Raw genomic sequence first — 110,473 nt, forward strand, 5'->3', positions numbered from 1 at the left:
CCCGTGGTCAACCGGCACACCGACAAGCCCGCCGCACCTTCAACCGGACCTGACCAACCTCATCTCAAACACGCACTCAGGCATCACAGAGAATCTCTCTGATTAGATGGGCCACGTACAAGAGCGCCACCTCGTCCTCCGTGGCATCCCGTCTGCCGCCGACCCACACACCGTGGAGCGGGCCAGGGCCAGGGTGCCAAGGTCGTTCGTCCGGTAGGGCGCTCCACCTTGTCACCCTGGCCCTGGTCTGCTCGGCTTGCCTGGGTCGGCGGTGGACGGGATGGCATCCCCCAACCACTACCACCCACGACCGGAACCGTTCGGCAACTCCATCCTGGAGTCGTCTGGCCCCCGCCGGAGGCACAATCTCTGACCCCAACCCCGCCCCACCCTCCGCTCCCTCCCCCACCTTCACCTCTTCCCCACCTCGGACCCGTGAGCGGTCGGCGTGATTCCGTTCGGCAACTCGCCCGGCCCGGCTGTCGACCGGTCCGCGGTTCTCGTCGTGAGGCTGAATGCGTGACGTGAGGTAGGACGTTGTCGTCCTGGTCCCGGTCGACCTCCGGGACTCGTCACCGGTTCCCTTCACGGAACCAGTGGGTGACGCGCGGGGCGGGCGTGGGTTTCGGGCCGGCTGACTTACCGCCCCGCCGCCGAAGGCGGGCGGGGCGGCGGCTCCGTCAGGAGCCGGTTACCGCGCCCGGCCCGCGCCGCGCGGAGCGCGCTGGAAACCCGCAAGCGGGTCGAGTCGAACCTCCGGTGTCACCTCTACCCGGCATTCGGTGACCGTCCGCTGCGGGCAATCAACCTGACCTCGGTCTTGGAGTGGTTGACTCGCCGTTTGGCCGAAGGTACGCCGTCCACATCGCTCAAGCTCTACTTCGAGCTGCTCGACACGGTGCTCAACGCCGCCGTCACCGACAAAATCATCCCGGACAACCCCTGTGATGGCGTCAAGCTCTCCCAGGTGCTTCGGGGCTACTCTCGGGCACCGAAGTGGGTTCCCACCGAGCGTGAAGTTCTGGCGCTGCTCGACGTGGTACCGGCCCGCTACCGGGCGGCAATCTGGCTCGGCGCTGGCCAGGGCTACCGCCTCGGTGAAGCGCTCGGTGTGGAAGACGGTCCGCGCTGCATCGACCAGGAGCGCAGCGAGCTGCACGTCGCGCAGCAACTCCGGTACGCGCCTCGCCAGCATGACGGGTTCTATCTCAGCGAGCCCAAAGCTGGCTCCTCCGGCACCCTCGACCTGGATCCCGTCGTCGGCCAGGTCCTCGCCGAGCACGTCCGGGAGTTCCCGCCCGTCCCGGTCGAGCTGGTCGACCTCACCGCGGGCAGTCCAGTGCGTCGGTCGGTGCCGCTGCTGTTCACCACCACGCGCGGGAACCCGTTCACCGATCGGACCTGGTCGCGGGAGTGGGCCGACTGGCGTGCGGCTGCTGGCTGGCCGAAGGAGCACGGCACCTTCCACGCTCTGCGGCACTTCTTCGCCACGACGCTGATCACCAACCACGCCGAACCGCAGGAGGTACAGCGGATGCTGCGACACAAGACCCTGCGGATCACGCTGGAAACGTACGTCCATTGGTGGCCGAAGCGAGACCGGTCGCGCGGCATCGTCGGGAGCGTCCTGCGGTCGGCCCTCGCCAATCAAGATCACAACTGATCTGTACTGACGTTGTACTAGTCGATCAACTCAAGAGAGAAACCGCAGGTAGCGGGTGGTATTGGTGGAGCCCAGGGGACTCGAACCCCTAACCCCTGCCTTGCAAAGGCAGTGCTCTGCCAGTTGAGCTAGGGCCCCGTACCGGACGTTTCCGCCCTCAGGTCAGAAGGAAGCCGTCAGCGCAGGTCCGGCGAGGTGGTGGCCTCGTGCCAGAGGGCACGCTCGTCGTTGGCTTCCTTGACCTTCTTGGCCACCAATGCAGCCACTCCGACGACGCCGACCAGGATCAACAGCTTCTTGACCATCGGGGCTGCCCCTCACGCTCGACGTGCCGTCGGACCATGTGCGGTGGGGCTAGCTGGAATCGAACCAGCGACCTCAGAGTTATCAGCTCTGCGCTCTAACCGACTGAGCTATAGCCCCGCGTAGCGACGAGCAAGGTTAACCCATCCGCCCAGCGGCCCCCAAATCGGGGCCGGGCGCACCGGCCCTCGCGTCGCCCCTGAACCTACCCGAGTACCCGGTTCCGGTACATCGGGTTACGTCGGCCCGGCCGTCACCTACCGAAGGCCCGGCGGCATCCGGGCTGGCCGGAGCACCGAAAGACGCCGGCCACACCACCGGGTCGAGGTGGTGTGGCCGGCGTCTGAGATCAGGTCAGTCGCGCTCGGCGAGGGTCAGTTCGATGCCGCCCACCAGGTCCGCGCAGACGTTGTAGACGAACGCCCCGAGGGTGGCCAGCGCGGTGAACAGCACCACGTTGACCAGACCGATCAACGCCGAACTGAAGATCACACCACGTGCCGTGATCTGGAAGCCTTCGGTGCTCTGGCCGCCACCGGCGTTCACCAGGTCACCGAGGCTGTCGTTCACGCTGGTGAACACGCCCATCGCGTCCAGCGCCAGGTACAGCACCGAGGTCGCCACGACGATGACGATGAACAACACCACCGACACCGCGAAGGCGAACTTCATCACCGACCACGGGTCGATCCGCTTGAGGTTCAGCCGGGCCCGGCGCGGTCCGCGCGAGGCCGCAGAGCTGACCGAGGTACGCGCGGCGCGTACCGCCTCGCCGACCCGCGCGGCGCCCACCGCCGGGCTGACCCCCGGGGGCAGCCCACCGCCGTTGGCCGGGCGGCCGAGCCCGAACGGCCGGGTCGCGTCCGGCTTCGGACCGACCCCGGTGACCCTGGGCTGGGTGCCGGTCGTGCCGGTGCTGGCCGGAGGCAGGACGCCGGTGGTACCCACGGAGGGCTTGCCCGCCGGAGTCGCCGCCGGCTGAGCAGGAGACGGCTTGCCGACGGAGGCCGTGGTGACGTCCGGGGCGCTGCCACCCTCGGTCGCCTTCTCCTCGGCGGCGTCGCCCTCCGAGGCGTCTGTCGGCTTGTCGGGTGGCGGGGCCATACCGGGAGCCCGGGTGAACTTCGGGGCAGGCGCGTCGGCGGGGACTGTGGCCCGGCCTACGGCCGCGCGGCCGGTCGTTGGCGTGCCGTTCTGCGCGGCCTCCTCGTCGACCGGGTTGGCCGAGGTCCCCGTGTTCCCCGACTTCGCCTGTGTCTCCGTCATTCAACTAGTCCTGTTCGTCAGGCTCGTCGGCATTGCGAGCAATCGCCACGATAGTCACGCCATCCGGAAGGTCCATCAGCTTGACCCCCATTGTGTTCCGGTCACGCGTACGGCGTACAGGCTTCACCGGAGTCCGGATGACGCCACCGTTGCTGGTGATGGCGAACAGTTCGTCGTCCGGGTCGATCACGACAGCACCGACCAGACCACCGCGCCGCTCGGTGATCTTCGCAGTCAGCACACCCTTACCTCCCCGACCCTGCACCGGGTATTCCTCGATCGGAGTACGTTTCGCGTATCCACCGTTCGTGGCCACCAGAACGTCCAAACCCTCCCGGACGACCTCCATGGCCAACAGCTCGTCTTCCTCGCTGAAGCGCATCCCGATCACACCGGAGGTGGCCCGGCCCATCGGACGCAGGGCCTCGTCCGTGGCGTTGAACCGGATCGCCTGGGCGTTCTTGGAGACCAGCAGCAGGTCGTCGGTGGGGCCCGCGAGCGCAGCACCGACCAGCTCGTCCTCATCGCGCAGGTTGATCGCGATGATGCCGCCGGATCGGTTGGAGTCGAACTCCTCAAGCCGCGTCTTCTTCACCAGGCCGTTCTTCGTCGCCAGAACCAGGTAGGGCGCCACCTGGTAGTTCGGAATCTCGATGATCTGTGCGATCTGCTCGTCCGGTTGGAAGGCGAGCAGGTTGGCCACGTGCTGGCCCTTGGCCACCCTACTGGCCTCCGGAAGCTCGTACGCCTTGGCCCGGTACACCCGCCCCTTGTTCGTGAAGAACAGCATCCAGTCGTGCGTCGAGCAGACGAAGAAGTGGCTGACGATGTCGTCCTGACGCAGCGTGGCGCCGCTGACTCCCTTACCGCCCCGCCGCTGCGAACGGTAGAGATCGACCTTGGTCCGCTTGGCGTACCCGGTCCGGGTGATCGTGACGACCACGTCCTCGCGGGCGATGAGGTCCTCCATCGAGACCTCGCCGTCGAACGGGACGATCTTGGTGCGTCGCTCGTCGCCCCACTTGGCGACGATCTCGCCCAGCTCCTCCGAGACGATCCGACGCTGCCGCTCCGGCTTGGCCAGGATGTCCTTGAGGTCGGCGATCTCCAGCTCCAGCTTCGCCAGGTCGTCGAGGATCCGCTGCCGCTCCAACGCGGCGAGCCGACGCAGCTGCATGTCCAAGATCGCGGTGGCCTGGATCTCGTCGATCTCCAGCAGCCGGATCAGGCCCTGGCGGGCATCCTCCACCGTGGGTGAACGCCGGATCAGGGCGATCACCTCGTCGAGCGCGTCCAACGCCTTGGCCAGACCACGCAGGATGTGCGCCCGCTCCTCGGCCTTACGCAGCCGGAACGCCGTCCTCCGCCGGATCACCTCGATCTGGTGCTCGACGTAGTAGCGGATGAACTGCGCCAGGTTCAGCGTGCGCGGCACCCCGTCGACCAGCGCCAGCATGTTCGCACCGAAGGTCTCCTGGAGCTGCGTGTGCTTGTAGAGGTTGTTCAGCACCACCTTCGCGACCGCGTCGCGCTTGAGCACCAGCACGATCCGCATGCCGGTACGCCCGGAGGACTCGTCGCGGATGTCGGCGATGCCGCCGAGCTTGCCCTCCTTGATCAGCTCAGCGATCCGCTCGGCGAGGTTGTCCGGGTTGACCTGGTACGGCAGCTCGCTGACCACCAGCGCCGGCCGCCCGCGCTTGTCCTCCTCGACCTCGACCACGGCCCGCATCCGGATCGAGCCACGACCCGTGCGGTACGCGTCCTGGATGCCGGCCTGGCCGACGATCAGACCGTGGGTGGGGAAGTCCGGGCCCTTGACGATCTCCAGCAACGCTTCGAGGGTGCTGGCCTCGTCGGCCTCCGGGTTCTCCAGGCACCACTGCACCGCCGCGCCGATCTCCCGCAGGTTGTGCGGCGGGATCTTGGTGGCCATGCCGACCGCGATGCCCTCGGAGCCGTTGATCAGCAGGTTCGGGATCCGCGACGGCAGGATGGTGGGCTCCTTGGCCCGACCGTCGTAGTTGTCCTGCAGGTCGACGGTGTCCTCGTCGATGTCCCGCAGCATCTCCATGGCAAGCGGGTCGAGCTTGCACTCGGTGTTGTGGCTGACGAACCCGTCGGAGACGAACGAGTGGTCGTCCGTGTCGACCCGGATGCTGTAGACCGGCTGCACACCGGCGTCCGCGATCTCGGCCACCTCGGCGTAGTAGAAGCGCCCGTCGACGAGCGGCTCGACCACCTCGAGCACTTCGGTGTTGGTGATCCGCGCGGCGATCTCGTCGCGGTCCCGCTCCCACCGCTCGATCCGGTCCACGTTGTGCCGGCGCAACCAGTCCCGCTCGGTCCATCGGCTGGCGCCGTGTGCCCGGATGAAATCGCCGACCAGCGGCACGTGGTCGCTGGAGAGCGCGGTGCTGCTCGTCGGCACCGACTCCAGTTCCGACTCCAGCTTGGCCTGCTTGCGGCCGAGGAAGCCGACCTGGGCGGCAAAGATCCGCGCGTCGCGGCGGTTGGTGATGACGACCTTGATCTCACCGTTGTCGTACCGGCACTGCTTGCTGATCACGCCGAACTCCAGCAGCAACTGCTGGACCTCGCGGGCCAGCCGCTCGCTGCGGGTGGAGTAGCTGATCTGGATGGTGTTACGCGGCAGCAGCGAGGAGGAGCCGTCGCCCTCGAAAAGGGCCTGAAGGAAGGCCCGCTTGATCGCGGCCGGCCCCTGCCAGACGAACTCCGGCACGAACTTGCCGGCGCTCCGCGCCCCGACCAGCTCGCCGAGAGCCGTAGTCGCGAACTGCTGGATACTGGCGCGCACACGGTTCAGAGTCTTGCCCGACGGCATGACCTCCTCGCCGAACCAGCGCTTGCCCCCAACGGCCAGGTCGAAGGCAGCCACGACGCGGGTGAAGAACTGCCGGTCGGTGTTGGCGAACTCGACCCACTCATCCGAGATCCAGCCCTCGCTCACCAGGGCACCCGCGAGGACGGCGGCCTCGACGTGCTCCAGCATCGGGTAGCCGATCTCGTCCGGCACGCTGCGCTGAAGGACCACCCGGTCGCCGGGGGAGATCTCGGCGAGCAGCTTCCAGAGCAGGGTCGGCACGCCGGCCACGTCCACCAGGCAGAGCACCGGGTGGTTGTGGGTACCGGTCAGCTCGTACCCCTCGCGGGTGCGCAGCCGAAGCGTCGGGTGCTCGCCGGAGTGGAAGAACTTCGACGCCCGGACCAGGTCGCCGTTGCGGTCGCGGACCTTGAGGTCGATGTCGGTCTCACTGCTCGCCGCCGCGCCGGGCACCACCTGGTCGATCCGGACGCTACCAAGAGCAGTGCCAATCCGGACATTACCTGCCAGACAGTAACGCATCGCCGCAGCCGGATCATTTCCGGGCGAACCGAAGTTGCCGTTGCCGTCGACCAAGGGGTAGCGCAGCGACCAGGGCTGGGCCATCCGGACCAGGGCGTCGTAGATGGCCGAGTCGCCGTGCGGGTGGAACTGGCCCATCACGTCGCCGACGACCCGGGAGCACTTCACGTAGCCACGGTCGGGCCGGTAGCCCGAGTCGAACATGGCGTACAGGATCTTGCGGTGGACCGGCTTGAGCCCGTCCCGGACGTCCGGCAGCGCCCGCCCGACGATGACGCTCATCGCGTAGTCGAGGTAGGAGCGCTGCATCTCCACCTCGAGCCCGACGGGCTCGATCCGGTCGTGTGAGACGACGGCGGCCGGCGTCTCGGGGACCTCGGGCTCGTTGGGTGTGGACTCGGGGGAATCGGTCACTGTTAACCCTTATCAGACTGAGTGTCGCTTTTGCGCTGTGGATAACCGCTGTGGATACCGACCAAGCTGTGGATAACTCTGTGGACCGGGCAGCCGGGCCGGTGGTGGAGATCCGGTCCGGCCGCCCGGTCCGTCAGATGTCCAGGAACCTGACGTCCTTGGCGTTGCGCTGGATGAACGAGCGGCGCGCCTCGACGTCCTCGCCCATCAGCACGCTGAACAGCTCGTCGGCGGTGGCCGCGTCGTCCAGGGTGACCTGGCGCAGCGTACGGGTGGCCGGGTTCATCGTGGTCTCCCACAACTCCGGGTAGTTCATCTCGCCGAGACCCTTGAACCGCTGGATGTCGTCGGGCTTCGCGTTCGGCTTCTTCTGCTGACGCAGGGCGATCAGGCCGTCGCGCTCCCGGTCGGAGTACGCGTACTGCGCGTCATCGCCCTTCTTGTTCCACTTGATCTTGTAGAGCGGAGGGGCCGCGAGGTAGACGTGGCCCAGCTCGACCAACGGGCGCATGAAGCGGAACAGCAGGGTGAGCAGCAGGGTCTGGATGTGCTGACCGTCGACGTCGGCGTCGGCCATCAGCACGATCTTGTGGTACCGCAGCTTCTCGATGTCGAAGTCGTCGTGGATGCCGGTGCCCAGCGCGGTGATCAGCGCCTGGACCTCGTTGTTCTTCAGGACCCGGTCGATCCTGGCCTTCTCCACGTTGAGGATCTTGCCGCGGATCGGCAGGATCGCCTGGGTACGCGGATCCCGCCCCTGCTTGGCCGAACCACCTGCCGAGTCGCCCTCGACGATGAACACCTCGGACTCGCGCGGGTCGGTGGACTGGCAGTCGGCCAGCTTGCCCGGCATCGAGCCGGACTCCAGCAGCGACTTGCGCCGAGCCAGCTTGCGCGCCTGCTGGGCGGCGATCCGGGCGCGGGCCGCCTGGGAGGCCTTGGTGATGATGATCTTCGCCTCGGCCGGGTTGCGGTCCAGCCAGTCGACCAGCCACTCGTTGCAGACCCGCTGGACGAAGCTCTTCACCGGCGTGTTGCCCAGCTTGGTCTTGGTCTGACCCTCGAACTGCGGGTTGGTCAGCTTGACCGAGATGATCGAGGCCAGGCCCTCCCGGATGTCCTCGCCGGAGAGCTTCTCGTCTCCCTTGAGCAGCTTCTTCTCCGCGCCGTACCGGTTGACGACCGAGGTCAACGCGGCCCGGAAGCCCTCCTCGTGGGTGCCGCCCTCGTGCGTGTTGATGTTGTTGGCGAAGGTGTAGACCGACTCGCCGTAGGACTCGTTCCACTGCATGGCGATCTCGACCGCCATGCCCTCCTCCTCGGCACCGAACTCGATCACGGTCTTGTGGATCGGCGTCTTCGAGGCGTTGAGGTGACGGACGAAGTCGGCGATCCCACCGTCGTACTTGAAGGTGACCTCGCGAAGCTTGCCCTCCTCGCCCTCGGCGACCCGCTCGTCGAGCAGGTGGATGGTGAGGCCACGGGTGAGGAAGGCCATCTCCTGGAGCCGGCGGTAGATCGTCTGCAGGTCGAAGTCGACCGTCTCGAAGACGTCCGGGTCCGGCCAGAAGGAGACCGCCGAGCCGGTACGGTCCGTCGGCTCGCCCTTCTCCAGGGCGGTCGGCTTGGAGTGGTGGTACTGCTGTCGCCAGACGAAGCCGTCCTTGTGGATCTCCACCGCCATTTTCGTGGAGAGGGCGTTGACCACGCTGACGCCGACGCCGTGCAGGCCGCCGGAGACGGCGTACGCCTTGCCGTCGAACTTGCCGCCCGCGTGCAGGACGGTCAGCGCCACCTCGACGCCCGGCTTCTTGAGCTTGGGATGCAGGTCGACCGGGAAGCCCCGGCCGTTGTCGGTGACCCGGACGCCGCCGTCGGCGAGCAGCACCACGTCGATGGTGTCGCAGTGGCCGGCCAGCGCCTCGTCCACCGCGTTGTCGACGACCTCCCACACGAGGTGGTGCAGACCGCGTTCGCCGGTCGAACCGATGTACATGCCGGGCCGCTTGCGGACCGCCTCCAGACCTTCGAGGACGGTGATCGACTCGGCGCCGTACTGCTGATTGTCCTGCGCTGCCACCCTCGGCCACTTTCTCGCGACCGGCGCGCCCTCAGGGCACGTCGGTCGCGGGTTCGGCGGACAGACGCGACGTCGGCACGCGGACCGGCACCGGGGACAATTCCGGGGTACGGGTCGAACGCGCCGGTCGCCGCGGTTGCCCGCGGATCGCGATCGGCTCGACCCGAGTCGGACGGATGATCGTGAGCCCGCACCGGACCCGCGACCCGTCACTCCGCACCGGGTCTTCGTCTCACGCCAATCTTACTGTGCGCGGGCGATAGAACCACCACTCGGCACCCCATCGCAGCGGCTCAGATCTCCGTAGCGGCCCGAATCGCGCTGTCCGCGACTCCCCCTACACGCCAGGGCATGCGCAACGGATCTGTCGCGCGACGGCGCTGCCGGGACTCGCCGGGAGAGGTGGGCGGTACCGGTGGGTACGACCCGGGACGGGCGATCCGTGACCCTCCGGTTGCCGCAGCGGCCTTGATCTTTCAACGTTGGAACCGGACGATCGACCCGATCCACTCGCCCGTGCCTTGAGAGGTGACACCAGATGGGGCTGGACAACGTCGCGGTTCAGTGGCCGCGGACCGGCCGCTTCTACGACCCGGTCGCACCGGCCGAGTTCGTCGATTTCGGCGACATCGTCGAGGTCAAGGGGATCTCGGCGCCGACCGCCGCGCTCGCTGAGCTGATCGCGAAGACAGGCACGGTCCGAGCCACCGCGTACACAGAGGTGGTGGATCTGATCCTCGGACTCGACGGTGTGCTCTACGCCACAGACGCCGCGGCCGAGGACGAGGATCCGGTGATCGATCCGGACGGCTGCGGCTGGATCGCCGGCGGCATCGAACGCTTCGTCGCCGCACACCGGCCGCACGGTGAGGCGGTCACCTTCGAGTCGGTGGGTACCGTGCTGCGTTCGCTGCTGGCTGACGGACGCCTGGCCGAGCAGCAGCTCCGGTGGCTGGACAGCCGGCTGGACGCGCTGCGCGACGACAGCGGCGCCGCCCCGCAGTGGACCTTCACCTGCGCGGAGCTGAGCGTGCTGGCCGCCTTCTACCGGCGGTGCGCCGACAACGGGTTCGCCGTCTACGCGGAGTCGGCGGCACCCCGCCGCGCGGCCCAGACCTAGCCCGCCACGGCGACGGACGTCGCGGCCCGGCCAGCGGGCCGCGACCGGTCAGCCGTAGGTGTCGCGCGGGCCCCGGCCGCGTACCCGGCGTGGACCACGTGACCAGGACGGGGCAGCCGGGCCGTGGATGTGCAGTTTGCGGACCACGTTGTGGCCCACCTCGCGGGCGATCTGCTGCAACAGCGAACCGGCGAGCAGGCGTAGCTGGGTCGCCCAGGCGGTGGACCGCGCCTCGACGGTCAGTTCGCCGTTTTCCAGCTTGACCGGTCGGCTGTGCTGGGCGACCTCCGAGCCGACCACCCGTTCCCAGGCGCCGAACACGGTGGCCTCGGCGGCTGGCTGCTGCCAACCACGGGCCTTCACCAGCCGGTTGAGCACCGCGCCGAGGGGTTGCGGGTCGCGGGGGTCCGGCCCGGGGCCGGAGTAGCCGCGCAACCGGCGCTCGCCGTCGCCTCCGCCGGTCGCGGTGCGGCGGCGGGGACGACCGGCGGCTTCCCGCCGCGCCTTCGCCGCGTCCAGCACCGCGCGTGCCAGCTGCGGGCCGGAGACGTCGTCCGGAACGCTGTCGCCGGACACCGCCGGCACCGCTGCGGCGGCCGACTCCGCCGGGTGTCCGGTGGACCGGTCGGCTCGGCCGCCGTCGCCGGTGCCGCTCCCGGCGGCGGTACGCACACCGCGCCCCCGGGGAAGGTCACGCGACTGGCCCGGGGGCGTGCTGTCCGGGTTCGGCTGTGGTGGCTCAGTCGACACGACGCACCGTCCCCTCCGTCACCTCGTACCGGGTGCCACGCAGGGTGACCGGCACGTCGTCGGCGACCGCACAGGTCACCAGGAGTTGACTGGCCCCGCCCACCAGCTCGGCGAGCCGGTCCCGGCGGCCGGCGTCCAGTTCGGCGAAGACGTCGTCGAGCACCAGGACCGGTTCGATGCCGTCGTTGCGCAGCAGGTCGTAGCCGGCCAGCCGGAGCGCGAGTGCGTACGACCACGATTCGCCGTGGCTGGCGTAGCCCTTGGCGGGCAGTGGGCCGAGGGTGAGGGTCAACTCGTCGCGGTGCGGGCCGACCAGGGTGGTGCCGCGTTCGATCTCGGCGGAGCGGGACTCCGCCAGTGCGGTGGTGAGCGCTGCGGCGAGGGCTTCGCGGTCGGTGGTGGGCTCGGGCAGGTCCACCGACGGCCGGTAGGCGATCCCTGCCGCGCCACGGCCCGCTGCCACCGCGTCGTACGCCTTGGTCACGTGCGGCGCCAGGGCGGCGACGAGTTCCAGCCGCCCGGCGAGCAGTTCGGCACCGTGCTGGGCCAGGTGGGTGTCCCAGACGGCGAGGGTGGACAGGTCCCCGCCCCGGGATCCGCCGGTCTTGCGGGCCAGGTAGGCGGTGCGGAGCAGGGCGTTGCGTTGCTTGACCACCCGCTCGTAGTCGGCGCGTACCCCGGCGTAGCGGGGTTGCCGCAGCACCAACAGGTCGTCGAGATAGCGGCGGCGTTCGGCGGGGTCGCCCCGGACCAGTTCGAGGTCCTCCGGGGCGAATAGCACCAACCGCAGCGCGCCCAGCACGTCCCGCGCCCGGCGGGCCGGGGACCGGCCGAGGCGCGCCCGGTTGGCCTTGCCGGGGACGATCTCCAGCTCGACCAGAAGTTCCCGGCCGTCGTGCACCATCGCGCAGCGGATCACTGCGGCGGTGGCCCCCATCCGCACCAGTGGGGCGTCGGTGGCGGCCCGGTGGGAGTCGAGGGTCGCGACGTAGCCGAGCGCTTCGACCAGGTTGGTCTTGCCGACGCCGTTGGCACCGATCAGGACGTTCGGACCCGGTTCGAGGTCGATGCCGATCCGCTCGTAGGAGCGGAAGTCGACCAGTTCGAGCCGGCGTACGTACACGGGGTCGCGGTGCCGCTCAGGGCTTGCGTACGGCGTGTCCGCCGAACTGCTGTCGGAGTGCGGAGACGGCCTTGAGCGCCGGGGAGTCGTCCTGCCGGGAGGAGAACCGGGCGAACAGCGCGGCGGTGATGACGTTGAGCGGCACGGCGAGACGGACCGCTTCGTCCACCGTCCAGCGCCCCTCACCGGTGTCCTCGGTGTAGTCGCTGAGCTGGGTCAGCTCGGGGTCTTCGTCGAGCGCCCGGTCGAGCAGGTCCAGCAGCCAGGAGCGGACCACGGTGCCCTCCCGCCAGGACTTGATCACGCCCGGCACGTTGGTCACCAGTTCGGAGGCGGCCATCAGCTCGTAGCCCTCGGCGTAGGCGTGCATCAGGCCGTACTCGATGCCGTTGTGCACCATCTTGGCGTAGTGACCGGCACCGACGGGGCCGGCGTGCACGAAGCCGTAATCGCCCTCGGGCTTGAGCGCGTCGAAGATCGGCATGAGCCGGTCGACGTGTTCCTGCGCGCCGCCGACCATCAGGCCGTAGCCGTTCTGTCGGCCCCACACCCCGCCGGAGACACCCACGTCGACGTAGCCGATGCCGCGTTCGTGCAGCCGCTCCGCCCGTGGGGCGTCCTCGCTGAACCGCGAGTTGCCGCCGTCGATGATGAGGTCGCCCGCGGAGAGCACGGCGGCCAACTCGTCGATGGTGGCGTCGGTGACGGTGGCGGGCACCATCACCCACACCGCCCGGGGTGCGTCCAGCTTCTCGGCCAGCTCAGCCATGCTGGCGACGTCGCTGCGCTCCAGGTTGTGGTCCAGACCGACCACCTCGTGACCGGCGGCGCGCAACCGTTCGCGCATGTTGCCGCCCATCCGGCCGAGTCCTACCAGGCCGAGCTGCATCTCTGGTGACCTTTCGTGGGTACGGCTGTGCTCTGCCGACTCAGCGGGACACGCGGATCGGCATGATGAGGTACCGGTACCCACCAATGAGCTCGCCATCCTCGCCGGCGGGGGAAATAACCGCCGGTTTGAAGGCGTCGACGAAGTGCAGGACGGCGAACTGGGTGCCGAGGTTGGCCAGCCCGTCGATGAGGTACTGCGGGTTGAACCCGATGGTCAGCGGCTCGCCGGTGAAGGTGGCCTCCATGGCCTCGCTGGCCCGGGCCTCCTCGGTCCCGCCGGCCTCCACCACCAACCCGTCGGCGCTGAAGCTCAGCAGCACGGGCGTGGCGCGCTCGGCGACCAGGGCGACCCGCTTGACCACCTCGATGAGGGTGCTGACCGGCACCTGCGCCTCGGCGTTGTGGCTGGCCGGGAAGAGCGAACGGACCGGCGGGTAGTTGGCGCCGTCGAGCAGGCGGCTGGTGGTGCGTCGGGTGCCACCGGAGAAGCCGATCATGCCCTCGCCGGCGGCGCCCTGGGACAGCGCCAGCACGACCTGGCCGCCGAGCGGGCCCAGGGTCTTGGCGGTGTCGTTGAGCGTCCGGGCGGGGACCAGCGCGTTCAGGCTGATCTCCGGGTCGTCGGGGTTCCACTCCATCTCGCGCAGGGCCAACCGGTACCGGTCGGTGGCGAGCATGGCCAGGTTGCCGCCGGAGAGTTCGATGCGTACCCCGGTCATCATCGGCAGCGTCTCGTCGCGGCTGGCCGCGACCGCCACCTGTGCCACCGCTGCGGCGAACGCAGCCGCGTCGACCGTGCCGGCGCTGGCCGGCATCTCGGGCAGGGTGGGGTAGTCCTCCACCGGCATGGTGGGCAGGGTGAACCGGGCGCTGCCGCAGACCAGTTCGAGATGCGCCCCCACTGCGGCGATGTCGACGGGCTTGGCGGGCAACGCCTTGGTGATCTCGGCGAGCAGCCGCCCGGAGACCAGCGCGGCGCCGTCGGCGTCGCCCTGCACCTCCACGGTGACCTGGCTGCTGACCTCGTAGTCGAAGCCGGACACCTGCAGGCTGCCGTCGGTGACGCGCAACAGCACCCCGGCCAACACCGGTACGGACGGCCGGTTGGGCAGGCTCTTCGCGGTCCAGGCCACGGCCTCGGCGAGCGCGTCGCGCTCCACTCGGAACTTCATCAATGCCTCCGCGTCGACGTCGACGTCGTCAACTCTCTCATGCCGGACGCTGCCCACCGACCCGCCTGGCGTGGGGGTACCCATCGCACCTTAGGGCGCGAGCGTATCGGCTGTGTGCCCGACCCCGTGGATCGCGTCGCTGCTGACGGGTCTGTCCCGGCAGCTGTCGACCAATCCACAGGAAGTCCAACGGTGATGATTGGTTTTTGTTCTTTCAGAAGAGATAACTCATCGTCTTCATCGCACCTGTGCAAACTGTGGAGAACCAGAGTATGGGCAGGTCAGACCGGTTATCCACCGGTGGGTTCGCTGTGGATGAGCTGGGGTAAAACCCCGTCGCCGATCCACAGGCGGTTCTCGTGCACACGGTTGTCCACCGTCGTCCACCGGTTGTCCACCGGTTATCCACCGACTTTCTCCCCAGACCTGTGGATTACCGAGGGCCGTTCGTCCGCCGTCATCCCCAGAACCTTCAACAGCTTTCCCACAGGCCACCTCCGATCGGTGGACAACGTCGATGGTTGTCCCCAGGCGTCCACAGCGGTCCACAGCGTTGTCCCCAGGGTTTCTCCACAGCCTGTGGGTAACCGGGTGTTGACGCAAGGTGTTCATCCACCGTCGGTGGACAAGGAGCTGTGGACAACGAGTGGAGGGCGTTGTGGACACGCCTTCGATGGTGTGGCCTAAACCTCGTTGAGAGTCAACCAACGGGTACGCGAAAAGGGCCCCACCGTGACCGGTCGGACCCTCGTCGTGATCGTGCGTCAGGTGTTCTGCTTGATCCGGTTGGTCAGCTCGGCGATCTGGTTGTAGAGGGAGCGCCGTTCGGCCATCTGTTGGCGGATCTTGCGGTCGGCGTGCATCACGGTGGTGTGGTCCCGCCCACCGAAGGCCTGGCCGATCCGGGGCAGCGACAGGTCGGTCAGCTCACGACACAGGTACATGGCGACCTGGCGGGCGTTCACGAGCACCCGGGAGCGGGAGTGCCCCCGCAGGTCCTCCAGACTCACCCCGAAGTAGTCGGCGGTGGAGACCATGATTTGGTCTGCGGTGATCTCCGGGCCGGCGCCGTCGGGGATGAAGTCCCGCAGCACCTCCTCGGCCAGCGACAGCTCCACGTTCGAGCGGGTCAGGCTGGCGAACGCGGTGACCCGGATCAGCGCCCCCTCCAGCTCCCGGATCGAGTTCGACACCCGGGAGGCGATGAACTCCAGCACGTCCGGCGGCGCGAAGAGCCGTTCCTGCGCCGCCTTCTTCTGCAGGATGGCGATCCGCGTCTCCAGGTCCGGTGGCTGGATGTCGGCGAGCAGGCCCCACTCGAACCGAGTTCGCAGCCGGTCCTCCAGGGTGGCCAGCTGCTTCGGCGAGCGGTCGGAGGTGATCACGATCTGCTTGTTGGCGTTGTGCAGCGTGTTGAAGGTGTGGAAGAACTCCTCCTGGGTCCGCTCGCGGTTCTCCAGGAACTGGATGTCGTCGATCAGCAGGATGTCGACGTCGCGGTAGCGGCGCTGGAAGGCACTGGTCTTGTCGTCCCGCAGCGAGTTGATGAAGTCGTTGGTGAACTCCTCGGTCGAGACGTACCGGACCGAGCGGGCGTTGCCCAACGTGGTGGCGTAGTGGCCGATGGCGTGCAGCAGATGGGTCTTGCCCAGTCCGGAGCTGCCGTAGATGAACAGCGGGTTGTACGCCTTAGCCGGAGACTCGGCCACCGCCACCGACGCGGCGTGCGCGAACCGGTTGGACGAGCCGATGACGAACGTCTCGAACATGTACTTCGGGTTGAGCCGGTTGCCGCCGCTGTCCGCGCCGGTCGGTAGCCGCCGGTCGTCCCGACCGACCGGCCGCTGATCCGGGCCGCTGCGACCGGGTCCACTGTCGGTGACCCCGTCGGTCGGCATCGCGCGGATCACATGCTGGTCGCGGGGGGAGATGCCCGGATCGTCGCCGTAGCGGGACGCGAAGCCGCGTGGGCCGGTCGGCGGAGGGGGCAGGTGGCCGGTCTGATCGGTGAAGTCGGACCGCTCCTGTGGTCGTCGTCCCGGGTTCTCCGTCGGCCGGACGGGCTCGCCGAATCCGGCGCCGAAGAGAGTGTCCTGGCCGTCGGGGGCAGCGGGGCCGGTACGCGGGCCGTTCTCGCCGGACGGCTCGTCCGGCGGCGATCGGTCGAAACGTCCCGGATGCGGCTGCTCGGGGATCAGTGGGAGCTGCCGTCCACCCTCGGGTCCGGAACCGCCGCCGTCGACCTCGCCGGATCCATGGTCCACCGAGTCCGACTCCGGGGTGCTGCGGTAGACGGTGCCGGTGCTCCGCCCGTCCTCGGGAACCCGGACGGTGACGGCGACCTGGATCGGCCGGCCGAGTCGGCGGGTGAGCGCCTCGGTTATGGCCGGGCGTAGCCGGGACTCGATCACGTCCCGGGTGAAGGCGTCCGGCACGGAGAGCAGGACGGTATCCTCGACGATCGCCCGGAGCCGGGTCAGCCGCAGGTACGCCCGCTGCTGCGCGGAAATGATCTCGTCGGCGAGTTCGTCGGTCGTCGCCGTCCACACCGCGGCAAGGTCGGTCGTACCGGCCACCGTCGTGCCACCCCCTCGCCTCTGCTCCCGGACGCCGCCGTCTCCCGGTGGCCCGTACCGGCGGGCGAGATGACGCCACCCACCCGCCGCCGCACCGGTCGTTCTCCACAAGTTATCCACAGCCTGTGTACCGACCGATTGTGGCCGCCCGCCGGGCGCGGGTCGGACCTGCCCCCTGCCGTGGCCGGGCACTGGAGCGGGGTTCACCGTGCCGAACGATTCACTACCGTGTCCGGTCTTGCCTGCCGGCGACATCGGCGCAACTCCGACGCTGACCGCAATCGGGCACGGTAACAGCGTTGTCGTCGCGTCTTCAACCGCCGACGCACCTCGCTCCTGTCGGCATCCGTGAAAAGCACCGCATCGGTCGCCCTCCGCCGCAGCTCACCACCGTAGGCGGTCGGTTTGACGGTGATTGCCCCCCGACTTAGGCTGGAGCGGCTGCTCTCACGCCCTCTGCTAGGGTGATGGGTGCTCGCTGCCTGCGGTCGCTCAGCGCGGAACTGAGGTAACGCACCGTCGGGCAGCACCGATCAGGGCCACCGCCACGGCGGCCCGGACCACCACGACCCGGCGATCCACTCGGCCGGGCGTTCGACAACGGAGAGCCTGACGTGAGCAAGCGCACCTACCAGCCGAACAACCGCCGGCGCGCGAAGACCCACGGCTTCCGGCTGCGCATGCGCACCCGGGCCGGCCGCGCCATCATCTCGACCCGTCGCGCCAAGGGCCGCGCCCGCCTGTCGGCCTGAGGCCGAGCAGGTCCGCTCCGGAGGACGTGGCTCGTGCTCGCGGCCGCTCACCGACTGCGGCGCAGCAGCGACTTCGCCGCAGCGGTTCGTGGTGGCCGTCGAGCCGGACGTGGCGCACTGGTCGTCCATCTGACCGTGCCGGCCACAGCCGGATCCGACAACGCAGCGCCGAAACCGGCGCGGGACGGTGTGGAGACAGAATCCCCGCCGGTTTCCCGCGCCGGTTTCGTGGTTTCCAAGGCGGTCGGGCCAGCGGTGGTGCGAAACCGGGTCCGCCGTCGGCTTCGGCATCTGACCCGGGAACGCCTCGCCGACCTGCCGGCTGGCAGCACCCTCGTCGTACGCGCCCTGCCGGCTGCGGCCGAGGCCACGTACCAACGGCTCGGCGCCGACCTGGATGCGGCGCTCGCCGCCGCCCGGTCCGGCCGAGGAGGGCGGCGGTCCCGATGAGCACAGAGCAGAGGGCGCCGCGCCCGGCTACCTCGGGTGCCCGGGTGCTGACCCTCCCCATCATCGCGTACCGTCGGTGGATAAGTCCGGCGTTGCCGGCCCGCTGTCGGTTCTACCCGTCGTGCAGCGCCTACGCCCTGGAGGCGGTGTCCCGCCATGGCGCGCTCCGGGGAGCCGGTCTGACGGTCCGGCGACTGTCGCGCTGCCACCCATTCCATCCTGGTGGATACGACCCGGTCCCGGAGCCGGGCGGCCGCCGACCTGCCGACGTGACTGGAGCCTGAGAATTGAGTCTCGACTGGATCTACTACGCGATCTCGTGGATCCTGCTGGCCTGGCATTCGGCCTGGGACGCCATCGGCATTCCGGACACGGCGGTCCTCGGCACCAACTGGGCCTGGATCCTGGCCATCGTCTTCCTGGTGGTCACGGTCCGGGTCATCCTGTTCCCGGTCTTCGTCAAGCAGATCAAGTCGCAGCGGGCGATGCAGGCGCTCCAGCCGCAGGTGAAAGCCCTTCAGGAGAAGCACAAGGGTGACCGGGAGACGCTCCAGAAGGAGATGATGGAGCTCTATCGGAAGGAAAAGGCCAACCCGCTCATGGGCTGCCTTCCGATGTTCCTCCAGATCCCGGTCTTCCTCGGCCTCTTCCACGTCCTGCGTCGCCTGAACCCGGACCCGACGAAGACCAACAAGGACATCTACGGCTGGACCGTCGAGCAGTTCAACAGCGCCTCTGACGCGACGTTGTTCACCGCCCCGATCGCCAGCAAGTTCGGCTCGACCGCGGAGGAACTGGCGCAGCTCGGCGCCAACGGCACCGTCGTGAAGATCATGGCCGGTGTCCTGGTGCTGGTGATGATGGGTACCACCTACCTCACCAGCCGCCAGATGATCCTCAAGACCGGTTGGTCGGAGGACCCGCAGCAGCGCATGATCCAGCGGCTGATGCTCTACGGCATCCCGCTGTCCCTGCTGATCTCCGGTGCCATCTTCCCGATCGGTGTGATCATCTACTGGGTCACCAACAACCTGTTCACCCTCGGGCAGCAGCAGTGGGTGCTGCGCAAGTTCCCGCCGCCGGTGACCGCGACCAGTGGAAAGTCGGGCACCTCCGCGCGTAACGGGGCGCAGCCGAAGACCGGTGGGCTCTTCGGTCGGGGCAAGCCCGCTGCCGCGCCGCCGCCTGCGGCCGCGCCGAAGGTCGCCGGCCCGAAGCCGGGTGCCAAGCCGGTCAACCCGAAGAAGGGCCGCCCCGCCAAGCGGCAGGGCTGAATCGTCCGGGCCGCCGCCGGTTTCCCGGCGGCGGCCCGTTGCGCGCCGTGCCGCCGCCGAGAGGCAGGCGCCGGAGCGGGAAGCGCCACGCGTGCGGTGGCGGACGGGCGAGACTGCCCTACAGACGTGCCCGTGGGCACCGGCTACGTCCGGCCGGCCGCGGGAAACCAGCGGACCCGAGGTCCAGCCGAGCGAGTACGGAGATGACACCGTGACCGACACCAGCATCCCCCGCGCCGAACAGCCGTTGGACGACGAGGAGCCGACCGCGGCGGCTCCGGCCGTGGACGAGCCGGAGGAGTCCGAGGCCGAGGCGGCGCCGAGCAAGGTTGCCGGCGAGAACGACCTGTTCCGGCAGAGCGAGATCGCGGCCGACTACGTGGAAGGGCTGCTCGACATCCTCGACTACGACGGCGACATCGACGAACTGGTGTCGGGTGGCCGGCCGGTGGTCGAGGTCGTCGGCGGGCGTCTCCAGAACCTCGTCGGCCAGCGTGGTGCCACCCTCGAAGCACTTCAGGAACTCGCCCGGCTGGCGGTGTTCCGGCAGACCGGTTCGCCGAGCCGTCTCCTGCTCGACGTGGGGGGATACCGGGCCAACCGGCGCAAGGAACTGGCGGCGGTGGCCCGCAACGCCGTGGAGAAGGTCAAGGAGCACGGCGAGCCGGTGCGGCTGGAGCCGATGTCCGCCTTCGAGCGTAAGTGCGTCCACGACGTCGTCAACGCGATCGACGGAGTGGAGAGCGAGTCCGAGGGCGTCGAGCCCAACCGCCGTATCGTCGTCCGTCCCGTGGACTGACGGGTGACTCCAGACGACGCCAGCGGCGTGGCCGCGTCCGGCCCGGGTGGTACGCCACCCGGGCCGCCGGCTGTTCCGCCTCAGCCCGGCGTGGCGGTGCTGCCGCCCACCCTGGCCGAGGCAGCTCGTCGCCTCTTCGGTGAGCGCCTCGACCTCGCGGCCGCCTACGCCGAACTACTCGCCACCGACGGGGTGGTACGCGGGCTGATCGGCCCCCGCGAGGCACCCCGGATCTGGGACCGCCACCTGTTGAACTGCGCGGCGGTGGCCGAACTGATCCCGCCGGGCGCTTCCGTGCTGGATGTGGGATCAGGTGCCGGGCTTCCCGGTCTGGTACTGGCCATCGCCCGGCCCGATCTGTCGGTGACGCTCATCGAGCCGTTGGCCCGCCGGACCCTCTTCCTTGAGGAGACGGTGGAGGCGCTCGGGCTGACCTACTCCGTACGCGTGTTGCGCGGCAGAGCCGAAGAGGTGGCGGCGGGGCCGGATGCCGTGGCCGGTGACGTGGTCACCGCCCGGGCGGTGGCACCGCTGGACCGACTCTCCGGCTGGTGTCTGCCCCTGGCCGTGCCCGGCGGTCGACTGCTCGCCCTGAAGGGTGCGTCGGCGGCGGACGAGATCACCGAGCACGCCGAGGCGGTGCGTCGTCTCGGCGGCGGCACCCCGGTGCTGCACCGGTGTGGTGAAGGGATCGTGGAGCCGGCGACCATCGTGGTCGAGATCGTCCGGGAGCGGGTCGTCGGCCCGAGATCCGGTACGCCGTCGAAGAAGTCACGGTCGCGGCGGCGGTGAGTCGGGGCGTACGCCCGGGGGTGTGAAAGCCGGTCGGCCCGACCTGGCTACCTGGGCTTCCCGGGAGTACCGGAAGGCCCCGCGCGCGAGTTCGGGGTGATGGTCCACGCGTGATGCGGTCGGCAGGTTACGAACCCGACATGGACCGGCCGCGCCCATCCGCCGTAGGCTGACCGCGCGTCGATAGTGTGGAGCGGGCGGCGATGGATATCCCTCCGGGGCCCGGCCGCTCCCGCCGGGCGGTACCTCTGCGAAGCACGCGAGTGGCCCGGTTGACGGGTGCGGACCGACCATCCGAAGTGGGCAGGGATGACAGGTGCATGACGACGGCAGGTACGACGATCCGCGCGTGACCGGGTCTGCTGGTGACCCTGTTTCACGTGAAACCGAATATCCGAACTGGCGGCCCTCCGAGGTGTCGCAGAGCCCACCGGAACCCGGTCGGAACGCGCCGACGTCGGGTGTCCCGTGGCCGGCGACCGGGGAGGGGCGGGATGGCGCGGACGCGAGCGGCCGTCCGGCCAACGTGTCCCCGGACGCGCGGGTGATTCCTCTCCGCCGGAACCCGTCGGCCTCCGCTCGGTTCGAAGTGGCGGCGACACACCCACCGACCGTCGAGGTGGTGCCGGATCCTCGGCCGGCTCCCGACCCGCCCGTAACTGCGGCCGTGTCCCACGCGCAAGCAGCACCCGAGGCCGCGTACGTTTCACGTGAAACCCCGACGCGCGAAGAGGATGACCCACCGTTGGCTATGGAGGCGATGCGCGCCGTGCAGATCCTGAACCCCAGTGGCGAGGTGACCATGCCTCGGCCCGACCGGACCCGGGTCATGTGCGTCGCGAACCAGAAGGGCGGCGTGGGCAAGACCACGACCACGGTCAACCTCGCGGTGGCGTTGGCCCTGCACGGCAACCGGGTACTGGTGGTCGACCTCGACCCGCAGGGCAACGCCTCGACCGGGCTGAACGTGCCCCACCACACCGGCGTACCGGACGTCTACGACTGCCTGATCAACAGCGTGCCGCTGGAGGACGTGACCCAGGCGGTCGAGGGCATCCCGAACCTCTGGTGTGTGCCCGCCACCATCGACCTCGCCGGTGCCGAGATCGAGTTGGTCTCCGTGGTGGCCCGCGAGTCCCGTCTGGACCGGGCTATCAACGCCTACCCTGGGCACTTCGACTACGTCTTCATCGACTGCCCGCCCTCGCTCGGTCTGTTGACCGTCAACGCGCTGGTGGCCGCGCAGGAGGTGCTCATTCCCATCCAGTGCGAGTACTACGCGCTGGAAGGGCTGAACCAGCTCATCAACAACATCAACCTGGTCCGTCAGCACCTCAACCCGCAGCTTGAGGTCTCCACGATCCTGCTCACCATGTACGACCGTCGTACCCGCCTCGCGGACGCGGTCGAGCAGGACGTCCGGAACCACTTCGGGGACAAGGTGCTCCAGGCGGTGATCCCGCGTAACGTGCGGGTCTCCGAGGCGCCCAGCTATGGCCAGTCGGTGATGACCTACGATCCCGGTTCACGGGGGGCGACGAGCTACTTCGAGGCCGCGCAGGAGATCGCCGAGCGGGGCATCAAGGAGCCGGTGAGTCGGCATGCGTAGTGCGGACGAGGCGCTGGGAGGCGTGGCATGAAGAACCGTCCACGGGGTGGTCTGGGACGGGGCCTGGGGGCGCTTATCCCGACCGGGCCGGCACCGGGCACTGCCGCTGGTGTCGACACGCCCACCCCAGGAGCGCCGACTGTCGCGGCACCCGCTGCGGCACCGGCTCCGGCGCTGACGATCGAGCCCGAGTCGACGCTCAGCCCGGTGCCGGGCGCGCGCTTCGCGGAGATCCCCGTCGACTCGATCGTGCCCAACCCGAAGCAGCCGCGTCAGGTCTTCGACGAGGAGGCACTGGAGGAGCTGAAGACCTCCATCCAGGAGGTCGGCTTCCTCCAGCCGATCGTGGTCCGGCAACTCGACGGCGAGAAGTTCGAACTCGTCATGGGCGAGCGGCGGTGGCGAGCCGCCCAGGCGGTCGGGCGGGAGACCATCCCGGCGATCGTGCGGGACACCCGCGACGACGCCATGCTGCGGGACGCGCTGCTGGAGAACATCCACCGGGCGAACCTCAACCCGTTGGAAGAGGCGGCTGCCTACCAGCAACTGCTGGAGGAGTTCGGGGCCACCCACGAGGAACTCGCCCGGCGCATCGGTCGCAGCCGCCCACAGATCTCGAACACCATCCGACTGATGAATCTGCCGGCACCGGTACAGCGACGCGTCGCTGCCGGGGTGCTCTCCGCCGGACATGCCCGAGCACTGCTGAGCCTGGAGGATCCTGAGACCCAGGAGCAGTTGGCGTTGCGGATCGTCGCCGAAGGTCTGTCGGTCCGGGCGACCGAGGAGATCGTGGCGCTGGCCCTCAGCGACGGCCCGGGCAAGAAGGAGACGGCGAAGCGCCGACCCAAGCCGCATGCCCCGGCGTTGAACGATCTGGCCGACCGTCTCTCCGACCGGTTCGACACTCGCGTGAAGGTCGACATCGGGCGGAGCAAGGGAAAGATCACGATCGAGTTCGCGACCGTCGACGACCTGGAGCGGATCGTCGGCATCATCGGAGTGGAACGCGAAGAACCGACAGACTGAACCGCGCACGACAGGGCCGCCTCGCCGACTGCGACGAGGCGGCCCTGTCGTTTGTGTGGGCCGGCCCGCGCCGCCAGTTCCGTGGTCGGATCACGGGTGGGTGTTTCACGTGAAACGACGGGGGTGGGCGAGGCTGCGTTATCCACACCGGTTGTCCACAGGGTCGCGGTGTTTCACGTGAAACGTTGGCCGAAACCCCTTGTCGAGCCGGGATCAGAGCGCGAAACAACCAACTCGCGAGCCTGTGGATAACTCTGGGGAGAACGCCTTCGTCGCTCCCTGGCTCGGCATCCGAGCCCTCCGGAGAGCCGAAGCCGTTTCGGGTAGGGACAGTGGTCCCGGACTCGGTTAGGGTCAGCGTCGTGCAAGACACCCCTCCCTCGATTCCGGACTTCACCCAGTGGCCGTCCTTCCCCTTCGAAGGCGACCTCCGGGTCAAGCAACTCGACGACCCGGTTCCTGTCGAGCCGCCCCGCAAGGGCGAGGCTCACCGAGAGTGCACCGCCTGCCTGGCCCCCGACGAGGCGTATATCTGGGTCGGGGAACGCTGGCGGGTTCGGGCGATGGACCGGCCGACCGGACTGCCCATGGTGCTGATCCTGGAGTCACGGTCACACCTCGACCTCGGGGACCTGCCAAACCTGCTCGCGGCCGAGTTGGGCGTGATGACGGTACGCCTTGAGCGAGCCATCCGTTCGCTGGACGGGGTGGCCCGGGTGCACGTCAACCGCTGGGGCGACGGCTCCGCTCATCTCCACATGTGGTTCCTTGCCCGGCCGTACGGTCGGCTCCAGCTCCGTGGGACCTTCCTGTCGCTCTGGGACTCGATCCTGCCGCCGATCTCGGAGGACAAGTGGCGGGAGAACCTGGCTCTGGTCGCGGCCTGGCTGGCCGAGTTCGGCGGGCGGCCGCTCGCCGAACCACCTCGCATCCAGTGGCAGGCGCCGTCCAGCTTGGCCGCGCAAGCGGCCGCGCCGACCGACGAGACGTCGAGCGAGAGCGGCTCGCTCCTGGACGCCATCGGCGAGACGGCCGCGCCGCCGGACGCGCCCGGAGCCACGGTCGGTGCGGAGCGGTCAGCCGATCCGGTCGCCGATGCGGCAGCGGAGCAAGGTGACGCAGCGCCGCAAGGCGGAACGGAGGCTGACCCGGACGGAGCTCGCCAGGAGCAGACCGAGCAGTCGGCTCCCAACACGACCGGCCCGCTGGCTGAGATCGGCGGCGGCGCTCAGGCTGAAATCGCGAGCCCGGCCACCGCCGCCACCGGAACGGCTGAAATCACCGAGCCGACCGAAAGCACCGGAGTTGCCGACCCTGCCGAGGCGGCTGAACCCACCGACGGCGCAGAGTCCACCGACGCCGCCGAAACCAGTGGAGCCGCTGGACGCGCCGACGCCGAAACCAACGGCCCGAAGGCCGACATGGTGGAGGCGCAGCAGCCAGCCCCGGATGCGGACGGACCGCGCCCGACTAACTGAGCGATCCAGGCGGGCGGTGCGCGGGGATCAGCGCGCCGCGGCGCGGGCGACCAGGTTGCCGATCACGCGGCCGAAGTCGAGACCGGCCGCCTGGACCGCGAGCGGCAACAGCGACGTCTCGGTCATGCCCGGCGAGACGTTGACCTCAAGGACGTGTGGCTGCCCGGCCGAGTCGACGATCAGGTCGACTCGGCTGAGGTCACGCAGGCCGAGAGCGGTATGGGCGGACAGGGCGACCTGGGCCACCGATTCGGCGACCGACGGCTCCAGACGGGCCGGGGTGTGCCAGGTGGTCCGGCCGGCGGTGTAGCGGGCCGCGTAGTCGTACACCCCGTTGCGGGGCACGATCTCCACGGCCGGGAGTGCCTGCGGGCCGTCGCCGAGGTCGACGACGGATACCGCCACGTCCATGCCGGAGACGTACCGTTCGACGAGCGCCGTCGAGTCGTACGCGAAACAACCCACCATGGCGGCCGGCAGCGATGCCGCGTCCCGGACCACGGCGGCGCCCAGGCCGGAACCGCCCTGGGCGGGCTTCACCATGAGCGGCAGCCCCAACCGGTCGACGATGCGGTCCAGCACGGCCACCGCGCCGAGTTCGCTGAACCGGTCGTGGGGGAGAGCCACCCAGTCCGGAGTGGCGATGCCGGCCTCCCGCAGTACGGCCTTCGCCGACGGCTTGTCCCAGGCGAGGCGGGACGCGCGAGCATCGCATCCGACGTACGGGACGCCGCAGAGGTCCAGGACGCCACGCAGGGACCCGTCCTCGCCGGTGGCACCGTGCAGGGCGATCACCACGGCGTCGGGTGGGTCCGCGCTCAGGGCCGGCAGCAGGGCGACATCGGCGTCGCGCAGCTCGGCCTGCATTCCGACGGCGCGCAGCGCGTCGAGTACCCGGCGCCCCGAGCGCAGCGACACGTCACGCTCGTACGACAGGCCACCGGCGAGCACGAGCACATGGAGATCGGTGGTCTCGGGGCCCGACACGGCGGGTTCTTCGGCAGCGGTGACACCCATGCCGGGCATCATGCCAAGTCGGGTCCGGGCGCGTCCCAACCGGCCCGGCCCCGCCGGGTGCTCGAATCGCTGACCGCGCCGAACACCCGGCGCATGGCGATGTCCTGCTCCATCACGCTGGCCAACCGGCGGACGCCCTCACGGATGCGCTCCGGCGACGGGAAGGAGAAGTTGAGCCGGATGTGGCCGTTGCCGCTGCCGTCGGCGTAGAAGCCGGTTCCGGGCACGTACGCGACCCGCGCGGCGATGGCCCGAGGCATCATCGCCTTCGAGTCCAACCCCTCCGGCAGCGTGGCCCAGACGAACAGCCCGCCTCCCGGCTCGGTCCACCGGGTGCCGACGGGCATCAGGTCCTCCAGCGCGGTGAGCATCGCGTCGCGCCGCTCCCGGTAGACCTCCCGGTAGACCTTCAGCTGCTCACGCCAGGGCATGGTGCCGAGGTAGGTGCTGACCGCGGCCTGCGCGTACGCGCTGGGACAGAGGATCTGCGCCTCGCTGGCGATCACCAGCTTGTCGCGTACCGCGTGCGGCGCGAGGATCCACCCGACCCGCAGCCCGGGAGCGAACGTCTTGGAGAACGTGCTGAGGTAGAAGACGCCGTCCCGGCGTCGCGCGCGCAACGGCGCGGGCGCCTCACCCTCGAAGCTCAACTGGCCGTACGGGTCGTCCTCGACCACCAGCAGCCCGGCGCGCTCGCAGATGTCGAGAACCTGCTCACGTCGTTGCTCGGTCAGCGTCACGCCGGTCGGGTTCTGGAAGGTGGGGATGGTGTAGAGGAACTTGACCCGGCGGCCCGCCCGGGCCTGCTCCGTGATGGCGAGTTCCAGCGCCTCCGGGATCAGCCCCTCGTCGTCCATCGCCACGTGTACCACCTGCGCCTGGGCGGCCTGGAACACTCCGAGTGCGCCGACGTAGGTCGGCCCCTCGGCGAGCACCACGTCGCCCGGGTCCAGGAAGAGCCGGGCGACCAGGTCGAGCGCCTGCTGCCCGCCCACGGTCACCACCACGTCCTCCGGCGAGGCACCGCAGGCGGCGTCGATGCCGGAGAGGGCCATCACCTCGCAGATCCGCTCCCGCAGCTCCAGGGTGCCCTGGCCGATGCCGTACTGAAGGGTGGTGCTGCCGTGCTCGGCACCGAGCCGGCCGAGCATCTCGCCGACGGCGTCCAGTGGCAGCGCGGCGATGTAGGGCGCCCCACCGGCGAGCGAGACGACCTCCGGTCGGCTGGCCACCGCGAACAGGGCCCTGATCTCGGACGCGGTCATTCCCCGCACCCGGCGGGCATACCGGTCGGTGTAGTCGTCGAGTGTCGTGCCGGTCATCACATCACCCCGATGGCTGCTCGGACGGGCTCCGGCCCCGGATACCCGGGACGACGGCGACCATGGCGGCACGGCGCGCCGAGTGTCGATGGTAGCCGCCGTTCACCCTCCGACGCGCTCTCGATTATTCGCGCGTCCACATGCCGGACCCCCAGCTGACGCCTCTGAGGTGCACGTTCGCCCTTACTCCTCCCCTGCCGCCGATCGTCGGCGTACGATCGCTCGTCGGGGGCAGGAACACGGCGGTGCTGTCCGGCCGCTGAAGCGGCAGTGCCGCTTGGGCCGGTCCCACCTCCGAGCCTAGTGTGGGGAACTGCCCATGTCGCGACGTCTGGTGAGTCTGACCCTGGACACCCTGGAGGACCTGCCCCGTCCCTGCCGGCAGTGCGTCTACTGGGAGCTTGACCCGGTCTCCGCCGACCGTGCCTGCGCGGCGGGCGACCCGGGGCTGGAGAAGGAGGCGTGGGTTTCGCAGACCCTGCTCGAATGGGGTTCCTGCGGCAAGTTGATCTACGTCGACGGAATGCCGGCCGGCTTCGTCATGTACGCCCCACCGGCCTACGTGCCGCGTTCCATGGCCTTTCCCACCTCTCCGGTCTCCGCCGACGCGGCGCTGCTGATGACCGCCAACGTGGTGCCCGCGTTCTCCGGCGGCGGCCTCGGCCGAATGTTGGTGCAGGGGGTGGCCCGCGACCTGACCAAGCGCGGGATCAAGGCGATCGAGGCGTTCGGCGACGCCAAGTTCGGTGACGCCGCCGACCCGGGTGGCGTCTGTGTGGCACCCGCTGACTTCTTCCTGTCGGTTGGCTTCAAGACGGTGCGTCCCCATCCACGGTTCCCACGGCTGCGACTGGAGCTGCGGACGGCGTTGAGCTGGAAGTCCGACGTCGAGTACGCGCTGGAGAAGCTGCTCGGCTCGATGAGCCCGGAGTCGCTGCTGCGTCCGGTCCGGCCGACGCCCGCCACCCGTTCCACGGCCGGCTGACCGGGTCGCTCAGTCCACCACGGTGCCGGCGGCGACCGCCGCCCGCAGCTCGCTGACGTCGATCGAGCCGGTCGGCACGTCGCGTTCGATCGGCAGGTACATCCGCTGTACTGCGGCAACCATCGCCTCGACCAGCCTGTCCCGGAACCGGGGGGCGATCAGTCGTTCCCGGTCCGTCGGCGAGGTGAGGTAGCCGACCTCGACGCGTACCGCCGGCATGCGGGTGATCCGGAGCAGGTCCCACGCCTTGGCGTGGGTGCGGCAGTCCCGCAGCCCGGTGCGCGCGACGATCTCCCGCTGGACCAGCCCGGCCAGCCGTTCGCCGGTCGCCGAGGTCACGCCGTTGTCGGTGCCGTAGTGGTAGGTGGCGACTCCCTCGGCCATCGGGTTGGCGTGGCCGTCGGTGTGCAGCGAGATGAACACGTCGGCGCCGAGCGAGTTGGCCAGGTGCGCCCGGTCGATGTCGGGCAGGCAGGTGGCCGGCGACGGTCCCCGAGTGAGCTGCACCCGTACGCCGGAGGCGGCGAGCCGCCCCTCCAACCGGCTGGCCAGATCGTGCATCAGGTCCGCTTCGGTCCAGCGCAGCGGACCGTCCGTCACCACCACGCCCGGGTCGGTACCGCCGTGGCCCGGGTCGATCACCACGGTCCGTCCGACCAGGGTCGGGCCGGACTGCCGGATGGCGTCGGACTCGCGCAACCACTGCGGTCGGCCGCCGACCACCTTCCGGCCCAGCCGGCGCAGGGCGTTCATGGTCTGCGGGCCGCAGGTGCCGTCGGGCACGAGCCCCACCTCACGCTGGAACTGCGCCACCGCCCGGGAGGTGCGGATGCCGTAGATGGCGTCGGCCCGGCCGGTGTCGTATCCCATCTCCAGCAGCCGCTCCTGGAGCGACCGGACATCCTCGCCGGTGAGCGGGACCGGCACCGCGTGGTAGAGGGTGCGGGCACCCAGCCGCCAGCGGGCGGCGTCGAGCGCCCGCCAGGTCTCGGCGCCGACCCGGCCGTCGACGCTGAGGCCCCGCGACTGCTGGAACGCACGGACCGCTCGTTCGGTTGCCGAGTCGAACTCGTCACTGTGCGGGCCGGTCGCCTTGGACAGCAGGTCGAGGCCGGTCAACACCGCCCGGATCTCGGCCACTGCGGGTCCCCGGTCACCGGGACGGATCGGACGCACGCACGACCCCCTCTGCACGGTGGTGGCTGCCGGGCCTGCCGAACGACGAGTGGGCCTCGTCGGCCGGACCAGGTGCTCACCGGCATCCGGCGGCCCCGAGTTCGAGGTTATGCGCTGAAGGATCCGCAGGGGTGCGGGCGGCGAAAAACGCCTCGACCCCGTGCCGGTACTGGGCACGGGGTCGAGGCGAATGTCGTCGTGTTGGGGTCAGAGGGCCGATTCGATCAGCTTGACCAGATCGCCCTTGGGCTTGGCTCCGGCGATCGACTGCACCGGCTCACCGTTCTTGAACACGGTGAGGGTCGGCACCGACATCACCCGGTACGTTCGGGCGGTCTCCGGGTTCTCGTCGATGTTGAGCTTGACGATGCTGACCCGGTCACCCATCTCGCCGGCGATCTCCTCCAGCAGCGGCGACACCTTGCGGCACGGACCGCACCACTCGGCCCAGAAATCGACCAGGACCGGCTTGTCGGACTTCAGTACGTCTGCGGCGAAGCTCGCGTCGGTGACCGACTTGGTTGCTCCCACTTGTGGACCCCTCCTCCTGCTGCGATGTGTCTGGTTCAGCCTCGGCGCGACTGGCAACGGGGCCGGTGGGGCTGCGCCAGGGCCCGCCCCGCCTCCACCGCCCTACTGCCCGTCGCTCTTGGGCAACGTCGCGATGAAACGTTCCGCGTCCAGGGCGGCCGCGCAGCCGGTTCCGGCCGCGGTGATCGCCTGCCGGTACGTGTGGTCGACCAGGTCACCGGCGGCGAAGACACCGGGAATGCTGGTCCGGGTGCTGGGGGCCTGCACCTTCACGTACCCCTCGTCGTCCATCTCCACCTGCCCGCGGAACAGTTCACTGCGCGGGTCGTGACCGATCGCCACGAACACCCCGGTGACGTCGAGCACCTTGGTCTCGCCGGTGTGGACGTTGCGTACCCGTACGCCGGAGACCTTGCCGTCCTCGCCGAGCACCTCCTCCACCACGGTGTTCCACTCGACCTTGATCTTGTCGTTGCTCAGCGCCCGCTCGGCCATGATCTTGCTTGCCCGGAACGAGTCCCGGCGGTGGAGGATCGTCACCGAGTCGGCGAAGCGGGTCAGGAAGCTGGCCTCCTCCATCGCCGAGTCACCACCACCGACCACCACGATGTGCTGGTTGCGGAAGAAGAAACCGTCACAGGTGGCGCAGGAGGAGACGCCGTGCCCGAGGTACTCCTGCTCCCCGGGTACGCCGAGTGGACGCCAGGCGGAGCCCGTGGCGAGGATCACGGCGCGGGCGCGGTACGCGGTCTCGCCGACCCAGATGGTGCTGACCGCGCCGGGGTGACCGGTGTCGGTCAACTCGACCCGGGTGACGTCGTCGGTCAGGAACTCGGCACCGAACCGCTCGGCCTGCTTACGCATGTTGTCCATCAGCTCGGGACCGAGAATGCCGTCCGCGAAGCCGGGGAAGTTCTCCACCTCGGTGGTGGTCATCAGAGCGCCACCGGACTGCACCCCCTCGATCACCAGAGGCTTGAGGTTGGCGCGCGCCGCGTAGACCGCCGCCGTGTAACCGGCTGGCCCGGAGCCGATGATGACCAGGTTGCGGACCTCGTCCACTGCCGTCTCCCAATCGTGTTGACTGTCGTCACCGGCGTACGGGCCGATGACGATCCGAGTGCCGACGCGGCGGCTACTGATGTGCAGAACGTCATCGTACGAAGCGGGGATTCCCGAGCCGGTCACTCGGTGGGTCAGGTCACGTGGACGGTCAAACGTCCGGCGACCGCTGACTCACCCTACCCGCGTACGGTAGCGGGCGTCCGAGCCGGACCCGGGCACACCACACTCCGGGCCACTGGCCCACGCCCAGTTCGTGCCGGAGGCGTCGGTGAACTGGAGGACCAGCGCCGGCAGCCCCTGGAATCGGGCGTAATCGATGACGTCGAAGGTCAGCGGTCCACCGCTGTGCTCCGCGGCGATCTCCGCGAGGCAGGCGCTCAACGCCGTCTGGTCGGTGAGCCGGCTCAGGTCACCCGGTCCGGCCAGGCGCTCCCGGTCGTGCGCGTCGACCCCCGGCTCACCACTGCTGGAGAACGCCCTGATGGTCGGCGTCAGGCGGGCCAGAGCCTTGGGCGTGTAGTCGGTGTCGCTGCGCTGAGGAGCCGCGATGATCCGGTACGGCGCGCCTGCGGCGGCGGAGTCCCGTTCGGGCGCCGCCTTGGTGCCGGCCTCCCCCGGACCGTCCTGCGAGTACACGGAGGGCGGCGCCGGGCTGGCGGCCGGCTCGTTCAGCGCGGTGCCGGCGGTGGTCCCCTCCCCCTGACGGGACTGGACCAGCTGGAGTGCGCCCAACCCGACCACGGCGGCGGTGGCGAGCGCGACCGGCCCGGCCACGCGGGCCCAGCGCCGACGCCGCCGACCGGGCCGCGACGGAGCGCTCCGATCCTGTCCCGGCCGCAGCGGTCCGCCGGGTCGTCGCGGACCACCCAGCGGTTGGGTCGGAATGAGGGCCCCCTGCTCCGGCCCGGCCTCGACGACGTCCGGATCACCGGCGGCCACAGCCGTGATCTCCGGGGCCTCGGACCTGCTCTCGGCGGCGAGGGCGGCGCTGATCCTCGCCCCGATCTCCGGCGGAAGCTCAGGCGTCGAGGCACCCCACCCGGCCAGCTCGACCCGGACGCTGTCCACGGCGGGGGCCAGCAGGGCGTGGGCCTCGGCCCAGGCCGGGTCCTGCGCGACAAGCCGGCTGATCTCAGCGTGCTCGGCGGTGCCGTCCAGCGCGCCGCCGAGGTAGTCGGCGAGCAGGTCGTGGTCGACCCCGCTGAACTCCCCGGTACTCACGCTTCCTCCTGCTGGTTGGCGGCCAGCCGGGACCGCCCCGACCCCGATCGGACGCCCGACGACGCTCTCGGGTTCCCGCCGGTGACCTCCGGCACGTCCGGCCCGGAACCGTCCGACGGCCCGCTGCCGGGCCTGAGATGACCGAGCATGACCGCGAGCCGGGCGCGACCCCGGGCACAGCGACTCTTGATCGTCCCCTCGGCGACGCCGAGGATCCGGGCCACCTCGGCGACCGGGTAGCCCTGGACGTCCACCAGGACGAGTGCGGCCCGCTGCTCCAACGGCAACGCGGCCAGGGCGTCCCGGATGACCATCGCGGTCTCGTGGTCGCGTACCGGTGCGACCGGCTCGACGCCACCGGTGGCGGGACCGTCCTCCGCGCCGTGCAGCCCGTCCGGCAGCGGCACCGTCGGGTGTGCCTGCCGGCGGCGGATCCGGTCGAGGCAGGCGTTGACCACGATGCGGTGCAGCCAGGTGGTGACCGCCGAGTCGCCGCGGAATCGATCGGCCGCGCGATGGGCGGACAGCAGCGCGTCCTGGAGGGCGTCCGCGGCCTCCTCACGGTCGCCGAGCGTACGCAGGGCCACCGCCCAGAGCCGGTCGCGGTGGCGGTGGAACAACTCGCCGAAGGCGTCCCGGTCACCGGCCACATGGGCGCGCAGCAGATCGAGGTCGCTGACCGTGTCGTCCACGGACGCGGCGCTCGTGTGGTTGCGCCCGGTGTCGCGTACTCCCATCACCCGGCCCGGTGGCTGCCGCCGTGCTGGTGTCTCATGACCCCTGGACCGTGATCTCCTGGACACCGACCTTGAAGCCGCTGTCGTTCGGCGGCAGCTCCGTGATCCAGAACAGCAGGTACCGGTACTTCTGGTCGGCGTCGAAGCCGTTGAAGGTCATCGTGGTGCCGTCGTGCGTCTCGAAGGGCTGCCCGATCCGGTTCTTCAGGTACGCGGTGAGGATCTGGTCGTCGCCGGAGCTGGACGACGGGGCGTCGATCGTGCCGGTGAGCAGCTCCGCCGAGGCTCCCCGGTCGGAGAGGTTGACCTGCACCGACTTGACCGTCCGCTCGGCGCCGAGGTCGATCCAGACGCCCATGCCCCGCTTGAGGTTGCCGAAGTTGCCGCTGCCCCGGTAGGTCTGCGTGGACCAGCCGACGTCCTGGTCGCCGTCGAAGACCTTCTCGGCGTCGCGGACCTCGGCCCGGTCCTTGCTGTCCGGGTCGATGATCCGAGCCTGGCTGATCTTGAGATTTCGCACCGGGGGTGTTGCCGGCTCCTCGGTCTCCGGCGCGCTGGAGGTCGGCGCCGCGACCGGACTGGTCTGCGGGTCCTCGTTGTCGTCGCCGAGAGTGCTGATGCCGATGAGCAGCCCGATCAGGGCTACCGCCAGCAGACCGGCGATGCCCAACGCGACCTTGCGCCCACCGGCAGCGGCCAACGGCGACGGCTCCTCACCGGTCTCACCGGCGAACCGTAGCGGGCCACTGTTGTCGAGGAAGTCGTCCTCGGAGACGTCGAGCCGGGCCAGTTCCGCGGTCAGGACGTCCGACGGAGGCGGGGCGATCTCGGCGTCGAGCAGATCCATGGTCAGGTCGTCCAGGTAGGCCGGCACACCGGCGCGTACCTGGCGGGGTGCCGCCACGGCCCCGTTGGCGTCGCGTACCGCGTCCGGGATGGCCGCCCGGCCGTGCCCAGCGGTGGCACCACGCAGCGGTGCCTCGGCGTGCGGCCAGTAGCCGGTCATCGCGTAGTAGAGGATGCCGCCGACCGCCCGGACGTCGCTTTCCTGGCTGTCGTCACCGTCGGTGCGGGCATCCGCGAGCACCACCCGGCCGTCATCACTGATCATCACCGTGCCGGGGTGCACGTTGCCGTGCACCATGCCGGTGGCGTGCACGGCGGCCAGGGCACTGGCGACGGAGTTACCGACGGCGGTCGCCCGGGCGGCGTCCAACGGCCCGTTCGCGACCAGCTCCCGCAGGGACTGACCGTCGACCCACTCGCGCACCACGTAGGCCCGCTCGGCCTCGTCGATGGCGTCGTACACGCCGACCAGGTTGGGGTGGACGACCCGGCTGGCGGCGACCGCCGCCTGAAGCATCTCGGTGGCGGACTCGCCGCCCGGGTAGCGCATGACGACCGCGACGGGCCGGCGCAGGATGACGTCGACCCCGCGCCAGACCAGACGGCCCGCGCTGTCGTTATTGATGTGTTCGACCAGTTCGTAACGTTCGGCGAGGATCTCACCGGCCGTCGGAGCACCGAAGGTCATGACCGGCGGAGTGGTCTCGTCCGCGTCCTGACCCTCGCCGACCTGGGTCACCCGTCCTCCCTCGGTGATCGTGTCGATCGATGGACCCGCGCTGCTGGGCATCTGCTTCCCGCTCCGCCTTCGTCTGGTACCGGCCGGCCGGTCGCAGCACGGTGCCGCGCGCCGGTGTCTGCCGTACCCGTCGAGTGCGACCTTACCCGGGATGACCCGGTCCCCGACATGTCATCTTCCCGCCGTACGGTGACGGTGGCGTAAGCAGTCGGTCGGTCCGTCCCGTTACCGCCGTTGTCGGCCCCGTTGCTGGTACATGTAGCGGTCAATCTAGAGGCTGACCATAACGGGCGCCGGCAGGGGCGGAACCGGTCTCGTCGACGGTTCGGCAGCGGGAGATTCCCCGTCAATCGGCCGGGCATACTCGGCCGTCCGGTTGGTTATCCACAGGGTGATCCGCCAGTTGAGCGGCGGCACGCGGAGTTATCCACAGGTGCATCCCCAGCCTGGTGATCCTCGGTCACTCTGGGTGCGCGGTGGGACGGTCCGGCTCAGCGGCCGAGTCGGCGGCGGACCATCCCGATCACCTCGGTGATCTCGGAGATCCGCAACGCGGTCGCCAGGCCCAGGTAAGTCCCGCCGATCACCGCGCCACCGACCACCAACTGCACCAACGCCTGTGCGCGCGTCGGCGTGTCGTCGCCGGGCAGCAGGGCCACCACCAACAGACCGGCCAGGGCCGCGCCCAGCGCCGCGACGGCGACCCGGCCGAGGGTGCCCAGGATCGCGCCCAACCCGATGCGGCCGACCCGTGGGCGCAGCAGCCAGGCTGAGCCGACCGCCGCGGCCAGGTACGACACGGCGTTGCCGATCATCATTCCCGCGCCGACGAAGCTCGCCGAGAAGAGCGCGAACAGGGCGACCTGCACGCCGATCCGCAGGGCTACCACCGGGATGTTGATCAGTGCCGGGGTCCGGGTATCCGGCAACGCGTAGAAGGCGAAGGTGAACAGCTGGCTGATCGCGAAGGGCACCAGCGCGACTGCGGCGGCCAACAGCACCAGGGAGGTCGCGGTGGCGTTGTCGTCGTTGAACGCGCCCCACCGGAACAGTGTGAACGCGATCGGGGTGGCCAGCACGGCGTAGCAGACCGCGATCGGGGCCAGGACGGCGGAGACGGTCCGGGTGCCCCGGGACAGGTCGGCGGCCAGGTCGGCATACCGGCCGTCGGCGGCGGCGGCGCTCATCCGGGGCATCAGCGCGGTAATGATCGACACCGCGATGATCCCGTGCGCGGTCATCAGCAGCAGGAAGACGTTGTTGTAGATCAGTGGCCCGGCGGCGTTCTCCTTGCCGGCGCGGTTCAACAGGTTGAACAGCACGATGAGGCCGATCTGGCTGACCGCGACGTAGCAGATCATCCAGGCACCGAGCCGCCCCAGCTCGGCCAGACCGAGCTTGCGGAAGTCGAAGCGCAGCTTCCACCGGAACCCGACCTTGCGCAGGGCCGGCATCAGACCGGCCACCTGGACCGCCACACCGACGAGGGTGCCGCCGCCGATGAGTAGGACCCGGCCGGTCGTCATGTCGTCAGGCCCGACGATCTCCGCGCCGAAGACGGCGATGTAGAGACCAGCGGTGCTGATCACGACCAGGTTGTTCAGGATCGGTGCCCACATCGGCGCGGCGAAGTGGCCCCGGGTGTTGAGTACCGCGCTGATCAGCGCGCTCAGGCCGGAGAAGAAGATCATCGGCAGCATGAGCCGGGCCAGGGCGGTGACCAGTCCGGAGTAGCCCTCAGCCGACTCGTCCGCGCCGTACAGCCAGGTCAGCGGCGCGGCCAGAGCGACCGCGAGCACGGCGGCGGCACCCAGCGCAAGCAGCGCCAGGGTCAGCAACCGCTGCGCGTACGCCTGGCCGCCGTCGGCGTCGGCCTTGCGTCGGCGCACCAGCACCGGGATGAGCACGCTGGTGAGGATGCCGCCGAGCAGGAACTCGTAGACCATCCCGGGCAGGATCTGGGCGGTGGTGTAGGCGTCGCCCACCAACGCACCACCGAGGGCGGCACCGATGACCAGATTGCGGAGGAAACCCGTACCCCGGCTGACCAGGCTGCCCAGCGCCATGATCGCGCTGTTGGCGGCGGCGCTACCCTCGGCCACCTGCTCCTGGGGCGGCGCAACCGACTCGGCCGCCGGCTGGTTGAGCGGGTCCGCGGAGATGAACGTGGCCCCGTCGTCCGGCCGACCGCCGGGCGCACCACCCTGCTGGGCGTTCGCGCTGCGGTAGAGCCCGCCGCTCATCTGTGCCTCCAAGGGGGGTCAGCCGGAGCCGGCACCGGCCCACACGCCACAGACCTTAGTCAACCCCCGCCCGTTACCCGCGCCCGGCGGACGAGATGCGGGTCAGGACCGATAGGCTGCGGATCCGATGTCCGAAGCCGCCGCATCCCACGCCACCGACCGCCGCGATCTCACCGCCGCGCAGCGCAACGCCGTCGCCGAACTCCTCCGGGTCTCCCCGGTGGCCGACGAGTTGGGTCGCCGGTTCGCCGCCGCCGGTCACGAACTGCACCTCGTCGGCGGTTCGGTCCGCGACGCCCTGCTCGGCCGGCTCGGTGAGGATCTCGACTTCTGCACCGACGCACATCCTGACCGGACGCTGGACATCGTGCGCGGCTGGGCCGAGGCGATCTGGGAGACCGGCCGCGAGTTCGGCACCATCGGCTGCCAACGGGGCGGTCTGCGACTGGAGATCACCACCTTCCGCGCCGAGTCGTACGACCAGGTGAGTCGCAACCCGGTGGTCGCCTACGGCACCAGCCTCGTCGAGGACCTGCGTCGGCGGGACTTCACCATCAACGCGATGGCGGTGAGCGTTCCCGAGCACCGGTTCACCGACCCGTACGGCGGCCTGGCCGACCTGGCCGCGAAGATCATCCGTACCCCGGGCACACCAGCCGAGTCGTTCGGCGACGACCCCCTGCGGATGCTGCGGGCCGCCCGCTTCGTCGCGCAGCTGCGCTTCACGGTCCACCCGGACGTGCGGGCGGCGATGACCAGGATGGCGCCCGATCTGGACCGGATCACCGCCGAACGGATCCGCGACGAGTTCACCAAGCTGCTCTGCGGCGCGGACCCGATCTCCGGCCTGCGGCTGCTGGTCGACACCGGTCTGGCCGAGCGGTTCCTGCCCGAGCTGACCGGGCTCAAGCTGGAGATCGACGAACACGCCCAGCACAAGGACGTCTACGAGCACACCCTCACGGTGATCCGCAACGCCATCTCGTACGAGGAGGACGGACCGGACTTCGTGCTCCGGATGGCCGCGTTGATGCACGACGTGGGGAAGCCGGCGACGAAGGCGATCGGTCCGGACGGGCGGGTCAGCTTCCACCACCACGAGGTGGTCGGTGCCCGGCTGACCAAGGCGCGGATGAAGGCGCTGCGCTACCCGAAGGACGTCACCGCGAAGGTGACCGCGCTGGTCGCGCTGCACCTGCGCTTCTACGGGTACGGTCGGGGCGAGTGGACCGACTCGGCGGTGCGTCGATACGTCACCGACGCCGGTGACCTGCTGCCCCGGCTGCACAAGCTGACCCGGTCGGACTGCACCACCCGCAACCGGCGGAAGGCGGCGCAGCTCGCGGCGGACTACGACGCGTTGGAGGAGCGGATCGCCCGGCTCGCCGCCGAGGAGGATCTCGCCCGGGTCCGGCCCGACCTCGACGGCAACGCGATCATGGAGCTGCTGGGTGTGCCACCCGGCCCGGTGGTGGGACGAGCCTGGAAGCATCTGAAGGACCTGCGGTTGGAACGTGGCCCGTTGGACCGCGACACCGCCGAGGCGGAGTTGCTGCGCTGGGCCCGCGACGAGGGCATCATCAGCTGACCGCAGCCTGATCTTCAGCCCCCGGTTCCGGATCTGTCAGTCGGTACGACGAGACGCCGACGTTTCGACCGAACGGCTGACGCAGGTGGGTCGGCGTCCATCCATGATGTTGACACGTCCGCCAGCCGCTGATGACAGTCGAAGCCGGACGATCCAATTCTGTCCGACCGTCCAGCTGACACGGTCGACGATCGACGGGGGTAACCCATAGTGAAACGCCGTGGCGTCATGCGCCGCACGGCGGCGGCCGGGCTCGCCCTTGCCACCGCCTCGTCCATCATCGGTGTCGTCTCCGGCGGCACCGCGATGGCAGCCCCGTCCGACCAGCCCCGACCCGAGGTGCTCGGCACCACGGGCGCCGGCGCTGTGCCGGACCGGTACATCGTCGTGCTCAAGGACCGTGGGGCCACCTACAGTTCGGTCCGGGCGACCGCCTCGGCGCTGACCCGCGCCAACGGTGGCACCGTCCGGCTGGTTTTCGGCAAGACCCTCGCCGGCTACTCGGCCACGATGAACAAGCGGCAGGCGGAGAAGCTGGCCGCCAACCCCGCCGTCGCCTACGTCGAGCAGGTCCGGCGCCTGTCGGCCAACGCGACCCAGACCAACCCGCCGTCCTGGGGCCTCGACCGCCTCGACCAGGCGTCGGCGAAGCTGAACAAGACCTACAAGTACCCGAACACCGGTAGCAAGGTCACCGCCTACATCCTGGACACCGGCATCAACGTCAAGCACCAGGACTTCGGTGGCCGGGCCAGCATGGGCTACGACGCCATCGACCCGCCGCCGGTCGAGCCGACGCCGGACCCGACCGAGCCGGGAACCGCCCGGGCACAGGCCAACGGGGACTGCAACGGCCACGGCACGCACGTCGCGGGCACCGTCGGCGGCGCGAAGTACGGCGTGGCCAAGGGCGTCAAGCTGGTCGGCGTACGGGTGCTCGACTGCGACGGTTACGGCACCACCGAGCAGGTGCTCGCGGGCATCAACTGGGTGACCGCGAACGCCAAGAAGCCGGCCGTGGCCAATATGAGTCTCGGCGACGTCACGGCCATCCCGTCGATCGACGAGGCGGTCAAGCGCTCCATCAACTCCGGCATCACGTACGCGATCGCCGCCGGTAACGCGTGGATGGACGCCTGCAAGGCGTCGCCGGCGCGGGTGTCGGACGCGATCACCGTGGGCGCGACCGACCGGGTCGACATGCGGGCCTGGTTCTCGAACTACGGCAAGTGCATCGACGTGTTCGCACCCGGGGTCAGCATCGTGTCGGCCCGCCACGACAACAACACCGGCAGCGTCGGATACAGCGGCACCTCGATGGCGGCTCCGCACGTGGCGGGCGCGGCGGCGCTGCTGTTGCACTCCAACCCCAGCTGGAAGCCGAAGCAGGTCCGCGACCGGATCGTCACCACCGGCATCGCCGGCGTGGTCTACGACACCAAGGGCTCGATGGACCGGCTGCTGACGGTGGGTTCGGTGACCCCGGTCCGCAACGCGTACGGCTTGAAGGCCGTCTCCAACGGCAGGTACGTCACCGCTGCCAGCACCAAGAAGGCTCTGGTCAACAACGGCAAGAGCATGGGTACCGCGCAGCGGTTCGACATCGTCAACGCCGGTGGTGGTCTGGTCGCGCTGCGCTCGAAGAAGACCGGCCGTTACGTGGTGGCCCCGAGCAAGGGCACCAAGCCGCTGATCGCCAGCCACAAGACGATCGTCACCCCGGCCAAGTTCACCATCGTGAACCACGCCGACGGCAAGATCAGCCTCAAGGCCAAGACCAACGGGAAGTACGTGACGGCGTCGAAGAGCACGACCTCGGTGCTCCGGGCGAACCGGACCAGTATCGGCGCCAACGAGAAATTCACCCTTGAGGCACCGGCCCCCGTGATCAGCATCAGGTCCAAGGCCAACAACAAGTACGTGGTGGCGGCCAGCAGCACCAAGCCGCTGGTGGCCAGCAGCAAGTCCGTCACCAAGTCGGCGAAGTTCCAGATCGTCAACCAGGGCAACGGCTTCTTCGCCCTCAAGGCGCTGTCCAACAGCCGGTACGTGACCGCGGCGAGCAAGGGCACCAAGCCGCTGATCGCCAGCAGCAAGACGGCCGGGTTCTGGCAGACCTTCGACTTCGTCGACTACAACGGCGACGGGACGGTCTTCTTCCGGGCCAGCGACGACCAGGCGGTCTCCGCCGGGGCGTCCGGCACCAGCAAGCTCATCTCGAACAAGACGATCAGGTGGACCGCCTTCGAACTGGGCCTGGGCAAGGGCGAGAAGTTCACCGTCTCCGCCGCCTGATCCGTACGCGATCCCTTCCGGCGCCCGCCGGAGCCCCCGACAGCTCGGGACGCTCCGGCGGGCTTCGGCCTTTCCGGGCCACCGCGCTCGTACCCGCTGACCACCTTTCCGCTGCGGGTGGACAATGGCGGGATGCGCTGGACCGTGCTCGACTCGCCGATCGGGGAGTTCTCCGTGGCCACCGACGGCGAGAGCGTCTGCGGGACACGCTTCGGCGCGGTCGGTGACGCCGCCACCGAGCCGCTCGACGAGATCTCCCGGCGGGTGGTGGCGGAGTTGCGGGCGTACTTCGCCGGGGACCTGACCGACTTCGGCGTGCCGCTGAGCGTGCCGCGCGGCTCCGACTTCGAGCGGGCGGTGTGGCGGGAGATGACCCTCATTCCGTACGGCGAGACACTCACCTACGGCGAGGTCGCCCGACGCGTGGGTGAACCCGGAGCCGCCCGAGCTGTCGGAGTGGCGTGCAACCGCAATCCGATTCCGGTGATCGTGCCGTGTCACCGCATCGTCGGAGCGGGAGGAAAGCTGGTCGGCTTCGGTGGTGGCCTGGACCGGAAGGTCGGGCTCCTGGAGTTGGAGGCCCGGGTGGCCCTGCAACGCGCCTGGTCGTGATCAGCCCGGAGCAGGGTGGCGACAGAGCACGAGGGCCGAGCCCTCGCGGACTCGGCCCTCGTGTCGGCAACAGCGTCAGATCGCGCTGGTGCTCAACGCGTCAGCGCTCGACCTCACCGGCGATGAACGCCTCGACGGCGGCGTGCGCGTCGTGGTCGGCGTACTGCACGGGCGGGGACTTCATGAAGTACGACGAGGCCGACAGGATCGGTCCACCGATCTTCCGGTCCAGGGCGATCTTCGCGGCCCGTACGGCGTCGATGATGACACCGGCCGAGTTCGGCGAGTCCCACACCTCGAGCTTCAGCTCGGCGTTGAGCGGCGTGTCACCGAACGAGCGGCCCTCCAGGCGGATGTAGGCCCACTTGCGGTCGTCCAGCCACGGCACGTGGTCGGACGGGCCGATGTGCACGTCGCTCTTGACCATCTCGTGCGGCACCTGGGAGGTCACCGACTGGGTCTTCGAGATCTTCTTCGAGACCAGGCGGTTGCGCTCCAGCATGTTCATGAAGTCCATGTTGCCGCCGAAGTTGAGCTGGTACGTACGCAGCAGCTCGACTCCCCGGTCCTCGAAGAGCTTCGCCAGAGCGCGGTGCACGATGGTGGCACCGACCTGGCTCTTGATGTCGTCGCCGACGATCGGCAGACCCGCATCGGTGAACTTCTGCGCCCACTCGGGGTCGGAGGCGATGAAGACCGGCAGGGCGTTGACGAACGCGCAGCCGGCGTCGATCGCGGCCTGGGCGTAGAACTTGTCGGCCTGCTCCGAGCCCACCGGCAGGTACGAGACGACCACGTCGACCTGCGCGTCGCGCAGCGCCTTGGCCACGTCGACCGGCGCGGCGTCCGACTCCTCGACGATCTCGCGGTAGTACTGGCCCAGACCGTCGAAGGTCGGGCCGCGCTGCACGGTGACGCCGGTCGGCGGCACGTCGCAGAGCTTGATGGTGTTGTTCTCGCTGGCGACGATCGCCTCCGCGAGGTCCATGCCCACCTTCTTGGCGTCGACATCGAACGCCGCGACGAACTGCACGTCAGAGACGTGGTAGTCGCCGAAGGTGACGTGCATGAGACCCGGGACGCGGTCGTTGGGGTCGGCATTCCGGTAGTACTCGACGCCCTGTACCAGGGACGAGGCGCAGTTACCCACACCGACGATGGCGACGCGGACGGAGCCCATCGCGTGTGCCTCCTTCTTCTCTGTCACGGCCGCTCTGTCCTGGTCTCTCCAGGCGGAGGCGGGCTGTTGTCTTCTCGTGGGCCGCCGGCCGTCCCGTCGTTCGGGACCGTCGGGGCACGGCCGGAGCGCTCGTTGGCGATGAGCTCCTCCAGCCAGCGGACCTCACGCTCACAGGCCTCCAGGCCGTGGCGCTGCAGCTCCAGGGTGTACGCGTCGAGGCGCTCGGCCGCCCGGCCCAGCATGTCGCGAAGCCCTTCGCGACGTTCCTCGATCGTGCGGCGGCGACCTTCCAGAATTCGAAGTCGGGTCGCCTGGTCGGTTCGGGAAAAGAACGCGAAGTGCACACCGAAGCCGGTGTCGCCGTATGTCTCCGGCCCGGTCTGCGCAATGAGCTGGGCGAAGCGTTCTTTTCCTTCCGCGGTGATGGTGTAGACCACCCGACCTCGTCGGCTGGTCAGCGCGGGAACCTCCTCGGCGGTGGCAGGTGTCTCGTCGGCCTCGGTGATCCATCCTGCCGCCTGCAGCCGGCGCAGGGTCGGATAGAGCGAGCCGTAACTGATAGCGGCGCGGATCGCGCCGAGCTTGGCGGTGAGCTCCTTGCGGAGCTCGTAGCCGTGCATCGGAGCCTCCTGCAACAGGCCGAGGATGGCGAGTTCGAGCACCGGCCACCCTCCCTTAACCTGTGCGTGGAGCGCTACACGCCACGATGTATCGGACCGATACATCGCACCGTAGCGTCTCGCCTGGGTCTGGGCAAACCCCCACACTGATGTCTTGCGGTCACGGATTGTCACGGTGGTCGCCTCGTCAGAGCAGACCGCGTACCCTTTCCCGCATGCGTACGCAGCGCCAGGTCGTCGACTACTCGCTTCGAAAGCGAGCGGCGCTGCGTGAACTCCTCGCGGGTCGTGTCGGCACCTATGACCTGTGCGACGCGTCGCCCTACCTGAAGAACGCGGCTCGGTTCCATGGCGAGTCCACCGACGAGCGGTGCCCGATCTGCCGCAGCGAGAACCTGACCCTCGTCCACTACATTTATGGCGACGAACTCAAGCAGTCGGCCGGCCAGGCCCGTACTCTGGCTGAGCTGAGTGTGCTGGCGATGACGCTGCGTGAGTTTCAGGTCTTCGTAGTGGAGGTGTGCCTCGGCTGTGACTGGAACCATCTCGTCGAGCAGTACCTGCTCGGGCGGGATGGTCTGACCGGCGTCGCCGACGGCGACCTGGAGCATGGTGAGGCTAGCGGCATGACCGCCGACGGAACGGGTGTCCGGCGAAGGCGAGAGGCGCAACGGTGATTCGAGCTCGATCGGCTGGCCCCGGTCGCGTGCCACGCGGCTGGGGCTACCGACGGCTTGTAAGTCTGAATGGTCCGTTTGATGCGGATCTGGCACCGGCGACCACGGCACCCCCGTGCCGGGTGCACAGGTGTCACAACTCACGGCAAACCGGTGGCGGTGCGAGCGCGCCCCACCGCGACGGCAGGGTGTGAGGAATGAACTCGTACGGCGATCCCAGCTCCTCGCGCGGCCGGGCCCGCATTCCGGGCCAGGACGATCCGAGGCAGGCGGACGACGCGTACCGCCGCTCGGGTGGTGAACCGCGCGGAGTCAACTGGTCGACCGGACCGGAGACATCGGGCCCGTCGGCCCGTGCCTCGGTCGGTGGGCGTGCCTCAGTCGGCGGCTCGGCGAGCGTTCCGCCACGTGGCAGCGCGGCGCCGGTCGGCCGGTCCGGTTCGGGCCGCGCCTCGGTGCCGGTCTCGCCGGCCGGTCCCGGCCGTGCCTCGGTGCCGGTTTCGCCCGCCCCTGGACGGTCCGGTCGGGCTTCGGTGCCGGTTTCGCCCGCCGGTCCCGGCCGCGCCTCGGTAGGCGCGGCATCGGCCGGTCGGGCGAGTGTCGGCTCGGCCTCTGTGTCCGGTGGTCGCGCCGCGGTGGCCCGGGCCAGCGTCGGCGGGCCGGGCGGTCCAGGCGGGCCCGGTGGTCCCGGAGGGCCGGGCGGACCGGCCGGTCCCGGACGCGGTGGCCGTGATCCGGGTGCGGCGGCCCGAGCCCGCAAGCGCAAGCGGATGAACATCCTGATCGCCGGCTTCGCGGTGTTCATCATGTTGGCCGGCATCGGCGTGGTCGGGTTCACCTACTACTCGACCAACGTGGTGCTGCCAAAGGAGATCCCGCTGCCGCTGTCCACCACCGTCTACGCCAAGGACGGCAAGACGCTGGTCGCCAAGCTCGGCAACGAGAACCGCACCTTCGTCACCATCGACAACATTCCCGAGCACGTGCAGAACGCCGTCGCCGCCGCCGAGGACCGCAACTTCTACCGGCACTCGGGCGTCGACTACAAGGGCATCGCCCGGGCCGCCTGGAACAACCTCTCCGGCGGCGACAAGCAGGGCGCCTCGACCATCACCCAGCAGTACGCGCGCAACGCCTACGAGAACCTCCAGGACGACAGCTACGCGCGGAAGGTGAAGGAGGCGATCCTCGCCTCGAAGCTCAACGACAACTTCACCAAGAAGCAGATCATGGAGAACTACCTCAACGTGATCTACTTCGGTCGAGGTGCGTACGGCATCGAGGCGGCGGCCCAGACGTACTTCAACACCAGCGCGAAGAAGCTGAACGCGGCGCAGGGCGCGGTGCTCGCCGCGCTGATCAAGCAGCCGGTGGCCAGCGCCACCCACAAGGGCTACGACCCGGAGGTCAACGAGGAAGAGGCGAAGGCCCGGTGGGAGTACGTCCTCAACGGGATGGTCGAGGAGGGTTGGCTGAACGCCCCGGGCAAGCCGGAGCGGCCGACCGAGTACCCGAAGGTGCAGAAGTCGAAGAAGAACAACGGCTTCGGCGTCGCCACCCCGCGCGGCAACGTGATCAACTACGTCCGCAAGGAGATGGAGGAGTGGGGTCTCTGCTCCGACTCCGGTGCCGAGGGCAAGCCGAGTTGCGTCGACGAGCTGCGTGAGGGCGGCTACCGGATCACCACCACCATCGATCCGAAGATGCAGAAGGCTCTGGAGGAGGCGGCCCAGCCGGACCGGAAGGGGTCGGTGCTCAAGGGGCATCCGAAAAACCTCATGGCGGCGGTGGTCTCCGTCGAGCCGAAGACCGGCCGGGTGCTTGCCTACTACGGCGGTGACAGCGGCGCGGACTTCGACTACGCCGGCTTGAACACCGATCAAAACGGCAACCTCGTTGGTGGTCACCCGCCGGGCTCGTCGTTCAAGGTCTACACCCTGGCTGCGGCGATCGACGCCGAGATATCGGTGAAGTCGCACTGGGACGCCACGCCGTTCACGCCGGAGGGCTACGAGTCGAAGATCGTAAACGCCGGTCGGAACGCCAGCTGCAAGAAGTGGTGCACCCTCCAGGAGTCGACGGTGCAGTCGTACAACGTGCCGTTCTTCCACGTGACGGAGGACATCGGCGCCGACAAGGTGCTCGACATGGCTCGTCGCGCCGGCATCCGCACCATGTGGGACGACAAGCACCAGATACACGACCTGACGAAGAAGAAGCCCGGGGAACTCGCGCCGACGAAGTTCGACCGGGTGATCGGCTTCGGTCAGTACCCGGTCACCGTGCTGGACCACGCCAACGGCCTGGCCACCCTCGCCAACAAGGGCAAGTACAACAAGGCGCACTTCGTCCGTAAGGTGGAGAAGCAGAACAAGGCCACCGGCAAGTGGGACAAGGTGCCCGGCACCGGCGAGAAGCTCAAGCCGCAGCAGGTGATCCGGCCGGAGGTCGCCGACGAGGTGACGGCGGTGCTCAAGGAAATTCCCGGCAGGAGCAACGCGGCGCTGGTCGGCAACCGGCAGGCCGCCGGCAAGACCGGCACCTGGCAGTACGGCAACACCGACAAGAACGCCCACGCCTGGATGGTCGGCTACGACGAGAATGTGGCCACGGCGGTGTGGATCGGCAGCCGCGACCCGAAGAAGCCAGCCATCCTCGATCGCAACGGCTCCAACATCGGTGGTAGCAGCATCCCCGCCGCGCTGTGGAAGCGCTACATGGACGAGGCACTGAAGGGCTCCGACCCGTCCAACCTGCCCAGTGTCACCGGGGTGGGCGACCAGGACGCCGGTAACGGCGAGGAACCGGCGCCGCCACCGCCCCCGCCCGGAGGCGACCGGGATTGCAACCCGATCGACTTCTTCTGCCAGCTCGGCGGTGGAAACAACGGTGGTCCCGGCGGCGGTGGTCCCGGCGGCGGGGACAACGGGGGGAACAATCCGATCACCCCGCCTGGAGATGACCAACGACCAGGCGGTGACGGCGGTGGCGTGCCACCACCGAGGACGACAGAGCGGGATTGATCTCGTGAACGCCGAGGGGCGGTCGGACAGGTGTCCGGCCGCCCCTCGGCTTCCTGACTGTCTCGGATCGGGCCGCTCAGGCGACCGGTCCGGTCAGTACTTGCTCGTCACCCAGGTGGTGGGACCGGCGCTGGCTTCCGCCCGAGCGAGCAGATTGGCGTCGTTCACCATCTGGGTGTAGTAAGCACCGGCGAAGCCGCTGTAGGCGGTACGGACCCGCCCGTCGAGGTAGTAGCTGCGTACCGTCGGGTAGTAGAAGTCGGAACTCACCCGTGCCCATGCCGTCCGGCACCGAGGCTGTAGCGAGGCTCCAGGTTGATCCCGCTGGTGTTCGACGCGACCGTTTCGCGTCGTCCGCGCAGTAGTGGTAACAGGTCGAACATCCACTGTGATAGATCTTGTACGTCGCGGGGTTCTTGCCGTCGCAGACCGAACCGCAGCCGGTGGCCTGTAGCTCGACCTCCGGGATCATCGTGGCCTTCGCCGGGTCAAGATTCTCGGCCTTGACGGTGGTCTCCGCCGCGACAGTGGCCGGCGCGGCGACGGGCGGCCTGCGGGGCGGCCAGACTTGCGGTGAAGCACAGTGCCAGCACTGCGGCCAGCCGGGCGCTCTTTCGTTTGAGCAAGGCGATCCCTCCAACTCAGATCCGATGCCGCGATGATTCCGGTCTGTCTCACTGAGGCATCACCGTCCGATCACCGTCGCCGAAGCAATGCCTGGAGGTGGTCTCTCGGCAGCAGCCGCCCGGTGATGAGCTCAGCCGATCGCGACAGTCACCATCCGGGTTCCGCGCAGCAGGCGGTGGTAGAGATCCTCCACCAGCGGGCTGGTGCTGATCCCCAGCTCGCGGGCCAACCGAGCCCGTAAGCCGCTGAGCACGCCCAACGTCTCCGCCGTGCGGGAGCCCGCGTGCATGGCCTCCGCGAGCCGGCAACGCAGACCTTCGTGTAGGGGTAACTGCCGATCCAACTGTGCAGGTCAGCGGTCAGCGGTCAGCAGTCGATGTCTGTTGAGACTGTACTCAAGATCTATCAACGTCTCGATCGCCTTCAGGTGGAGTTCCTTCCACCGCAGTGCCTCCGTTTGGAGCTTGGCTGACTCGACATCCTCGACTGGGGCTCCGCGCCACAGTTCGAACGCTGATCGTAGGAGGGTGACCGCGTTTTCTGTGTTGCCCGAATTTATTGACGAGGTTGCTTCGGTGCATATTTTGCGGAACTTCAATCCGTCGACCTGATCGTATTTCACGTGCAACGTGCAGTGTTTCCCATTGCGGTTTATGTGAGTTGCCTCGGTGTCAAGTCTGGCTCGTAGGCTGTCCAGTCGGTTCTGCACCTGCTGTCGGGCGGTGGCTGGTGGATCGTCGTCCCACACCACATCGATCAACAGGTCGATATGGACGGGACGGTTGGAGTTGAGAAGCAGAGTCGCCAGAATCTTACGGTCACGAGTTCCCGGAATATCTACTTCCGATGAACCGGATCTCACGGTTGATGGGCCCAAGAAATTGAGTTCCAATGTTGCCCCCGTGGTTCTTTATGCCCGCCTTCGGTGGGCCTTGCTCAGTTATCGATACAGTCACATATGCCAAGACTTGGATGGGCTGGACAACTGCTTTCCTGGGAGGCGGTGATCGAATAGGTAATCGCAGTCGCAAGTTGTGGCTACGAACGCTCACCGCATTCTGGTGCAGCGGTTGGCAGGGGCCGAGACGGTCCGGGTGCCGGTGTGACGGGGGTGTGACCGATGGCCGCCGCAGAACCGGATCCCCAGGGCCCGCTTCGCCAGATTGCCGGCACCGCCGGGTTTCGGCTTCTACCCGGTCAACTGATGCGGCAGGATGCACGGACATGAGTACCCAGTCGACGCCCGGCATCGATGGACCTGATGTTCCCGATCACCCGTCCCGCTCCGACGGCTTCGTCCGGGGACTCTCCGGGCTGATCGGTGGTCCGCTCGGCGACCACGCGGTCGCCCGTGACCGGCCCGTCGGCGCGGAGCGTCGGTTCTGGACGGCGGTGCGGATCGTCCTGGTGCTGACCTGTCTCACGTTGACGCTGCACTGGGTGCAGAAGTCGCCCTGCCAGGACGGGGCGTGGACGGACAACGAGCAGTACACCCGCTTCTGCTACACCGATGTCCTGGCGCTCTACTACGCCGAGCGGCTCCACGAGGGTGCGGTTCCCTACCGGGATCATCCGGTGGAGTACCCGGTGCTGACCGGGTACTTCATGGGGGCGCTCGGGCTGCCGGTCCACTCGGCCGGCGTTGAGAACCCGGACATGAACCAGGGCCAGTGGTTCTACAACCTCAACGCCATCACGCTCGGTGCGCTGGCCGTGGTGACCGTGGCGGTGATCCTGGCGCTGCGCCGTCGACGACCCTGGGACGCCGCACTCTTCGCGCTCGCCCCTGCGCTGCTGCTCACCGCCACCGTCAACTGGGACTTCCTCGCCATCGGGTTGGCCGCGCTCGGCATGCTGGCCTGGGCGCGATCCGGGTCAGGCTCGAAGGGCACGATGCTGGTCGCGCTCTCCGGAGTGCTGTTAGGACTCGGCGGCGCGGCGAAGATGTGGCCGCTGTTCATCCTCGGACCGATTCTGGTGCTCGCGATACGTGCCAACCGCATCCGGGCCGCGCTGCTGTCCATCGCCACAGCGGCGGTGACGGTGGTGCTGGTGAACCTGCCGGTGGCCATCCCGTACCGGGACAACTGGAACCGGTTCTTCGAGCTGAACACCACGCGGCCGATCGACTGGGGCACCTTCTGGTACATCGGTCGCTATCTCGACGGGAAGTTCGGCGACCCCGCCAGCATCGGGCCCTTCCAGTGGCTCGACGGCAACATCCCCACGCTGAACAACCTGTCGTACGCCCTGTTCGGGCTGGCCTGCCTCGGCATCGGCGGGCTGGCACTGCTGGCACCGCGACGGCCCCGGCTGGGCCAGCTCGCCTTCCTGGTCGTCGCCGCCTTCCTGATCTTCAGCAAGGTCTGGTCCCAGCAGTTCGTGCTCTGGTTGCTGCCACTGGTCGTGCTCGCCCGACCCAAGTGGGGAGCGTTCCTGGTCTGGCAGGCCGCCGAGGTCTGCTACTTCATCGCCTTCTACGGTCAGCTGCTCGGTGCCTCCACCGGCACGCCGGTCTTCCCGGAGGGCGTCTTCGTGCTGGCCGCGAGTATGCGTCTGGCCACGGTGGTGGCGCTTGTCGTCCTGGTGGTACGCGAGATCCTGGACCCGGAGCAGGACGCGGTACGCCGCACCTACGCCGACGACCCGGACGGCGGTCTGCTCGACGGCACCCCCGACGCCCCCTGGCTGGACCGATGGCGAACCCGCCGCCAGACCACCGACCCCACCCCCACCCCCGTACCCACCACCACCTGATCGACGCACCGCCGAAGCAGCAGAGCTGCCTAGACCCGCCGCAAGTCCCAGACGAGCCGGATGGCGTCTGGTTTGCGGGGGAGCACACCCGGCGCAGGGATCAAGCCTGACCGCCCGGAGCCGGGTGTGCTCCCCCGCAAACCCCAACCCCAACCCTCAGAGACGAAACACCACGACCGAGTCGATCTCCTCGCGGGTGATGCCCAACCCCTCGACCGGTGCGTCGACGCTGACCTCCCACGGGGTGCCGGCGATCTTGTCGCGGAGCACCAGGACGTTGCGCACGCCGAGGGTGCGCAGGTAGTCGACGCTGGTCTGATCGGGGAAGGTCATGGCGACCCGGCGTACGTCCTTCAGCTGAAGCGGAGTGAAACCGCTGCCACCGTTGACGATGTCCTGGAACCGGGTGGTGGACCAGAGCATCACCGGTTGGTCGTGGTTCTGCCCGCTGGGCAGGACGAGCAGTGGACCGTCGACCGAACGCATCGCCGCCGGCTGCCTCGGCACCACCGGATGCGGTGTGGTGTTGGTGCCTTCGGCGATCACCAGCAGCAGGGGCAACAGCGTCGCCAGGCGCAGCCAGGGGCTCGGCCACGAGGGAATCCGCTCGGCGGAGATGTCCCGCACCCGCTCGGCGAACGCGCTGACCGCCCCCGCCGCGAGCAGCCCGAGCAGCAGCGTGCCCCACAGCATCAACCGGCCCGGCGTCCGGATGCCGTTCCAACCGGGCAGGTGGTCGAAGAGGGGTACGTAGGTGAATTGGCCGTCGAACAACTCGGTGCCCATCGACAGGGCCATCGCGACCAGCACTCCGGCGAGCAGCAGCAGCCGCTGCCGGACCTTCCATACGGAGAAGAACAGCCCGCCGACGGCCAGCGCGTAGAGCACGAAACCGGGTAGCAACGTCATCTCCGGATGCCACGGCAGGAGCGACCGGGCACCTTCGTGCAGTCCGCCCCAGAGACGGGACTCGGCCGGGGCGGTGAGGAAGCCGGTAGCGGGTGGCGAGAAGGCGGCGATGTCGTCGATCGTCCGTTCCGCGTTCGGGTGCAGTTGCGAGACGGTGAAGTACGGGATGGCCATCAGGACGCCCACTCCGGCGAAGATCAGCCCGCCGATCAGGTCCGCGACGAACAGCCGCGACCCGAAGGGGCGCTTGACCCGCCAGAAGATCCGTTTCGCGTACCAGATGGTGACGGCCACCAGCACGGTGATCGCTAGCACGTACCCGAACGGCAGGCCGATGCCGAATCCGAGGCTCAGCTGCCAGGCGGCCACCAGCCAGCCGGCGTACACCCAGCCCTCGTGCCGACGCTCGGGTCGGTAGCCGTGCCGTAGCGACCAGCCGTGCCCCCGGGCCAGCATGGCCAGGGCCAGCGGGATGCCGCCGTTGGAGACCACGTGCAGGTGACCGGCCTGCGAGAGCAGCCACGGTGCGTAGGTGTAGGCGGCGCCGACCACCGCGGAACCGGTGCGGCTCGCGCCGAGTTGCCGGGCCAGCACGTACGCGCCGAAGGTGGCGAGGGCGTGCGCCAACACGAACATGATGTTGTAGCGCACCAGGGCGGCCTCGGGGCCGCTGCCGATCATGCCTGCTGGCGCGTACCCGAGCAGGGTGTCGGAGAAGGCGAAGCTCCACCGCTCGGGGAAGAAGGCGTTCGCGTGCCACAACTGCGCCGGGTCGGTCAGCAGGATGTGCCCCGACCAGGCCATCTGCCAGGCCTGGAGGCTCGGGTCCCAGTAGTCCTGTGGCAACGTGTGTGCTGGATAGCGCAGTGTCGGCCAGGTCATCAGCACGGCCAACGCCAGTGAGGCGAAGGCGGCCAACGTCCATTCGTGGATCAGTAACCGGCCGAACCGTCGGCCCAGCCGCCCGTACCAGGTGGGGACCGGCTCGGGCGCGGGCCCGAAGGCGGCCCAAGGGTCTGGCTTGTCGCCGTCCTCAGCCGGGGTGTCGTCCGGCTTGTCGCTGCTGTTCGCGCCGGTAGTGTCCTTACCCGGCGGCGTCCCCACTGCCTTGTCCTTGCCGCCGGCCTTCGCTGCGGCGTCGTCCGTACCGTTGGTGTCGCCGTCGACCTTCGCCGCGCTGTTGTCCTTGTCGGTGGGGTCGTCGCCGGGCTGGTCCATGCTCGGTGGCTTCGCTGCGTCGCCGACCTTCTCCGCGTCGGCGGGGCCACCGGAGGCGGACTGGTCCGTGGTCATCGTGCCCCGGTCTCCCCGTCGAGCTGTCCGCGTAGGAAGGCGATGTCGCCGCCCTGCCCCTCGACACCACCGGGCGTCTCCACGATGACCGGAGCGCCCGCCGCGCGGATCACCGCGACCACGAGTTCCGGGTCGATGGTCCCGCCCGACAGGTTGTCGTGCCGGTCCCGCCCTGACCCGAACCCATCCTTGGAGTTGTTTGCGTGCACCAGGTCGATCCGCCCGGTGATCGCCTTCACCCGATCGACCAGGCCGAGCAGCTCCTCCCCGCCGGCATGGGCGTGGCAGGTGTCCAGACAGAACCCGACCTCGTAGTCACCGACGGCGTCCCAGAGCCGGGCGAGTGCGTCCAGCCGTCGGGCGCAGGCGTTCTCACCACCGGCGGTGTTCTCGATCAGCACCGGAATCCCGAAGCCGCCGGACTCCGCCGCGTAGGACAACGCCTTGCGCCAGTTGTCGAACCCGGCCGCCAGGTCGCCGCCGGAGTTGACGTGCCCACCGTGTACCACCAGGCCCTTCGCGCCGATCGCGGTGGCCGCTCTCGCGTGGGCGAGCAGCAGCTTGCGGCTCGGGATCCGGATGCGGTTGTTGCCGGTGGCGACATTGATGACGTACGGCGCGTGCACATAGATGTCGACCTCGGCGCTGCGCAACGCCTCGGCGTCGGCACGGGGCTGCGGCGCCTTCCATCCCTGGGGGTCGGAGAGGAAGAACTGCACGGCGTCTGCCGCTCGGGCGGTCGCCTCCGCCAGCGGGTCGGTCGGATCGACGTGGGCTCCGATACGCATGCAGGCGAGCCTACGTCCCGCCCCCGACCGTCGGGATGAGGCCCGCTGCGCGCCCGCGCGTCACCGGTGCCGACGGAAGTCGTTGATGTCAATGGATCATCCGGTCAAGGCGCCGCGACCGGGAGCTGACCAGGAAATTGTCGGTAATTCCGGGATTTGCCCCATGAAGCACCAGCTTCCACGATAACGTCAGGTAACAACGTGATAAAGCTCCGCGGGGCGTCTTCGGTCCAACCTCATCGGTGTGGTCGTTCCTCCCCAGGTCCCACCCAAGGAATGCGGACCAGACGCCCCGCGGCCCCCGTGACCGGGGGTCCGTGCCGACAGCGACGTCGGCCGGACCCCCGGTTCGCTGTGCCCGTCACCTCGGTGCTGGTGATCGTCCGGGCCGGGTATCCTGGTCCGGTTGTCCGTCACCGGCCGGGTTCCCCCGGTACCGGAACGGGCCACGACGCACGACCTCCTGCCACGGAAGGACCGTGGCCGCTTAGCCCACAGGAGGTGAGCACGTCTTGCGTCATTACGAGATCATGGTGATCCTCGACCCCAGCCTCGAGGAGCGCACCGTCGCCCCGTCGCTCGACACGTACCTGAACGTGATCAGGACTGCGGGTGGCTCGGTGGAGAAGACCGACGTGTGGGGCCGCCGACGCCTCGCCTACGAGATCAACAAGAAGGCCGAGGGCATCTACGCCGTCATCGACCTCCAGGCGTCGCCGGAGGCGGTGGCCGAGCTGGACCGCCAGCTGCGGCTCAACGAGTCCGTGCTGCGTACGAAGGTCATCCGGCCGGAGATGCGCTAGCAAACCCACCCGGCCCCACCCGGATCAGCCTCACCGTTGCTGTCGGAGGGTTCTGAGAACCTGTACGCGGAACGGATGAGCGCGCGAGGAGTTGGTCATGGCAGGAGACACCACCATCACGGTCATCGGCAACCTGACCGATGACCCCGAGTTGCGGTTCACCCCCTCCGGTGCCGCGGTCGCCAAGTTCCGGGTCGCCTCGACGCCCCGGTTCATGGACAAGGCATCCGGCGAGTGGAAGGACGGCGAGCCGCTGTTCCTTTCGTGCACCGTCTGGCGGCAGGCTGCGGAGCACGTGGCGGAGTCGCTTCAGCGCGGCACCCGCGTGATCGTCTCGGGTCGGCTGCGTCAGCGGTCCTACGAGACCCGCGAGGGCGAGAAGCGCACCGTCATCGAGCTGGAGGTCGACGAGATCGGCCCGTCACTGCGCTACGCCACGGCGAAGGTGCAGAAGATGTCCCGGTCCGGTGGCGGCGGCTTCGGCAGTGGTGGCGGTGGTGGCCAGGGCGGCGGCGGAGGCAACTTCGACGACCCCTGGGCTTCGGCCGCACCGGCTCCCGCACGTTCGGGTGGCGGCAACTTCGACGAGGAGCCTCCGTTCTAATGGCGCCGAGCGCCCGTGATCGTAAACCAGGAGCAAGAGCAATGGCGAAGGCTGCGGCACTGCGCAAGCCGAAGAAGAAGGTGAACCCGCTCGACAAGGACGGGATCACGTACATCGATTACAAGGACACCGCGCTGCTGCGCAAGTTCATCTCCGACCGCGGCAAGATCCGCGCTCGGCGGGTGACCGGCGTTACCTCGCAGCAGCAGCGGCAGATCGCTCGTGCGGTCAAGAACGCCCGTGAGATGGCGCTCCTGCCGTACACCGCGACGGCCCGCTGAGAGAGGCACCGACAATGAAGATCATCCTGACTCAGGAGGTGTCCGGGCTCGGTGCCCCGGGCGACATCGTGGAGGTCAAGAACGGCTACGGCCGTAACTACCTGCTCCCGCAGGGCTTCGCGATCGCCTGGACCAAGGGCGCGGAGAAGCAGGTCACCCTCATCAAACGGGCCCGTTCCGCCCGCGAGATCCGGGACCTCGATCACGCCAACGAGGTCAAGGCGCAGCTCGAAGGCCTCAAGGTGAACCTGAAGGCCCGCGCCGGTGAAGGTGGCCGACTCTTCGGCTCCGTCACCCCGGCCGAGATCGTCGACGCCGTGAAGGCGGCCGGCGGTCCGGCGCTCGACCGGCGGCGGCTGGAGGTCGGCGGCCACATCAAGTCGCTCGGTTCGCACCCGGTGCGGGTCAAGCTGCACCCCGAGGTGACCGCCTCGTTCAACCTCAACGTCGTGCAGGGCTGAGTCCCGGTCGACGAACGACAGGGCCCGCACCGTTCACCGGTGCGGGCCCTGTTCGTTGTCGTGCTTGCGGTCAACCGATCGGCTGGCCGGTCACCGCGCTGATCATCACCGTCGAGAGGCCGCCACCCACCACAGCGGCGGCGAGCGCCACCGTGGTGGGCCGCCAGGTCGTACCCACCCGACGCAGCAATGTCGCGATCGCCAGGCTGCTGACCAGGGCGAGACCGAAGCGCGGCATCCCGCCCGCCATCGCCGCGAACGCCCGTGCCCGAGGCGACTCGCAGCCACCGCCGCTGATATCGGTCACACAGCCGACGGGCGGCGCACCGTCCAGGGTCAGCAGCCACACGAAGACCACGATCGCCGGCAGGACGTAACAGGCTGCGGTGTAGAGCAGCGGCAGCCAGGGGCCACCCGGATCGGGGTCGAGGAGGTCGTCCTCCAACCGACGATTCCAACTGGCGTTGCCCACCGACTCGATGCGACGTCGTACCGCCGCGATGCCGACCGGCCGGGCCTGCGGAACGGCCGCGGCACGCCGCCGGGGTGTCGGGCGGGGACGTGGCGCCGTGTAACCCACCACCGGGGACCGGGGCGCTGACGCGGACGCCTCCACCCAGCGGGGATCGTCGCCGGCCAACCGGGTGCCCGGCCAGAACGTCTCCTGCGGCGGTTCCGGCTCGGGCCGGGCGCTCCACGACCACTGTTGCGCTGCGGGCGCACCGCCGGACCGGGGCGGCTCCGTACGATCCCAGCGGTCCGGCTCGGAGTAGTCGTCCCACCGGTTGCCGTCCCGTTGCCGCTCCCGCCGCTCCATCTCGGGATCGCGGTCCCACTGGCCCGTGGTGTCCGGTTCCAGCCACCGGTCCGTCGCGGCCGATTGAAGCCACTGGCTCGTGCTGTCGGCGTCCCAGGGGTCGACCGGGCCGGCCTCGGCGCGCCGGTCGACAGCGGCGGGCTGCTGCCAGGCGTGCAGCCCGGAGGCGTCCCACGGATCCACCGCTGGGCGAGGTGGTTCCGGTTCCGCCGCCCGCTCCCAGGGGTCCACCGCCGGAGCGGGCGCCGGCTCCGCCGCCCGCCGCCGACGACGTGGGGTCGGGTCGGCGGCCGGTTCGGAGCCGGACGACTTCTGGTCCTCCTCCTCCAGGCCGGACCAGATCACCTGACGTTGGCGGGACTGCGCCCGGCGCGGTCGACTCTGCGGCGTCACACCCGAGACCGGATCGTCCTCTTCGGCCCGGCGGCTGCCGACGTACCCCTCCTCCTGTGGACGATCGAAGGTCCACTCTCGGGTGTGGTCGGACTGAGGCTCCAACGCTGGTGGCGGGGCGATGGCGCGGGGCGACGTGTCCCGCCAGTCCACCTCGTCGGAGTGCCGGCTCCGGGAGGCCCGCGACGATCGCCGACCGCCGTCGCCGTAACGCGGACCGCCGTCATCGTCCTCGTCCGGTGCGGCGTGCCGACCGCCACCGTCGACGCTGCTGACCCCCGACTCCAGTGCCCAGCGTGGCAGGTACGGCTCGGCGGGCTCGTCCTGGCCGCGCTCGATCGCCCGGCGGCGGCTCGGGGTGCGGTAACGCTCGATCGCCGAGTCGTAACGCCCGGCTCGTGAATCCTCGATGGGCTCGGCCCACGAAGCGGTCGGTCGCCGCTCGCGCGGACCGTCCTCCCCGCGTGCCCAGTCCCGGTAACTCACGGCCGGAGCGTGACCCTTCTCAACCGAAAGCGCAATCCGCTGTCCAGGTGTAGCCGTCGGCCACCGATCTTACGGGAGGTTCAGGACAAAGCCCTACCCGGAAATTCCCTCCACAGGCTGGGGAAAACGTTTGTGCAGGTCAGAGGCTTCTCGGCGAGAATTCCCCATCCGTTATCCACACCCTGTGCACACGCTGCGCACATGATTGTCCACCTGCGTCCACAGGTTGTCCCGAGGCTCGTCCACCGCCACGGTTGAGCGGCTGACCTCGGAGTCCGTATGGTTGCCATCGACCTGCTGACCCGATAACCCCCGATCGAACGGCCGGTCGACGTTGTCGCACCCGGGCGGTAAGCCTGAACCGATCCGACGCAGTGGAGGGGGGCCCGGTGTCGGTCACCGATGACAGGCGGACGGAGCCGTTCCACGGTGGCGGGCCGCAGGCCGCCGACCCGCCACGCGACGGTCAGTTCGACAAGACGCCGCCGCAGGATGTGGCTGCCGAGCAGTGCGTCCTGGGTGGCATGCTGCTGTCCAAGGACGCCATCGCCGACGTCGTCGAGATCCTCAAGATCAACGACTTCTACCGGCCGATCCACGCCACCATCTTCGACACCATCCTGGAGATCTACGGCAGGGGCGAGCCGGCCGACGCCATCACCGTCGCGGCGGCCCTGGCCGACTCCGGCGATCTGGCCAGGGTGGGTGGCGCTCCGTACCTGCACACGCTGATCGCGAGCGTGCCGACGGCCGCGAACGCCGCCTACTACGCCCGCATCGTCAGCGAACGCGCGGTGCTGCGCCGCCTGGTCGAGGCCGGTACGCGGATCGTCCAACTCGGCTACGGCACCGCGAGCGGCGGCAGCCGGGACGTGGACGACATCGTCGACCTGGCTCAGCAGGCCGTCTACGACGTGACGGAGCGCCGGGTCAGCGAGGATTTCGCCGTCCTGGCCGACATGCTGCAACCGACGCTCGACGAGATCGAGGCGGTCGGCGCGCAGGGCGGCGTGATGACCGGCGTGCCGACCGGCTTCACCGACCTGGACCGCCTGCTCAACGGGCTGCACGCCGGGCAGTTGATCATCGTGGCGGGGCGACCCGGTCTTGGTAAGAGCACGGCGAGCATGGACTTCGCGCGCAACGCCGCGATCCGGGCCAACCAGGCATCGGCCATCTTCTCGCTGGAGATGAGCAAGGTCGAGATCGTGATGCGGCTGCTCTCGGCCGAGGCCCGGGTGCCGTTGCACGTACTGCGCAGCGGGCAGTTGTCCGATGACGACTGGACGAAGCTGGCCCGCTGCATGGGCGAGATCAGCGAGGCGCCGCTGTTCGTCGACGACACGCCCAGCATGAACCTGATGGAGATCCGAGCGAAGGCTCGCCGGCTCAAGCAGCGGCACGACCTCAAGCTGATCGTGGTCGATTATCTCCAGCTGATGACCTCGCCGAAGCGTACGGAGAGCCGGCAGCAGGAGGTCGCGGACCTGTCCCGGGGCCTCAAGCTGCTGGCCAAGGAGGTCGAGTGCCCGGTCATCGCGGTCAGCCAGCTGAACCGTGGCCCCGAGCAGCGCACCGACAAGCGCCCACAACTGTCTGATCTGCGCGAGTCTGGATCAATTGAGCAAGATGCGGACGTCGTCATTCTTCTGCATCGTGACGACTACTACGACAAGGAATCCCCCCGGGCCGGGGAGGCGGATTTCATCGTTGCGAAGCACCGGAATGGTCCGACTGACACGGTGACCGTCGCCGCCCAGCTGCACCTGTCGCGCTTCGTGGACATGGCGATCGTCTAACCAGCTCACCCCACCAATGACCGGGCCGACCGATCGGACGGCCCGGTCATTGGTGGGGTCGTGCTGCTCAGCCGAACATCTCGTCGAGGAAGCTCTTGCGCTTCTTCCGCCGGTAGTGCCCGTGGTAGCCGTAGTGCTGTGGCGCGTGGCCGTAGACCGGCGCGGGGGCCGGGTAGCCGTGCGGCGGCGGGGGCGGTGGCGGCGGCACGGTGCCGTAACCCGGCTGGTGCGTTGCGGGCGGCGGTGGCGGCGGGGGCTGGTAGCCGCCCGGCTGCGGGGCGGTCGGCGGTGGGGGCGGGGGCGGAGCCTGCTGAGCGCTCCAGTTGGCCTCCGCCTCGAACAGCTTCTCCAACTCGCCGCGATCGAGGAAGATCCCCCGGCACTCGCCACACTGGTCGATGACGACGCCACTGCGCTCGTACTGGCGCATGTCTCCGTGGCACTTGGGACAGGTCAGGCTCATTACCCGAAGGTACCTGGTCGGTTCACGCGGTATCGGCCAGCGCCTCCGTCACCTCGTCGTCGGAAACCTCGTGGAAGTCGTCGTAGTACGCGCCGACGGCGGTGAAGGCGGGCGGGCGCTGGGCACAGATCACCTGGTCGGCTTCGCTGGCGAGCATCTCGTACGCCTCCTGGGAACCGACCGGCACGGCGACCACGACCCGACGGGCGCCGAGCTGGCGAGCCACCTGCACGGCGGCCCGCGCGGTCGCTCCGGTGGCCAACCCGTCGTCGACGATGACGGCGGTGCGCCCGGTCAGATCCAGGGGCGGCCGTCCAGCCCGATAGAGCTTCTCGCGCCGCTCCAGTTCTGCCTGCTCCCGGCGCTCGACCTCGGCGATGTCGTCGGTGCCGAGCTGCCGGGCCACCGCGTCGTTGAGCACGCGTACGCCGGCCGGGCCGAGCGCGCCGAAGGCGACCTCGGGGGCCCACGGTATGCCGAGTTTGCGAACCACCAGCACGTCCAGTGGTGCGCCGAGGCGTTCGGCGATGACCCGGGCCACCGGCACGCCGCCGCGTACCAGGCCCAGCACGATGACGTCCGGTGCGCCGATCAGGGCAGTCAGTCGGTCGGCGAGCACCTGGCCCGCCTCGTTGCGGTCGCGGTAGGTGGTCATGCCCTCAGGTCTACGCCCTACTTGCCGTCTTCGCGCGCAGGTTGCCGGATCCCGGGAACATCGAGTGCGGGCGCCCAGAGGAGGAACGCCACCGGATAGAGCAGGTAACCGAACCGGGTGGTGGGCATCAGCAGGATCGCCACGAGCAGCCCGTACCCGCAGACGAGCGCCGCCGTGCGGGCCGTGCGGGGCGGGCGTCGAGCGAGCCGGATGGCGATCGCCAACGCGGCGGCGACCAGCAGCGCCGCTGCCACGGCCCGGCCAGCCGGCAGGGCTTCCGCGATCAGGTGACCGGGGAACGGGGACTGTGCCGGGCTGGCGACCAGGCCGTGCCCGAGGGGAAACCGCAGCACGTTCTCCACCAGCGCGTCTCGATCCACCAGCAGGGTGGGCAGCAGCGCTGCGGCGGGTAGGCCGAACGCGCCGACGGCGACCCGTAAACCGGCCCGGTGGCAGATGCCCCAGATGACCAGTACGGCGGCGACCGGCCAGGCGAAGAGTTTGAGCGCACCGGCGAGCCCGACGACGACGCCCGCCCAGCCGGGTCGTGCGGTGGCGGCGAGCGCGAGGGCCAGCAGGCAGAGCGCGAGTACGGGCAGGTCGTCGCCGCCGGTGGCCAGGGTCAACGCACTGATCGGCAGGACGGTGGCAGCCTGCGCGCCACGCAGCAGCGCGGCGTCGTGTCCGACCGAGGTCGACCCGGCCGCCGGTCGACGCAGGATGCGGACGGCGAGGAATAGGGCGAGCGCGGTGCCGACGGCGAACCAGACCCGGGCGTCGCCCCACCACGCGTCGGTGGCCGCGCGGGGCAACCCGAACAGGGCCATTCCGGGTTGGTACGGCGTGTAGCCGAGCAGCTGTTCGCCGGGGGGCAACGCCGCGATGGCCTCCGGCCCCAGGTAGGGAGTGCCGGTCTCCACCAGCCGCTGCCCGGACTGCTCGACGACGAGTACCTCTTCCTGGGCCCGGTCGGTGCGCCCCGCCGCGCGCTGCACGCTCTGCCACACGAGGGGTAGCAGGGCGACGGCCGTCCAGGCCAGGACGGTGACCAGCCAGCGTGCGGGCAGTCCTACCAGAGGTGACCCGGGCCGGTGCCGCCGCAGCAGGAGTTGACCGATCGCCACGAGAGCCGCGCTGAGGTAGCCGAGTGCGGCGATGCCACCCCAGGCACGGTGTGGCAGCAGGGTTGAGGTGGCTGCGGTGATCGCGGCGAAGGCGGCGGAGACGGCGTAGAGGCCGAGGTCGAGAGCGAGACCTCCAGCGGAGGTGTCGATCCGGTACCACCACCCTGGACGGTGGTCGGTCGGGGTGGCGGTGCTCATCTGGGCAAGTGTGTCAGGCCTGCTGGTGGCGCCCCCGGCCGCCCTGTCGCCGTCCCTGCGGTAGCCGGACCACCGCGCCGGCATCGTGCAGGGCGACCGCGAGGCAGCCGGTCCGGCCGCCGGTGCCGCGTTGGAGGGCGGCGAGCAGCGTTCCGGAGGGCAGCGGACGGGCGAAGAGGTGGCCCTGGCCGGCGGTGCAGCCCAGTTCCCAGAGCGCGTGTCGCTGCGCCTCCCGCTCCACCCCCTCGGCCACCACGGCGAGGTCGAGACTGCGACCGAGATCGAGGGTGGAGCGGATGATCGCGGCTGCTTCGGTGGAGGATTCCATCGCGGTGACGAAGCTTCGGTCGATCTTCAGTTGGTGCACCGGGATCCGGGAGAGCAGGGAGAGCGAGGAGTAACCGGTGCCGAAGTCGTCCAGGGCGAGTCGGACACCCGCGTCGCGCAGCCGGGTGAGTACCTGGTCGACGACGTCGAGCTGACTGAGGGTGAGGGTCTCGGTCAGTTCCAGGATCAGCCGGTCGGGTGGCAGGTCGTGGGCGCGCAGGCGGGCCAGCACCGAACCGGGGAACCGGGCGTCGAGCAGGCTGCGGGGAGAGACGTTGACCGCCACGGGTACGTCGAAGCCGGCGTCACGCCAGGTGCCGGCGGAGATCAGGGCCTGGTCGAGGATGGCGTCGGCGAAGGCGGGAAGCAAACCCGAGCGCTCGACCGTCTCCAGGAAACGCAGTGGGTCGATCATGCCGTGGGTGGGGTGACGCCAGCGGGCCAACGCTTCGGCGGCGATGACCTCACCGGTGCCGAGGTCGACGATCGGCTGGAAGTTGACGGTGAACTCGTGGTCGGCGACGGCCTTGGTCAGGTCGCCGCCGAGGGTGAGGCGACCCAGATCGGCGGTGTCCCGGGCGGGCGCGTAGGTGGCGACGCGCTGCCCGGCCCGCTTGGCCTGGTACATGGCGACGTCCGCGCGGCGTAGCAGTTCGACCATGCCGCCGGTGGCGGGAGCGACGGCGATGCCGCCGCTGGCCTCCACGTTGATCCGCATGCCGTCGATGTCGAACGGTTCGTACAGCGCCGCCAGGAGCGTCTCGGCCCGGTGGGCGGCCACCGCAGGCGCGGGCAGGGCGCGCAGGAGTACGGCGAACTCGTCACCACCGAGCCGGGCGACCAGGTCCTCGGCGTGGGCGGCGGCGCGCAGCCGCTCGGCGACGGCGGCCAGCATCTGGTCACCGGCGGTGTGGCCGAGGGTGTCGTTGACCTCCTTGAAGTGGTTCAGGTCGATCAGCACCAGGGCGGTAACCCCGTCGGCGTGTCGGTGGTGCAGGTGGTCGTTGCCCGCGTCGAGCAGGTGGCGCCGGTTCGGCAGGCCGGTCAGTGCGTCGTGGGTCGCGTCGTGCGCGTGGGCTTCGGCCACCCTCGCGAGTTCGGCGTACGCCTGGGCGTTGCGGATAGCCGTGCACAGTGCCGAGGCGAACGTGTAGAGCGTGTAGTGCTCCCGCTCGGAGAGTTTCACCGGTCCGTGGAAGCGCAGGCGCAGCATCCCCACGTCGACCGTCTTGTCGTGCCCCTCCAGACGGACGGGAACCACCGCACCCTGGACGGCGGTGGGCTGGTCGGCCGGCCCGTCGTAGCTGACCCCGTCGGCACCGCCGCGCACCACCCGGTCGACGTCGCGTAGCTCGACCTCCACCTCGTCGGCGGAGAAGAGTTCGGATGCCCGGGTGACCGCGGTGGTGAGGACCTCGTCCAACTCGACCACGTTGAGCGCGTCGGTGGTCTGCGCGAGTCGCTGCCACACCTGCTGCTCGGTGCGGCTCCGAACCCGCGCGGAGTAGAGCAGGTGCAGGCTGAGCATCAACGGAGGCACCACGAGGAGCAGCCGGAAGTCGATGTTGATGAGCAGCACCGTGCTGGTGATGACGCCGAGGCGGGCGATGGCTGCACCGATGCGGAAACCCCAGTCCTCCCGGAACAAGGTGCGCAACGAGGTGCCGGTCGCCATTGAGATGACGGGGAGGGTGACGAGTTCGTCGAGCAGCACGGCAGCGAGATAGGCGACAGCTAGGGGGAGCGCTGTGCCAGCGAGACCTGAGCTGGCGGCGGGCCATTCGAACGCCTGGAGTACCAAACCAGCGGCGGTGGCCACGAGCATGTTCTTGCCGATGCCGAAAGCCCGCTTGATCGGTGAGCTGCCGGTGAGGATGGTGGCGATCCCGATGCCGAACCCGGTGGCGAGGATGACGACCGAGGCGGGCGCCACCGCGAGCCCGATCACGATGGCCGTTTCGGTCCAGGCGATGTCGTGGTTGGTCGAGCGGATGCGAATCCTCACCTTGGCGACGAAACCGACCGCAACAAGTGAGATCAGAGTGGCCCAAGTGGTTGTCGCCGTGATGGCGTCGTAGCTGGGCAAGTGGGCGACGGAGACGGCAGCGGCGAGGCCAGCCAAAACGACGACGAGACCGACGAGCAGCATCAGCCGCCGATCGGTCCCAGTCTGTCGAGCCCGCAGAGCCAAGCATCATCCCCATTCGTCACCGGGGCGTTGCGCTCCGCAAGCGTACTCCCGGCCGCTCCTGACCGGGCAGGAGGTTCAGTTCCATTCGTGCGAGCGCATCTCTACCCCCAACTGAGGCTGACTGTCGTGCTGCCAGACCCTAGGGGCGCTTGTGGGCAATTAGCGATGATTCATGTCCTAATGCGCATAATAGGCCAATATGGAGAGGTCGTATCACGGTCCGTCTTACCCGCTTGACTGACTGTTGAATGGTGGACGGTTTCACTCCGGGTCGGCTGGAATGCGATCAATCAAGTGTGGCTAAAGCCGCTATTGAGTTCATCGTCGCTTCGGTTGACCTTGTCGCGATCGACTGCAACCTACCGGGCCGGGACGGCAGTAAACGCGTACCGTGATCCTTCGAATGCGCGCGGAGGGTCCTGTGTGGATCCAGCTCCTCGACCTTCGTGCGCGGTGCACGGCTAACGGGCGCTACCGCTGGAAACCAAGCCGCAGACCGTACTGGGATCCGTCGTTCTCCGCAATGCTAAATGTCCATAATTATACGGCTAACCTGCGACATGCGATTGAGGCGATCTCCCGGCGGTGGCTCGCCGGCATGGCGGAGGCTCTCCAGGGTCGCTCCGGTCCAGTGCTCTCCGCACAGGTGGCTGCCGCGCCCGAGCCCTAACTACTCGCCACCGAGTTGTACGGCGAGTTGCAGATCGGGCGCGGTGGCCACGACAGGGCGCTGCCGGTCCAGCGGTCCCTCGCCACCCCGCCTCACGTGGTGCATTGGCGGGTCGCCGACGCCCGTGGGCGGTCTTAATGCGGTTCACTCCATCGGTGCGCATCGTTAAGGTGCGACCACGCGAATGCCTGCCTCCCAAGGGGTTCGAGAAGTGAAGATTGAGGTGCTTGGCGGCTTTTGGGTCTTTTTTCGGCTCTTCCAGGGTGAGCCTCGGTACGCCGAAGCAGCGAACCGTTCTTGCCAAGCTGGTGATGAACCCGGGGAGGACGGTCTCGACGGAGGAGTTGATCGACGAAATCTGGCCCGACGAACCGCCGCGTTCGGCAGTGCCGAGTTTTCGGACGTACGCCGCCAACCTCCGTCGTGCCTTTGAGTCGTATGAGGCGGGCCGGGGCTTGCTGGTCCGTCGGCGCGGCGGTTACTGCCTTGAGGTTCCTCCGCGAGACGTCGACCCGTTCTCCTTCGTCGATCATTTCGAACGGGCACGCCAGTTGAACCTTCGGGACCAAGCGGATGTCGCGCGATCGTTGCTGAACAAGGCGATGCTCTGCTGGCTCGGTCCACCCTTGCTCGGCGTACCTCTGCGGCCTTCGCTGTCCGCCCACGTGGCAAACGCTCAGGAGCAATACCTCCTCGCCGTGGAGTTGCTAGCGACTCTTCATCTCGGGGCGGGGGATGTCGATCAGCCATTTCGCTGCTGCGGCGGACGGTGGCTGAGCACCCGATTCGTGAACCAGCGCTGGTCCTGTTGATGACGGCACTGCACCGACGAGGCGACATTGCTGGCGCGATCTCCGTGTTTCGATCCGCCGCCCGAGTCCTCCAGGACGAATTGGGGGTGGAGCCAGGCTCCGACCTCCGGCGGCTGTACCAGGGGATTATCAAGCATCGGGTGCTTCGACTCCGGTTGCCGTAGCCGTTGAACCCGGCGGTGTCGACCCGCCTGTCGCGCGAACGGCGACGATGCGCGATGCCCATGATGTCAAATGGGATTGGCTTCCTAGACCGGTGGCAGATTTCGTCGGCAGGGACGACGTCGTCCATCGCCTAGTGCGAAAAAGCCGAGCCGCAAGCGGGCAGGATGAGCCGGGACGCGGCTCCTCGAACACGCTCTTATCGATTTCTTATCGCCGAGGTCCCTAGTCTCTGGGGCGGTCGCCGACGGGGGGAGATCCGGCGGTTGTCGGATCTCGTCGCGACCCCTGCCGCCGGGCGTCCCCAGCAGCCCCGAGGCAGGCAAGGAAGGAGCGGTGTCCCCGCGCCGCTCCTTCCGGGACCACCACTGTCACAGGGCAGGGATAGGCTCGCGTCCGTGACCGAACCCGCCCAGCTCACCCACGTCGACACCACCGGCGCGGCCCGCATGGTCGATGTCTCCGCCAAACAGGTCTCCGGTCGGTCGGCCACGGCCGCCGGTCGGTTGCGGACCACCCGCGAGGTGATCGACCTGCTTCGCGGGGAAGGGCTGCCCAAGGGCGATGCCCTGGCGGTCGGGAGGTTGGCCGGCATCATGGGCGCCAAGCGCACTCCCGATCTGATCCCGCTGTGCCATCCGATCGCCCTGCACGGCGTTTCGGTCGACCTGACGCTGACCGCCGACACGGTCGAGATCACCGCCACCGCCCGCACCGCCGACCGCACGGGGGTGGAGATGGAGGCGCTGACCGCGGTCGCGGTCGCCGGGCTGGCCCTGGTCGACATGGTCAAGGCCGTTGATCCGGCGGCCAGCGTCGACGCGATCCGGGTACTGCGCAAGGAGGGTGGCAAGACCGGCCACTGGGAGCGCCCGGAGGAGCGGCCGTGATCCGCGCCCGGGTGGTGGTGGCTTCCAACCGGGCCGCCGCTGGGGTCTACGCCGACACCAGCGGCCCGCTTCTCGTCGCCGGGCTGCGGGAGTTGGGCTGCGAGGTGGACGAAGCATCGGTGGTGCCGGACGGCGACCCGGTCGGTCAGGCGATCTCGATGGCGGTGGCGGACGGCGTGGACGTGGTGTTGACCAGTGGCGGCACCGGGGTCACCCCCACCGATCGAACTCCCGACGTGACCCGGGCCCTGCTCGACTACGAGATCCCCGGCATCGCCGAGGCGATCCGTGCGTACAGCCGCGACAAGGTGCCGACCGCCGCGCTGTCCCGTGGGGTGGCCGGGGTGGCCGGCCGCACGCTGGTGGTCAACCTGCCTGGTTCGACCGGCGGGGCACGCGACGGCCTCGCCGTGCTGGGGCCGATTCTCGCCCACACCATCGATCAGTTGCGCGGTGGCGACCATCCGACGGCCGGTTAGGCTCGGCCGGTGAGCATGCAAACCGCCTCCACCGACGAGGTCTCCGCGCCACCACCGGCCGACTGGGCCCAGGCGCGTGCCCAGGCGTACGCGGCGGGTCTGGCCGCCGCGTTGCCCGCCGTCGAGCGCCCACTCGCCGAGACCGACGGGCACACCCTCGCCGACCCGCTCACCCCGCGCACCGACCTGCCGGCGTTTCCGACGTCGAGTGTGGATGGCTGGGCGGTGCGCGGCGCGGGCCCCTGGCGGGTGGTCGGTCGGGTGCTCGCCGGGAGTACGGCTGCCCCGTTGACCGAGGACGGTACGACGGTCGAGATCGCCACCGGGGCGATGGTGCCGCCGGGTGCCGCGGCGGTGCTCCGGGTCGAGGAGTCGAGGCGTACCCCGGCGGGGTTGGTCGACGGCGTGCCCCGCCCAACGCCGGAGTGGCGGCAGCCCGGCGAGGAGGCCACCGCCGGTGAGGAACTGCTGCCGGCGGGGACACCTGTCGATCCCACGGTGATCGGTCTGGCCGCCTCCTGCGGCCACGACACTCTGCGGGTACGCCGACAACCGCGCGCCGCGCTGCTGGTCTTCGGCGACGAGCTGCTCACGGTGGGCCCGCCCGGTGCTGGGCGGGTACGCGACGCGTTGGGCCCGGCGGTGCCGGGTTGGCTACGCCGGTACGGCTGTCAGATCGATCCGAACGACGTGGTCGGCCCCGTCGCCGACACGCTGGACGCCCATGTGGCCGCGCTGCGGGCCGCCCTGACCGACGCCGATCTGGTCTGCACCACGGGTGGCACCATGCACGGCCCGGTCGACCACCTGCATCCGGCACTGGCGGCGTTGGGTGCCGACTACGTGGTCAACACGGTCGCGGTGCGTCCCGGCTTCCCGATGCTGCTGGCCCGGTTGGTCGACGCCGACGGGAAGGTGCGGTTCGTGGCCGGGCTGCCCGGCAATCCGCAGTCCGCCATCATCGCGTTGGTGTCGCTGGTCGCCCCGCTGCTGGCCGGGCTCGCCGGTCGGCCGCAGCCGGTGCTCGGGCACGCGGCCCTCGCCGATCCTGTTCCCGGTCGTGGTGATCACACCCACCTGGCGCTGGTCCGGCTCGACCGGGTCGCCGGGACGGCCCGTCCGGTTCGGCACGTCGGTTCGGCCATGCTGCGGGGGCTTGCCAACGCGGACGGGTTCGCGGTGATCGGGCCGGGCACCACCGGCTCGGTGGGCGACCGGGTGCCGATCGTGCCGCTGCCGCTGCTCCCCGGGGAGCGGGCATGGTGACCGTCATCAGCACCGTCACCGACCAGCCACTGGATCTCGCCGCCCACGAGGCGGCGGTCGCCGACCGCCGGGCCGGGGCGGTGGTCTCGTTCGCCGGGGTGGTCCGCGATCACGACCACGGACGGTCGGTGGTCAGCCTGGAGTACGAGGGCCACCCGAGCGCCGGGCAGGTGCTCCGGGAGGTCGCCGACGAGATCGCCGCCGATCCCGACGTGTACGCGGTGGCGGTGTCACACCGGATCGGTCCACTGGGCATCGGCGACGTGGCCTTGGCGGCGGCGGTCAGCACCGCCCACCGGGCCGCCGCGTTCGCGGCCTGCGCCCGCCTGGTGGACGAGGCGAAGGCCCGGCTGCCGATCTGGAAGCGGCAGGTGTTCACCGACGGCACCGAGGAATGGGTCAACTGCCCCTGACCGGTGACGGGCGGCCTACCTACCGCCGTCCGTGCGACATCAAGGCGCGTGCCGCCCGATCGGTGTGGAACGCGGGTTCCGCCCCGGGCCGCCACGGCAGCGCCGCCACCAGCACGATCAGCGCCAGCGCCAGGGAGTTCTCCATCAACGCGCCGAACAGGCCGTCCTCGTAGTGGGAGACCTCCGGCAACTGGTGTTCGTACGGCCAGATGGGGGAGATCAGGAACAGCAGGTAGAGCCCGATGGCGGCGATGCCGTGGCGGAACCCGGTCAGGGTCGGGTACCAGATGGGTGATCGGAGAGCGGACACTCCGGGCGGCCCGCCGTACGCTCCTGACGCCGACCGTGCCACCGGTCCCCGGCTGGCCTCATGGCGACGGATCGCGGCGTCACCGAGGACGATGATGGCCGGGATGACCCAGACGAGGTGGTGCGTCCAGGAGATCGGGCTGATCACGTTGGCGGTCAGGCCCACCAGCGTGAAGGCGGTCAGTTCGTCGCCGTCGGAGTGTGCGTCGGACGCGCGGGACAGACCGAGCGCCAGCACCAGCACCGAGAAGGCGAGCCAGAGCAGGCCGGGGGTTTCGATCGAGTCGTAGAGCCGGGCCAGCAGACCGGCCAGGGACTGGTTGGGCGTCATGTCGGCGGCGCCCACCCGCTCGGTCTGCCACAGCACGCTGCCGAAGTAGTCGCGGGACTCGGCACCGACGATGCCGAAGCTGCCGATGGTCACCGCGACGGCGGTACCGATGGCGGTCGCGGCCACCCGCCACTGTCGAGTGATCATCAGGTACAGGATGAACAGGGCCGGGGTCAGCTTGATGGCGGTGGCCAGGCCGATGCCGACACCGGCCCAGGCGCCGCCGTAGACGAACCGCAGCAGCGGGCCGTCGTCCTCGGCCTGGTGGGTGCCCCGACGCGACCGCCAGCGCAGGGCGATCAGGTCGGCCAGGATCAGCGCGAACAGCAGCAGGTTGACCTGACCGTAGCCGAGGGTTTCCCGGGTGGGCTCGATGGCGACGGCCAGCGGTGTGGCGATGGCCACCGTGTACCACAGTGGCCAGCCCAGCCGGTCGACGATCGGGCGCAGCAGCGCGGCCAGCACCACGGCCAGGGCGGCGATGCTGACCACGGCGTTGACCAGACCGGCCAGGGTCACCGGCAGGTGCGCCATCGGCAGCATGGCGAGCCCGGCGAAGGGTGGGTAGGTGAAGCCCAGGGTTGTGTCCGGCGCGACGAACTCGTACAGCTCGTGACCGCTCGCCCACCAGACAACCGCGCCATGGTAGATCTTCATGTCGAAGAAGTTGTACGGACGCCCGAACGCGCCGATGGCAAGCCATGCGGCGTAGGCGACGGCGGCGACGATGCCGGCCCGTACGACTGTCCTACGATCGATCCCACGCGTCACGCGGCGGACTGTGGCGAGGCGGTCCAGCCCTTTACCGACGATCGTCGGCATGGCGTGGCCACCCCCATACCAAGGTCGTCCTACCCGTCCAGGTCCGGTACGGAGCCTAGAACGGCGCCTCACGTCACTGCCTCCCGCGTTATGCGACCGTGTCCGATCCCACACATTCTTTTGACATTTCCACCGCGTTAACGCCTACCGGGCGGTTCAGGTGATTCGCGGCGTTAGCCGGGGATGGGGTGGAGGATTCGCAGCTCAGCCAGGGAGTCGCCGAGCGGTGGAGGCGGACCGTAGGGCGATCCGCGCCTCCCGACGGGCGGTCCGGACGGCGCGGCGCACCGACCGTCGCGAGTGGCCGATCCGGTGACCGGCCCGCCAGCGCAGACCGGGCTTTCCTTCGGTGTCCGCGGCAGCGAGCAGCAACCCACCGAACAGGCCCAGGTTCTTCAGGAAGTGAATCTGGTTGTTCTGCTTCGCGGCCGGGTCGTCGTTGGTCCAGAAGGCATGCCCGGCGAGCGTGACCGGGATCAGCGTGCCGGCCAGCACCAGGGCCGCCGGCCGGGTGAACCGCCCGGTGGCCAACATCAGCCCGGCTCCGAACTGCACTGCCGCGTTTGCCTTGATCAGCGTTTCCGTGTCGGTGGGGATTCGTGGATCGGTCCGCTCCAACAGCGGCGTGACCCGGTCGACGACGGGCTTCGCGGCGGGCACCAGGCGGCCGGGGTTGGCGAAGTTGCGGGCACCGCTGACCACGAAGATGCCGCTGAGCATGGCGCGGGCGAGGGATCGTACGGGCGTCATGGATCAGTCATACCCTGTCCCGGTCACCATTACGCCCCGCCTCGGGGGATGTCGATCGATCGGGTGGCCGGTGACGCCGCGCCCGGGTTCGTAGACCGTCGCGGATGGACGCGTGTTCCGGGGTACCCTACGCCGCGTGACGACCCTGCGGCTGCGACCCGAGGACCCGGCCGACACCGGCGCGATCCGCCGGGTGCTGGCCGCGGCGTTCGCCCGACCCGACGTGGCCGTCCCGCCGGAGGTACGCCTCGTCGACGAGCTGCGCGGCAGCGACGCGTGGCTGCCGGAGTTGGCGATGGTGGCCGAGTACGGCGGTGAGATCGTCGCCTACGCCCTGCTCTCCCGGGTGATGGTCAAGTCGGGTACGAGCACCACGCCGGCGTTGGCATTGGGCCCGGTGGCGGTGGCCCCCCACCGGCAGCGGATCGGGCTCGGCACGTCGGTGGTGCAGGCCGCCCTGGAAGCGGCTACCGAGCTCGGCGAGCGGCTGGTGGTGGTGCTCGGCGACCCGGCCTACTACCGGCGCTTCGGCTTCAGCCGCGCGGACCAGATGGGCCTGACCAGCCCGTGGTCCGGTCTCGGAGAGCCGTGGCAGGCACTGGTGTTGCCACCGGCGACCAGCGACGAGCCACCGCCACCGCAGGGTGAGGTGGTTTTCCCGCCGCCCTGGTCGAAGGTCTGAAGTCGGGCCGGTCCGGTGGCGGTGCGTGTCTGCCAGGGGATGCCTTCGGCCAGGCCCGTCGATGATCAGGCGGGCTGGGTGCGCAGGTAGCGGCCGAAGTGCGGGACGGTGAAGGCGACCGTGCCGCGTTCTCCGGAGTAGATCAGGCCTTTCTTGATCAGCGCGTCCCGGGCCGGGGAGAGGCTGGCGGGTTTACGGCCGAGCGCTCGGGCGATCTCCGCGGTCGGCACGGCCGCGTCCATGTCGTCCCGGCCACCGCCGTCGCTCTCCCCTTCGACCAGGGAGAGCGTCGCCATCGCCCGCATGTACTCGCGTTCGGCGGGAGTGGCCCGCTCGAAACGGGAGCCGAAGAAACCCACCGCCAACTCCGCCTCGGCCTCCGGCGCGGCCACGCGTACGTCGGCCGGGGTGATCGGTGACCGGGGGGCATGGTCCCAGGTGGCCTTCCCGTACGCCTGCACGAAGTACGGATACCCGCCGGACTTCTCGTAGAGCAGATCGAGGGCTTTCGCCTCGTACTCGACGTCCTCCCGCTCGGCTGGCGCGCAGAGCGCGTGGTCGGCGGCGATCCGGTCGAGACGGTCGATGCGCTGGTAGCGGAACAGCCGTTCGGAGTACGACTTGGCCGCGCTGAGCACCGCCGGTAGGTGCGGCAGGCCGGCACCGACCACGATCAGCGGCGCGCCGAGCTGCGAGAGTTCGTGGCAGGCGGCGCAGAGCGCGGAGACGTCCTCCGGCCCGAGGTCCTGCATCTCGTCGATGAAGATGGCGACGCCGGTGCCGACGTCGCTGGCGACCGAGGCGGCGTCGGTGAGCAGTTCCACCAGGTCGATCTCGATGTCGCCGGAGTCGGCCCGGCCACTGGCCGCCGGTACGTCGATGCCGGGTTGCCAACGGTCGCGCAGTTTCGGCGCGGACCTGCCGCCCTTGGTCGGTGTGCCACGTTGGGCGAATGCCTTGAGCACCCCGAGGAAGGCGTCGATCCGCTCCGGTGCCCGGTGTCGCGGTGCCAGCTCCCGGATGGCCATGTGCAGGGCGGCGGCGATCGGTCGGCGTAACGACTGATCCGGGCGGGCCTCGATCTTGCCGCTGCCCCAGAGCCGGTTGATCGCCTGGGAGCGCAGCGTGTTCAGCAGAACGGTTTTGCCGACGCCACGCAACCCGGTGAGCATCAGGCTGCGTTCCGGTCGGCCCCGCGCGATGCGTTCGAGGACGATGTCGAAGACGTCCAGTTCCCGCCCCCGACCGGCGAGTTCGGGCGGACGCTGACCGGCGCCGGGGGCGTACGGGTTGCGGACCGGATCCACGCATCGCAGAGTATCGGGCTGTCTAGAGGAGAGGCTAGACATGGATAGACGGCGGCATCGGCGTGTTGCCCTCGACCAGAAACTAGCGCTGTCTAGCCTCCACGCTAGACAGCGCTAGTTTTGGGAATCGGCCGTCAGTCGCGCCGCTTGAGACAGAGCACGAAGTCGAGCGAATCCAGCTCGCTGTCGTAGAAGTACCAGTTGGTGTAACCGTCCACCGCAGCGCACTTCTCCTCGGCGTCCCGCTCGCCACTGGTCTTGCCGTCGAAGCGTTTCAGCACCTCGTACGACCTCGGCACGCAGTCGCTCAGCGCCAACCTGGGCTGGTCACCGGCGGCTGCCTCGTTGCGTACGCACTGCCCGGCCTGCACGAAGCGGGCGTCTGCGGAGGAGGCGGGAGCCGGCTCGTCGGGGAGATCCTCCTCGTCCCCCGCATCCGGCGTGGATGCCACCTCCTCGGTCGGAGCAGCCACCGGAGTGGTTGTCTCGTCGTCCTGCCCGACCAGGTAGTACGTGGTCGCGCCGCCCAACGCCAGCACCAGCGCAGCGGCCAGGGCGACGAGCATCCAGCCGCGCCGACGCTGCGGCGGGGGCGCGGGTGTGCCGGCGTAGCCGGTGGCCACATCAGGTCGGTCGGCGGACTGCGTCCACCCGTCCGGTGCCGCCGTGGTCGCGTCGTACCGCTCGCCGCCCGGGTCGTACGACTGGCCGGACCCGTACCGCTGGCCATCCCCGTAGCCGTAGTCCTGGCCGTACCCGTGGTGCTGGGCGGGCGGGTACTCCGGACCCGACCCGTAGGTCCGCCCGGGAGCGCCACCGTAGGACTGGTCGCCGTAGGACTGGTCACCGTAGGGCTGACCCGGCTGGTAGGCGCGGCCCGGGTCGTGGGAGGGGCCGGGCGGCTGACCGTGGCCGTACCACTGCTCGGGTTGCGGCTCGCGCCACGGGTGCTCACCGGGTTCCGGCTCGTGCCACGGCTGCGGGCCTGGACCCGGTGGTCCGTAGTTCCCCATGCACGCCCTCCTGAGCCTTCGGGGGTGGAAGCCGGTGGGTTTGTCCGCCGCACACCGCCAGTGCGTACGGTAGCCAAGCGACCCCGCGCCTGCCGGAAGGGTAGCGGGCGTCGGGGGCACTCACCGTCCTTACCGACGAACCGGTGCCCGGGCGGACCGCCGATCCTCAGATGAGGCGTAGCTGCCGGTCCTTGGGTCGCCGAGGGCCCTCGCTGTCGCCGAGGCGCTCGAACAGGCCCGGGTCCACCACGTCGAGGAACGGCGAGGGGCGGCAGTCCCGCTCCGCGCCGTGCCGGAACCGGCGGGCGGCATGGCTGACGTAGAGCCGGTCCTGGGCCCGGGTCAAGCCGACGAAGAAGAGCCGTCGCTCCTCGGCGATCGCGGCCTCGTCGGGCGTGGTGCCGGGCCAGCGCAACGGCAGCAGACCGTCCTCGGCGCCGACCAGGAAGACCACCGGGAACTCCAGCCCCTTCGCGGCGTGCAGGGTCAACAGGGTGACCGCCTCGGCGCGCGGGTCGAGCGCGTCCACCTCAGCGCCGGTGGCCAGCTGCGACAGGAACATCTCCAGGTCGTCACCGCATCGACGGGCCAGTGGCGTCAACAGGTCGACGGCGGTACGGACATCCTCCGGGCGTACGCCGCCGGAGCCGTCCAGAGTCGGGGTGGCGAACCGGTCGGCGAGCACCTGTCCGGCGAGGCGTACCCGTGCGGGCAGCGCACCGTCGACACCGGTGGCGTGCCGCAGCTCGCGAGCGATGGCGGTCACCCCGGGCCGGTCCCGCAGCCGGTCGTGCGAGCGCTTCTGCACCGGGATGTTGGCTCGGGCCAGAGCGTCCACGATCGGCGCGGCCTGCGAGTCGGTGCGGTACAGCACCGCGATGTCCGAGAAGGACAGCGTGGTCGACCGGCCGTCGATGCGGCCGGAGTCCAGCGACCGGTGGGACAGGCCGCCCACCAGTTCGTCCACGGTGCGTACCACGAAGTCGGCCTCGTCGGCGACGGACGCCGCCGCGTACCGACCGACCAGCGGTGCCTCCGGGTCGAGCCGGGCCGGATCCAACCGGCGACCCCGCACCAGCGACGACGGGGCGATCGCCTGCACCGCGGCGGCCAGGATCGGTGCCGAGGACCGGTAGTTGCGGTTGAGCCGGACCAGCCGGGCGTCGGTGAAGTCCTGCGAGAAGCGCAGGAAGTACCCGACGTCGGCCCCCCGGAACGAGTAGATCGCCTGGTCCGGGTCGCCGATCGCGCACAGGTTGCCGTCGGCCGGACTGAGCAGCCGCAACAGCTCGTACTGCACCGCGTCGACGTCCTGGTACTCGTCCACGAAGATCCACCGCCACCGCTGCCGGTACCGGTCGACCAGCTTGCGGTCCTCCCGCAGCAGCGCCACCGGCAGGGTGAGCAGATCGTCCAGATCCACCAGTCCCTGCTTGCGCAGCAGCGCGGCGTAGCGGGCCGGATCGTCCCCGGCATCGGTCCGCGCGGTCGCCCGCTCCGCGTCGTCGGCGATGCGGAAATCCTCGGGCAGACCGGCGGCCTCGGCGTTCTCCCGCAGGATGGTCAGCCCGAGCGAGTGGAAGGTGCCGACGGTGACGTCCTCGGCGACCGGGCCGAGCAGGCCGTCGAGGCGATGCCGCAGCTCCTCCGCAGCCCGCCGGGTGAACGTGATGGCCAGGCACTGCTCGGGGAAGACGTTCAGCTCGGCGCAGAGGTACGCGATGCGGTGGGTCAACGTCCGCGTCTTGCCGGTGCCCGGCCCGGCGACGATCAGCAGCGGGCCTCCGGGGGCCGAGGCGGCCACCCGTTGCATCGCGTCGAGCCGGTCGAGCAGACCGGTGCCGACCTCCTCCATGCCGGCGAGCATCGGTTCGAACGGCTCGTGCGGGGAGGGGGCCGGCGCGATGGGCGGTGCCGGGGTCGCCGCCGCCCGGCGCTTCGGCTCGGGCTTCGCCGCCGTCCGCCGCGCACCGGCGTCCGTCTTCGGTGCGGCCTGCGGAGCACGCCGCTGCGCGGGCACCGGTACGTCGAACAGCGTCTCCTGGCCGGTGGACGCCGTAGTGCCGCTCAGCTCGGTCGGGTCGAACAGGGTGATCACGCCGTACTCGCCGTCGTAGCCGGGCACCCGACGAACCTCGCCCCGGCGGAGCCGACCGATACCCTCGGCGAGCACCTCGCCGCCGATCCGACCGATCTCGTCCAGCGGTACGCGAGTGAGGATCTCCAATTCGGGGCCGAGCGCGGCGACCAGCTCGGTGAGCTTCCCCTCGACCCGCTTGGAGCGCGGACCGACCTTGTTGATCTCACCGAGGATCTCGGCGAGCTGGATCAGGTGGGTCACCTCGGGAGCGTGCTGCGGGCGATACCCCTCGGGTCGGTCGGCCAGGTCCTCGACCCGGCTCAGTACGCCCACCGTCAGCGGCTTGCCGCACTCCGGGCAGCGTCCCCCGGCTTCCCTGGTGCGCTCCGGTGCCCAGTTCACCCCGCACAGGCGGTGCCCGTCGGCGTGGTACTTGCCCTCCTCCGGGAAGAACTCGATCGTCCCGGCGAGGCCGTCACCGGTCCGCAGCGCCTCCCGGATGCCGAAGTAGTCCCGGGGTGAGGTGAAGACCGTGGCCTCCCGGGCGAGCGCCGGTGGCGAGTGCGCGTCGGAGTTGGACACCAGCCGATAGCGGTCCAGGCTGCCCACCCGCCAGTTCATCTCCGGGTCGGAGGAGAGCCCGGTCTCCACCGCGAAGATGTGCTCCGCCAGGTCGGCGTAGCAGTCGGCGATCGCGTCGAAGCCGGACTTCGAGCCGAGGGCCGAGAACCACGGGGTCCAGATGTGCGCCGGGACGAGGTACCCGTCCTCGCTCGCCTCCAGCGTGATCTCCAGCAGGTCCCGCGAGTCGAGGCCGAGGATGGGACGGCCGTCCGAGCCGAGGTTGCCGATCCGGCCGAGGGCGGCGTTGAACCTGCCCACGGCGTCCAGGTCCGGCAGGTAGATGAGGTGGTGGACCTTGCGCGTCCGGTCGTCCCGCTTGTAGATCGTGGAGATCTCCACGCTGAGCATGAACCGGACCGGGTCGCTCTCCGCCGTGCTGGCCAGCCGGGGTGGCAGCCGCCGGGCGATGTCCCGTTCCGCCTCCGGTGACAGCCGGTACAGGCCCGGCTCGGCCGGGTGCAACGTCTCCCGCAGGTGGTCGTACCAGGCGGGGTGGGTGAAGTCGCCGGTACCGAGCACCGCGATGCCCTTGCGTCGCGCCCACCAACCGAGGTTCGGCAGGGTCAGGTCACGGCTACAGGCCCGCGAGTACTTCGAGTGGATGTGCAGGTCCGCGACGAAGGGCGGGGGGCCACCGGGGGGTACGGCGCTGAACGGAGGCACGCCGCATCCTGCCACGACCGGCCGCGCTCCCGCTCGGCGCCACGCACGTAGGTGAGCTGCGCTATGCCGAGCGAAGCTCGACGAGGGTGATCTGAGGCTCCGCGCCGACGCGTACCGGCGGGCCCCAGAAGCCGGCGCCGTTGGTCACGTAGACCTTCGTCCCGTCCACCTCACCGAGCCCGGAGACGACCGGCTGTTCGAGCCTGACCAGCAGGTTGAAGGGGACGATCTGGCCGCCGTGGGTGTGGCCGGAGAGTTGCAGGTCGACCCCGTACCGCGCGGCCTCCAACGCGGCCACCGGCTGGTGGGCCAGCAGCACCACCGGCCGGGACGGATCGCGGTCGCCCAGCGCGGCGTCGTAGTCCGGCGGCGCGGAGACGCCGCTGCCGGCAGCGGAGACGTCGTTGACCCCCGCCAGGTCGATCGCCCCGCCCCGGGTGGCGATCTCCAGCCGTCGGTTCTGGAGCACCCGCAGCCCGAGCCGGTCCACCTCGGTCACCCACTCCTCCACGCCGGAGTAGTACTCGTGGTTGCCGGTGACGAAGTAGCTGCCGTGCCGCGACCGCAGGTCGCGCAGGGGCGCCGCGGCGTTGCCCAACTCGGCGACCGTGCCGTCGACCAGGTCCCCGACCACGGCGACGATGTCGGCGTCCAGCCGGTTGATCGCGGCCACGATCCGCTCGGTGTGCGCCCGACCGCTCAGCGGCCCGATGTGGATGTCCGACACGGTGGCGATGCGCAGTCCGTCCATGCTGCGGGGCAGCTTGGCCAGCGGGATCTGCACCCGGTCCAGCCGTGGTGGCCCCATCGCGGTGCGTACGCCGTAGCCGACCAGACCGGTGGCGGTGAGCCCGGCGAAGATCGCGGCGCTGCGGGCGAGCAGCAGGCGACGGCTGGGATCGTGGTCACCGCCGACGGCACCGACCGCCGGGGGAGCCACCGGGGCGTCGCCGGTCGGCGGAGGCGGCTCGGTGGTCGACCGGCCGTCCGACGACTCGGCCCCGTCCGGGCCGACGAGGACCGGCTGCGGTGCGGACAGGCCCGCCCGGCGGCGCAGCACCAGCCGCGCCACCAGCATCGGGACCTCCAGCACGACGAGCAGCACCAGTAGGTAGAACATCAGCGCGAGCCATAGGTAGCCCGGCCAGGCCAGCCAGTACATCCCGGCGCGCGTGCCGATCATGGTCGCCGGTACGAGCAGGGCCAGCACCACGGCGGTGACGGTGCCGATCCGCCGCCAGCGCCCGGCGGTGGTGGTGTCCTTGACCAGCCGCTTCCACAGGTAGAGATGGATCAACCCGGTGATCACGGCAAGGGTGGTCACGAAGCCGAGTACCGCGAACACGTGTGGAATCCCCCTCAGCCGCCGGCGAAGGGGGGCAGGACGTCGATCGTCGCCCCGGCCGGCAGCGGCTTCCGCCGATCATGACAGGTCACGCCGTCGATCAGAAAACTCGACACCGCCAAGACCGAAACCAGCCGCTCACCGTGCCGTTCGGCCAGCTCAGCCACCACCTCGTCCAATGACCGGCCGGCAATGGTGGACTCCTCGGCGCGGCCTGCCGCAGCGCGCGCCCCGGCGAAGTACCGGACCGTGACGGTCGCCATGATCAGCCTCCGATGGCCGACATCGGCCGGGCCGGTTGCAGGAAGGACGGATCGTCGATGCCGTGCCCGGCCCGCTTGCTCGACATCGCCGCCCGCCAGCGGCGGGCGAGTTCCTCGTCGTCGGCTCCGGCCCGCAACGCGCCGCGTAGGTCGGACTCCTCGGTGGCGAACAGGCAGTTGCGGATCTGCCCGTCGGCGGTGAGGCGGGTCCGGTCGCAGTCGCCGCAGAAGGGCCGGGTCACCGTGCCGATCACGCCGACCCGGGCCGGGCCACCGTCGACCAGCCAGGTCTCCGCAGGAGCGGCACCGCGCTCGGCCGGATCCGGGCTGAGATCGTACGCGGACCGCAGCGCCGTCAGGATCTCGTCGGCGGTCACCATGGCGGCGCGATCCCAGCCGTGCTGGGCGTCCAGCGGCATCTGTTCGATGAACCGCAGCTGGTAGCCGTGATCGAGGGCGAAGCGGAGCAACGCCGGTGCCTCGTCGTCGTTGACGCCCCGCATCAACACAGTGTTGATCTTGACCGGGGTGAGCCCGGCGGTGGCCGCACCGGCCAGCCCGGTCAGCACGTCGGCCAACCGGTCCCGGCGGGTGAGCCGGAGGAAGCGTTCCCGGTCCAGGGTGTCGAGTGAGACGTTCACCCGGTCGAGACCGGCGGCGCGGAGGGTGGGAGCGACCCGGTCCAGACCGATGCCGTTCGTGGTCAACGAGATCCGGGGGCGCGGGTCGAGTGCCGAGACGGCGGCGACGATGCCGACCAGACCTGGGCGGATGAGGGGTTCACCGCCGGTGAACCGCACCTCGTCGACGCCGAGCTGGCACACCGCGATCCGGATCAGCCGGACCAACTCGTCGTCGGTGAGCACCTGCGGACCGGCCAGCCAGGGCAGACCCTCAGCCGGCATGCAGTAGGTGCAGCGCAGATTGCACTTGTCGGTCAGGGACACCCGTAGGCTCCGGGCGACACGACCGTACCGGTCGACGAGGCCGGTCGGCGGGTGAAGGCTCACCGGTCGACGGTAGCGCGACCAGCCCCGCTCAGGGCGTCCCGGGCGGTCCTGATTACCGAATCACGGTACGCGGCACCGAAGAGCGCGGTATGCACGAGCAGCAGGTGCAGTTGGTGCAGCGGCACCCGGGCCCGCCACCCGTCGGCCAGTGGCCAGCTCTCCTGATAGGCCGCCAGGATCCGATCGTGGTGCGGCGGGCCGCCGAAGAGCGCCAACTGGGCCAGGTCGGTCTCCCGGTGGCCACCGTGCGCGGCCGGGTCGACCAGCCAAACCCGGTCCTCGGCGCCCCAGAGCAGGTTGCCCGGCCAGAGGTCACCGTGGATGCGCGCCGGTGGCTCGTCACCGCCGAACTCGTCGATGCGGGCCATGACCTGCTCGACCAGGGCGGCGTCGGCGCTGGTGAGGGCGCCACCGTCGACCGAGCGGCGCAGGTAGGGCAGCAGCCTGGTCCGGGTGAACCACTGCGCCCACGGGCCGTCGTCAGGCGTGTTGTCCGCCGGTAGCGCACCGATGAACCCTGGCCACTCGGCACCGAACATCGGCGCGCCCGCCCGGTGTGACTCGGCCAACTCCCGCCCGAACCGCTCGGCTGCCTCCGGGCTCGGCTCGCCCGGCTCGACCCACTCCAACGCCAGCAACTCCGGCAACGCGACCAGCACCGCCGGGACGGCGACCGCGCCGGCCTCGCGCAGCCAGCGCAACCCGGCCGCCTCGGCGGCGAAGAACCCCTCCGGCACCGGCCGCCCCGCGTCCTCCGGCCAGGTCTTCGCGAACACCGAGTGACCGTCGTCCAGGGTCAGCCGGGAGGCGGCGCAGATGTCGCCGCCGGACACCGGCGTCTCCCGGATGCGCTGATGGGTCAGGAAGGTGGGCAACTGCTCGGGATGCGCCCGCAGGTACGCCAGGTCCATTCCCGCAACGTATCGCCAACCGGACGTGCGGTGGGGTTCCTGGCCGTCGCCGTTTCGGCGTGAGCAGCGTAAACACGCTCGGTGACTGTGGATAACCCGAGTGTCGTCCACAGGGGCGGCGCAGCCGGCCGCCGGATCGCAGTCTGCCTGCATGAACTCGACCGACCTGCCCCCACTGTCCGTACGCTCTCCCGCCGATCTCATCGCCGCCGTGCCGTACCTGCTCGGGTTCCATCCCGCCGACAGCATCGTGGTGGTGGCGCTGTCCGGTAAGCGGATCATCTTCGCGGCGCGCGGTGATCTGCCTGGCGACGCCGATCCCTACGAGCCCGGTCAACACATCGCGGCGGTGACCGCCCGCCAGGGCGCCGACTCCGCCACCGTGGTCGGGTACGGCCCGGCCGACCGGGTCACCCCGGCGGTGGACGCGGTCCGGGCCGCGCTGACCGAGGCGGGGCTGGCCGTTCTCGACGCGTTGCGGGTCACCGACGGGCGGTGGTGGTCCTACATCTGCGACGAGCCGAGCTGCTGCCCGCCCGAGGGCACTCCGTACGACCCGCTGGCCAGCACGGTGCCCGCGGCGGCGGTCTTCGCCGGCCAGGTCGCGCTACCCGATCGTGCGGCACTCGCCGCGCAGGTGGCCCCGGTCGGTGGGGAGGCGATGCGGCAGGCGGTCGAACGGGCGCAGCGACGTCTCACCGAGCTGCTGGTCGCCGCACCCGCCGCCGACCTGCTCGGCGCTCGGGCCGTGCGTACGGCCGGCGCGGCGGCGTTGCGGACCGCGCGGCGTCGCCACCGCGACGGCGCACGGCTGACCGACGACGAGATCGCCTGGCTCTGTCTGCTCCTCACCCACCTGCCGGTACGCGACCACGCCTGGGAGCGCACCGACGGCCGCGACGAGGACGTCGTGTTCTGGGCCGAGATGTTGCGTCGGTCCGCGCCGGAGTTGATCGCCGCCCCCGGTTCGCTGCTCGCGTTCGCCGCTTGGCGGGACGGGCAGGGCGCGCTCGCGGCGGTGGCCCTGGAACGGGTGCTGGCCGACCATCCGACCTACTCGCTGGCGCTGTTGCTGGACGACCTGCTCCGCCGGGGAGTGCCTCCGTCTCGCCTGGACGGCTGGCCGGCTACGGGGCTACCGAGAGCACGGCGTCGGGCGAGGCGACGCGCACGTCGACGCCCTCGATGATCAACTCCGCGCAGGTGGCCGGGTGCGGCGATGGCGGATAATCACTGCATGTCCTCGTTTGATCTTGGTGCGACATGACTCTTGCTCTGCTGCTCTCCCTGGCCGGGCTGGCGCTGGTGGACAGCACCAGCATCGGCACCCTGTTCATCCCGGTGTGGCTGCTGCTCACTCCCGGGCCAGTGAACGTCCGGCGGGTGATGACCTACCTCGGCACCATCGCCGGCTTCTATTTCGCGGTCGGGTTGCTGCTGTACTTCGGCGGCAGCGCCCTGGCCGAGTTCCTCGGCGGGGCGTTGGACAACCGGCCGGTGCTCTGGGGCCAGTTGGTGCTCGGGGTGGGGTTGTTCGTGCTCAGCTTCCGGTACGACGGCAAGCGCGGCCCCGGCACCGGGCGGGTGTTGCGCTGGCGGGATCGGGTGACCGCCGGTGACTCGTCGTCGCGTTGGCTGGTGGGGCTGGCGTTGTTCGCCGCGCTGACCGAGGTGGCGACGATGCTGCCGTACCTCGGTGCCCTGGGCCTGCTCACCACCTCCGGTCTGGCGGTGCCCACCAGCGTGGCGCTGCTCGCCGGATACTGCCTGGTCATGGTGTTGCCGGCGATGCTGCTGCTCGGCGCGCGGGTGGCGTGGCCGAGGGCGGTGGAGCCGGTGCTCGCCCGGCTCAACGCGTGGATCGTCCGTTCCTCGGGCAGCATGCTCGGCTGGGTTCTGGGCATCGCCGGTTTCCTGATCGCCCGCGACGCGGCGGCCCGGTTGGAGCTGTTCGAGATGCTGGCCCGTTGACGGTCGGGCCGACCGCCGTCAACTGGTGACCCGGTGCTCGCCGGTGTAGACGTTCATCGTCCGCCCCCGCAGGAACCCGACCAGGGTCAGTCCCGCCTCGGCGGCCACGTCGACCGCGAGGGTGCTCGGGGCCGAGACCGCAGCGAGCAACGGCACCCCGGCCATCCACGCCTTCTGGGTCAACTCGAAGCTGACCCGGCCCGACACGAGCAGCATGTGGCCGCTCAGCGGCAGCCGACGTTCGCGTACCGCCCAGCCCACCACCTTGTCGACCGCGTTGTGTCGGCCCACGTCCTCGCGCAGCACCACCAGGTCGCCGTCCGCGGAGAACAGGCCGGCGGCGTGCAGCCCGCCGGTCCGGTCGAAACCCCGCTGTCCGGCCCGCAGCCGCTGCGGCAACTCGGCCAACAGCTCCGCAGGCACGCTGAGCGGGTCGTCGCCGACGTCGAAGAGTGACTGGGTACGCACCGCGTCGATGCTCGCCTTGCCGCACACCCCGCAGGCGCTGGTGGTGTGGAAGTGCCGGGTCGCGTCGGAGACCGGGTCCGGCACGCCGGGCACGAGGGTCACGTCGACCACGTTGTAGGTGTTCGGAGTCTCCGCCCCGGCGCACAACTGCGCGGTGGCCACGTCGTCCGCCGAGCGGATCAGTCCTTCGGTGAACAGGAAGCCGACAGCGAGGTCGAGGTCGGCTCCGGGAGTACGCATGGTCACGGTCAGCGGTCGACGCCGCCCCGGCCCGGCCGGGCCGACCCGCAACTCCAACGGCTCCTCGGCGGCGATCGTGTCCGGCCGCCGAACCCGACGTCGGCTCGCCTCCGCCGCATCCAGGTCCACCCGCACCACGCCACGCCGATCGGAAGCCCGTCCCACGCCGTCCATCCTGCCCCGGCCGGCCGCTGTCGCGGGCACCCCCCGCCACCCGAGTCCCCCGCTCACCTTCCCGCTCGGCGCGGGACCTGCCTACCGAGGCGGCACGGAACACTCCCGGGCGGCGCGGGCGGTTAACGTGGCGCAATGACGGTGTACGCGGCGGTGGTGCTCGCGGGAGGTGCCGGGCGTCGGATGGGCGGACGCGACAAGCCCGCGTTGCCGGTCGGTGGGGTGCCGATGCGGGAGCGGGTGCTGGCCGCGGTGGCGGACGCCTCGCCCCGAATCGTGGTCGGCCCCGGACCGGCGGTCGCCGGAGTACGGCTGACCCGGGAGGTGCCGCCGGGCGGTGGACCGGTGGCGGCCGTCGCCGCCGGGCTGGCCCTGCTCGACACCGACGTGCCCGCTGTCGCGCTACTCGCCGCCGACCTGCCGCTGCTGACCCGCTCGGCCGTCGGCGACCTGCTGGACCAACTGCACCGCACCGGCGTCGAGCGCCACGACGGCGTGACGTCGGGTAGCGGGGCGGCTGTCGACGGCGCCTGTTACGTGGACGGGGCGGGACGGCGGCAGACGCTGTGCGGGGTGTGGCGACCGGCCGCGCTGCGTACTGCTCTCGATCGCCTCACCGTTCGGCGGGGCGGCGACGTGACCGGTGCGCCGCTGCGGGAACTGCTCGCGGACCTGAGCGTGCGTGCGGTCAGCTGGCACGGTGACGGCCCGGAGCCCTGGTTCGACTGCGACACTGAGCGTGACCTACGCCGGGCGGAGGGGTGGATGCGATGACGGTGCTGGACGACTGGGTCACGGCCGCCTGTGCGGAACTCGGTCTCGACCCGGGTCAGGTACCGGTGCCGGCGGTGCTGGATCTGGCCCGGGACGTGGCCCACCAGGTGCTGCGGCCCGGTGCGCCGGTCACCGCGTACCTGCTCGGTCTGGCCGTCGGGCGGGGAGCGGATCCGGCCGCGACAGCCGCCCGGCTCTCCGAGTTGGCCGGTACCTGGCCGGTGGAGTTGGGCGGTGACCCGCACCCGAGAAGCGACCCGGACGGACCCGTCCGCGACTGACGGTCGGCGGCTGTTGTCCGATCACGGTCGCCCTGATCCGTACCGGCGGTCGGCTGGGTAGGGTGGCCGGAACGGACGGAGGCGATCATGACGGCTGACCACCCCTCGGCACCGCCCGCTACGTCGGTGCACCCGGAGTCGATCCTGCTCGACGAGCCGAGCACTGCCGACCTGCGGGCGAAGGTGACCCAGGCGTGGCGGGAGTTCGCTCGGGCGTTGGCGGAGCGGCTGTCCGCGCTGCCACCGGGCGCGCAGGTGGCGTTGACCCTCGACCCGACCGCCTCCGGCACCGACGAGGCCGTCTACTCCGTCTACGTCGAGGTGAGCGCCGACGGTCGGTTCGCCGCGCGGGCGGTGGGCAACGCCAACCTGCCGCCGGGATACCGGCTGGACCGTGCGGCGGTCGCCGACATGGTCGCGCTGGGCTGGTCACCGCCGGGTGTGGTGGACGGTTCGGGGGACCAGTTCGGGTTGGATTCCGCAGCGGACCAAGCTCCTCGGCTGGCCGCGCTGCTCGCCCGCACCCTGCGCGACATCTACGGTGCCCCGCATCCGGCTTTCCTCGTCTACTCGATCGAGGACGGCGAGGGTGAACCGATCCCCGGAGGGGCGCTGGGGACCGCCCGCAGCGCGGCCAACCTGGCTCGTGAGATCGGCTCCGAGTTGGAGAAGGCGCTGGCCGTGGCCGACGAGGACGGCGCGGACGCCGAGGTGCTGGATCTGGCCGAGCGGGTCCGTACGGTCGTGTCGACCATGCTCAGGTCCGACTCGGATCGGCTACAGGTCGACTCCGACGGTGACATCAACATCCGGGCTGGTTCGGCGATGGTGTTCGTCCGGGTGCGGGACAATCCGCCACTGGTCGACGTGTTCTCGCCGGTGCTGACGGAGGTCGAGCCGACCGAGCGGCTCTACGTCAAGCTCTCCGAGCTGACCAACCGGATGCCGATCGGTCGGCTCTACTGCGCCGACGACACGGTCTGGGCGTCGATCCCGGTCTTCGGCCGCAACTTCCAGCCGACCCACCTCATGTTGGCCGTGCAGGTGATGACCGGGCTGGCCGACGAACTGGACGACCGCCTGCACGGCGAGTTCGGCGGCAAGCGGTTCTTCGGCGAGGGAGACAAGCCGGGACGTGGCGAGCACCGCACCGGCATGTACCTCTGAGGTCGCCCGCTCGACCTCGCGCGTACCGCTGGCGGTGGTCGCCCGAGGCTGAGGCGGGTGGGGCCCGGAAACCCCGAGAAACCGGGCCCCACCCTTGAGGGAGGAAGGTTCAGGTGGCGGCGATCCAGGCGAGGTTGCGTGCCGAGGCCGGGTCGGTGGCGCGCAGACCCGCCTCGGAGACCGTCCAGAGCACGTCGTCGACCACCAGTGACCGCCGTACCGGTGGGGCCCACCGCACCCCGTCCCGGACGCTCGCGGCGGGATGGGTCACCTCGCCGATCTCGCTGATCGTGTCGTTCCCGACGCGCAACAGTCGGACACCGTCGTTGACCGGCAGCGCCACCAGACCGGTGTCCGGGCGGTACAGGAAGGCGTGCGGGTCGTACTCCGCCTGGGACCACCCACCGGGCAGGTGCCACTGGTCCAGGCGGTTCGGTCGGCCGGGATCGCGGACGTCGAAGAGGGAGACCTGCAAGCCCTTGGTACGTCCCTGACGGTCGGCCTCCTGACCGACCCCGAGCAGGCGTTGTTCGGGCAACGGATGCAGGTACGCGGAGTAGCCGGTGATCTTCAGCTCGCCGGTGACCGTGGGAGCGGTCGGGTCGGTGAGGTCGAGCGCGTACAGCGGATCGGTCTGCCGGAAGGTGACGACGTACGCGACCGGCCCGAGATAGCGCACCGAGTAGATGCGTTCACCCCGCCCGAGGCCGCCGATCTCGCCGGTCGGCACCAGTGCTCCGCCGTCACGCCGGAGCACCCGAACCGCCGACTCGGAAGCGGTGCCGTCACCGACGAACTCGCCGGTGGTGGTGGCCACCCGCAGGTGTCCCGCCCACTCCGAGAGCGCGTACTGGTTGATCAGCCAACCGGGCACCGATCCGGCGGCGAGGAAACGGGGACGGCCCGGCTCGGCGGTGTCGAACTGGTAGACGTCGGTGACCTGTTCGGTGGAGGGCGGCTGCCAGCGGGGTGCGCCGGTGATCGGAGCCGGTCGGCGACCCGCCAGGTAGAGGCTGGTCGCCGTGCCGTAGACGGTGTCGGCGTCGGCCGCCACGGCGACCGGGTCACCGTCGCCGAGCCGGTCGGCGGTGAGGTCGAAGCTGAGCACGGTGAGGGTGGACGAGCCGGTCATCCGGTCCGGCCGGTTCAGCCGGTCGCAACCGACCCGGCCGGTGTGCCGCTCCGCTCCGGCGGTCCACTCGTACTCCGGCAGCCATGCCTCGACACCGGCGCGGGCGATGACCGCCCGGTTGCGTTCCGTCCGGACCCGGTCGGTGCCCTCGGCCATCGGCGGGAACCGCAGCTGCGCGGAGGTACGGACCGCCACCCGGGCGGTGCGGCCGGTCAGCCGGGCGTCGACCGTGCTGCCCCCGACCCGGTACGTGCCGAGCAGCTGGGGACGGGCGGACAGGTCGATCAGCAGTAGCCGGGTCGCACCGGCACGCCGGATCGAGCGCAGCGAGTCGGCTGGGCGCGGCGGATCCTCGCGCAGGACCAGCGCACGGTCGCCGAGCAGCAGCAGCCGATGCTCCTGCCAGCGCAGCTCCTCCCGGTCGTCAGTCAGGTCGAGCCGCCCGGTGACCCGGCGGGTAACCGGGTCGACCACCCGCAGCACGCCGCCGGTGACCGTGACGATCCGTCGCCCGTCGGTCTTGACCAGGTCGGGTTCGTCCGCGCCGGCCTCGTGGTTGTTGGTCGTCGAGTGACCCGCTCCGGCGTCCCGGACGGCGGCGTCTCCCGGTGCTTCGGCGAAGGTGCGGGCCTTGGACTCCGCGCCGCCGATCGCGGCGGTCCGGTCGCCGAACAGCACCGCGTCACCGGCGAAGCCGTACGGGCCGACCGACGCGGTGGCCGCCGCCCGCAGCTCCGCGAGGGCGTCGGCGCAGGAGTCGAAGGAGACCAGGCCGACCGGCACCATCGGCGCGGTCGGTGCGGTGGGGGTTCCGGGCTCGTTCGGCGACGACTGCGACACGGCCATGCTGCCGGCAAGCAGGGTGAGCACGAGCAGCGAACCGCCGGTCGTGGCGAGCTTGGTGCCCCGTTTCATGGGCGGTTCGACGCGGCGACGCTCCGTCCGGTTCCACTCGGGCGCGAGCGGTTGGGGGTCAGCTGGTGGAGGGGCCGACGCCCGGGGACTCGACGAGCCGGGAGAGCACGATGGTGCTGCGGCTGGAGGTCACGAACGTCTCGGCCCGCAGCCGCTCCAGCGCCTCTTCCAGGTGCGCGATGTCGGCGGCGCGCAGATGCACCAACGCGTCGGCTTCGCCGGAGACGGTGTACGCGCCGACCACCTCGGGATGGCGACGCACGGCGGCCCCGATCTGGGCCGGCGTGGTCCGGCCGGCACAGAACAGCTCCACGAAGGCCTCGGTGGTCCAGCCGACCGAGGCGGGATCCACGATGGCGGTGAATCCCCTGATCACCCCGGCGGCCCGCAGTCGATCGACCCGGCGCTTCACCGCCGGAGCGGAGAGCGACACCCGGGTGCCGATGTCCGCGTACGAGGCACGGGCGTCAGCAACAAGCAACGCAATGATTCGCTGGTCTACGGTGTCGATCTGCAACGTTCCGCCTCTGGGAAGCAATGTTTGCGGCTGTTACCAAAGTTGTAGGGTACCTACCCTTGGTCATCGTGAACCAGCAGCGAGTGCCGCGAAAGCGGACATATCTCATGTGCTCTCCCGAGCACTTCGCGGTCGAGTACGCGATCAACCCGTGGATGGACGTGACCGCCCCGGTCGACGCGGAACTGGCGGTCAAGCAGTGGGACCGGCTGCGCGAGACGCTGGTCGGCCTCGGCCATGAGGTGCATCTGCTGGTGCCCGAGCCCGGCCTGCCCGACATGGTCTACGCCGCCAACGGCGCGTTCATGGTTGACGGCACGGTCTACGGGGCGCGGTTCAAGCACGAGCAGCGGTCCGCCGAGGCGGCCACTCACCGGACCTTCCACGAGTCGCAGGGCTGGCGGTTCATCGCGCCGAACGAGACCAACGAGGGCGAGGGCGATTTCGCGTACCTGCCGGAGGCGCACGGCGGGCTGATCCTGGCCGGGCACGGCTTCCGGACGGAGCTGCCGGCGCACGCCGAGGCGCAGGAGGCGCTCGGTCGGCCGGTGATCTCCCTGCGGCTGGTCGACCCGCGCTTCTACCACCTGGACGTGGCGCTCGCCTCGCTCGACGACGGGAACATCGTCTACTACCCCGGTGCCTTCTCCGCCGCCAGTCAGCGGGTGCTCGCGCAACTCTTCCCGGACGCCGTGCTGGCCGACGACGAGGACGCCCTCGCCTTCGGGCTCAACCTGGTCAGCGACGGCGCCAACGTGGTGCTCAACAGCGAGGCCAGTCGGCTCGCCGGTCGCCTGAAGGCGGCCGGCTACACCCCGGTGCCGGTGGAGTTGGCCGAACTGAAGAAGGGCGGCGGCAGCGTGAAGTGCTGCGTCGCCGAGTTGCGGTACTGAGGTCCCGTCACGAGGTCGCCCCGGCCGGGGCGACCTCGTCGCGTACCTCGACTCAGCCGAGCGTGGCCAACTCGTTGACCAGCACGTTCGACACCACCTGGCCGTCGCGCTGCACCTCGCGCAGGTACCACTTCTGCTGGGGCGTCCGGGGCTGGTTGAACTGCCAGGCGCCGCGCGGGCTGTCGATCTGCCCGATCCGACCCAGCGCGAGGTTGACCTGCTGTGCGGTGGGTGTCGCACCGGCGAGACGGATCGCCTGGTCGAGCACCTTGGCCGCGTCGTACGAGGCCATCGCGTACGTGGTCGGGGAAGCGTTGTGCTTCTTGCGGTACGCCGAGGCGAACCGGCGGTTCGCCGCGTTGTTCAGGTCGGCGGAGTAGTTCAGCGCGGTACGGATGCCGATGGCGTCGCTCGCCGGTCGGATGTCCTCCAGCACCGAACCCTCGGTGAGGAAGCCGGGAGCGTAGATCCGGCCCCGGAACCCCGCGTCACGCAGCTGCATGATGAACTCGACCGCCGCCGCGCCGGAGTAGAAGCAGAAGACCACCGACGGGTTGTTGGCCAGGGCGCGGTTGATGTCCGACACGTAGGCGGTCCGGCTGGGGTTGCTGCTGCCGGAGGTCCAGACCACCGGGGCGGCGATGCGCGGGTCGGCCTCGCCGAACTCCTCGCGGAAGCCACGCAGCACGTCCTCGACGCCGACGACCCCCTCCGGCAGGATGGTCGCGACCCGGTCGGAGGAGCCGAGTTCGTCCTTCAGGTAGCGGCCGAGTGCCCGGCCCGCCTCGTCGAGCACGTACGACGTACGCCAGATGTAGACGACGCTCTGCAGGTTCGTCGGTGAGGCATTCGAGCCGATCAACGGAACCCGGGCCTGCTCGACGATGTCCCTGATGCCGAACATGACCGAGGAGCTGGCGACCCCGGTGAGGGCGAGCACACCCTGCTTGAGTAGCCCCTCCACGGCGGCCTGGCCGGACTTGACGTTGTCACCTTCGTCGGCCGTGACCAGCTCGACCGGGTGGCCGCCCAGGCGCCTGTCGTTGAGGTCCAGGTACAGCTCGAAGCCGTTGCTGAGTTCGTCGCCGATGGCCTTGCCCGCACCGGACTGAGGCGCGATGAGCCCGATCTTGACCGGGCGTTCTGCGCCGGTATCCTTCGGCTCGGCGTCGGAGGCACACCCAGCGGCGAGTCCGCCCGTACCGAGCGCGGCCAGCAACTGGAGTGCGCGCCTGCGGTTCATCTGCGACACCGGGTTCCCTTCGAATGTGTAGCCGGGCGCATCCGCCCCTCCGGCGTTCTACCTGGTTGGCGACGCTGCGTCAATGGCTAGTGATCTTCGTGCAGAGAACGCAACGCGTCGGTAACCTTGGGCCATGCCGACGAGCCGGGAGCGATGAGCCCAAAGTGCTCGCAATCCGGCAGCTCAATCAGGTGGATATCGGCACCCGCCGCACGGGCGGCGGTAACATAATTTCGAGATATGTCGATCGGCACCTGCTGGTCCAGTGCTCCGTGCACCACTACCGTCCGTGGTTGTAGGGGGACCAGCGACCGCGGATCCGTGGTCGCGTACCGCTCCGGTGCGTCGGCCGGCCCGCCGCCGAGCAGTGCGGCCACGGCGCCGGCGTCCAGATCCAGCCGGTACGCCTCGACCAGGTCGGCGACGGGCGCGAGGGCCAGCACCCCGGCGACGGCACCGGGCGCATGGGCCGCCGCGTACAGCGCCAGGTGGCCGCCGGCCGAATGGCCGACCAGCACCGGCGGTGCCGAGGTGACCCGCCCCGGCAGTGCGGTCGCGGCCAACTCGGGTAGCGCGGAGACCCCCGCCAGCACATCGGTCAGGGTCCCGGGCCAGCCGCCACCGGGCTGCCCGGTCCGCCGGTACTCCAGCTGGGCGACCGGGTATCCGAGGGTGGCCAGTGCGCTCGCCAGCGGCCCGGTGTGCCGGCGGTCGTACTCCGCGCGCCAGAAACCACCGTGTATCACGACCACCAGCGGCCGGGGTGGACCGGAGCCGGCCGGTCGGCGCAGGTCGGCGATCTGGTCCGGGTGACCGCCGTAGGCGACCGTCACGTCCGGTTCGGGCGCGGGGCGGGTCAACACCGCCCGGGGATCGGAGGACATCGACCGACGGTAGCGCGGTTCGTGGGCCCCGGCAGGATGTGCGTCGCCCCGGCTGCGGGCACCGACGGGCCGACGGGTGCTGACCGGCCCGGTTGGGTAAAGATGGAGGGCATGACCGAAGCGCGCTCCGCTGGACAGAACGACGAGCCTGGCCGGGACGGTGCCGGCCCCTCCGGGACCGTGGTGGTGGTGGGACCTGACGGCCGGCCGGTCGGGACCGTGCAGACCGACGACGGACCGGGCGAGGACCCTTCGCGCCTGGTGGAACAGCCGGCCAAGGTGATGCGGATCGGCAGCATGATCAAACAGCTGCTTGAGGAGGTCAAGGCCGCTCCCCTCGACGACGCGAGCCGGCATCGGATGCGGGAGATCCACGAACGGTCGATCGGCGAGCTGAAGGAGGGTCTCGCCCCCGAGTTGCGGGAGGAACTGGAGCGGATCTCGCTGCCGTTCTCCGAGGACCACGCACCGAGCGAGGGGGAGCTGCGGATCGCCCACGCCCAGCTGGTCGGCTGGCTCGAAGGGCTGTTCCACGGCATCCAGGCAGCCCTGGTCGCGCAGCAGATGGCGGCGCGGGTGCAGCTGGAGCAGATGCGCTCCGGGCGGCAGGCGTTGCCCAGCGGACCGGCAGGGGCGATGCTGCCGGGAATGCCCGGCATGGGGCAGTCGGGCGGCGGCGAGGGACACAGCACCGGCCAGTACCTCTGACATCGGCATCCGGCTGCGGCCCGCGCCGCAGCCGGATGGCCGGGCTTAGTCCACCCCGAAAACCTTCTCCAGGTACGTGGCCACACCGTCGGACGAGTTCGCCGGGGCGACCTCGTCGGCGATCGCCAGCACCTCCGGATGCGCGTTGGCGACCGCTACGGCTCGCCCCGCCCAGGTGAGCATCGGCAGGTCGTTGGGCATGTCACCGAAGGCGAGCACGTCCGGTGCGGCGACCCCGATTCGGTGGCAGTACCAGGCCAGACCTGCGGCCTTCGTCACGCCGGCCGCCGAGATCTCCACCAACCCCGAGCGTGAGGAGTGGGTGGCCTCGGCGATTCCGGCGAGGGCCGCGGTGACCAGCCGGGTGAACTGGTCGGGGTCCTGCTGCTCGCCGGCTCGGGCCAGCAGCTTCACCGCAGGCACCGACAGCAACTCCTCGGCGGTCTCCACCGCCCGGATCGCCTCGGCGTCGGCGTCCCAACGCAGCGGATAGTGCGCCTCGTGGCGCATCTGCCGGCTGTCCACGATCTCCACGGCCAGACTCACCCCGGATATCTCGGCCCGCAGGCGTCGGACCACCTCGGCGAGCAGCTCCGGGGCCAGCGGGTCGGCCCGCAACACCTCGTCGTTGTGCGGGTCGTAGACCACCGCGCCGTTGGCGCAGACCGCCGGCAGCGGCGCGGCCAGCTGCTCGTACACCAGCCGGAGCCAGCGGATCGGCCGACCGGTGACCAGGACGACCGGCGTGCCCCGGGCGGAGATCCGGGCCAGCACGTCGGCGGTGCGGGCGCTGAGGGTGCGGTCGTCGCGCAGCAGCGTCCCGTCGATGTCGCTGGCAACCAGGTGTGGCGTGGAATCCATCACCGGGACAGTAGCCGGTCGAGATAAACGGCCACCCCGTCGTCGTCGTTGCGCAGGGTGATCTCGTCGGCTGCCAACCGCAGGGTCGGATGGGCGTTGGCCACGGCCACCCGTCCCCAGCCGGCCCACTCGAACATCGGCAGGTCGTTGGGCATGTCACCGAAGACCAGCACGTCGGCCGGATCCACCCCGAGGTTCTGCGCGATCACGCTGAGGCCGGACGCCTTGTCCACCCCGGGCGGGCAGATCTCGATGAAGCCCAGGCCCGCCTGGGTGAGGGTGGCGAGATGCGGCGGGACGATCTCCCGGGCGGCGGCCAGCAGCTCGTCCACGTGGTGGTCGGCGGTACGCGCGAACGCCTTGATCACGTCACCGGCGAGGCACTCGGCGCGGCTACGCACCTCGAACGCGTCCTGATAGGGCCAGGCGGGATGGTAGTCGCCCCAGAGCGGGGCCTCGTGTTCGTCCGACGCCTCGACCATGACCGTCAGCGGGCCGACCGCAGCCTCCAGCTCGGCCAACAGGGCGGCCAGCACCTCGCTGGAGAGGCGGTCGTCCCGCAGCACCACCGGCCCCTCCGGGTCGCTCTGGTCGACCACCCGGCCGCCACCGGCCAGCACGAGGAAGTCGGCGGCGCGGATGTCGTTGCGGGTCAGTTCGGTCAGTCGGGGACCGCGACCGGTGGCGCCGACCACCGGGATACCGGCGGCGCGGACCCGGTCGAGGACCTCGTGCGTGAACGCGGACACGGTGTCGTCGCTGCGGACGAGCGTCCCGTCGAGGTCGGTGGCGATCAGCTTGGGCAGGCCCGGGCGGGTCATCGTTCCTCCTTCGCCCGCCGCCGTCGCGACCAGCCGTTCGCCTCGTCGATCGGCGACCGGTGTGACGGCGGGCAGCAACCGTACCTCGCAGAACCGGTCGCAACCACGGCTTCCAGGCGAATCGGATGCCAACGGGCGATGTGCCGGAGATGACCGGGGATCAGTCGAGCGAGGCGCCCCGGGCGAAGGGAACGGTGGGCGTGACGGTGATGTCCGCAGGTGGGTGTCTGTCCTCCGGCTCCGCCTCCTCGGACGACCGCCGGTTGCCCGGTCGCGGCCCGTCCGAGGCTGACCGTGCTCCGGCCGGGCCGGGCGACGTCCGCAGGAGTGCCGCGGCGAACAGACCGACGGCGACGACAGCGACGATCAGCCCGCGCTCGTACGCGACGACGAAGGTCCACTCCGTGTTGTAGTACATGGTCCGTCGCATCGTGTCGTCGAATGACACCGCGATGGTCGCGAGCAGCGCGAGAACGCCGGCGGCGAGGGCCAACCCGGCCACCCGGGCATTGGCCCGCACGGAGTCGGTGCCGCGCAGCGCGAGCGCCACCGCGGTGGCGAGCGCCAGGAGACCGACCACGTACGCCGGGCCCAGCCCGATGTCGGCCACACCGCTGGTCAACCGAAGTGACGTCTGCGGCTCCGGTCCACCGTTGGGAACCGTGACCGTGGACCACTCGCCCAACAGTGACGCCAACGCGGCCACCGCGCCGAGACCGGCCAGCAGCACCGGCACCCGGTGGTCCCGCCCGAGACCGCCGAGCGCCCGACGGAACCGTCCCGCCGTGGGTGACTCCTCCGCCGTGCCCCACTCGATGACGCTGGCTTCCTCGGAGCGGTCGTCCTGCCGAGGTATGGGGAGGTCGTTGGTCATCGCTCACCTCTCCTGGTGGCCAGGCCGCCGTGCCCCGTGGGCATGTGTCGCATCATGACACAACCGGAGCGTGACGCGAGGAACACGGGCGCGGCCGGGGCGGTCGGTCGCCTGCCGGCTCCCGGTGGACTAGCGTCAGGTGTATGCCTATCCGTACCGCTTCAGCACGCTGGCAGGGCAACCTGACCGAGGGTTCCGGCACCATCCGCACCGGCAAGGGCGGGCTCCAGGGGAACTACTCCTTCAAGTCCCGGTTCGAGGAGGGTGAGGGCACCAACCCCGAGGAGTTGATCGGTGCCGCGCACGCCGGCTGCTTCTCGATGGCCTTCTCCAAGGCGCTCGCCGACGCCGGCACCACGCCGACCTCGGTGGAGACCACCGCGAAGGTGCACCTGGACAAGACCGACGCCGGGATGACCGTGACCCGGATCGAGTTGGACACCGTCGGTGCGGTGCCCGGCATCGACGAGGCGCAGTTCGCCAAGCTGGCCGAGGCCGCCAAGCAGAACTGCCCGATCTCCCGGCTGCTCTCACCCGGCGCCGAGATCACCCTCACCGCCCGCCTCACCTCCTGACCCGCGTCGATCGTGCCCTCCCGGTCGGCCGTCACCGGCTGTCGGCCGCGTCGCGGCGACCGGGAGTGCACGATCGCGGATGGGTGGGGAGAATGACGCTGTGCCGGTGGAGATGGAGCGTGAGCGGTTCGAGGAACTGGTGGGGGAGGCGCTCGACGAGGTTCCGGAGGAACTGCTCGCGCTGATGAGCAACGTGGTGATCCTGGTCGAGGACGATCCGCCGCCCGGCGAGGATCTGCTCGGCCTCTACGAGGGCCACGCGTTGACCGACCGGGGCTGGGACTACGCGGGCGTGCTGCCGGATCGCATCCTCATCTACCGCAACCCCATCCTTCGCATCTGCGACACCGACGAGGACGTCATCGACGAGGTGGCGGTGACCGTGGTCCACGAGATCGCCCACCACTTCGGCATCGACGACGCACGCCTGCACGAGCTGGGCTGGGGCTGAGCGTCCCGGGGCCGGGTTGCGGGCTGGCCCTACCGTCTCGACCAGGTACGGCGAGTGCGGGAGGCACCCATGCGCAGCGAGTTGTTCTCGGCGGCGAATCTGGAGCAGCAGTCGGCCCAGCCCGGCATGCGCTTGCAGAACGCCAAGATGTTGAAGATCGAACTCAACGGCGAGGCGCTGGCCCGGGTCGGCTCGATGGTCGCGTACCAGGGTCAGGTGCAGTTCCAGGCGCTCGGCTCCGGCGGGTTGGGCAACTTTCTCAAGCAGAAGCTCACCGGCGAGGGCGTACCGCTGATGAGGCTCACCGGGCGCGGTGACGTGTTCCTCGCCGACTTCGCCAAGGACGTGCACATCATCGACCTGGAGCCGGGCGACGCCCTGTCCATCAACGGCTCCAGCGTGCTGGCGTTCGACAGCACCCTGAAGTACGACATCAGGATGGTCGGCGGGGCCGGCATGGCCTCCACCGGCCTGTTCAACTGCGTGTTCACCGGGCACGGCCGGATCGCCGTCACCACCCGGGGAACCCCGGTCGTGCTCGCCGTCGACGCGCCCACCTACGTCGACCCGCAGGCCGCCGTCTGCTGGTCGGCGAACCTACAGACCGGTTACCACCGGGCCGACCAGATCGGGCTCGGCACGCTGTTGGGACGCACCACCGGTGAGGCGTACACGATGAGCTTCGCCGGGCACGGCTTCGTCGTCGTCCAGCCCTCCGAGGAACCGCCGATCATGGGTAGTGGCCAGCAGGACCAGGGCGGGGTGCTCGGCGGCCTGTTCGGCTGAGCCGGGCCGCTCAGGTCAGCTCGCCCGCGCGCAGACGGGCGAGCCAGGCGGCGGCGTCGGTGTAGTCGGCGTCGGAGAGGCCCGCCGGGGCGGCCACCGGCCGTTGCCGGGACGACTCCTCCCACCGGTGTCGCGGGTAGGAGCCGAGGAAGCGGACGTCGGCGCAGACCCGCCGCAGCCCCTGCAACGCCTCACCGAGCCGGTCGTCGGCCACATGCCCGGTGCAGTCGAGGAAGAAGACGTAGCGGCCGAGTGCCTCGCCCGTCGGTCGGGACTCGATCCGGGTCAGGTTGACGCCCCGGACAGCCAGTTCCATCAGCACGGACAGCAGTGCGCCTACCCGATCGTGCGCGATGTAGACGGCGAGCGACGTCACGTCGTCGCCGGTGGGCGGTGGGGGCGGACCGGGCCGCGACACCAGCACGAAACGGGTCACCGCGTCGGGGTGATCAGCGATCTTGTCGGCCAGGACGGCGAGTCGGTGCCGGGCCGCGCCGATGGGGGCGCAGATGGCCGCGTCGTACTCACCGTTGGCCGCCCCGGCCGCTGCCGCCCCGTTCGACAGCACGTCCACCACGACCGCGTCGGGCAGGTGCGTCCGCAGCCAGCCCCGGCACTGGGTGGAAGCCTGCGGGTGTGCGGCGACGCTGCGGATGGCCGACAGCAGCGTGCCCGCACGCGCCCCGAGCACGAACTCCACCGGGAGGATCACTTCCCGGGTGATGACCAGTGGTTCGCCCTCGGCCAACTCGTCGAGGGTCACCCCGACCGCGCCTCCGATGGAGTTCTCCAGCGGCACCAGAGCCGCATCGGCCTCCGTGGCGCGGACGGCCTCCAGCGCCTCGCCGACGCTGCGGGCTGGCGTACGGCTACCCCGCTCGGCGGCGGGGATGGTACGCAGCGCCTGCTCGGCGAAGGTGCCCTCGGGCCCGAGGTAGACGAAACGAGTCGGTGGCGTTCCCGGCATGCGCCCAGCCTACGCACCCTGAGTCGGCGACGAGGCCGACGGCGAGGGTGAGGGCGATGTCGAGGGCGACGGCGTCGACGAGGGCGGCGGGTCGACCGGCACCGGGAAGCCGCCGCCGTCGCTGCCGCAGGCCAGCGTCTGGATGCCGGCCGGACTGGCGACCCGCACCTCGGCCGTGCAGACGTCGGTGCCGGCGGTCACCAGGCTCAGCGTGCCGGCCCGGTCACGGGTCACCACCTGGAGCGGCTCGTACCCGGCCACGTCGAGGATGGTCAACTGCCAGTCGGCGGCACACATCGGACCGCTGCGGACGCTGACCCGGGCGTTGCCGGGCAGCAGCCCACGGCGACCGCGCACCAGCTCGATGATCCGCTGCGCCGACGGCCCACCGGTGCAGGCCACCGCGACCAGCCCCGGGTCGGCGGACGGCAGGGTCGGCACAACCTCCGGAAGTGCGTCGAACGACGACGTGGGGGAGCTGCTCGGAGATGTGGTGGCGGCCTGGGTCGGTAGCCTGCCTCCGCTGTCGCGTACCTCCGGGGGCTCGCCGCATCCGGCGGTCAGCAGCACGGTCAGCACGGCGACACCGGCCAGCCGACGGTACGGCCGGGGCGTGACGCCGAGACCGCCTCGGCGGCCGACAGGGCGGCGGTCGGGCTCGGCGTGCGACGGCGGGGTGGGCGGCACGGGGTGGTCCTCAGGGCAGGAGACTCGGGGTGGCGGGGGGCCGAGCCCATGGTAGGAGGAAGTCAGACCTCGGAGAAGAAGGTGAGGGAGCCGGCTACCGCACCGTCGGCGACGACAGGTGTGGAGATGGCGTCCACGGTCGCGTCGGGACCGCCCTCCGTAGCCGCCTCGATCCGCAGCAGCCCACGGGCCAGACGGCCGGAGGTGAGCGCCAGCAGCGGTGGGATCTTGTCGATCTCGGGCTCGGTCAACTCACCCCGGTACGCGGTGAAGTCCAGCAGCCGAAGCCCGCCCTCCAGCAGCGGCAGCCCGATCACGTCCTCCGGCGCGCCGAGTTGGAGCAGTTCGCAACCGGCGGTGGAGACGGCCAGCACCCGGGTTTCGGCGTCGATCAGCAGGCAGGGTTCGTGGGCGCTGGAAACCGTGGCCGACCAGCGGCCGATGTTGTCGCACCCAGGCTCTGTCGGTGTCTGGCCGGACGGCACGAACACTTCCGAGAGCGAGAGTTCGACGTGGGCCACCGAGCCTCCTATGCACACCGACGGTACGTCCACGCTAGCCGGTCGCGGTAGCGACCGCCGACCGTGCTGGGCGTACGGTGCCGTCGGTGTTGATCAGCGCCCGGTCGGCGACGGCGCGGGCCGGCGGGAGCTGAGCCGTGCCCGGCCGCGTGGCCTCGCCGCTGACGTTACCGGCGGCTGGCCGGCTTGTCAGCGGCCGTTCGGCCGTCCTCGTACCACCGGTAGTCCGCCGCCGGCGGGTAGCCGCTGTTTCCCCAGGTGCTGGGGTGCTGCGCGACCCGGGACAGTTTCTCGGCGGTGGCCGGGCTGATCCGGTTTCCACTGGCCACGAGCAGCCGGTCGAGCTCCCGGTGGGTCGCCATGAGGCAGTCCTTGGGCAGGCCGTACACGCTGATGACCCCCGAGCCCACGAAGGTGAGCACCGGGGTCACCGGGATCGGGTGACCGACGGCCTCGGTCAGCGCCTTGCTCGCCCGCCGGGCGTCGCGGCGCGCCTCGGCGACGTACGGCGGGCGCTTGCCGTTGATCTGCACCACATCACCCGCGACCAGGACACGGGCGCGGCCGTGGTCGGCGATGGTGACGGCGAACAGCCCGCTCGGCCCGATGGCCAGGAACCCGGCGCGGTTGTCCGCGTGGTCGTCGAGCAGGACGTCGGTCGCGTCGGTGCGGGGCCAGTCGATGACGTGCCACGCCGGCCCGAGATGGTTGAGCTGACCGAGAGCGCGGGCCCCGGCCGCTTCCAGCCGCCGCGCGCCCCGCTCCGCCCGGCGGCGGCGTGCCCACTCCAACGGGGACGGGCGAGGAGCCGCGACCACCCCTGGCGACTCGACCCGTGGGTGCGGTACCGCCACTGGCGGCAGTGCCCTGGCGGACGGTACGGCTCGGCGAGCGGGGTAGACAGTCATCGCGACCTCCGGCAAAAGGTCCCTCGAAGTTACGTTCTCACTACCCTACGTTGCTAGTCCCGGTGCTCGGCAAGCCGGAGCGCCGGAATGACTGTGGATGAATGCCATATTCACCCACGGTTGTTTTACCGGATGCCGCCAAACCCTGTCCTACGCTGCGATAGTGAGCCACTACGTGGACAGTGAGGTCGGCCGGCTCGGCACCGTCCTGTTGCACCGCCCAGGGCCGGAACTCGCCCGGCTCACCCCACGCAACAACGACTCGCTGCTCTTCGACGCGATCCCCTGGGTGGGCCGGGCGCAGGAGGAGCATGACGCCTTCGCGGCGGCGTTGCGGCAACGCGGCGTCGAGGTGCTCTACCTGACCGACCTGCTCACCGAGACACTGGCCGTGCCGGACGCCCGCGCGGAACTGACCGACGAGGTGCTCAACTCGCCCCGGCTCGGCGACACCCTGCGGGCCCGGGTCGCCGGGCACCTGGCGTACCTCGATCCGGCCGCGTTGACCGACGTCCTCGTCGCCGGTCTGGCCCACGAGGAGCTGCGGCTCGGCGGAGGCCGCCGGGGTGGCCTCGTCTACACCCTGATGGACCGACACGACTTCATCATCGACCCGCTGCCCAACCTGCTGTTCACCCGTGACTCGTCACTCTGGATCGGCGACCGGGTCGGTGTGACGAGTCTGGCGATGCCCGCCCGGCGGCGGGAGACGACGCTGACCGACGCGATCTACCGTCACCATCCCCGGTTCGCCGGCACCGAGTTCGTCTACCGACCGGGCCTGGAGCCGCTGGAAGGGGGCGACGTGCTACTGCTGGGACCCGGGGTGCTGGCCGTGGGCGTGGGCGAGCGGACCACCCCGGCCGGTGCCGAGCGGCTCGCCCGCCGGGTTTTCGCAGCCGGACTGGCGCACACCATCCTCGTCGTCCCGATCGCCCAGGAACGGGCGACCATGCACCTGGACACGATCTGCACGATGGTCGACGCCGACGCGGTGCTGATGTACCCGAACGTGGCCAACACGCTGTCGGCGTACACCGTCATCGCCGGTGCCGACGGCGAGGACCCGCGGGTCGACGGACCGGCACCGTTCCTGCGGGCCGCCGCCGACGCGATGGACCTGGACCGGCTACGGGTGATCGACACCGGGCTCGACCCGGTGACCGCCGAGCGGGAACAGTGGGACGACGGCAACAACACCCTGGCCATCGCGCCCCGTCTCTGCGTCGGCTACGAGCGCAACGTCGAGACCAACGCCCAACTGGAGCGGGCCGGGATCGAACTCATCCCGATCGCCGGCTCGGAGCTGGGCTCGGGGCGCGGCGGCCCCCGCTGCATGTCCTGCCCCCTGCTCCGCGAGCAAGGAAGGGCCCCTTCCTAACGCCTGCGGTATAGGAGGGGACCCTTCCTAACAGGGTCAGCGCAGGGTCAGCGCAGGGTGAGCTGGCGGCCCAGCAACCCCTGGCGGGACCGACGGGCGGCGGCGTCGAGCGGACCGGTCTCGGTCAAGGCGTCGGCGTACCGCTTGGCGAAGTCGGCGACGGGCTGCTCCCAGTCACCGGCCGGGATCTCCTCGGGCAGATCCCAGACCGGCACCAGCCGCCCGTGGGCGCGGAACATGCCGGCGAACCTGGTCTCCTCGCCGAGGGTCAGTGAGCCGGCCGCGCTCAGCCGGGCCAGTGCGTCCAGGGCGGCCTCCTCCGCCTCGGGCAGCACCCAGCGGACGTGGGCCTTGTCCGTCACCCGGCACCAGTACGCGGCACGCGCGGCAGCCAGCCGCACCGTCGGATAGATCGCCGCGTTGGCCCGTTCCAGGCTGGCCTGCACGGTCGGGTTCTCGGCGGCCTCCGGGGACAGCCAGAACTCGAAGCCCTCGTGCAGTCTGACCTCCAGCGGGCCGTCGACCAGGATGTCCTGCAACCGGGGCCCCGGACCTGGCAGCGGCGGCACCGCGACCTGGGCACCCGGGGCGGTACGCAGCGCGCAGAGCAGCGACTCGGCGAGGTCGCGGGAGACGTCACCGGACTGAAGGTGACGCTGGAGCCCGATGAAGACGTGACCGTCGTCCCGGCTCATCGCGGGAGCGGCCATCGGCAGCACGGTGGCCAGGGTGACCGGCCGGTCGCCGTACTCGTCGACGATCGCCGGGGTGAGGCGCAGCGGTGCGGACGCGGCCGGCACCAGCTCCCGCAGGGCGATCCACTCGGGCTCGTCGGCCAGCCCTTCGAAGGGACGGGGGACGAAGACGTCCCGGACGCGCTCGCGCTTGCTGGACGAAGAGGCGGCCCGCTGGTTCTTTCGACGCTTGCTCACGGCGAGACAGCCTAGAGCCCACCGGCCGTCGATGGGGGCCGGACCCGCCCCGCCGGGACAGTCGGTCAGCCGGCGGTCACCAGTGGCGGCCGGTCACCGGCCGGGTCGAAGTCGGCCCAGACGCTCTGACCGAGACCGTCGCGCTCCACGCCCCAGTCGGTGGCCAGGCCGGAAACGATGTGCAGGCCCCGACCGTCGGCCGCGTCCACGTTCGGCGGGCGGACGCACGGGGCGCAGGCGGCACCGCCGTCGGTGACCCGCAGCCGGAGCTGCGGACCGTCGGGCATCTCCCGCAGCCGCCAGGCGACCCGGACCACACCACCCGGCAGCGGGTCGGCGTGCCGGACCGCGTTACCGACCAGCTCGGCCAGGACCGCCACCAGATCCGCCAGCATCGCCGGGGAGACCGCCCCGGCCAACTCGGCGGCGAGTCGGTGCCGGGCGATTCGTGCCCCGCTGGCATGGTGCGGCACCACCACGCACCACGCTCGTTCGGCCGTCGTCGTCGCCACCTCTGCCCTTCTTTCGCCCCGTGACCCCCACTGTCACCTGCGGGGCAGCCGCACCTCTGCGACCGTACCCCCACCGCTTCTCGGTCGGAGGAATACCCAGCCATTCTGTTGTTCAACGATCCTGCGGACGAGATAGAGGCCCAGACCGGTGCCGGGATAGCGACGCCGGTCACCCGAGTCGCCCTGCCAGAACCGGTCGAAAGCCCGTTCCACGTGCTCCGGGCGGACACCGATGCCCCGGTCACTGACCCGGAAGCAGACAGTCTGCCGGTCGGCGTCGGCGGTGACGTCGATCGCGGAGTCGGGTGGGGAGTACTTGCCGGCGTTGGTGACCAGCTCGGTGAGCACGGTGGCCAGGCTCTGCCGGTGCCCGATCGCCCTGGGCAGGTCGGCCGGCACCTGGAGGGTGATCCGCCGCCGCAGGTCGGTGGGCAGGTCGGTGATCGCGACCCGGAGCGTCTCGGCGAGGTCGAAGGCGGCCGGCGGTCCGTCGCCCGGCCACGCCTCGGCTGCCGAGGAGAGCAGCCGGTCGAGCAGGCGGGCCAGCTCGTTGGCCCGCTGGCCGATGACCCGGGCCGCCTGCCGCCGGTCGGTCTCGGTGAGCGACTCCCAATGGTCGGTGAGAGTGTCCGCGTAGCCCTTGATGACGGTCACCGGGGTGCGTAGCTCGTGACTGGTGACCGCGACGAAGAGGTCCCGTTCGTGGTCGTGCCGCTGCTGGTCGGTGGTGTCCCGGAAGGTGACCACCCGGAGGGTGCCCGGTCCTGGCAACTCCCCCGAGGTGATCCGCAACCAGCGACCGTTGGGCAGGCGGTGATCGAGGACCTGCCCGGAGGGCGGAAGCGGAAAGGGCAACGGCTTGTTGATCGCCTCGTCGGCGGACCGGCCGGTGACCTGGGCGGCGGCCGGATTCCAGAGGCGTACGTGGGCGTCCCGGTCGACCACCGCCAGCCCGTCGGCGAGCGCCGCGACCACCGGGCCGTCGCCGTGCACCGGCAGGCCGCTCTGGTCGCCGTACATGTGGGCGATGCAGGATCCGAGGTACCCGATCACGGTGTGGTGCTCGGCGCTGGGCTCCCCGTCTTCGGCGAGGTAGAGCGCGTGCAGGCTGCCGACGGTGTGGCCGCCGATCTCGGCCCGGGAGACGACCATCCGGTGCAGCCCGCGCTGGGCCAGTTCGCTGACGAGCGGGTTGGTGAACTGGTCGGTGCGTACGCACTGCACCCGAGGACCGCCGAGCAGGCAGATGGTGGCCGGGTCGTTGACGGGCAGTGGCCGACCGACGGTCCACTCGGCGGCTCCGGTGGCGGCGATCACCCGGCCGCCGTTGGGCGCGAACTCCACGAACGCCATCCCGGCGGCGCCCAGCGCCGGCTGGGTCACCCGGAGCAGGTGGGTCAGGACCGGCAGACCCGCGTCACCGGAATTGATCATTTCGATGACGGTGGTGTGCCCGGCGATGAGAGCCGAGTAGTCGGTGCGGTCGGGCATGACCCGAGTGTGCACCGCGGCTCACGTTCCCCGGCACCCCCGAGTGGCCCGCATCCCTTTCGCCCTGCCGTCGGTCGCTCACCGCCCCAACCGGGCGAGGGTCTGCGCCGGGCGGTCGGTGATCACGCCGTCCACCCCGGCCGAGAGCACGAGGTCGAGGTCGGGTGGCTCGTTCACGGTCCAGACGTAGACCTGGTTCCCGGCGGCCCGCAGCGCCGGCACCAGGGTGGGGCGGGCCCGGACCAGTGCCAGCCCCGGCCCGGCGATGCCCGCGCCGAACGGCAGTCGCCCCAGCGGCAGCCAGCGGGGCAGCACCTCCAGCAGGAGCACGGTCGGCAGCGCGGGGGCCAGCGTGCGGATCCGGCGTATCGCCAGCGGGGAGAAGGACATCACGGTGATCTGCACGGGCGCGTCCGGACCCGGTTCGGCCAGCCCGTACCGGCGCAGCAGGGCGACCAGGCGGCGCTCCACGTTGCCGCCGTAGCGGGTCGGATGTTTCGTCTCCACCAGCAGTCGGATCCGGCGGTCGGCGGCGAGCACGGCCTCCAGCAGGCGTTCGAGGGTGAGCAGCCGGGTGTGTGAGTCGTCGAGCACCTCGTCGCCGTCGGCCGGCACGCCGCCCGGGTGCCAGGAACCGAAATCCAGCTGCTCCAGCTCGGCGAGGGTACGGGCGCTGACCAGGCCCCGGCCGTTGCTGGTCCGGTCCAGCCGCCGGTCGTGCACGCAGACGAGGTGCCCGTCGCGGGTCAACCGGACGTCGCACTCCAACCCGTCGGCACCCTCGTCGAGGGCGCGTAGGTAGGCGGCGAGGGTGTGCTCCGGAAGGTCGTACGAGGCACCCCGGTGGGCGAAGACGAGGGGTCCGTCCACGGCCGTCGTCCTACAGCACCCGGCCGGGTTGCCCGTCCGAGCCGACCACCGGCCGACCGGCTGCCTCCCAGTCGCCCATCCCACCGGCGACGTTGCTCACCTGCTCCCAGCCGTTGCGCAGCAGGTATGCGACGACCTGGGCGGAACGTCCGCCGGAGCGGCAGATGACGGCCACGTCCCGGTCCGTCGGCACCTCGGCCAGGCGGGCCGGTAGCTCCATCATCGGCAGGTGGTGCGCGCCGGGGGCGTGACCGGCGGCCCACTCGTCGTCCTCACGGACGTCGAGCAGGTACGTCTCGTCGTTGATCTCGGGCACGGTCACGGTGGGTATCTGAGGTCCGAACACGGGTACCAAGCCTAGAACCTCGTCGCGCGGCTGCCCCGGCCCGGCGGACGACACCCGGCGGGAGCGCCCGTCGGTGGTCTCAGAGCTGGGTCACCCAGCGCGGATGAGCACCGGCCCACTCCGTCATCCGGCTGCCGCGTACCGCTTCGAACAGCCCGTCACTGTCCTGGTCGAGCCGGACGTAGGAGACCTGGTCGATCACCTGGGGGTAGGACGGCACCCGCACTCCCCGTAGTCCGTCGGTGGCCAGGCCGTGCAGCGCGAGCAGCAGGTCCTCCACCGGTACGCCGTTGGTGTCCACGGTCAACGAGCCGCCGACGGCGCCGATCAACCGGTGCAGCCGCACCGGGTCGGTACGCAGTCGGGTCTCACCGGCCCGTTCCAGCATCGCCCCCAGCAGCTGTTGCTGGTGGGTCTGCCGGTCGTAGTCACCGCCCGGCAGGTCGTAGCGCTGGCGTACGTAGTCGAGCGCCTGCGCGCCGTCCATCCGCTGACAGCCGGGGTGGAAGACCCGGTCGGTGTGGATCGACCGCACCTCGCTGCGTACGCACATGTCGACGCCGCCGAGCAGGTCGATCACGTTGCGGAGGCCGGCGAAGTCGACTAGGGCGGCACCGTCGAATCGGATGCCGGTGAGCTGGGACAGGGTGGCCGAGAGCAGGTACGCGCCGGGCTGACCGCCCCCGCCGTACTCGTACGCCGTATTGATCTTGTCTTCGCCGCCCGGGTATCCGCCGCCCGGCGGGATGGGCACCAGCAGGTCGCGCGGCACGGAGACCAGGTAGCCCTCGCGTAGCCCGGGTGGCACGTGCACGATCAGGATGGTGTCGGTGCGCTGCCCGGAACCGGCGTCACCGGGTCGCCGGTCCGAGCCGACGAGCAGGTAGTTGAGTGGGCCGTCCAGGTCGGTGCGGTCCGCCCGAGCGGCCGGGTCGAGCAGTTCCGCCCGGGTCATCGTGCGTTCGTACCGGTCGGTGAGCATCCGGATTCCGCCTGCGGCGAGCCCGGCCAGCAACACCGCTGCCAGCCCGATGCCGAGCAGTACGCGGGGCCATCGCGGTGTCCGGACGTGCCGGCTCGTCCGCTTTTCCCCCGTACGCCGTGTCCTGGCCGTGACGTCCCTCCCGTGGGCCTGACGTGAATGTGGCTCACATCAGGCTACGGAAGGTCCACTCATCGTGACGGCGGTTTCGGCTATCCGTGATGCTCCTGCCGGTCACTTGCGGGAGGAGATCACCTCGGGGTTGTAGAAGACGAACTCGGCGAGCTTGTCCTTGCGAACCGCCCGGAACATGTCCAGGGTCTGCTCGCTGAGCGCCTCGTTGCCGTTGCCCTTGGCGTTGTACGTGCCACCGTTGGTCTTCAGCATGATCAGCTCGTTCCCGGTGACCCCGCGCATGGTGAAGACGAAGTCCTCGATCGAGACGCCGCCGGTGTCCAGGATGAACGCCTGACCGGCCGCCTTGACCAGCTCGTTCAACTTCACCGGGTTGGTGAGGCTGCCGTTCTGGGTGGCCTTCTTGGCCATCGCCTTGATCAGCTGCTGCTGGTTCTGCTGGCGGTCGTAGTCGCTGTTCTTCAGGCCGTACCGCTGGCGGGAGAAGTCCAGGGCAGCCCAGCCCTCCATCTCCTGGCAGCCCTTCTTGTGCACCACCGGGGTACGCGGCTTGCCGGTCTTCTTGGCGTCCGCGTTCCACATCGGCTTGCCGTCGACGTACGACATGTGGATCGACTTGACGTCCTGCTTCGGGCAGATACGCACCGAGCCCAGGGCGTCGATCACCTTCTTGAAGCCGCCGAAGTTGATGATGGCCGCGCCGTCGAAGCTGACGCCGGTCATCTCCTTGATGGTCTGTGCCATCAGCTGGGCGCCGCCCTCCCAGCCGCCGCCGTTCTGCGCACCGGCCTGGAACGCGGAGTTGATCTTGCCGACGCCGCCCCGGTAACCGGTCTTCTCGAAGGGCGGGATCCGCGCCTCGGTGTCGCGCGGGATCGAGATCAGGTACGCCTGGTCGTGAGTGGCCGGGATGTGCAACACGATGATGCTGTCCGCGCGTACGTCGTCGGCGGCCCACCGCTCCCGGGCATCGACCCCGAGCAGCAGCATGTCGATCGGGCCCTTGAGGTCGGCCCCACCCTCCTCGGTGGTCTTGCTCGCGTCGCCGAGCAGGTTGCGCTGGGCGATGTTGCCGGTGGCCTGGCTGATGACCGCCTTGCTACCGACGATCGCCACGCCACTGGTCATCATCAACGCGGCACCGAAGATCACGGTGAGTCGGGCCCAGAGCGGGTCCTTGCGTCGGGTGCGCTTCTTGCCGGACTTGCCGGAACCTCCGTCCGGCGCGGTGGGTGGGGCTGCGGACGCGTGCGACGGCTCAAGCAGTGAGGGGCTGTGAACCGGCATGCGTGCTCCAGTTCGTGTTCGCAGAGGGGGGCGGGAACACTTTACGTTCGCGTTCCCGTGGTGGCGAGTTCACCTGGTGCCCAATTCGCGTTCTTTGCCGCGACATCCTGCTGAAATAGCCGATCGGCCAGAACAAATCAGCCGATCGACTATTCCTCGCCTACTCGGCCGTGATCAGCCGTTGCCGGTGGTCGTCGGTTTGTTGGCCCGCATCCAGTCGGCCATGGTGTCCGCCGTTATCGCCCGGTACAGGGTCAGGGCCTTCTCCCGGTCGGAGACCACCACCGACTCGCCGTTGATGGTCTGGCTGCCCAGGTGAGGGCTGGTGACGAAGGTCAGGTTCTCGCCCCGCAGGTTGCGGAACTGCACCGCCATGTCGGTGAGCGAGAAGCCCTGGTCGACGGTGACCGCGTCGGTGACCGACCGGAGGAAGGCGTTGAGCTTCTTCGGGTTGGTCAGTGTGCCCGTGCTCGCCGCCTTGTCCATCAGGGCCCGGAGGAAGTCCTGCTGGTGGCGCATCCGGGCGAAGTCACCGTCCGGGAACTGCTTGCGCTGGCGGATCCAGTCCAGGGCCTCGGTGCCGTTCATGTGGTTGGTGCCCTTGGTGAACTTGCGATACGGCTTGTGGATCGAGGTGATGGTCCGCTCCACCTCCAGGTCCACCCCGCCGAGGGCGTCGGTGACCTGCTTGAACCCGGCGAAGTCGATGGCCATCACGTGGTCGATGTGCACGTCGGTGAAGCACTCGACGGTGCGTACCGCCAGCGGCAGCCCACCGAACGCGAAGGCAGCGTTGATCTTGCGTCGTTGGCCCGTCTCGCAGCCCGCCCCGGCGCTCTCCGGGATCGGCACGTACAGGTCACGTGGAATGGAGACCAGATATGCCTGCTGGTGGTCGGCGGGGATGTGCATGATGATGATCGTGTCGGCCCGCCACTCGCCGGCCCGGTCCATCGGTGCGTCCGGATCCCGTGAGTCGGTGCCCACCAGCAGGATGTTCAGCGTGCCGTCGACGGTCTTGGCCGGCCGACCGCCGGTGATCTCCGAGAACGGGTCGGTGCGGGCCATGTTGTTGTCGAGGCTGCGGGCGTAGAACCAGGCACCCGCGCCGCCGACCAGGGCCAGCACCAGCACGGCCACGCCCGCCACCAGCGCGATGCGACGCCAGTGCGGTCCCCGCCGACGCGCCGGAGGACCAGCACCGGGCCCACCCGGGCCCACCGGGCCACGCGGGCCCCCTGGCCCGCCGGACGGGACCGGCTCATCGTCGTACGCGGGATACCACCGGGTCTGGGACGGCTCGCCGGCCCGGCTGCCGCGTCCCGGGCCCGGTACCGCCGCCCGGCCGGCGCTGCGCGGCAGGCGAAGGACCGGCAGTACGGCGGGAAACGTCGCTGACATGTCACTCAATGTACGCAGCACAAGCCAACAACGCCCTCATGGCGGTGCCGGCGCGGCCTACCCGAGTCGCTGGCGGAAGTGCTCGATGGTGCGCCGCAGCCCCTCCTCGGGCGCGACGGTCGGCTCGTAGCCGAGCGTTTCCCGGGCCAGGGTGAGATCCGGTCGCCGCATCTCGGGGTCGTCCGCACTGCGCGTGACATACGTCACCTGCGACTGGCTGTCGCAGAGCGACACGATCGTCTCGGCCAGTTCCCGCATGCTCATCTCGTGCTCGGTGCCGCAGTTCACCGGCCCGGCCTCGGTCGAGTCGAGCAGCAGCAGAATGCCCCGGACCAGGTCCGCGACGTAGCAGATGGACCGGGTCTGGTTGCCGGTGCCGTGCACGGTGATCGGTTCGCCGCGCAGCGCCTGGGAGATGAAGGTCGGGATGGCGCGTCCGTCGTCGGGCCGCATCCTCGGCCCGTAAGTATTGAAGATGCGCACGATCGCGGTGTCCACGCCCCGACCACGGCGGTACGCCATCGTCGCGGCCTCCGAGAAGCGCTTGGCCTCGTCGTAGACGCTGCGCACGCCGATCGGGTTGACGTTGCCCCAGTAGGTCTCCCGCTGCGGGTGCTCCTTCGGGTCACCGTACGCCTCGGAGGTGGAGGCCAACAGGAACCGGGCGCCGTCGGCGGCGGCACGGTCCAGCAGGTGCAGGGTGGCGACCGAGCCGACCCGCAGGATCTCGACCGGCAGCTTCTCGAAGTCGGTCGGGCTGGCCGGTGAGGCCATGTGCAGGATGGCGTCGAACCGCTCGGCCAACGCCGGGTGGCTGGGCAGCCCGTCGGAGATGTCTGCCTCCACCAGGGTGAAGGTCGGGGTGTCGAGCAGGTGGGCGACGTTTTCCTTGGACCCGGTGACGAAGTTGTCGAGGGCGACGACCGTGCAGCCGCGCTCGACCAGCGAATCCACCAGGTGTGAGGGAACGAAACCGGCACCGCCGGTGACCAGGACCCGGTGACCGGGACCGAAGCGCTGCTCAACCTTCATGACCGGTCAGCCTAGAGCAGCGGGTGGGTGATTCGTCGTCATGGTCACGCCAGTTCCCGGTAACGCCCCCTGTGGTGCAGCAGCGGCTCGGCCTCGTCGGCCAGTTCCACCCGCTCGATGGTCGCCTCGACCAGCAGGGCCCACCCGTACTCCCGGGCACCGTCGAGACGGCAACCGGCCCAGCCACCCGCGTCGTCCGGCACCGGCCCGTATGGCGTGTCGAGCCACCCACCGGTGGCGAAGAGGCCGCCCGGCGACGGGAAGAGACCGGCGAACCGGTCGGCGAGCTGCCGGTGCGGAGGGCCGAGCGGTGTCACGGCGAAACGGCCGGTCTCCTCGACCGCCGCCCACAGGTCCGACTCGGCGTCGAGCAGGCCCAGCAGCCGTCCCGGCTCGCCCTCGGCGACCAGGGTCGACGACACCGTCAGCCCGGCCGGGCCGGGTGCCGTCCAGAGCGTCACCGGCGCGGCGAGCCGCCCCCGTAGCCGGCGCACCGGCGAACGCGTGTCGGCTGGCGCGGCGAACGGGTCGGTGTGGTGGATCCGGGCACCCGGCTCATGATTCACGTGAAACATTCTGACCCCCTGGATCCGGTTCGCGGGCCGGAGCCCCACGTCGGGGTGTGTCGCATCCGTGCACCCCGCCGCGGGCGCCGGGCGGGGGGGCGCCCCGCGGGCGCGGGGGGGGGGGGCCAGGGCGCGGGGTTCGGGGGGGGGGCGGGCC

At 70.1% G+C, this 110,473-nt stretch carries 97 protein-coding genes, 2 tRNA genes and 3 pseudogenes; 40 read left to right on the plus strand and 62 right to left on the minus strand.

Annotated features, from left to right (window positions below):
* The first annotated feature begins 841 nt into the window (after positions 1-841).
* Positions 842-1,663, plus strand: a complete 822-nt coding sequence (locus ACLQ2S_RS20320) for a site-specific integrase (protein WP_425702319.1) — start codon at positions 842-844, stop codon at positions 1,661-1,663.
* A 62-nt stretch (positions 1,664-1,725) separates the two neighbouring features.
* On the opposite strand, the gene ACLQ2S_RS20325 is transcribed toward ACLQ2S_RS20320, so the two are convergent.
* The 6 genes from ACLQ2S_RS20325 to gyrB all read right to left on the minus strand — a co-directional run bounded on the left by ACLQ2S_RS20325 (position 1,726) and on the right by gyrB (position 9,093).
* A tRNA-Ala gene (locus ACLQ2S_RS20325) sits at positions 1,726-1,801 on the minus strand.
* A 38-nt stretch (positions 1,802-1,839) separates the two neighbouring features.
* Positions 1,840-1,968 (minus strand): DLW-39 family protein, encoded by a 129-nt coding sequence (locus ACLQ2S_RS20330; RefSeq protein ID WP_230462884.1) that lies wholly within the window; start codon positions 1,966-1,968, stop codon positions 1,840-1,842.
* Between the two features lie 44 nt (positions 1,969-2,012).
* A tRNA-Ile gene (locus ACLQ2S_RS20335) sits at positions 2,013-2,086 on the minus strand.
* Positions 2,087-2,320: 234 nt separating this feature from the next.
* Entirely contained in the window at positions 2,321-3,232 is a 912-nt protein-coding gene (locus ACLQ2S_RS20340) for a DUF3566 domain-containing protein (RefSeq protein WP_425702320.1), read from the minus strand.
* A 4-nt stretch (positions 3,233-3,236) separates the two neighbouring features.
* A complete protein-coding gene (gyrA, locus tag ACLQ2S_RS20345; RefSeq protein WP_425702321.1) occupies positions 3,237-7,013 on the minus strand; it encodes an intein-containing DNA gyrase subunit A in 3,777 nt (1,258 codons plus the stop codon).
* A 133-nt stretch (positions 7,014-7,146) separates the two neighbouring features.
* Complete coding sequence (gene gyrB, locus ACLQ2S_RS20350) at positions 7,147-9,093, minus strand: DNA topoisomerase (ATP-hydrolyzing) subunit B (protein ID WP_309223826.1); 1,947 nt, start codon at positions 9,091-9,093, stop codon at positions 7,147-7,149.
* A 538-nt stretch (positions 9,094-9,631) separates the two neighbouring features.
* Here gyrB and ACLQ2S_RS20355 point away from each other — a divergent pair.
* The gene (locus tag ACLQ2S_RS20355) at positions 9,632-10,213 is read left to right on the plus strand and encodes a hypothetical protein (RefSeq protein ID WP_155221704.1); all 582 of its coding nucleotides are present in this window, start codon (positions 9,632-9,634) and stop codon (positions 10,211-10,213) included.
* Between the two features lie 48 nt (positions 10,214-10,261).
* On the opposite strand, the gene ACLQ2S_RS20360 is transcribed toward ACLQ2S_RS20355, so the two are convergent.
* The 5 genes from ACLQ2S_RS20360 to dnaA form a co-directional block, all read right to left on the minus strand.
* Positions 10,262-10,798 carry a DciA family protein gene (locus ACLQ2S_RS20360; RefSeq protein ID WP_309223830.1) on the minus strand — a complete coding sequence of 179 codons (537 nt, stop codon included), beginning with the start codon at positions 10,796-10,798 and terminating at the stop codon, positions 10,262-10,264.
* Between the two features lie 154 nt (positions 10,799-10,952).
* Positions 10,953-12,086 (minus strand): DNA replication/repair protein RecF, encoded by a 1,134-nt coding sequence (gene recF, locus ACLQ2S_RS20365; RefSeq protein WP_425702322.1) that lies wholly within the window; start codon positions 12,084-12,086, stop codon positions 10,953-10,955.
* A 16-nt stretch (positions 12,087-12,102) separates the two neighbouring features.
* Positions 12,103-12,975, minus strand: coding sequence for a phosphogluconate dehydrogenase (NAD(+)-dependent, decarboxylating) (gene gnd, locus ACLQ2S_RS20370; protein WP_155221703.1), 873 nt, complete (start codon positions 12,973-12,975; stop codon positions 12,103-12,105).
* Between the two features lie 40 nt (positions 12,976-13,015).
* Positions 13,016-14,149, minus strand: a complete 1,134-nt coding sequence (gene dnaN / locus ACLQ2S_RS20375; protein WP_155221702.1) for a DNA polymerase III subunit beta — start codon at positions 14,147-14,149, stop codon at positions 13,016-13,018.
* A gap of 764 nt (positions 14,150-14,913) precedes the next feature.
* Positions 14,914-16,980, minus strand: a complete 2,067-nt coding sequence (dnaA, locus tag ACLQ2S_RS20380; protein ID WP_425702323.1) for a chromosomal replication initiator protein DnaA — start codon at positions 16,978-16,980, stop codon at positions 14,914-14,916.
* Positions 16,981-17,339: 359 nt separating this feature from the next.
* Here dnaA and rpmH point away from each other — a divergent pair, with 359 nt between their 5' ends.
* From rpmH to ACLQ2S_RS20425, 9 genes are all read left to right on the plus strand, one after another.
* Positions 17,340-17,477 (plus strand): 50S ribosomal protein L34, encoded by a 138-nt coding sequence (gene rpmH, locus ACLQ2S_RS20385; protein WP_013736606.1) that lies wholly within the window; start codon positions 17,340-17,342, stop codon positions 17,475-17,477.
* Positions 17,478-17,510: 33 nt separating this feature from the next.
* Positions 17,511-17,927 carry a ribonuclease P protein component gene (gene rnpA / locus ACLQ2S_RS20390; protein ID WP_309223823.1) on the plus strand — a complete coding sequence of 139 codons (417 nt, stop codon included), beginning with the start codon at positions 17,511-17,513 and terminating at the stop codon, positions 17,925-17,927.
* On the plus strand, positions 17,924-18,211 hold the full coding sequence (yidD, locus tag ACLQ2S_RS20395; RefSeq protein ID WP_155221700.1) for a membrane protein insertion efficiency factor YidD: 288 nt from the start codon (positions 17,924-17,926) through the stop codon (positions 18,209-18,211). The genes rnpA and yidD overlap by 4 nt, the downstream gene beginning before the upstream one ends.
* Before the next feature lie 3 nt (positions 18,212-18,214).
* Positions 18,215-19,201, plus strand: coding sequence for a membrane protein insertase YidC (gene yidC, locus ACLQ2S_RS20400; protein ID WP_155221699.1), 987 nt, complete (start codon positions 18,215-18,217; stop codon positions 19,199-19,201).
* A gap of 211 nt (positions 19,202-19,412) precedes the next feature.
* Complete coding sequence (locus tag ACLQ2S_RS20405) at positions 19,413-20,000, plus strand: protein jag (RefSeq protein WP_309223822.1); 588 nt, start codon at positions 19,413-19,415, stop codon at positions 19,998-20,000.
* Positions 20,001-20,003: 3 nt separating this feature from the next.
* Positions 20,004-20,792: a 16S rRNA (guanine(527)-N(7))-methyltransferase RsmG gene (gene rsmG / locus ACLQ2S_RS20410; RefSeq protein WP_425702324.1), complete on the plus strand. Its 789-nt coding sequence runs from the start codon at positions 20,004-20,006 to the stop codon at positions 20,790-20,792.
* A gap of 316 nt (positions 20,793-21,108) precedes the next feature.
* On the plus strand, positions 21,109-22,401 hold the full coding sequence (locus ACLQ2S_RS20415) for a ParA family protein (protein ID WP_309223820.1): 1,293 nt from the start codon (positions 21,109-21,111) through the stop codon (positions 22,399-22,401).
* 27 nt (positions 22,402-22,428) lie between these two features.
* Positions 22,429-23,430, plus strand: coding sequence for a ParB/RepB/Spo0J family partition protein (locus tag ACLQ2S_RS20420; RefSeq protein WP_155221698.1), 1,002 nt, complete (start codon positions 22,429-22,431; stop codon positions 23,428-23,430).
* A 587-nt stretch (positions 23,431-24,017) separates the two neighbouring features.
* A complete protein-coding gene (locus tag ACLQ2S_RS20425) occupies positions 24,018-24,908 on the plus strand; it encodes a hypothetical protein (RefSeq protein WP_425702397.1) in 891 nt (296 codons plus the stop codon).
* Between the two features lie 27 nt (positions 24,909-24,935).
* Here ACLQ2S_RS20425 and ACLQ2S_RS20430 read toward each other — a convergent pair whose 3' ends face one another.
* Together ACLQ2S_RS20430 and ACLQ2S_RS20435 are read right to left on the minus strand one after the other, a co-directional pair.
* Positions 24,936-25,925, minus strand: a complete 990-nt coding sequence (locus tag ACLQ2S_RS20430; RefSeq protein WP_155221697.1) for a D-alanine--D-alanine ligase family protein — start codon at positions 25,923-25,925, stop codon at positions 24,936-24,938.
* An 8-nt stretch (positions 25,926-25,933) separates the two neighbouring features.
* Complete coding sequence (locus ACLQ2S_RS20435; protein WP_155221696.1) at positions 25,934-27,247, minus strand: PLP-dependent aminotransferase family protein; 1,314 nt, start codon at positions 27,245-27,247, stop codon at positions 25,934-25,936.
* 319 nt (positions 27,248-27,566) lie between these two features.
* Between ACLQ2S_RS20435 and ACLQ2S_RS20440 the strand changes: the two genes are divergently transcribed.
* The gene (locus tag ACLQ2S_RS20440; RefSeq protein WP_155221695.1) at positions 27,567-28,232 is read left to right on the plus strand and encodes a GNAT family N-acetyltransferase; all 666 of its coding nucleotides are present in this window, start codon (positions 27,567-27,569) and stop codon (positions 28,230-28,232) included.
* 9 nt (positions 28,233-28,241) lie between these two features.
* Here the strand turns inward: ACLQ2S_RS20440 and ACLQ2S_RS20445 are convergent, their stop codons facing one another.
* The 7 genes from ACLQ2S_RS20445 to murJ all read right to left on the minus strand — a co-directional run bounded on the left by ACLQ2S_RS20445 (position 28,242) and on the right by murJ (position 36,790).
* Complete coding sequence (locus ACLQ2S_RS20445; protein WP_309223819.1) at positions 28,242-29,408, minus strand: N-acetylmuramoyl-L-alanine amidase; 1,167 nt, start codon at positions 29,406-29,408, stop codon at positions 28,242-28,244.
* Between the two features lie 207 nt (positions 29,409-29,615).
* Positions 29,616-29,939: a thioredoxin gene (gene trxA, locus ACLQ2S_RS20450; RefSeq protein ID WP_309223818.1), complete on the minus strand. Its 324-nt coding sequence runs from the start codon at positions 29,937-29,939 to the stop codon at positions 29,616-29,618.
* Positions 29,940-30,041: 102 nt separating this feature from the next.
* A complete protein-coding gene (gene trxB, locus ACLQ2S_RS20455) occupies positions 30,042-31,001 on the minus strand; it encodes a thioredoxin-disulfide reductase (protein ID WP_309223817.1) in 960 nt (319 codons plus the stop codon).
* A gap of 174 nt (positions 31,002-31,175) precedes the next feature.
* A complete protein-coding gene (locus tag ACLQ2S_RS20460) occupies positions 31,176-32,225 on the minus strand; it encodes a hypothetical protein (RefSeq protein ID WP_425702325.1) in 1,050 nt (349 codons plus the stop codon).
* The gene (gene sigM, locus ACLQ2S_RS20465; protein ID WP_425702326.1) at positions 32,222-32,962 is read right to left on the minus strand and encodes an RNA polymerase sigma factor SigM; all 741 of its coding nucleotides are present in this window, start codon (positions 32,960-32,962) and stop codon (positions 32,222-32,224) included. The genes ACLQ2S_RS20460 and sigM overlap by 4 nt, the downstream gene beginning before the upstream one ends.
* Positions 32,963-32,996: 34 nt before the next feature.
* A complete protein-coding gene (locus tag ACLQ2S_RS20470) occupies positions 32,997-34,598 on the minus strand; it encodes a protein kinase family protein (protein ID WP_155221693.1) in 1,602 nt (533 codons plus the stop codon).
* Positions 34,599-35,038: 440 nt separating this feature from the next.
* Positions 35,039-36,790 carry a murein biosynthesis integral membrane protein MurJ gene (gene murJ / locus ACLQ2S_RS20475; RefSeq protein WP_425702327.1) on the minus strand — a complete coding sequence of 584 codons (1,752 nt, stop codon included), beginning with the start codon at positions 36,788-36,790 and terminating at the stop codon, positions 35,039-35,041.
* 127 nt (positions 36,791-36,917) lie between these two features.
* On the opposite strand from murJ, the gene ACLQ2S_RS20480 reads away from it, so the two are divergent.
* From ACLQ2S_RS20480 to ACLQ2S_RS20490, 3 genes are all read left to right on the plus strand, one after another.
* Complete coding sequence (locus ACLQ2S_RS20480) at positions 36,918-38,378, plus strand: CCA tRNA nucleotidyltransferase (RefSeq protein ID WP_155221691.1); 1,461 nt, start codon at positions 36,918-36,920, stop codon at positions 38,376-38,378.
* Between the two features lie 228 nt (positions 38,379-38,606).
* Positions 38,607-40,673 carry a S8 family serine peptidase gene (locus ACLQ2S_RS20485; protein WP_425702328.1) on the plus strand — a complete coding sequence of 689 codons (2,067 nt, stop codon included), beginning with the start codon at positions 38,607-38,609 and terminating at the stop codon, positions 40,671-40,673.
* Between the two features lie 132 nt (positions 40,674-40,805).
* Positions 40,806-41,285: a methylated-DNA--[protein]-cysteine S-methyltransferase gene (locus ACLQ2S_RS20490; RefSeq protein ID WP_155221690.1), complete on the plus strand. Its 480-nt coding sequence runs from the start codon at positions 40,806-40,808 to the stop codon at positions 41,283-41,285.
* 100 nt (positions 41,286-41,385) lie between these two features.
* Here ACLQ2S_RS20490 and ACLQ2S_RS20495 read toward each other — a convergent pair whose 3' ends face one another.
* Positions 41,386-42,465, minus strand: a complete 1,080-nt coding sequence (locus ACLQ2S_RS20495) for an inositol-3-phosphate synthase (RefSeq protein ID WP_425702399.1) — start codon at positions 42,463-42,465, stop codon at positions 41,386-41,388.
* A 23-nt stretch (positions 42,466-42,488) separates the two neighbouring features.
* Positions 42,489-43,127: a PadR family transcriptional regulator gene (locus ACLQ2S_RS20500; RefSeq protein ID WP_309223814.1), complete on the minus strand. Its 639-nt coding sequence runs from the start codon at positions 43,125-43,127 to the stop codon at positions 42,489-42,491.
* Positions 43,128-43,300: 173 nt separating this feature from the next.
* On the opposite strand from ACLQ2S_RS20500, the gene ACLQ2S_RS20505 reads away from it, so the two are divergent.
* The gene (locus ACLQ2S_RS20505; RefSeq protein ID WP_155221689.1) at positions 43,301-43,762 is read left to right on the plus strand and encodes a DUF5318 domain-containing protein; all 462 of its coding nucleotides are present in this window, start codon (positions 43,301-43,303) and stop codon (positions 43,760-43,762) included.
* Positions 43,763-43,959: 197 nt separating this feature from the next.
* Positions 43,960-46,785 (plus strand): transglycosylase domain-containing protein, encoded by a 2,826-nt coding sequence (locus ACLQ2S_RS20510; RefSeq protein ID WP_155221688.1) that lies wholly within the window; start codon positions 43,960-43,962, stop codon positions 46,783-46,785.
* Between the two features lie 93 nt (positions 46,786-46,878).
* Here the strand turns inward: ACLQ2S_RS20510 and ACLQ2S_RS20515 are convergent, their stop codons facing one another.
* Both ACLQ2S_RS20515 and ACLQ2S_RS20520 read right to left on the minus strand, forming a co-directional pair.
* Entirely contained in the window at positions 46,879-47,055 is a 177-nt protein-coding gene (locus ACLQ2S_RS20515) for a hypothetical protein (protein ID WP_155221687.1), read from the minus strand.
* A 487-nt stretch (positions 47,056-47,542) separates the two neighbouring features.
* Positions 47,543-48,274, minus strand: a pseudogene (locus ACLQ2S_RS20520) (AfsR/SARP family transcriptional regulator).
* A 362-nt stretch (positions 48,275-48,636) separates the two neighbouring features.
* On the opposite strand from ACLQ2S_RS20520, the gene ACLQ2S_RS20525 reads away from it, so the two are divergent.
* Positions 48,637-50,169 (plus strand): glycosyltransferase family 87 protein, encoded by a 1,533-nt coding sequence (locus tag ACLQ2S_RS20525; protein ID WP_155221684.1) that lies wholly within the window; start codon positions 48,637-48,639, stop codon positions 50,167-50,169.
* Between the two features lie 156 nt (positions 50,170-50,325).
* On the opposite strand, the gene ACLQ2S_RS20530 is transcribed toward ACLQ2S_RS20525, so the two are convergent.
* On the minus strand, positions 50,326-52,371 hold the full coding sequence (locus ACLQ2S_RS20530; protein WP_155221683.1) for a hypothetical protein: 2,046 nt from the start codon (positions 52,369-52,371) through the stop codon (positions 50,326-50,328).
* Positions 52,368-53,159: a deoxyribonuclease IV gene (locus ACLQ2S_RS20535; RefSeq protein ID WP_155221682.1), complete on the minus strand. Its 792-nt coding sequence runs from the start codon at positions 53,157-53,159 to the stop codon at positions 52,368-52,370. Before ACLQ2S_RS20535 ends, ACLQ2S_RS20530 begins: the two co-directional genes overlap by 4 nt.
* Positions 53,160-53,671: 512 nt before the next feature.
* On the opposite strand from ACLQ2S_RS20535, the gene rpsF reads away from it, so the two are divergent.
* From rpsF to rplI, 4 genes are all read left to right on the plus strand, one after another.
* Complete coding sequence (gene rpsF, locus ACLQ2S_RS20540; RefSeq protein WP_155221681.1) at positions 53,672-53,962, plus strand: 30S ribosomal protein S6; 291 nt, start codon at positions 53,672-53,674, stop codon at positions 53,960-53,962.
* Positions 53,963-54,059: 97 nt separating this feature from the next.
* The gene (locus ACLQ2S_RS20545) at positions 54,060-54,566 is read left to right on the plus strand and encodes a single-stranded DNA-binding protein (protein ID WP_155221680.1); all 507 of its coding nucleotides are present in this window, start codon (positions 54,060-54,062) and stop codon (positions 54,564-54,566) included.
* 41 nt (positions 54,567-54,607) lie between these two features.
* Positions 54,608-54,847 carry a 30S ribosomal protein S18 gene (gene rpsR, locus ACLQ2S_RS20550; RefSeq protein WP_007073789.1) on the plus strand — a complete coding sequence of 80 codons (240 nt, stop codon included), beginning with the start codon at positions 54,608-54,610 and terminating at the stop codon, positions 54,845-54,847.
* A gap of 14 nt (positions 54,848-54,861) precedes the next feature.
* Positions 54,862-55,308, plus strand: coding sequence for a 50S ribosomal protein L9 (gene rplI, locus ACLQ2S_RS20555; RefSeq protein ID WP_155221679.1), 447 nt, complete (start codon positions 54,862-54,864; stop codon positions 55,306-55,308).
* Positions 55,309-55,378: 70 nt separating this feature from the next.
* Here rplI and ACLQ2S_RS20560 read toward each other — a convergent pair whose 3' ends face one another.
* Positions 55,379-57,004, minus strand: a complete 1,626-nt coding sequence (locus ACLQ2S_RS20560; RefSeq protein WP_230462882.1) for a hypothetical protein — start codon at positions 57,002-57,004, stop codon at positions 55,379-55,381.
* A gap of 389 nt (positions 57,005-57,393) precedes the next feature.
* On the opposite strand from ACLQ2S_RS20560, the gene dnaB reads away from it, so the two are divergent.
* The gene (gene dnaB / locus ACLQ2S_RS20565) at positions 57,394-58,803 is read left to right on the plus strand and encodes a replicative DNA helicase (RefSeq protein WP_309223813.1); all 1,410 of its coding nucleotides are present in this window, start codon (positions 57,394-57,396) and stop codon (positions 58,801-58,803) included.
* 67 nt (positions 58,804-58,870) lie between these two features.
* Here the strand turns inward: dnaB and ACLQ2S_RS20570 are convergent, their stop codons facing one another.
* From ACLQ2S_RS20570 to ACLQ2S_RS20585, 4 genes are read right to left on the minus strand one after another with little or no spacing between them, the layout of a single operon-like run.
* Complete coding sequence (locus ACLQ2S_RS20570) at positions 58,871-59,266, minus strand: zf-TFIIB domain-containing protein (RefSeq protein ID WP_155221677.1); 396 nt, start codon at positions 59,264-59,266, stop codon at positions 58,871-58,873.
* A gap of 22 nt (positions 59,267-59,288) precedes the next feature.
* Complete coding sequence (locus ACLQ2S_RS20575) at positions 59,289-59,921, minus strand: phosphoribosyltransferase (RefSeq protein WP_155221676.1); 633 nt, start codon at positions 59,919-59,921, stop codon at positions 59,289-59,291.
* 17 nt (positions 59,922-59,938) lie between these two features.
* Positions 59,939-61,243 carry a glycosyltransferase 87 family protein gene (locus ACLQ2S_RS20580; RefSeq protein ID WP_425702329.1) on the minus strand — a complete coding sequence of 435 codons (1,305 nt, stop codon included), beginning with the start codon at positions 61,241-61,243 and terminating at the stop codon, positions 59,939-59,941.
* Positions 61,244-61,256: 13 nt separating this feature from the next.
* The gene (locus ACLQ2S_RS20585; protein WP_425702330.1) at positions 61,257-63,719 is read right to left on the minus strand and encodes a putative bifunctional diguanylate cyclase/phosphodiesterase; all 2,463 of its coding nucleotides are present in this window, start codon (positions 63,717-63,719) and stop codon (positions 61,257-61,259) included.
* 975 nt (positions 63,720-64,694) lie between these two features.
* Here ACLQ2S_RS20585 and ACLQ2S_RS20590 point away from each other — a divergent pair.
* The 5 genes and pseudogenes from ACLQ2S_RS20590 to ACLQ2S_RS20610 all read left to right on the plus strand — a co-directional run bounded on the left by ACLQ2S_RS20590 (position 64,695) and on the right by ACLQ2S_RS20610 (position 68,453).
* A pseudogene (locus ACLQ2S_RS20590) lies at positions 64,695-65,407 on the plus strand (AfsR/SARP family transcriptional regulator).
* 396 nt (positions 65,408-65,803) lie between these two features.
* Positions 65,804-66,295: a cyclic pyranopterin monophosphate synthase MoaC gene (gene moaC / locus ACLQ2S_RS20595; protein WP_309223758.1), complete on the plus strand. Its 492-nt coding sequence runs from the start codon at positions 65,804-65,806 to the stop codon at positions 66,293-66,295.
* A complete protein-coding gene (locus ACLQ2S_RS20600) occupies positions 66,292-66,774 on the plus strand; it encodes a MogA/MoaB family molybdenum cofactor biosynthesis protein (RefSeq protein ID WP_309223757.1) in 483 nt (160 codons plus the stop codon). Before moaC ends, ACLQ2S_RS20600 begins: the two co-directional genes overlap by 4 nt.
* Before the next feature lie 15 nt (positions 66,775-66,789).
* Positions 66,790-68,040: a molybdopterin molybdotransferase MoeA gene (locus tag ACLQ2S_RS20605; RefSeq protein WP_155221491.1), complete on the plus strand. Its 1,251-nt coding sequence runs from the start codon at positions 66,790-66,792 to the stop codon at positions 68,038-68,040.
* Entirely contained in the window at positions 68,034-68,453 is a 420-nt protein-coding gene (locus ACLQ2S_RS20610; protein WP_155221467.1) for a molybdenum cofactor biosynthesis protein MoaE, read from the plus strand. The genes ACLQ2S_RS20605 and ACLQ2S_RS20610 overlap by 7 nt, the downstream gene beginning before the upstream one ends.
* Before the next feature lie 19 nt (positions 68,454-68,472).
* Here the strand turns inward: ACLQ2S_RS20610 and ACLQ2S_RS20615 are convergent, their stop codons facing one another.
* Together ACLQ2S_RS20615 and ACLQ2S_RS20620 are read right to left on the minus strand one after the other, a co-directional pair.
* Positions 68,473-69,915, minus strand: a complete 1,443-nt coding sequence (locus ACLQ2S_RS20615) for a glycosyltransferase 87 family protein (RefSeq protein ID WP_155221466.1) — start codon at positions 69,913-69,915, stop codon at positions 68,473-68,475.
* Positions 69,916-70,119: 204 nt separating this feature from the next.
* Positions 70,120-70,665: a DoxX family protein gene (locus ACLQ2S_RS20620; RefSeq protein ID WP_155221465.1), complete on the minus strand. Its 546-nt coding sequence runs from the start codon at positions 70,663-70,665 to the stop codon at positions 70,120-70,122.
* A 136-nt stretch (positions 70,666-70,801) separates the two neighbouring features.
* Between ACLQ2S_RS20620 and ACLQ2S_RS20625 the strand changes: the two genes are divergently transcribed.
* Positions 70,802-71,347 carry a GNAT family N-acetyltransferase gene (locus tag ACLQ2S_RS20625; RefSeq protein ID WP_309223756.1) on the plus strand — a complete coding sequence of 182 codons (546 nt, stop codon included), beginning with the start codon at positions 70,802-70,804 and terminating at the stop codon, positions 71,345-71,347.
* 65 nt (positions 71,348-71,412) lie between these two features.
* Here the strand turns inward: ACLQ2S_RS20625 and ACLQ2S_RS20630 are convergent, their stop codons facing one another.
* The 7 genes from ACLQ2S_RS20630 to ACLQ2S_RS20660 all read right to left on the minus strand — a co-directional run bounded on the left by ACLQ2S_RS20630 (position 71,413) and on the right by ACLQ2S_RS20660 (position 80,563).
* Positions 71,413-72,654, minus strand: a complete 1,242-nt coding sequence (locus ACLQ2S_RS20630; RefSeq protein WP_309223755.1) for an ATP-binding protein — start codon at positions 72,652-72,654, stop codon at positions 71,413-71,415.
* 134 nt (positions 72,655-72,788) lie between these two features.
* Positions 72,789-73,667 (minus strand): LppU/SCO3897 family protein, encoded by an 879-nt coding sequence (locus ACLQ2S_RS20635; RefSeq protein WP_425702333.1) that lies wholly within the window; start codon positions 73,665-73,667, stop codon positions 72,789-72,791.
* A gap of 166 nt (positions 73,668-73,833) precedes the next feature.
* On the minus strand, positions 73,834-77,034 hold the full coding sequence (locus tag ACLQ2S_RS20640) for a UvrD-helicase domain-containing protein (RefSeq protein ID WP_425702335.1): 3,201 nt from the start codon (positions 77,032-77,034) through the stop codon (positions 73,834-73,836).
* 61 nt (positions 77,035-77,095) lie between these two features.
* Complete coding sequence (locus tag ACLQ2S_RS20645) at positions 77,096-78,379, minus strand: metallophosphoesterase (protein ID WP_309223753.1); 1,284 nt, start codon at positions 78,377-78,379, stop codon at positions 77,096-77,098.
* A gap of 14 nt (positions 78,380-78,393) precedes the next feature.
* Entirely contained in the window at positions 78,394-78,642 is a 249-nt protein-coding gene (locus ACLQ2S_RS20650; protein WP_155221461.1) for a MoaD/ThiS family protein, read from the minus strand.
* 2 nt (positions 78,643-78,644) lie between these two features.
* Positions 78,645-79,652, minus strand: coding sequence for a GTP 3',8-cyclase MoaA (gene moaA, locus ACLQ2S_RS20655; protein WP_309223752.1), 1,008 nt, complete (start codon positions 79,650-79,652; stop codon positions 78,645-78,647).
* Positions 79,649-80,563, minus strand: coding sequence for a fructosamine kinase family protein (locus tag ACLQ2S_RS20660; protein WP_155221460.1), 915 nt, complete (start codon positions 80,561-80,563; stop codon positions 79,649-79,651). Before ACLQ2S_RS20660 ends, moaA begins: the two co-directional genes overlap by 4 nt.
* A 151-nt stretch (positions 80,564-80,714) precedes the next feature.
* Between ACLQ2S_RS20660 and ACLQ2S_RS20665 the strand changes: the two genes are divergently transcribed.
* Both ACLQ2S_RS20665 and ACLQ2S_RS20670 read left to right on the plus strand, forming a co-directional pair.
* Positions 80,715-81,752, plus strand: coding sequence for a DUF4192 domain-containing protein (locus tag ACLQ2S_RS20665; protein WP_155221459.1), 1,038 nt, complete (start codon positions 80,715-80,717; stop codon positions 81,750-81,752).
* Positions 81,753-81,826: 74 nt separating this feature from the next.
* Positions 81,827-82,534 carry a GAP family protein gene (locus ACLQ2S_RS20670; protein ID WP_425702339.1) on the plus strand — a complete coding sequence of 236 codons (708 nt, stop codon included), beginning with the start codon at positions 81,827-81,829 and terminating at the stop codon, positions 82,532-82,534.
* A gap of 18 nt (positions 82,535-82,552) precedes the next feature.
* On the opposite strand, the gene fdhD is transcribed toward ACLQ2S_RS20670, so the two are convergent.
* Positions 82,553-83,407, minus strand: coding sequence for a formate dehydrogenase accessory sulfurtransferase FdhD (gene fdhD, locus ACLQ2S_RS20675; protein WP_425702341.1), 855 nt, complete (start codon positions 83,405-83,407; stop codon positions 82,553-82,555).
* A 144-nt stretch (positions 83,408-83,551) separates the two neighbouring features.
* Here fdhD and mobA point away from each other — a divergent pair, with 144 nt between their 5' ends.
* The 3 genes from mobA (at position 83,552) to ACLQ2S_RS20690 (ending at position 85,638) form a co-directional block, all read left to right on the plus strand.
* Positions 83,552-84,190 (plus strand): molybdenum cofactor guanylyltransferase, encoded by a 639-nt coding sequence (gene mobA, locus ACLQ2S_RS20680; protein WP_425702343.1) that lies wholly within the window; start codon positions 83,552-83,554, stop codon positions 84,188-84,190.
* Positions 84,187-84,471 carry a DUF6457 domain-containing protein gene (locus tag ACLQ2S_RS20685; protein WP_155221456.1) on the plus strand — a complete coding sequence of 95 codons (285 nt, stop codon included), beginning with the start codon at positions 84,187-84,189 and terminating at the stop codon, positions 84,469-84,471. The genes mobA and ACLQ2S_RS20685 overlap by 4 nt, the downstream gene beginning before the upstream one ends.
* 87 nt (positions 84,472-84,558) lie before the next feature.
* Positions 84,559-85,638, plus strand: coding sequence for a T3SS (YopN, CesT) and YbjN peptide-binding chaperone 1 (locus tag ACLQ2S_RS20690; RefSeq protein ID WP_155221455.1), 1,080 nt, complete (start codon positions 84,559-84,561; stop codon positions 85,636-85,638).
* Positions 85,639-85,747: 109 nt separating this feature from the next.
* Here ACLQ2S_RS20690 and ACLQ2S_RS20695 read toward each other — a convergent pair whose 3' ends face one another.
* Both ACLQ2S_RS20695 and ACLQ2S_RS20700 read right to left on the minus strand, forming a co-directional pair.
* A complete protein-coding gene (locus tag ACLQ2S_RS20695) occupies positions 85,748-87,685 on the minus strand; it encodes a beta-propeller domain-containing protein (protein ID WP_425702346.1) in 1,938 nt (645 codons plus the stop codon).
* Between the two features lie 58 nt (positions 87,686-87,743).
* Positions 87,744-88,202, minus strand: coding sequence for an Lrp/AsnC family transcriptional regulator (locus tag ACLQ2S_RS20700; protein WP_155221453.1), 459 nt, complete (start codon positions 88,200-88,202; stop codon positions 87,744-87,746).
* Positions 88,203-88,261: 59 nt separating this feature from the next.
* On the opposite strand from ACLQ2S_RS20700, the gene ddaH reads away from it, so the two are divergent.
* On the plus strand, positions 88,262-89,095 hold the full coding sequence (ddaH, locus tag ACLQ2S_RS20705; RefSeq protein WP_425702348.1) for a dimethylargininase: 834 nt from the start codon (positions 88,262-88,264) through the stop codon (positions 89,093-89,095).
* A gap of 52 nt (positions 89,096-89,147) precedes the next feature.
* On the opposite strand, the gene ACLQ2S_RS20710 is transcribed toward ddaH, so the two are convergent.
* Positions 89,148-90,347, minus strand: coding sequence for an ABC transporter substrate-binding protein (locus ACLQ2S_RS20710; protein WP_309223750.1), 1,200 nt, complete (start codon positions 90,345-90,347; stop codon positions 89,148-89,150).
* 77 nt (positions 90,348-90,424) lie between these two features.
* Positions 90,425-91,222 (minus strand): alpha/beta hydrolase family protein, encoded by a 798-nt coding sequence (locus ACLQ2S_RS20715; protein WP_155221451.1) that lies wholly within the window; start codon positions 91,220-91,222, stop codon positions 90,425-90,427.
* 102 nt (positions 91,223-91,324) lie between these two features.
* Between ACLQ2S_RS20715 and ACLQ2S_RS20720 the strand changes: the two genes are divergently transcribed.
* Positions 91,325-91,930, plus strand: a complete 606-nt coding sequence (locus ACLQ2S_RS20720) for a bacterial proteasome activator family protein (RefSeq protein ID WP_155221450.1) — start codon at positions 91,325-91,327, stop codon at positions 91,928-91,930.
* Between the two features lie 45 nt (positions 91,931-91,975).
* On the opposite strand, the gene ACLQ2S_RS20725 is transcribed toward ACLQ2S_RS20720, so the two are convergent.
* From ACLQ2S_RS20725 to ACLQ2S_RS20735, 3 genes are all read right to left on the minus strand, one after another.
* Positions 91,976-92,791 (minus strand): HAD family hydrolase, encoded by an 816-nt coding sequence (locus ACLQ2S_RS20725; protein ID WP_155221449.1) that lies wholly within the window; start codon positions 92,789-92,791, stop codon positions 91,976-91,978.
* The gene (locus ACLQ2S_RS20730) at positions 92,791-93,612 is read right to left on the minus strand and encodes an HAD family hydrolase (RefSeq protein WP_155221448.1); all 822 of its coding nucleotides are present in this window, start codon (positions 93,610-93,612) and stop codon (positions 92,791-92,793) included. Before ACLQ2S_RS20730 ends, ACLQ2S_RS20725 begins: the two co-directional genes overlap by 1 nt.
* A gap of 160 nt (positions 93,613-93,772) precedes the next feature.
* Entirely contained in the window at positions 93,773-94,486 is a 714-nt protein-coding gene (locus tag ACLQ2S_RS20735) for a hypothetical protein (RefSeq protein WP_425702352.1), read from the minus strand.
* Between the two features lie 143 nt (positions 94,487-94,629).
* Here ACLQ2S_RS20735 and ACLQ2S_RS20740 point away from each other — a divergent pair, with 143 nt between their 5' ends.
* From ACLQ2S_RS20740 to ACLQ2S_RS20750, 3 genes are all read left to right on the plus strand, one after another.
* Positions 94,630-95,061: an OsmC family protein gene (locus ACLQ2S_RS20740; RefSeq protein WP_155221446.1), complete on the plus strand. Its 432-nt coding sequence runs from the start codon at positions 94,630-94,632 to the stop codon at positions 95,059-95,061.
* Between the two features lie 106 nt (positions 95,062-95,167).
* Positions 95,168-95,512, plus strand: a complete 345-nt coding sequence (locus ACLQ2S_RS20745; RefSeq protein ID WP_309223749.1) for a metallopeptidase family protein — start codon at positions 95,168-95,170, stop codon at positions 95,510-95,512.
* A gap of 69 nt (positions 95,513-95,581) precedes the next feature.
* Entirely contained in the window at positions 95,582-96,298 is a 717-nt protein-coding gene (locus ACLQ2S_RS20750; protein ID WP_155221445.1) for an AIM24 family protein, read from the plus strand.
* A gap of 10 nt (positions 96,299-96,308) precedes the next feature.
* On the opposite strand, the gene pheA is transcribed toward ACLQ2S_RS20750, so the two are convergent.
* The 4 genes and pseudogenes from pheA to ACLQ2S_RS20770 all read right to left on the minus strand — a co-directional run bounded on the left by pheA (position 96,309) and on the right by ACLQ2S_RS20770 (position 99,381).
* On the minus strand, positions 96,309-97,265 hold the full coding sequence (gene pheA / locus ACLQ2S_RS20755) for a prephenate dehydratase (RefSeq protein ID WP_425702355.1): 957 nt from the start codon (positions 97,263-97,265) through the stop codon (positions 96,309-96,311).
* 111 nt (positions 97,266-97,376) lie between these two features.
* Positions 97,377-97,859: pseudogene (locus ACLQ2S_RS20760) on the minus strand (hypothetical protein); the annotation flags it as partial.
* A 155-nt stretch (positions 97,860-98,014) separates the two neighbouring features.
* Positions 98,015-98,473, minus strand: a complete 459-nt coding sequence (locus ACLQ2S_RS20765) for a PAS domain-containing protein (protein WP_309223747.1) — start codon at positions 98,471-98,473, stop codon at positions 98,015-98,017.
* 167 nt (positions 98,474-98,640) lie between these two features.
* The gene (locus tag ACLQ2S_RS20770; RefSeq protein WP_425702357.1) at positions 98,641-99,381 is read right to left on the minus strand and encodes a hypothetical protein; all 741 of its coding nucleotides are present in this window, start codon (positions 99,379-99,381) and stop codon (positions 98,641-98,643) included.
* Between the two features lie 160 nt (positions 99,382-99,541).
* On the opposite strand from ACLQ2S_RS20770, the gene ACLQ2S_RS20775 reads away from it, so the two are divergent.
* Positions 99,542-100,762, plus strand: a complete 1,221-nt coding sequence (locus ACLQ2S_RS20775) for an arginine deiminase (RefSeq protein ID WP_425702402.1) — start codon at positions 99,542-99,544, stop codon at positions 100,760-100,762.
* Between the two features lie 47 nt (positions 100,763-100,809).
* On the opposite strand, the gene ACLQ2S_RS20780 is transcribed toward ACLQ2S_RS20775, so the two are convergent.
* The 10 genes from ACLQ2S_RS20780 to ACLQ2S_RS20825 form a co-directional block, all read right to left on the minus strand.
* Positions 100,810-101,694: a DUF5926 family protein gene (locus ACLQ2S_RS20780; RefSeq protein ID WP_425702359.1), complete on the minus strand. Its 885-nt coding sequence runs from the start codon at positions 101,692-101,694 to the stop codon at positions 100,810-100,812.
* A 65-nt stretch (positions 101,695-101,759) separates the two neighbouring features.
* Positions 101,760-102,173 (minus strand): ATP-binding protein, encoded by a 414-nt coding sequence (locus tag ACLQ2S_RS20785; RefSeq protein ID WP_425702404.1) that lies wholly within the window; start codon positions 102,171-102,173, stop codon positions 101,760-101,762.
* Positions 102,174-102,239: 66 nt separating this feature from the next.
* Positions 102,240-103,697 (minus strand): PAS domain-containing sensor histidine kinase, encoded by a 1,458-nt coding sequence (locus tag ACLQ2S_RS20790; protein ID WP_155221441.1) that lies wholly within the window; start codon positions 103,695-103,697, stop codon positions 102,240-102,242.
* 78 nt (positions 103,698-103,775) lie between these two features.
* Complete coding sequence (locus tag ACLQ2S_RS20795) at positions 103,776-104,567, minus strand: glycerophosphodiester phosphodiesterase (protein WP_309223745.1); 792 nt, start codon at positions 104,565-104,567, stop codon at positions 103,776-103,778.
* A gap of 10 nt (positions 104,568-104,577) precedes the next feature.
* A complete protein-coding gene (locus tag ACLQ2S_RS20800; RefSeq protein WP_203998508.1) occupies positions 104,578-104,913 on the minus strand; it encodes a rhodanese-like domain-containing protein in 336 nt (111 codons plus the stop codon).
* Positions 104,914-104,992: 79 nt separating this feature from the next.
* Positions 104,993-105,931: an LCP family protein gene (locus tag ACLQ2S_RS20805; protein WP_309223744.1), complete on the minus strand. Its 939-nt coding sequence runs from the start codon at positions 105,929-105,931 to the stop codon at positions 104,993-104,995.
* A 198-nt stretch (positions 105,932-106,129) separates the two neighbouring features.
* The gene (locus tag ACLQ2S_RS20810; RefSeq protein ID WP_230462842.1) at positions 106,130-107,317 is read right to left on the minus strand and encodes an LCP family protein; all 1,188 of its coding nucleotides are present in this window, start codon (positions 107,315-107,317) and stop codon (positions 106,130-106,132) included.
* A 174-nt stretch (positions 107,318-107,491) separates the two neighbouring features.
* The gene (locus ACLQ2S_RS20815) at positions 107,492-108,718 is read right to left on the minus strand and encodes an LCP family protein (protein ID WP_155221439.1); all 1,227 of its coding nucleotides are present in this window, start codon (positions 108,716-108,718) and stop codon (positions 107,492-107,494) included.
* Between the two features lie 57 nt (positions 108,719-108,775).
* The gene (locus ACLQ2S_RS20820; RefSeq protein WP_425702364.1) at positions 108,776-109,750 is read right to left on the minus strand and encodes an NAD-dependent epimerase/dehydratase family protein; all 975 of its coding nucleotides are present in this window, start codon (positions 109,748-109,750) and stop codon (positions 108,776-108,778) included.
* Positions 109,751-109,794: 44 nt separating this feature from the next.
* On the minus strand, positions 109,795-110,364 hold the full coding sequence (locus tag ACLQ2S_RS20825; RefSeq protein ID WP_309223743.1) for a flavin reductase family protein: 570 nt from the start codon (positions 110,362-110,364) through the stop codon (positions 109,795-109,797).
* Positions 110,365-110,473: the final 109 nt, after the last annotated feature.

The organism is Micromonospora sp. DT48, assembly GCF_049844495.1.
In the GTDB taxonomy this organism is placed as follows: domain Bacteria; phylum Actinomycetota; class Actinomycetes; order Mycobacteriales; family Micromonosporaceae; genus Micromonospora.

Excerpts from the sequence above, each read along its gene's own strand:
- ACLQ2S_RS20330 (WP_230462884.1), bottom strand. The coding sequence starts at position 1,968 with ATGGTCAAGAAGCTGTTGATCCTGGTCGGCGTCGTCGGAGTGGCTGCA.
- ACLQ2S_RS20340 (WP_425702320.1), bottom strand. The coding sequence starts at position 3,232 with ATGACGGAGACACAGGCGAAGTCGGGGAACACGGGGACCTCGGCCAAC.
- ACLQ2S_RS20355 (WP_155221704.1), top strand. The coding sequence starts at position 9,632 with ATGGGGCTGGACAACGTCGCGGTTCAGTGGCCGCGGACCGGCCGCTTC.
- gnd (WP_155221703.1), bottom strand. The coding sequence starts at position 12,975 with ATGCAGCTCGGCCTGGTAGGACTCGGCCGGATGGGCGGCAACATGCGC.
- dnaN (WP_155221702.1), bottom strand. The coding sequence starts at position 14,149 with ATGAAGTTCCGAGTGGAGCGCGACGCGCTCGCCGAGGCCGTGGCCTGG.
- dnaA (WP_425702323.1), bottom strand. The coding sequence starts at position 16,980 with ATGTCGCCGGCAGGCAAGACCGGACACGGTAGTGAATCGTTCGGCACG.
- yidD (WP_155221700.1), top strand. The coding sequence starts at position 17,924 with ATGAGCACAGAGCAGAGGGCGCCGCGCCCGGCTACCTCGGGTGCCCGG.
- ACLQ2S_RS20420 (WP_155221698.1), top strand. The coding sequence starts at position 22,429 with ATGAAGAACCGTCCACGGGGTGGTCTGGGACGGGGCCTGGGGGCGCTT.
- ACLQ2S_RS20425 (WP_425702397.1), top strand. The coding sequence starts at position 24,018 with ATGGTGCTGATCCTGGAGTCACGGTCACACCTCGACCTCGGGGACCTG.
- ACLQ2S_RS20430 (WP_155221697.1), bottom strand. The coding sequence starts at position 25,925 with ATGGGTGTCACCGCTGCCGAAGAACCCGCCGTGTCGGGCCCCGAGACC.
- ACLQ2S_RS20435 (WP_155221696.1), bottom strand. The coding sequence starts at position 27,247 with ATGACCGGCACGACACTCGACGACTACACCGACCGGTATGCCCGCCGG.
- ACLQ2S_RS20440 (WP_155221695.1), top strand. The coding sequence starts at position 27,567 with ATGTCGCGACGTCTGGTGAGTCTGACCCTGGACACCCTGGAGGACCTG.
- sigM (WP_425702326.1), bottom strand. The coding sequence starts at position 32,962 with ATGGGAGTACGCGACACCGGGCGCAACCACACGAGCGCCGCGTCCGTG.
- ACLQ2S_RS20470 (WP_155221693.1), bottom strand. The coding sequence starts at position 34,598 with ATGCCCAGCAGCGCGGGTCCATCGATCGACACGATCACCGAGGGAGGA.
- murJ (WP_425702327.1), bottom strand. The coding sequence starts at position 36,790 with ATGAGCGGCGGGCTCTACCGCAGCGCGAACGCCCAGCAGGGTGGTGCG.
- ACLQ2S_RS20480 (WP_155221691.1), top strand. The coding sequence starts at position 36,918 with ATGTCCGAAGCCGCCGCATCCCACGCCACCGACCGCCGCGATCTCACC.
- ACLQ2S_RS20485 (WP_425702328.1), top strand. The coding sequence starts at position 38,607 with ATGCGCCGCACGGCGGCGGCCGGGCTCGCCCTTGCCACCGCCTCGTCC.
- ACLQ2S_RS20490 (WP_155221690.1), top strand. The coding sequence starts at position 40,806 with ATGCGCTGGACCGTGCTCGACTCGCCGATCGGGGAGTTCTCCGTGGCC.
- ACLQ2S_RS20495 (WP_425702399.1), bottom strand. The coding sequence starts at position 42,465 with ATGGGCTCCGTCCGCGTCGCCATCGTCGGTGTGGGTAACTGCGCCTCG.
- ACLQ2S_RS20505 (WP_155221689.1), top strand. The coding sequence starts at position 43,301 with ATGCGTACGCAGCGCCAGGTCGTCGACTACTCGCTTCGAAAGCGAGCG.
- ACLQ2S_RS20510 (WP_155221688.1), top strand. The coding sequence starts at position 43,960 with ATGAACTCGTACGGCGATCCCAGCTCCTCGCGCGGCCGGGCCCGCATT.
- ACLQ2S_RS20525 (WP_155221684.1), top strand. The coding sequence starts at position 48,637 with ATGAGTACCCAGTCGACGCCCGGCATCGATGGACCTGATGTTCCCGAT.
- ACLQ2S_RS20530 (WP_155221683.1), bottom strand. The coding sequence starts at position 52,371 with ATGACCACGGACCAGTCCGCCTCCGGTGGCCCCGCCGACGCGGAGAAG.
- ACLQ2S_RS20535 (WP_155221682.1), bottom strand. The coding sequence starts at position 53,159 with ATGCGTATCGGAGCCCACGTCGATCCGACCGACCCGCTGGCGGAGGCG.
- ACLQ2S_RS20545 (WP_155221680.1), top strand. The coding sequence starts at position 54,060 with ATGGCAGGAGACACCACCATCACGGTCATCGGCAACCTGACCGATGAC.
- rpsR (WP_007073789.1), top strand. The coding sequence starts at position 54,608 with ATGGCGAAGGCTGCGGCACTGCGCAAGCCGAAGAAGAAGGTGAACCCG.
- rplI (WP_155221679.1), top strand. The coding sequence starts at position 54,862 with ATGAAGATCATCCTGACTCAGGAGGTGTCCGGGCTCGGTGCCCCGGGC.
- ACLQ2S_RS20570 (WP_155221677.1), bottom strand. The coding sequence starts at position 59,266 with ATGAGCCTGACCTGTCCCAAGTGCCACGGAGACATGCGCCAGTACGAG.
- ACLQ2S_RS20575 (WP_155221676.1), bottom strand. The coding sequence starts at position 59,921 with ATGACCACCTACCGCGACCGCAACGAGGCGGGCCAGGTGCTCGCCGAC.
- ACLQ2S_RS20580 (WP_425702329.1), bottom strand. The coding sequence starts at position 61,243 with ATGAGCACCGCCACCCCGACCGACCACCGTCCAGGGTGGTGGTACCGG.
- ACLQ2S_RS20585 (WP_425702330.1), bottom strand. The coding sequence starts at position 63,719 with ATGCTGCTCGTCGGTCTCGTCGTCGTTTTGGCTGGCCTCGCCGCTGCC.
- ACLQ2S_RS20605 (WP_155221491.1), top strand. The coding sequence starts at position 66,790 with ATGCAAACCGCCTCCACCGACGAGGTCTCCGCGCCACCACCGGCCGAC.
- ACLQ2S_RS20610 (WP_155221467.1), top strand. The coding sequence starts at position 68,034 with ATGGTGACCGTCATCAGCACCGTCACCGACCAGCCACTGGATCTCGCC.
- ACLQ2S_RS20615 (WP_155221466.1), bottom strand. The coding sequence starts at position 69,915 with ATGCCGACGATCGTCGGTAAAGGGCTGGACCGCCTCGCCACAGTCCGC.
- ACLQ2S_RS20620 (WP_155221465.1), bottom strand. The coding sequence starts at position 70,665 with ATGACGCCCGTACGATCCCTCGCCCGCGCCATGCTCAGCGGCATCTTC.
- ACLQ2S_RS20635 (WP_425702333.1), bottom strand. The coding sequence starts at position 73,667 with ATGGGGAACTACGGACCACCGGGTCCAGGCCCGCAGCCGTGGCACGAG.
- ACLQ2S_RS20650 (WP_155221461.1), bottom strand. The coding sequence starts at position 78,642 with ATGGCGACCGTCACGGTCCGGTACTTCGCCGGGGCGCGCGCTGCGGCA.
- ACLQ2S_RS20660 (WP_155221460.1), bottom strand. The coding sequence starts at position 80,563 with ATGGACCTGGCGTACCTGCGGGCGCATCCCGAGCAGTTGCCCACCTTC.
- ACLQ2S_RS20665 (WP_155221459.1), top strand. The coding sequence starts at position 80,715 with ATGAACTCGACCGACCTGCCCCCACTGTCCGTACGCTCTCCCGCCGAT.
- ACLQ2S_RS20670 (WP_425702339.1), top strand. The coding sequence starts at position 81,827 with ATGACTCTTGCTCTGCTGCTCTCCCTGGCCGGGCTGGCGCTGGTGGAC.
- mobA (WP_425702343.1), top strand. The coding sequence starts at position 83,552 with ATGACGGTGTACGCGGCGGTGGTGCTCGCGGGAGGTGCCGGGCGTCGG.
- ACLQ2S_RS20685 (WP_155221456.1), top strand. The coding sequence starts at position 84,187 with ATGACGGTGCTGGACGACTGGGTCACGGCCGCCTGTGCGGAACTCGGT.
- ACLQ2S_RS20690 (WP_155221455.1), top strand. The coding sequence starts at position 84,559 with ATGACGGCTGACCACCCCTCGGCACCGCCCGCTACGTCGGTGCACCCG.
- ACLQ2S_RS20695 (WP_425702346.1), bottom strand. The coding sequence starts at position 87,685 with ATGAAACGGGGCACCAAGCTCGCCACGACCGGCGGTTCGCTGCTCGTG.
- ACLQ2S_RS20715 (WP_155221451.1), bottom strand. The coding sequence starts at position 91,222 with ATGTCCTCCGATCCCCGGGCGGTGTTGACCCGCCCCGCGCCCGAACCG.
- ACLQ2S_RS20720 (WP_155221450.1), top strand. The coding sequence starts at position 91,325 with ATGGAGGGCATGACCGAAGCGCGCTCCGCTGGACAGAACGACGAGCCT.
- ACLQ2S_RS20725 (WP_155221449.1), bottom strand. The coding sequence starts at position 92,791 with ATGGATTCCACGCCACACCTGGTTGCCAGCGACATCGACGGGACGCTG.
- ACLQ2S_RS20730 (WP_155221448.1), bottom strand. The coding sequence starts at position 93,612 with ATGACCCGCCCGGGCCTGCCCAAGCTGATCGCCACCGACCTCGACGGG.
- ACLQ2S_RS20735 (WP_425702352.1), bottom strand. The coding sequence starts at position 94,486 with ATGACCAACGACCTCCCCATACCTCGGCAGGACGACCGCTCCGAGGAA.
- ACLQ2S_RS20740 (WP_155221446.1), top strand. The coding sequence starts at position 94,630 with ATGCCTATCCGTACCGCTTCAGCACGCTGGCAGGGCAACCTGACCGAG.
- ACLQ2S_RS20750 (WP_155221445.1), top strand. The coding sequence starts at position 95,582 with ATGCGCAGCGAGTTGTTCTCGGCGGCGAATCTGGAGCAGCAGTCGGCC.
- pheA (WP_425702355.1), bottom strand. The coding sequence starts at position 97,265 with ATGCCGGGAACGCCACCGACTCGTTTCGTCTACCTCGGGCCCGAGGGC.
- ACLQ2S_RS20770 (WP_425702357.1), bottom strand. The coding sequence starts at position 99,381 with ATGACTGTCTACCCCGCTCGCCGAGCCGTACCGTCCGCCAGGGCACTG.
- ACLQ2S_RS20790 (WP_155221441.1), bottom strand. The coding sequence starts at position 103,697 with ATGCCCGACCGCACCGACTACTCGGCTCTCATCGCCGGGCACACCACC.
- ACLQ2S_RS20810 (WP_230462842.1), bottom strand. The coding sequence starts at position 107,317 with ATGCCGGTTCACAGCCCCTCACTGCTTGAGCCGTCGCACGCGTCCGCA.
- ACLQ2S_RS20815 (WP_155221439.1), bottom strand. The coding sequence starts at position 108,718 with ATGTCAGCGACGTTTCCCGCCGTACTGCCGGTCCTTCGCCTGCCGCGC.
- ACLQ2S_RS20820 (WP_425702364.1), bottom strand. The coding sequence starts at position 109,750 with ATGAAGGTTGAGCAGCGCTTCGGTCCCGGTCACCGGGTCCTGGTCACC.